The sequence below is a fragment of the Aeromicrobium sp. PE09-221 genome, assembly GCF_002174305.1.
In the GTDB taxonomy this organism is placed as follows: domain Bacteria; phylum Actinomycetota; class Actinomycetes; order Propionibacteriales; family Nocardioidaceae; genus Aeromicrobium.
The window spans coordinates 57,672-173,014 of sequence record NZ_MIJB01000025.1; the positions used below are offsets into that span (position 1 = coordinate 57,672).

Genomic DNA, 115,343 nt, shown 5'->3' on the forward strand with positions numbered 1-115,343 from the left:
TGATCGGGACGGGACACTGGCGATGATGCAGCTGGCCCGTGAGGTGAGTAAGGGTCATCAACAGACTCGACCCACCGCTCCGGGGGCTACGATGTTGACGGCTCGCGAACTCGAGGTGGCACGTCTGGTCCTGGAGGGGCACGGGTATCGGGCCATCGGCGAGCAGCTGTTCATCTCACCGAAAACGGTGGAGCATCACGTGGCAAGGATCCGCAACCGACTCGGGGCCTCCAGTCGCGGCGAACTCCTGGAGATGCTCCATGACATCGTGACATCCGTCGACGGCTGACAACCCGCGGGATTCCGCTCCTGTCAATCCGAGGGTTCGGCTTCACGCAGCAATCGAGCGACCTCGCCACGTGACGTCAGCCGGAGCTTGCGGAGCACATTCGAGACATGTGAGCGCACGGTGGCCACCGAGATCACCATCGACTCGGCGATTTGATTGTTCGACCGTCCATCGGCGAGTTGATCGACGATCTGGCGCTCGCGCTCGGTGAGCGATGCGAGCAAGTGGGCTCCCGGATGCCGCGGGTTATCCTCAGAACTATCGAGTTCGCAACGGATCCTCGCGAGATAGGCCCCCGCACCGATACCTTCAAGCAACGTCACCGCTTGGGTGAGGGCACGCCGACCGTCCTCGGTCGCACCCTGCTCGATCAGGAAGCTGCCGAAATCAGCAAGTGTCAGCGCACGCGGTAGTGCCATTCCACCGGCGGCAACCGCTACATCGTATTGGCGCCGAGCGATCGTCGAGTCGCCGCGGGCATGGGCGAGACGGGCGCGGAGCCAGGCGAGCGAGCCCCAGTACTCCTGCCAACGCACCCCGTGCCACTGGTCCAGGTCTTCGATCAGCGCAGCCGCTTCGTCGAGCTCGCCGAGTTCGATGAGAGCATTGGCACGATAGGTCAGAAAGCCCCGGCGCGTATTGTTCAGCCGATCGACGAAGGGCCCTGAGCTCGCCGCAAGCACAGCTTCCGCGTCACCGGCCGCCCGGGCCGCCTCGCACTCGGCGAGCACCGCGAGGTCCGCCCCGTAGGCCTCCCACGCGATCTGATACTGCAGGCGTGCTTGCTCGAGATGGCGCCCCGGATCACCATTTCCCCGGACCGCCGCGATGAACCCGCGCAAGGCCGCGAAAGCTGGCCGGGTCTCGACATCCAGTACATCGAAGGCGACCTCCTCGGAGAGGTCGATCAGTGCGCTCGCTTCGGCGTAATCCCCGCGGATGACGAGGCAATCGGCGAGGATCAGCCGTGTGGTTCCCGCGGCCCACGGCTCTGCGACTCGGTCCAGTAGCTTGACGCTCCAGCGGGCGAGCCGTAGTCCGTCCTCGAAATGTCCCAGGGCCAACTCCGCGCCGGCGACGGCGACCAGAGCATCGACTTTCATCGGCCCGTCCGGCAGTGCTTCGATACGCTGATGCAATTCGGGCAGGGCCGCGGCCATCTCCTCGAAGGCGAGCATGCGCTGGTCGTGGACCACACGGTAGGCGTCGAGCAGCACGAGGTACTCGCCGGGTGCGACCATCCAGCCGAGACGCGCATCGGAGAGCTCGGAGGGATCTGAGGGGCACTGTTCGAAGAGCTTCCGCGCGTGGTCGATCAGGAAGGGCACCACCGACGGATCCTCCGTGCGCATCGCCATGATGACCACGAAGAAGGAGAGAAACGCGGAGATCACCCGGTCATCGGGATTCTCGGCCGGGCGGGCCAGCAGTTCCATCACACGATTCCGAGGGAATTCCTGGCCCACCTGGTGTGCCGCGAGCACGATCAGGATGAACTCCCGCAAGGCGCTATCGGGGAGCGTCTCGTATTCCTCGGCGAGGTCCAAGATGAGGTAGCCGGTTTTGGCACGGATGTGCACGAGGGCCAGGCTCGTGAGGAGCTCCTGGCGCGCCGGCAGATCGCTGACCAGGCTCAATACGGTGCGTAGTACGTCCGATGCGTTGTCGAAACTGCCACGGTCGAGGGCCTCGGCGACGTAGTAGCGCACCTGCTTGTCCAGTTCGTCGGTCCATTCAGCGGACCCTCCGAGGGCGTGGCGTACTGACCGGTAGCCCGATGTGATCGTGGACAAGGCCCGGGAGACGCTGCGGATGCGATCGGCTTCGATGGTTTCGCGGATGGCCTGCGCCACGAGCGCGTGGCGGGGGATCACTGTGGCACCGAAGCCGGACTCGCTGAGCACCCCGGCGGCACTTGGCTCGGCGAGCTCGATCTCCTCGCCGAGAAGTGCGGCCACTGCGGCGAGGTCAGCCCGCGACATCTCATGGCCGCCCAGACACACGATCTCGGTCGTGGCCCGTGCGGGCGCGCTGAGCGCCCGAAATGCGTGAAGCAGCGGATTCTCGCCCTCGTGGACGGCACGAATCGGAAGGTCCCAGGTCAGGTGCATACGAGACACTTCATCGGGTGTGAGCTGATTGAGGATGGCGTCCAGCCTCAGGAAGGAACCACTCGTGGCCTTGAGGAGCCGCTCACCAGTGCGCACCGACACGCCGGTACCAAGACGATCCGCGGCGAAGGCCCGGATCTGATCGACCGTCAACGGAGCGAGCAGCTGCACCAGGTCATAGGAGTTATCGGCGACCAGCTCGGTCAAGACCTTGCCGAAGGAGTCCTCCTCATGAGGGGTCCGCACAGCGCACGCGAGCAGAACGTGTCGCCGGCGTATCCGCGGCACGACATAGCGCAGGACGCGCTGTGATTCCTTGTCTACCCATTGAGCATCGTCGATGAGCACCACGGCGCCGTCGAGTTCGCTCTCACGAACGCGACGCAGGCATTCGCGAGCCACCGGAATCGGCTGCGTGGTGTGGTCGGGCTCGAAATCCCAGTCCCCGAAGAGCCCACTCGCGGCGAGGCGCTCGATGAAGCTGTAGGACTCGCCCTGTTCAATCTCGTCGGCGTTGACGAAGGAGGCGGCCCACGTGCTGGACTCTCGGGCGGCAGCGCCGATCTCGCGCAGGAGAAAGGTCTTGCCCATGCCGGCCAGGCCCTCGATGACCAGAGTCAAGCCGCCTTGCGCCACCGCCTTCTGCATCACATCAGCGGCGAAACGCCTTCGTTCATGGGCAGGAGAATATGGCGAGTCCCGAAGCATGGCCTTAGACTAACCGCCACCTACGGTGTCCTCACCGGGATCACTCATGGCCAAACAGGGCCATTTCAGGTAGTCCTTCCGGCAACTGCCAACGCATATCGTGCGCCGATAATGTATATTATGTCAACCCATCTGTCTGTTAGACGGCTGCACGGATCGCGACCCTGCGCTGGACGGGCACCAGAGAAGAACTGGTGCACTACCCCATCGGCGGCGGCCCGGTTCACCAAGGATCGCGGGTGAATGGGCGTGAGCCCGGTCGACGTGGCCATGTGCTTGTGAGACCGCGGCTGCATGAGGCGCTGGAGTTCTGGCCTGACCACCGGGCCGGACCACTGTGGTCGGCGGACGGCAGACCGGTGGCGCTCGATGACCTGGAAGCGCCCGACGACCTCCGCGTGAGGTTTCGACGGATGGCAGGGCCGACGACGGGCTGGCACAAGGACGACAACTGCTCACCGCGTTGCGCGGAGCTCTCGCGTCCGGCATCAGCGTCGTCACCGAGCCCTGGTGGGACGGCGAGAACGACCGACTGACCGGTGCCTGGGACGTCTGGCGCGCCAGGTGCCGCAGCGTCAACGACCACCACGGTTCGTGATGATGCCGCGCACGTACGCCGCCTGGCCCGCGTGCTGGAGACCATCGGCGATGACGCTGATCAGCCTGACCGCAAGGGAGGCCGGCGGGTCCCAGCGCTCGTCCACGATCCGACCGAGGTCCTCGTCGCGCAAGGTCGCGATGTAGCGTCGCGTCCGTTCGGTCACTGCCCGGAGGTAGCCCGCCAGAAGATCGGCCGAGGCGACCACGGAGTCGACCTGCTCGCTGCTGTGACCATAACCGGTGTCCTCGACCGGCACGGGAAGGTCGAAGCGCTCATGCCATCCATCGACGATCCATGCTTGAGCCCCGTCGCACGCATCGGCGATGTGATCGTCCTGTACCCGCGCCAAGTGCCAGACCAGCCAGGCGATCGAGTTGTTGCCACCCGGACGCTCCGCGAGCTCGTCTCGCGAGAGATTGCCGAGGGCCTCGGTCGACGTCGACTCGATCCGGTTGAAGGCATCGTCCAGAAGGGCTGCTGTGGTGACCATGTCTCCACGCTACGACCGGCCGCTCCCCCCTGCCATCGGCCGAGCGTCATCGTCGACGTGCGTACGGCGCCGACCATCCTCGCCGCATCGACAGCAGACGTAGGACGAGACAGATCAGTGCGGGTACGACGTAGACGATCCCCACAGCCTCGAAGGCCTCGGCTGCGGTCGTCAGTGCGGCCCCGATGATCGCCGGGATCGCATACAGCTCGCCGCTGAAGACGACGGGCGTACGCCCTGACAGCACATCGCGGACGATGCCGCCGCCCACGGCGGTGAGGACCCCGAGCAACACCGCCGTCGCGGGGGCGATGTCGTGACTCAACGCGGCAATCGTGCCGGTGACGCAGAAAGTCGCGAGACCGACGGCATCGAGCAACATCACGACGCGCTCACGACGCAGTACCCGGTCGTGCTGCCAGAAGATGAGCGCGGCCGCGAGGGTCGCCGTCAACAAACGTTCCCAGCTGCCGATATTGACCGGAGGATTGACGCCGAGCAACACATCGCGGAGAACCCCTCCGCCGAGTCCTGTCATCATCGCAAGAACCACGAGGCCGACGATGTCGAAATCCCGCCGGACCCCGACGAGCGCACCGGTCATGGCGAAGACGAAGATGCCCGAGAACTCCAGCACCGCAAGCACGGTTGCAGTCACCACGACATCGTAGGTGCTCGGCGCTACTCACCTCCCCTCCCCCGGGCCGGATCGGACGCGCATGACGAAAGATGTGGTTCTGTGGTTGCCCTGGCCGCCACCGACGCACATGCGGGGGATCATCCCCGCTCGTGCGGGGAGCACGGCGACGATGGCCTTGGCGTTCTCGGTGATGGCAGGATCATCCCCGCTCGTGCGGGGAGCACCCGGTCACCCTCGCGGGCGCCGATGACGCCGGTGGGATCATCCCCGCTCGTGCGGGGAGCACAATGGTTGTTCTACCCAGAATCCTGGGCAACACGGATCATCCCCGCTCGTGCGGGGAGCACCGACGCATCTGCTGGAGATTGGTCTCGATGATGGGATCATCCCCGCTCGTGCGGGGAGCACTTCATCCTCGACAAGATCCACCCCGACCGAAAGGGATCATCCCCGCTCGTGCGGGGAGCACCACTGGTCGTCACCGCCCACGATGCCCGGGAGGGGATCATCCCCGCTCGTGCGGGGAGCACGTGCGCCTTCACCGATCGTCATCGTCGCCATGCGGATCATCCCCGCTCGTGCGGGGAGCACGCCGCAGGGCAATATCCACGCCGAAGCGGTCACGGATCATCCCCGCTCGTGCGGGGAGCACCGACCTGTGGGCATTGACCCGGGTGATGTTGTCCGGATCATCCCCGCTCGTGCGGGGAGCACGCCATCTCCTCGACGTGCGCGACCTCCTTGCGCGGATCATCCCCGCTCGTGCGGGGAGCACAGGGCCTGGGCCTAGTTGGCTTCGACGAGGAGGGGATCATCCCCGCTCGTGCGGGGAGCACGAACGGTCGCGTTACTGTGCATGCTCTTTCTCCGGATCATCCCCGCTCGTGCGGGGAGCACGTAGTCCTGCCACTGCCAGGCCGAGGAGCCCATGGGATCATCCCCGCTCGTGCGGGGAGCACCGCTCGCCCTGCGTTTCGCGACCGGTGAGTGGGGGATCATCCCCGCTCGTGCGGGGAGCACCGCCCAGAACGCGCCGCCGACGGCGACGATGGGGGATCATCCCCGCTCGTGCGGGGAGCACATTGCGCGGGTCGCGGACGCCCGTTCGGCGGGCGGATCATCCCCGCTCGTGCGGGGAGCACACTTGCTGACCTGGGCAAACATCCGGCGTTCACCGGTTTCAGCATCACTTTTCTACCACGCCCCGATCACTCACGGGACCCGTTTGGGGTGGGTGTGGATGGACGCAGAAAGTGTCAGCAGGTTGCCCTAAAGTGGGAACCAGATCGAACACCAGTTCGACACCAAGAGGTTTCACTGTCAGGGGGTGAACAGAGATGGTCGCAGTACTCAACGAACCCACACCACTGGGTGCGGAGCTTGCCGCGTTGCAGGGGGTGATCGACCGACTCGACCCCCTCGTCCGCGCGGGACTCACTCCCGCCGACGCCCAGCAATTGAGTGCCGCGGTCGGTCGGGTGAAGAACCGGCTCGACGCGTTGACGGTGCGGGCGGCGCGGGTGATCCACGACAGCCGCCTCGCCCGCCGCCACGGCGCCACTTCGACCGGGGACCTGCTCGGCAGGGATCTGGGCAACGACCGTTCTGCCGGAAACCGGCTCCTCGGAGTAGCGAGAGATGTTCCCGAGGAGTCGTTGACTGACCAGGCGCTCTCTTCCGGTGATCTGACGTTGAATCAGGCCCGGATCATCACCGACGGACTCAACAACCTCCCCACCAACACCACACCCGAACAGCGGGCCCTGGCCGAACAGGCCCTGATCGCCGACGCCCGCCGGTTTACGCCCAAGGACCTGCGGGCGCGGGCGGATCGGATCGCGGACCAGTGGGCCGACAAGACCACCGTCGACCGCCACGAATCCGATTTGCTTCAGGAGCGGGAGCAACACGCCTGGGAACAGACGAGACTGTCCATGTGGGCGAACGGGGACGGCACCACCAGTGGCCGGTTCACCATCCCCGACGCGCAGGCCGCCATGCTCAAGACCGTGCTCGACGCGTACGCCTCACCCAGGCGCGCGTCCATGCTCGGACGCGAGATCGACGACTACACCACCCGGGTCGGACAGGGATTCTGTGAACTGATCGAACGCGTCCCCACCGACCGGCTCCCGAACCACGGCGGCAACAACCTCCTCGTCACCGTCAACATGAACCTCGCGGACTTGGAGGGCCGCATCGAGGACGCCGCACCCGGCACCATCACCACCGACGGCACCCGCCTCTCGCCCGGACAGACCCGCCGGCTGGCATGTGACGCGAAGCTACTCCCGCAAGTCTTCGGCGGCGAATCGGTTCCCCTCGACCTCGGACGCGAAGAACGCCTCTTCACCCGATATCAGCGGTTCGCGATCGCCAACCGCGACGGCGGCTGCGCCGCACCCGACTGCGATCGCCCACCCGGAATGGAGCCGTCGCACCACGGGCATAGCCGCGACGGAGTGTGAAGCCCATCATGGCGACAGAACCTGGGCAGACGGAGGAACCACCAACCGTCAAAGACGCCATCCCCATCTGCGCCGAACATCACCGACACATCCACACCGGACACCTCCAATGCCGTCTAAACCCACGAGACGGCACCCCCGAATTCCGCACACCCAGAACCCGACAATGGAAACGCCACCACCGACGGCGACCCAAGCGTGACCGCGGACGTAATCTGGACGCGAGGTGGTTCGATGACGCGTGATGACAGTCGCCAGCGCACGATGCGCTATCGGTCGGGCGAGCAAGCACGGTCCAACTCCCAAGCGGAGCAGAGCGCGTACGAAGCAGCCCGCGAGCGCCGCCTCGAAGCTCAACCCCTATGGATCGACCAGCAGATCCGCTCAGCGATGGAGCGCGGCGAATTCGACGATCTCCCCTACGCCGGCAAGCCTCTCCCCGACCGGCTCCTTCGTGACGACCCGGACTGGTGGGTCAAACAGCTCATCGAACGCGAACAAGTCAGCGGTGTCCTTCCACCGGCACTGCAGCTTCGCAAGGACGATGAAGCCTTGGACGAGCTCCTCGACACCATCTCCTCGGAGCGACGCGTCCGCGAGGAGATCGCGTCATTCAACGCCCGCGTCATCGAGGCCCGACGCCAGCTTCTCGGTGGGCCACCTGTCGTCACGCTCCTACGCGATGTCGAGGCCGAGGTCGCCGGCTGGCGTGAACGCGCCGAAACTCGACGCATCGCCGCACAACGTCGCGACCACGCGGCCTCCACTCCACCCCGGCGTCGACGCTGGCTCCGGCGCTCATGACACTGCGCATCGAGCTCCCCGGCCGCTACGACCTCCACCGCTCCCTGAGTCCCCTGCGACGCGGCCCCTACGACCCGACATTCCGATACCGTGACGACGTTGTCTGGAACGCTGTTCGCACACCAGATGGGCCCGCCACCTTGCGGCTGCGCCAGCTCACCCCCTGCCTCGTGGAGGCCGACGCATGGGGTCCAGGCACCGACTGGGCCGCTGCCCGACTACCCGGCCTACTGGGCGCCGCCGACAACCCGCACAGCTTCACCCCGGCAGACCCGTTCATGGCCGAGCTCCTCCATCGCACACCCGGGCTACGCCTACCCCGGACGTTCAGAGTCCTCGACGCGCTCGTCCCCGCCATCATCGAGCAGAAGGTACTCGGGGTCGACGCGTTCCATGCGTGGGGCCGCATCCTCCGCTACGCAGGAAGCCCCGCGCCAGGCCCGGCCCCCTCAGGGCTCACCGCCCCACCAGACGCCGCCGGTTGGTCCGCGGTCCCCGCCTGGGAATGGCACCGGGCAGGCGTGGGACCACAGCGCTACCGCACCGTCCAAGCGGCAGTCAGGGTCGGAGACCGCCTTCAGCAACTACCGGCCACACGGCTTCCTGCCGCGCTCTCCCCCATCCCCGGCGTCGGCCGCTGGACCATCGCCGAGACGGTCGCGAGAGTCCACGGCGACCCTGACGCCGTGCCCTGGGGCGACTACCATCTCGGACGCCTCGTCGGCACGGCCCTCGCGGGACACATCGTCGATGACGACACCACGATCGCCCGTCTCCTCGCGCCCTACGCTCCCCACCGCTACCGCGCCGTGCGCCTCCTGGCACTCCATGTGCGAGTCCCCCGCCGAGGACCCCGACGAGCCCGCATCGACTACCGCTCGCGATAAGCCCAGACCACCGGTCCTTCCTCGACGAGCGGCACTCCGCCCATCACCGGACACTGGAGACGTGGAGCATCGATTCGTCGGTCATATCGCCGGTATGGGCACCACGTCGGGCACACGCATCGTGGCGGGGGTGTGGGACCAGTCCCCCTTCGGCCGCTTCTGCGACGTGATGGTCGAAGAACCCTCCGGCCATCGGACACTGCTCGCCCCCGATACCGAGATCGCGGACTTCATCGCCGAAACCTATACCTTCGACTCCATCGACATCGCCCCCGTGACGGTCACCGTCGATCACGCGCTCTGGGCCGTCCGGCACCGAGCGCTCACCCTCGACTGGCAGATCGGACGACGGCGCCTCCTCGGCGGCCTGCTGCGCACAGTGCCTGCGCGACTGCGCCACAGCGAGTCCTGGGCACGCGTCATCGACCCAGCGGCACGCCTAGTGCAACCAGGAGTGCGCACCCACGGCACCGCGGGCAACGGACGCGTCGAGTGGTACGCCGCCCACGACCTCCACGTGCTCGTCGCGGCTACCGGCACCTGGCGCGGCGCCTCCCTCGGCACCCTCGCCCCGCTGACCCCGCCGGTGTCCTTCGGATTCTCCTCAGCACCGCGGCGCCCCTCGCTGACCCGGGTGACGAGTGTCATCCGCGATGAGGACAACAGTTAGAGTGCGGACCATGGACGCTCAGATCAGGACCGAGAGCGAGCTGCGCGAGATCCTCGGCGAGCCACACCCCCGTATACGAGACAAAGATCGCGACCGGCTCGACGATGTCCATCGCATCTTCATCGAGTCCTCGCCCTTCTGCCTCGTGGCCACGAGTGGCGCCGACGGCAGCTGTGACGTGTCGCCGAAGGGCGACCCGGCCGGCCAGCTCGCCGTCGTGCTCGACGAGAGGCGCCTGGCCCTGGCCGAGCGCCCCGGCAATCGACGTGCCGATGGCTTCGTCAATCTCCTCGCCAATCCGCATATCGGGCTCATCTTCATCATCCCCGGCCGCGGTGACACTCTGCGCGTCAACGGCAGGGCGCGGCTGCTGCGCGCCGCTCCCTACAGCGACCTGCTGGAAGTCAAAGGCCACCGCCCGCAGATCATCTGCGAGGTCGAGGTCGAACAGGTCTTCTTCCACTGCTCCAAGGCGTTCCTGCGTTCTGAGCTCTGGGACCCGCGATCATGGGATCCGCAGAGTATCCCTTCGCGCGCCCACATCGCGCATGCATCGGAACGATCCGACCAGCCCCTCGACGACGTGATCGCGCACTATGAGAGCCCTTCGTACGCGACGGGGCTCTACGCCTGATCGCGCACCGCAGCGCCCTTCGCGCGCGCCGCGTCAGCGAGATCTTCCTGGAACCGGAGCACCCTCTGCGTGAGCTCGCCATCGCCCGCCGCGAGCATGCGGACCGCGAGCAGCCCGGCATTGCGGGCATTGCCGATCGAGACGGTCGCGACAGGAACACCTGCCGGCATCTGCACGATCGAGAGCAGCGAGTCCATGCCATCCAGGTACTTCAGCGGCACGGGCACACCGATGACCGGCAGGGGCGTGACGGCGGCCAGCATGCCCGGGAGGTGGGCCGCTCCCCCGGCCCCCGCGATGATCACCTCGAGGCCGCGGCCGTGAGCCTCGCGCCCATAGGCGAGCATCTCGGTCGGCATCCGGTGAGCCGAGACCACGTCGGCCTCGTAGGCGATGTCGAACTCCGCCAGAGCGTCAGCGGCGGCGCGCATCGTGGGCCAGTCCGAATCCGACCCCATGACGATACCGACGCGTGGTCGTGGGCTCATCGTTCTCCTCCGTCGGTGAGAATCGCGGCGCTGCGACGAGCACGCGCCAGAACATCGTCGAGATCATCGCCCACCGCCGTCACATGGCCGACCTTGCGGCCCGGTCTCACGGACTTGCCGTAGAGGTGGATCCTGACATCCGGCTCGGCGGCCAGGGCGATCGCACGCTGAGCGCGCAGATCGGTGACCCGGCCGCCCAGCACGTTGACCATGACCGCCCACGGCTGACGCGGTCGTGTCGAACCGAGGGGCATGTCCAGCACGGCACGCAGGTGATTCTCGAACTGGCTCGTCGATGCTCCGTCGATGCTCCAATGCCCGGTATTGTGCGGGCGCATCGCGAACTCGTTGACGAGGACCCGCCCGTCCTCGGTCTCGAAGAGCTCGACGGCGAGCATGCCGACGACGTCGAGCCCCTCGGCGACGGTCAACGCGATCCCGCTCGCGGTCTCGGCGAGCTGACCGTCCAGGCCCGGTGCCGGCGCGATGGCCTCGACGCAGATCCCGCCGGACTGCCGCGACTCCACCACGGGATAGGCGACTGTCTCCCCCGACGGACGGCGGGCGATCTGCGCCGACAGCTCACGGGTGAAGGGCACGAGCTCCTCGGCGAGCAGCCGCGCGCCACCCTCGCGCACCGCGGTGAGAGGCTCGTCCACGTCTTCCAGCGTCGCGATCTTCCAGACGCCCTTGCCGTCATAGCCGCCGCGGGTCGTCTTGACGATGAAGGGCCAGCCGATCTCATCGCCGAAGGACCGCAGACGGCCCTGGGCCTCGGCATCAGGCTCCACGAGGCGGAAGCGGGGGCCGGGAACTCCGAGCTCGGCGAGTTTGAGCCGCATGTCGCCCTTGTCCTGGGCGTAGATCAGTGCCTGCGGGCCCGGCCGACAGGCGACTCCCTCGTCCTGCAGAGCCCGTAGATGCGCCGGCGGCACGTGCTCGTGGTCGAAGGTCACCACATCCGCACCCGCCGTGATCCGACGGAGTGTGTCCAGGTCGGTGTAATCCCCCACCGTGTGGTCGACGATCACCTGGGCGGCAGACACATCCGGCCCTTCGGCCAGCAGGCGGATGTCGATCCCCAGTGCGATGGCGGGCTGTTGCATCATCCGGGCGAGTTGTCCGCCACCGATCACAGCGAGTTCAGGCACGGGTATCACCCTAGCGAGGCCCGTCCCGCCCGGCTCAGCGGCTGCGGAAACCGCGCCGTTCCGAGACCGTGATCGGCGACACGTTGCCGAATCCGCGCAGGAGACGCGGCGGAAGGACCCGCGTCTCGAAGTCATCGCCGAGCCGGTCGGCCGTGGTCTTGTCGATGAGGACCCGATTGCTACGTGCGACGTGGGAGAGCCGTGCCGCGAGGTTGACCGGGGGTCCGAACACATCGCCCAGCCGGCTCAGCACCGATCCCGTGGCCAATCCCACCCGCAGGCTGGGCAACCCGTCACTGGTGGACAGACGGCGGACGATCTCGAGTGCGATCCGCGTCGCCTGGACAGGATCGGGACACACGTAGAGGACGGCGTCACCCAGGGTCTTGATGACCCGCCCGCCATGGGACGTGATCAAATCGGTCGCGCGCGTCTCGAAGGTCTCGACGATCCGGGCAAGACCCGCGTCGTCCAACTCATTCGACAGTGCCGTGAACCGCGACAGGTCCGCGAAGCCGACCGACATCGTGGTGGAGAGCAGCTCCTCGTCGAGCGCGCCCTGGGCCTCGAGCCGGGACGCCGCGGCCGCCAGGTGACGCCTCCAGGCGTGGATCATGAGCTGTTCGAAGGCTGGGCCGGCGGTGGCCACCAGGGCCATCGCCGCCTCCATGCGGTTGCCGGCGCGTCCCTCATCGACATCCTGCTCCAGCTGGTCGACGACTGTGGACACCTGCCAGTCGGCCAGCCGCGCCATCGTCTGGCCGACGGCGCGGGTCAGCCGGAAAGTGGTGTCCTCACCGAGAACACCATGCTCGATGGCGGAGGCGACGATCGCGACGGCCTCGGCATCGGACTCGCCGAAGGCCGCGTCCTCACCGGGGTCGGGGAAGCCGAGAGCACGCCACAGGCGCCGAGTGTTCTCCGGCGACAGACCACCCTTCTCGGCGACCTCGTCGCTGGTCAGATCGAGCCGGGAGCCGAGGATGAGCGAGACCAATTCGTCGCGCTCATCAGCTCGATTCGCCACGAGGAACCTCCTGATGCGTGTCGTGGGCGTCGAAGACCAGTCCGCTCACGGTCCGGTGAAAGCGTTCGATGCGCGGGATGTCGTGGAGCTTGAGCCCCTCCTGCTGCGAGGCATCGTGTACGACGAGCGTGCCGCAGCCGAGGAGGCGATCAATCAGGTGTTTCTCGTAGTTCACGTCGTTGATGCGCATGAGCGGGATCACCCGGCCGGTGCGGGTGAGGATGCCGCGCTGCTCCACGATCCGCAGATTGGTCAGCGTGTAGGTCCACAGGTACCAGCGCAGGAACGGGATCACGGTCGTGACGATGAAGAGCACCGTGACGACCACGATGACGATCCCGCGGGCCCACCCGTCGCCACGCGATCCGATGAACCCCACGGCGAATCCGGCGACACCCATGAGCACGAGTCCGAGCAGGAAGGGGACGACGAGGACCTTGATGTGGGTGCGCGTCTCCTCGACGACTTCCTCTTCATCGAGGAGGAGCTTGCGCGACAGGCTCATGGGGCTGATTCTGTCATGCGGGTGTAACGACGGGAATGCTCACGACGCGTCCGGATCAGGGGGCGGGCCGGACATGGACCACGTCGCCGGAGCTGAACGACGCGCCGTCGACGACGAGTCGACCATCGGCATCGATGGTCTCGGCGGTGCCCACGAAAGGATCGCCGCCCGGTCGTTCGATACGGACCTCCTGGCCGAGGGTGACGCACCGGCGCAGGAAGGCCTCGCGGATCGGATCGATCGCGTCAGGGCGCGGATCCTCCCATCGCGCGACCCAGTGATCGAGGCCTTCCAGCAGCTCGACGAGGACTGCCAGACGGTCCAGATCGCGTGCTCCTTCGAGGGCGAGGGAAGTCGCCGTCGCCGTGGGGAGCTCGTCACGGCGCGCGGCGATGTTCAGTCCGATGCCGATCACCGCGCCTGCCTCCAGCCCGGGGGTCTCGACACGCTCGAGCAGGATGCCGCAGATCTTGCGTCTCCCGACCAGGACGTCGTTCGGCCACTTGATACCGCTGCCGCTCACTCCGCGGGCACGCACGAGATCATCGACGGCGAGTCCGGCGATCAGGGGCAGCCAGCTCCAGCGACCGACAGGAACCGCGGGCCTGATGAGCGCGGAGACAGCGACCCCCGATCGCCCCGGGAGCGCGAAGCTGCGCCCGAGCCGTCCTTTACCGGCGTCCTGCCGATCCGCGGCGACGACCGAGCCCGTGGGAGCGCCCTCACGTGCCATCGATGCGAGATCAGTGTTGGTGCTCGACGTCCGCCCCGGCACCACGATGTCGCCACGCCACCGCGTGCGGGTCAATCGTGCTCGCAGCTCCTCGGTGGCGAGAGGGCTGCGGGATAGATCACAGGGACCGGGAGGGCGCGAGAGAGACACGGTCTAAGGTAAGCCACATGACCGACGCAGCACCCGACGTCCAGCTCGAGGCACATCCCGAGCTCCACACCACGGCGGGCAAGCTCGCCGACCACGAGCGCCGCACGCACGAGGCGACCGTCGAGATCGCCGAGCGCGCCGCGGAGAAGCAGCACGCCAAGGGGCGGCAGAGCGCCCGGGAGCGGATCGATCAGCTTCTCGACGAAGGCTCCTTCGTCGAGCTGGACGCCTTCGCCCGCCACCGCGCCACCGCCTTCGGGCTCGATCAGAATCGTCCCCTCGGCGATGGCGTGATCACCGGCTACGGCACCATCGACGGTCGCCAGGTCTGTGTGTTCAGCCAGGACTTCAGCGTCTTCGGCGGCAGCCTCGGCGAGGTCTACGGCGAGAAGATCACCAAGGTGATGGATCTCGCGATCAAGGCCGGCTGCCCGATCATCGGCATCAACGAGGGTGCGGGCGCCCGCATCCAGGAGGGCGTGGTCTCGCTCGGCCTGTACGGCGAGATCTTCCGTCGCAATGTGCATGCCTCGGGTGTCATCCCGCAGATCAGCCTGATCATGGGGTCGAACGCCGGTGGACATGTGTACTCCCCCGCCGTCACCGACTTCGTGGTGATGGTGGACCAGAAGTCCAATATGTTCATCACCGGTCCCGATGTCATCAAGACCGTCACCGGCGAGGACGTCTCGATGGAGGACCTCGGAGGGGCACGCACGCACAACACCAAGAGCGGCAACGCTCACTACATGGGCGCGGATGAGGAGGACGCGATCGAGTACGTCAAGGCGCTCATCAGCTTCCTGCCGCAGAACAACATGGAGGAGCCCGAGCCCTTCGACGAGATCATCGACCTCGAGCCGAATGACGACGATCTCGCCCTCGACACGCTGATCCCGGACTCCGCCAACCAGCCGTACGACATCCGCACCGTCATCGAGACCGTCCTGGACGATCAGGACTTCCTCGAGGTCCAACCGCTCTTCGCCCCCAATATCGTCATCGGCTTCGGCCGGGTCGAGGGTCGCAGCGTCGGCGTCGTGGCCAACCAGCCGATGCAGTTCGCCGGCACCCTGGACATCGACGCCTCGGAGAAGGCCGCGCGCTTCGTGCGCACCTGCGATGCCTTCAACATCCCGATCCTCACCTTCGTCGACGTCCCCGGTTTCCTCCCCGGCACCGACCAGGAGTGGAACGGCATCATCCGCCGCGGAGCCAAGCTCATCTACGCCTACGCCGAGGCCACCGTCCCGCTGGTCACGGTCATCACCCGCAAGGCCTACGGTGGCGCCTACGACGTGATGGGCTCCAAGCACCTCGGCGCCGATGTCAACCTCGCCTGGCCCACCGCCCAGATCGCCGTCGTCGGCGCACAGGGTGCGGTCGGCATCCTGTACCGTCGCGATATCGCCGGCGCGGAGGATCCCGAGGCCCGTCGCGCCGAGCTCATGACCGAGTACGAGGACACGCTGTGCAATCCGTATGTGGCGGCTGAGCGCGGTTATGTCGACGCGGTCATCCGGCCGAGCAGCACGCGTGCCGAGGTCGCCAAGGCGCTGCGCCTCCTGCGCACCAAGCGCGAGTCGCTGCCGCCCAAGAAGCACGGGAACATCCCGCTGTGAGCGAGCAGCAGGAGCAGGCCCAGGCCACCCCGGTGCTTCGGGTCGTCAAGGGCGACCTCACCGAAGAGGAGCTCGCGGCGCTCGTAGCCGTGGTCTCGGTCCGCAATGCGGCCGCGGCCAATGCCGCGGCACGCCGTCCGCGCCGGGCGCGTTCCGAGTGGGGTCATCCGGTGCGACAGCATCGCGCCGCGCTGCGCGTCGGCCCCGGACAGTGGCGCTCGAGCGCCTGGTGAGACCCCTCGTGCTCGCCTCAGCGTCTCCGGCTCGGCTGGAGACGCTGAGGCGAGCGGGCCTGGAGCCGGAGGTCATCGTCTCCGGTGTCGACGAGACCGAGGTGGTCGCGCCGACACCGGGCCGGTTGGCGGCGGTCCTCGCCGAGTTGAAGTGCCGGGCCGTCGCCGCCGGACGACCCGATCGGCTCGTGCTCGGATGTGATTCGGTTCTCGAGTTCGACGGCGAGGCACTGGGCAAGCCACGCGATCCCGAGGTGGCTCGCGAGCGATGGCAGGCCATGCGCGGCAATGCCGGCGTGCTCCATACCGGTCACTGCCTGCGACGAGGTGACGACGAGGTCGTGCGGTCCGTCGCGACGCGGGTTCACTTCGCCTACGTCACCGACGAGGAGATCGACGCCTATGTGGCGTCCGGCGAGCCTCTGCAGGTCGCGGGTGGCTTCACCATCGACGGTCTGGGCGGGGCCTTCATCAGCCGCATCGAGGGCGACCACCACAATGTCACGGGTCTCAGCCTCCCGGTTCTGCGCGAGATGCTGCACGATTTCGGTGTCCTCTGGACCGATCTGTGGAGCATCCGCCGACCGTGAGCCCGCCGGTCACGACCTCGCGCAGGCCGGCGCGGAATACGCCGAAAGACTGGATGAGATGGCTGCCGGCTCCGAACGGCCGGGGCATCGACCGTGGTCGCTACTCGACCGGGAGCCCGAGTCCGCGTGCGATGAGCATTCTCTGCACCTCGCTGGTGCCCTCGCCGATCTCGAGGATCTTGGCGTCCCGGTAGAAGCGGGCCACCGGGTACTCCTCCATGAATCCGTATCCGCCGAAGATCTGCGTGGCGACGCGAGTAGCCGTGACCGCGGCTTCGGAGGTGTAGAGCTTGGCGATCGATGCGGCCTGTGTGAACTCCGGCCCTGTCCGACCCGCATCCTTCATCGCGGCGGCGCGATAGGTCAGTGCGCGGCCCGCGGCGGCCATCACGGCCAGATCGGCGAGCTGGAAGGCGACACCCTGCTTGCTGCCGATCGGCACCCCGAAGGTGTGCCGTTCCCCCGCGTAGGCGCGGCAGAGCTCCAAGCAACCCTCGATCAGACCGACCGCGAGCGCCGCGATGGCGACCCGGCCGTCATCGAGGGTGGCGAGGAACTGAGCGTAGCCGCGTCCCCGTTCTCCGAGCAGGTGGTCCTCCGGTACCCGGGCATCGGTGAAGGTGAGCGGGTGGGTGTCGCTGATGTGCCATCCGAGCTTGTCATACGCGCGCTCGGCGACAAAGCCGGGCGTGTCGGCCGGCACGATGATCGCCGAGATCTCAGGACGTCCACCTTCGCGCTCGCCGGTCCTAGCAGTGACGGTCACCAGGGAGGTGATGGCACTGCCGGAGTTGGTGATGAACTGCTTGCTGCCGTTGATGACCCAGGTGTGCTGGTCGAGCACGGCTCGTGTGGTGGTCGCCCCCGCATCCGAACCGGCTCCGGGCTCCGTCAGGCCGAAGCCGGCAAGCGCGCGACCGGCGACGAGATCGGGCAGCCACCGCTCCTTCTGCTGCTGCGACCCGAAGGTCAGGATCGGATTGATGCCGAGCCCTACGCCGGCTTCGAGGGTGATACCGATGGACTGGTCGACACGTCCGAGCTCCTCGATGGCCACGCAGAGGCTGGTGAAGTCGGCGCCGGCTCCGCCGTACTCCTCCGGGGCGGTCAATCCGAAGAGTCCGAGGTCTCCCATCGCCTGGATCGTCTCGACGGGAAAGTGATGATCCCGGTCCCACCCTGCGACATATGGGGCGATGTGCGCAGCAGCGAAGTCGCGCACGACATGCCGGAACTCCTCGTGCTCGCGCGACAGTTCGAAATCCATGTGGTCAGGTTAACACTCATTAACTGGGGCGTCCCATTCGGCGTGCCCTCGATCACGGCTTCCCGTCGCGTGACCCGGGTCACCCGTCGACCAGGACCTGAGACCTGCGACACTCGGCGGCGAACCCACGCCCTAGACTCGGCCTGCAGCCGCTGCTGCGTCGACGACAAGGAGTTCATGTGACGACGCCGTTGAAGAAGGTACTCATCGCCAACCGTGGCGAGATCGCGGTGCGAGTGATCCGCGCCGCCAGGGACGCCGGGATCGGCAGCGTGGCGGTCTACGCCGAGCCCGACCGCGATGCGCTGTTCGTACGGCTGGCCGACGAGGCCTACTCCCTCGAAGGAGCCACGCCGGGCGACTCCTACCTCTCCATCGAGAAGATCATCGCCGTCGCCGAGCGCAGCGGCGCCGACAGCGTCCACCCCGGCTACGGCTTCCTCGCCGAGAACGCCGAGTTCGCCCAGGCCGTCATCGACGCCGGGCTGATCTGGATCGGCCCCTCCCCTGACGCCATCGAGGCCCTCGGCGACAAGGCCAAGGCCAAGCACATCGCCGAGCGGGCGAACGCGCCCCTGGCTCCCGGCACCAAGGACCCGGTCGCCGGCGCCGACGAGGTCGTCGAGTTCGCGCAGGAGAACGGCCTTCCCGTCGCCATCAAGGCGGTCTTCGGCGGCGGTGGCCGTGGTCTCAAGGTCGCTCGCACGATCGAGGAGATCCCTGACCTGTACGAGTCGGCCGTCCGTGAGGCCGTCTCGGCCTTCGGTCGCGGCGAGTGCCTCGTCGAGAAGTTCCTCGACAAGCCGCGCCATGTCGAGACCCAGTGCCTCGCCGACCAGCACGGCAATGTCGTCGTGGTCTCGACCCGCGACTGCTCGCTGCAGCGTCGCCACCAGAAGCTCGTCGAGGAGGCTCCGGCGCCCTTCCTGAGCGACGAGCAGCTCACGACCCTCTACGAGTCCAGCAAGGCCATCCTGCGCGAGGCCGGTTATGTCGGAGCGGGCACCTGTGAGTTCCTGGTCGGCAGCGACGGCACCATCAGCTTCCTGGAGGTCAACACCCGCCTGCAGGTCGAGCACCCGGTGTCCGAGGAGGTCACCGGTCTCGACCTGGTCCGCGAGATGTTCCGCATCGCGGCGGGCGAGGAGCTCGGCTACGAAGACCCGGAGATCCGCGGACACTCGATCGAGTTCCGGATCAACGCCGAGGACGGTGGCCGCGGCTTCCTGCCCGCTCCGGGCACGCTCACCTCCTGGGATCCGCCGGCGGGCCCTGGCGTCCGCGTCGACTCCGGCTATGTGGTCGGTGAGACCATCCCCGGGGCCTTCGACTCCCTCGTCGCCAAGCTCATCGTCACCGGCGCCACGCGCCAGCAGGCGATCGAGCGCTCGCGACGCGCACTGGCGGAGTTCGTCGTCGATGGCATGCCCACGGTGATCCCCTTCCACTCGAGTGTGCTCAACGACCCCGCATACACCGCAGAGAACGGCTCGTTCGACGTCTACACGACCTGGATCGAGACCGACTACGACAACCAGCTGGAGCCGTACGCCGGTGCGGCAGGCGTGGCCGACGAGACCGGTGAACGCGAGCGCGTGACGGTCGAGGTCGGCGGCAAGCGCGTCGAGGTCGTCCTGCCCGGCGGTCTGGGCGCCACCGCGGTGGCTGCCCCGGGCCAGAAAAAGGCCAAGCGCAAAGCCGGCTCCGGTGGCGGAGCGGCCGTCAGCGGCGATGCCCTCACCTCGCCGATGCAGGGCACGGTGGTCAAGCTCACGGTCGAGGATGGCCAGGAGGTCGCCGAGGGCGATCAGGTGCTGGTGATCGAGGCGATGAAGATGGAGCAGCCCATCACCGCTCACAAGCCGGGCGTCATCACATCGCTGGACGCCGAGGTCGGTGCGACCGTCTCGGCCGGTGCCGTGATCTGCGAGATCAAGGACGCCTGAGTTCGTTACCGATGACGAAGGGCCGTTCACCCGTCGGGTGAGCGGCCCTTCGTCATCGGTAACGGTTAGAATCCGAACCAGTTCGATTTGAGCCCGAAGGCCGTGCGTGCGCCGTTGCCGGTGACCTCGACCGAGCCGCCGCTCCCAGTGATGCGGACCTTGTCGACGCGTCCTCCCATGGCTCCGTAGCCATTGCGCGCGGTGACCTGGATGGTCCGGGGAGTGCCGATCTGCGGGTAGGCCCGCCTCACGGCGTCAGCGGTGAGGGTCGTCGTCCACGAGTGGTTCGGATTGCTGGACACGGCGTCCCAGTCGTCCTTCACCGGTTTGAGGTAGGGATGATCCCTCGGGTAGCTCGGCCAATTGGTGTACCCGCCGGAGGAGCTCGAGTACTGCGTGAAAGCCGGCGTCCCGTTGTACATCAGCACCTGCCCCCGCGTGGCATCGATGGCGGTGTTGGTCGTCACGGCCTCGGCCGAGACCGCGCCGTACACCTGGCAGGCCGTCGTGTCGCAGATATCGTAGTCGGCACGGCCTGGGTTCATGGTGCGGAGAGCGTACGTGCGGGCGGCGACCGCCTGCGAGCGCAATGCCTGCTGATGCCAGCCCGACGGCATCTCCCGCGGCACGACACCGCGGATGTAGTCGTCGAGGCTGAACAGCTCGTTGACGGTGGTGCGAGCCGAGCCCGAGCCGGTCCACCAGCGGATGACGCCGCGGAAGGTCCGGTCTTGGGAACCGAAGAGGGCCGTCACGGTCCCGCCGTCGACACCGAACTGCACGTCCCCGCGCCACGTGCCGCCGTGGTTGTGCCACCTGCCCCCGGTGTTGTAGCGCAGCTGATTGCGCGACGAGTCTCCGGCTCGCACCACCTGCCACAGATCGACATGGCGTCCATCGGGACGCGCGGGCAGGACCTTGTTCGGTCCGCCGCCGGCGCTCTGCACCATCAGCCCGCTCTTCGGGCGTACGGTGAGTGCGTCGGTGGGCGCACCGCTGATCTGCACACGGATCTTCGCGTTCCGCGTGGCCAGCGTCGTACCCGGGTAGTAGTGGCTCAGGATCTGCTGGAAGGTACGTCCTGCCAGCGCTCCCCCTTGCGCCCCGTACTGGCTCATCCCCACTCCGTGGCCGTAACCGTGCCCCTTCATCGTCACCGAACCGTTCGAGAACGTCGCCGAATTGCTCGAGTTCGCCTTGGTCGTGAAGGTGTGTTCTTTGCTGAAGTAGCTCTGAGTTGCTCCGGGCGCCCTGGCGGCGATCACGACGCGGTACGTGGTGCCGGGCTTGAGACCGGTGAGACTGATGGTGGTACCGCTGATATCGCGGGTGTTGCTGTTGGGCGAACCTTCGCCCCATTTGACTCGATAGTTTGTGGCATAGGGCACCGTGGTCCATGACAACCCGAGGGTGTTCACCGTGGACGAGGTCAGCTTGAGCCCGGTGGGAGTTGCAAGTCGGCCACTGAAATTCTTGGTTGTGAAGGTGTGTTCTTTGCTGAAGTAGCTCTGGGTCGCTCCGGGCGCCCTGGCGGCGATGACGACGCGGTACGTGGTGCCGGGCTTGAGACCGGTGAGATTGACACTCGTGCCACTGACATCGCGACTGTTGTCGTTCGGACTGTTCTCACCCCATTTGACACGGTACGTGGCTGCTCCGCCCACCCCGGTCCACGACAGATTCAAACTGGTCTCCCCCACGGACGAGAGTTTCAACCCCGTCGGAGTCGCGAGTCTGCCACTAGCGTTTTGGGTTGTGAAGGTGTGTTCTTTGCTGAAGTAGCTCTGAGTTGCTCCGGGTGCACTGGCGGCGATGACGACACGGTACGTGGTGCCGGGCTTGAGACCGGTGAGATTGACACGCGTGCCACTGACCGTCCGAGCGTTGTCGTTCGGTGAGTTCTCACCCCATTTGACCCGGTAACTAGTCGCCTGAGGGACCTTGCCCCACGACAACGAGAGACTGTCATTCGTGGAAGCCACCGACGTGAGGCCTGTCGGAGTGGCCAACCGGGTTGTGAAGGTGTGTTCTTTGCTGAAGTAGCTCTGGGTCGCTCCGGGCGCCCTGGCGGCGATGACGACGCGGTACGTGGTGCCGGGCTTGAGACCGGTGAGATCGACACGCGTGCCACTGACATCGCGACTGTTGTCGTTCGGACTTTTCTCACCCCATTTGACACGGTACGTGGCTGCTCCGCCCACCCCGGTCCAGGAGAGGTTCAGGTTCGACACACCACTGGAGTTGAGTTTGAATCCCGTCGGAGTCGCCAGCCTCCCACCCACAGTGAAAGTGTGTTCTTTAGTGAAGTAGCTCTGGGCCGCGCCCGGTGCGCTAGCGGCGATGACGACGCGGTACGTGGTGCCGGGCTTGAGACCGGTGAGATCGACACGCGTGCCACTGACCGTCCGAGCGTTGTCGTTCGGTGAGTTCTCACCCCATTTGACCCGGTAACTAGTCGCCTGAGGGACCTTGCCCCACGACAACGAGAGACTGTCATTCGTGGAAGCCACCGACGTGAGGCCTGTCGGAGTGGCCAACCGGGTTGTGAAGGTGTGTTCTTTGCTGAAGTAGCTCTGGATAGCGCCCGGTGCACTGGCGGCGATGACGACGCGGTACGTGGTGCCGGGCTTGAGACCGGTGAGATCGACACGCGTGCCACTGACCGTCCGAGCGTTGTCGTTCGGACTGTTCTCACCCCATTTGACCCGGTAACTAGTCGCCCCACCGACTCCGGCCCACGCCAGACTCAAATTGGACTCTCCCACGGACGAGAGGTTCAACCCCGTCGGAGTCCCGAGCCTCGTGGGCTTCGGGGGGCTGCTGTGCATCAGCTTGTCGACATCTGCGCGTAGGCCGTTGCCGGCGTTCAGCCAGTCCAGCCCGTAGCGTCCCGGACAAGCGGTGGCCGTCCAGTTGCGGTGACCGTTGACGGTGAAATTGGTGCGGCCCGCCAGGGTGACCTGGGTCAGCGGTTTGAGGCCGAAACGCTGGAGCCGCCAGGCCGTCAACCGGCTGACGGTACTGCGCAGGGTGCCCCACTCACCGTTCCAGATATTGGCCGACTCGAAGTTGCCCATCATCGCGATGCCGGTGCTGTTGTCGTTCACCGCTCCGACACCTGCGTGTGCGCCTCGCCTGTGTCCGGCGATGCTGCCCGCGCGACCTTCGAATATCTGTCCGTACTTGTCGACGAGGAAGTTGTAACCGATATCGCACCAGCCGTTGGTGACGATGTGCATCGTCTGATAGCTGCGCACGATCCCCGCGGACTGGGCCTTCGAGTAGGAGTTGGCACCTGCGGTGTGATGGATGACGACGCTGCGCATCGAGCCCCGTGTGGCATCACAACGCTGTCCGGGGCCGGCGCCCCAGCCGGCGCGCGTGATGATCGCCGGCTGCGCGACGGATGCAAGACCCGTCAGCTGGCCCGCTCCCCCACCTTCGGGTGTCGCGACGTCCTCGGGTCCCGGGTCCACGGTGGTGATCTTCAGGTCCGGAAGCGCGCCCTGATCCGAGGTCACCCGCGCCCGCACACCGTCGGCAGGCTCGGAGGTCCACAACGGATCGCTGGCCGAGGGCGAACCTTCACCATCGGCGAGCGCGAGGTCTTCCCATTCGGTCCACTCGCCCGCGACGCGCACGCTCATCACGATCGAGACACCCGTGGCCTCGGCCTCCGGGTCCCAGCTGACCGCTGCCATGTGGAAGGGACTGAGATCCACCTTCTCGAGGATCGAGTCATCGGTGGCCGACAAGGCGCGGAGCGTATCCTCGGGAACCTCCACGTTCTCCACGGTGACCAGATCCGAGAGGGCTCCGTCGTCGACCCGTTCGGCCTGGAGCGCCCCGAGGATCGGCGCATCGGCAGAAGGAGCACCCTCGACGGGGGTAGAAGGCGCTTCTTCCACCTGCGGCTCGGAGGATTCCGCAGGAGGCTGCTCCTCAACGGGCGCGGGAGACTCTTCTGCCTCTACGGGCGCCGTGGTCGCCGTCCCGGCAGGCGGAACGGCGGGAGTCGGCTCGGCCGCAGCGGGCTCGAAGGCGACGAGCACCAGCAGCAGGCTGATGAGAAGGGCGGCAGCGGAACGAAGCGACAGCAACCGAGAATGCATGGGGAAGTCCATTCCTGGGACACATGTGACGAGTGTGAAACGTGTTGTCAGAGAGGATTATGACCTGATATTCCGGCCGAATGCCACCGCAAGGTCACCACCTGCGAAAGCACATCCGTGTAATTCACACGAGGCGGTGCAGGCGGCGTGCGGCCTCCGCGACGGAGCCCGACATCGACGGATACACCGTGAAGGCTTCTGCGACGTGATCGGCGGTCAGCTGAGCCGATACGGCAACCGACACCGAGTGGATCAGTTCGCTGGCTCGTGGACCGACCACGACCCCGCCGACGAGGGTGCCGATGCCCTGCCGGGCGAACAGCTTGACGAAGCCGTCGTGGACGCCCTGCATCTTGGCGCGTGGATTGGAGGCCAGGGGCAGGATCGTGGAGTCCACGATCAGGCCGCGCTCCTCGATCTGCCGCTGGGAGAGGCCGACCGTCGCGATCTCCGGTGAGGTGAAGATATTGCTGGAGACCTTCAGGCGTGACAGCGGATTGACCGCGTCACCGAGCAGGTGAGCCATCGCGATGCGCCCCTGCTGGGCCGCGACCGACGCGAGCATCAGCACACCAGTGCAGTCACCCGCGGCGTAGATGCCCGGTACGGACGTCCGCGAGACCTTGTCGACCGCGATGAATCCGCCATCATCGGTCTCGACGCCGACCGCATCCAGCCCGAGGTCACTCGTATTCGGGATGGAACCGAGCGCCAGCAGGCAGTGCGAGCCCTCCACGGTCCGCCCGTCGGTGAGGGTCACGACGACCCGCTCGCCATCGCGGGCGACCGAGGCCATCCGCGAATTGCCCATCACGGTCATCCCGCGGCGGGTGAAGACATTCTCGATGAGATTCGCGGCATCCGGATCCTCTCCGGGAAGCACTCGGTCCCGGCTGGACACCAGCGTCACCTGGGCACCGAGACCGTTGTACGCGCTCGCGAACTCGGCACCCGTGACACCGGAGCCGACGACGATCAGATGATCGGGGATCTCCTCCAGACCGTAGACCTGCTCCCAGGTCAGGATGCGCTCTCCATCGGGCTGAGCATCGGGGCTGACCCGGGGATGAGCGCCGGTGGCCAGCAGGATGCTGTCCGCCGCGACGGCGCGCTCCCCTTCGTCGGTAGTGGCGATCACGGTGCCGGGCGCATCGATGCGTCCCGTGCCCTTGAGGATCTCGACGCCGGCCGAACGCAGCCGATCCTCGATGTCATGTGACTGCGCCTGCGCCAACCGCAGCACACGTGCATTCACCGATGCGAGATCGGCGCGGACCATCGACGGGATCTCGACGCCCAGCTCGGCCGACGTGCCGACCTCGGTCAGCAGATCGGAGGTGGCGATGAGGGTCTTGCTCGGTACGCAGTCAGTGAGGACAGTCGACCCGCCGAGCCCGTCGCGATCGATGACGGTGACATCGGCTCCCGATCTGCGCGCCACCAGCGCCGCCTCGTAGCCGCCGGGTCCGCCTCCGATGATCGCCACATGAGTCACGGGAGACATTCTCGCGCAGAGCACGGCTCATGGGCCAATCGCCCGGCGCCCGTTACCGCTTCGGGCGTGGGATATCAGCGCCGATCGGGGGTCAGCGTCGTGGACGCCGGGGCACGACGAGTGGTCGGCCGTCCGGGCCGTCGATGACGTCCACCGCCACCCCGTAGACCTCGGCGATCCGCTCGGCCTCCAGAACGTGCTCCGGTGCGCCATGTGCGACGAGGCTGCCGCCGTCCAGCAGCGCGACGCGATCGGCGTAGGCGGCCGCGAGCGAGAGGTCGTGGAGCACCACGACGACCGTCCGGCCCTGCCGCGCGTCATCGGCCGCGTGCGCCAGGACATCCTCCTGGTGGCGAAGATCCAGTGCCGCGGTCGGCTCGTCGAGCAGGACGACGGGAGTCTGCTGGGCGAAGACCCGCGCCAGCGCCACCCGGGCCTGCTCACCGCCGGACAACGCTTGCGCCGAGCGTCCTCGCAGGTGGGCGATGTCCGCACGGTCGATGGCGTGATCCACGGCCTCACGGTCGCGGTCGGGCTCCGCGGGCCATGGGGCGCGCCCCATGGCCACGACATCGTCCACCGTGAAGGCGAAGCTCACGGCATTCTTCTGCAGCAGGACCGCCCGTTCACGTGCGAGCTCGGCCGCCGGCCACGCGGAGACGGCGCGATCGTGCAAGAGGGCCGTGCCCTCCGCGTCGATATCACCCGCGAGGACACCGAGCAGGGTCGACTTGCCGGCGCCATTCGGTCCCACGATCGCGAGGAGTGTCCCCTCGTCGATCTCCAGGCTGACCTCGTCGAGGACGGCTCGGCCTCCGCGCCGGACAGTGACCCGGTCGAGCCGGTAGGTGGTCGCCATCAGCCCCAGCCTCCGGACCGAGCCCGCGTCTGGCGGATGAGCACGAAGAAGAAGGGGCCGCCGATGAGCGCGGTGAGCATGCCGAGCGGGAGATCGGCTCCGGGCACCAGCGTGCGCGCCACGAGATCGCACCAGACGATGAGCGCCGCGCCGGCGATCACGCTCGCGACGATCAGCGTGCGGTGCGCGGGACCGAGCAGCATCCGCATCGCATGCGGGACGACCAGCCCCACGAAGGCGATGATCCCCGCGAAGGACACCGCCGCGGCGGTCACGAGCGCGACGATCCCGATGGAGCCGATGCGCAGGAGCTCCACCCGCACGCCGAGATGCGCGGCGCTGCGCTCACCGAGGCTCAACAGGTCGTAGCGGCGCGCCAGGGCGAAGGCGACGATGATCGACGGGACGGCCACGAGGGTCACGAAGGCGACCTCGTGCCAGCGGGCGCCGTTCAGCGATCCGAGCTGCCAGAACACGATCTGCTCGCGGGCGGAGGTATCGCCGAGAAACATCGTCAAGGCGATACCGGCACCGGCGAAGGCATTCACCGCGATACCGGTCAGCAGTAGCGTGACGACTTCGGTACGGCCCTCGGCGCGCGCTGTCAGATAGACCAGCAGCGTCGCGACGAAGCCGGCGACGAAGGCAGCGGCCGCAGTCACACCGGCCGCAGTGACTCCCGCGGCGATGACGGCGGCGGCACCGAGCGCGGCCCCAGAGGACACGCCCACGACGCCGGGCTCGGCGAGCGGGTTCCCGAAGATCGCCTGCATGATGACGCCGCCGACGGCAAGGCACGCGCCCACCATGATCCCGAGGGCCAGCCGCGGGAAGCGGATCTGCGCCAGCGTCTGGGCGATGATGTCGTCGCTGGGATACCACGATGTGGAGATCCCCACGGACTTCAGCGCTGCCCCCAGGACATCCGTGACATCCACCGGCAGCTGCCCGACCGCGGCGGACACGACGACGCCGATGACCAATGCGGCGACGAGGCCGCCGAGGACGAGGACTCGCTTCACGAGCCCTCACCGGGCGCGTACACCGCGCGTGCCAGGGCATCGAGGACTCCCGCCGAACGAGGTCCGAAGGACAGCACATCGGTATCGGCCATGTCGACGATGCGCCGCTTCTGACCCGCAGTCGTAAGGGCCAGCGCGGGCTTGCTCGCCAGGAGGCCGTCCACACCGCCGGCGGACTCGAGTCCCTTCGTCATGACCAGCAGCAGATCGGGGTCGGCCGCGACGATTGCCTCGTCGGTCAACGGCGTGTACTCGCGCCACCCCTGATCGGTGCCGACATCGATGCCGCCGAGACGCTGGACCAGGTCGTCGGCACCCGATCCGGGGCCGAAGAGGTAATAGACCCCGGAGTCACCCCGCAGATACAGGAACGCCATCCGTAGGCGTTCACCCTCCGCGGGCACGAGATGATCGTCGATCGTCGTCGACACCTCCTCGATCTCGGCGAGGATCCGGTCGGCGAGCCGCTCGCCTTCGTCCGCCAGCCCGAGCGCGGCGCCGACGTCCCGCGCCTGCTGTGCGGCACCCTCGAAGGAGGCTGCCCGCGGGATGACAACGAGGGGGACGCCGGCATCGGCGATCTGCTCGACGACATCGCGCGGTCCGATGGAGCCGTCGGTCAGCACCACCGTGGGACGCAGCGCCAGCACCGATTCGACGTTGATCGCATGACCGCCGCTCGTCACGACCTCGACATCGTCGATGCCGGGGAAGGAGGCGGCCTGGTCCCGGCCCACGAGCCGATCGCCCATCCCCAGACCCCAGATGGTCGATGACAGCGAGCCGGAGATGTCGAAGGCGACGATCCGCGAGGTGTCGTCGACCGTGACCTCGGTGTCCCCCGTCGTCAGCGCCGAGGCGACGGTCACCGGCAGCTCAGGCTCGGCGCGACCGACGATGGGCTCCACGGAACGATCGGAGAGCGCAGCCGTCGACGGACCCTCGATCGAGAAAGGGTCCTGCGGACTGAGAGAGGACAGCGGGGCCAGATCAGCCCCGGTGCCGGTATCGGGGCCCTCGTCCCTTGCGGCTCCACCTTGGCAGGCGCTCAGAGTGAGGAGGGCGCCGGCCAGAAGCGCCGTAAGGAGCGCTCGCGCAGGACCCCGAGTCCTCGTGCCGGTCGACTGCGATGGTGCTGCGGACACAGACAACGTCTCCTCGGGGCCGGAGGACGCCGTGAGCGGCGTCAGATGGTTAGGCTAGGCTCAGTAAAACACAGCGAAGTCGTCCATCATCACGCGACCCGAACCCCACGGGATCGATGCCCGCTTTCGCGTAGGGTGTGCTCGTGACCGCCTACGATCGAGCCCGACAAGCCGCCGAAGCCTTGCGTGAACGCACCGGCGGCGTCAAGCACAGCCTGGCGCTGGTGATGGGATCGGGGTGGCTGCCGGCAGCCGATGCCTTGGGCGCACCGCTCGTAGAGTTCCCGGCCTCCGACCTCCCGCATTTCACCGCTCCGGCGGTCGCCGGGCAGGGGGGCACCATCCGGTCGGTGCCGGTGGGCGACACCCATGCCCTCGTCTTCCTCGGACGGACCCATTTCTACGAGGGACGAGGCGTGGAGGCCGTCGTCCACGCCGTCCGCACGGCCGCCGCTGCCGGGGTCGAGACCATCGTGCTGACCAATGGCTGCGGTGGACTCGATCCATCGTGGACACCGGGTACTCCCGTCCTGATCCGCGACCACATCAATCTCACCGCGACCTCCCCCATCGTCGGCGCCACGTTCATCGACCTCACCGACCTCTACTCCCCGCGTTTGCGAGAACTCGTGCGTGAGGTCGAACCGGGCATCGACGAAGGGGTCTACGTCCAGTTCCCCGGCCCCCACTACGAGACGCCCGCTGAGATCGCGATGGTCCGGGCCATCGGCGGGGATCTCGTCGGCATGTCCACCGTCCTCGAGGCGATCGCCGCTCGCGAGGCGGGACTGGAGGTGCTCGGCATCAGCCTCGTGACCAATCTCGCCGCGGGCATCAGCGGAGAGCCGCTCAACCACGAGGAGGTGCTGGAGGCCGGCCGAGCCTCCGCGGCACGTATGGGCACACTCCTCGCCGACCTCCTCCCCCGCGTGCCCCGCGCATGAGCGAGCGAACGATCAGCATGTCAGGCTGGTTCGCATGACCGGTCCCGAGGCCATCGACCTGGCTCGCGCATGGATCGCCCAGGACCCGGACGATGAGACCCGCGCGGAACTCCAACGTCTGGTGGAGCGTCGCGAACATGCGGTACTGGCCCGCCGCTTCGCCGGCAGGCTGACCTTCGGCACGGCCGGTCTCCGCGGCGAGCTCGGGGCGGGACCCACCCGGATGAACCGCGTGGTCGTCGCGCAGGCGGCTCGCGGACTCGCCGACTATCTGCGGTCCCGGCACGAGCATCCGACGGTGGTGATCGGCTACGACGCGCGGGAGAAGTCGGACCGCTTCGCCCGTGACACCGCCGAGATCCTCAGAGGAGCGGGTATCGGGGCGGTTCTGTTCAGCGCACCGACGCCGACCCCCGTCCTCGCCTTCGCGATCCGTCATCTCGGCTGCGTCGCCGGGGTGATGGTCACCGCATCGCATAATCCTCCGCGCGACAACGGCTACAAGGTCTATCTCGGTGACTCCAGTCAGATCGTGCCCCCGGCCGACACGGAGATCGCCGAGGCGATCTCCGCCGTCGGCCCCATCGACACGCTGCCGAGGGGTGACGACTACCAGCTCGTCGGCGAGGACGTGATCGAGGCATATCTGGACGTGGCCGTCGCGCTCGTGGGCGAGCCGCCCGCGGTCCCGCTGGATGTCGTCTACACCCCTCTGCACGGTGTCGGACTCGACATCATGAGCGAGGCGGCGCGCCGGGCCGGTTTCGCCCCTCTGCATGTCGTCGCCGATCAGGCCGAACCCGATCCGCGCTTCCCGACCGTGGCCTTTCCCAATCCCGAAGAACCCGGTGCGATGGACCTCGCCCTCGCGCAGGCGCGTGAGATCGGTGCCGACCTCGTGATCGCCAACGATCCCGATGCCGACCGATGCGCCGTGGCCGTGCCAGTGGGAGACGACTATCGGATGCTCAGCGGCGATGAGCTGGGCGCCCTGCTGGCCGATCAACTGTTGGCCTGCGGGATAGAAGGCACCTACGCATCATCGATCGTCTCCTCGGATCTGCTCGGCCGCCAAGCGGTGGCATACGGACAGCCCTGGCGTCAGACCCTGACGGGATTCAAGTGGATCGGCAAGGTCGATGGTCTCGCATTCGGCTACGAGGAGGCGCTCGGCTACTGCGTGGCGCCCGCTATCGCCCGCGACAAGGACGGCATCACCGCCGCGCTCGCCGTTCTGCGGCTCGCCACACGGCTGAAACAGCGCGGAGCCGGCCTGATGGACCGTCTGCACGAGATCTACGCGGAACACGGCTGGCACGCCACCGGGCAGGTAGCGCTGCGCGTCGACGATCTGTCGATGATCACCGAGACGATGGACCGACTGCGCACCTCACCGCCGACCGAACTGGGCGGACGCGCGGTCACACGGGTCGACGATCTGGCCGCGGGATATGCGGGTCTACCGCCCACCGACGGCATCCGACTGCAGCTCGGCGATAACGCCCGTGTCATCGTGCGTCCGTCCGGTACGGAGCCGAAGGTCAAGTGCTATCTGGAGGTCGTGATCCCGGTCGGTGACGACCTGGCCGATGCCGAGCGCCGGGCGACCGAGGAGCTGGAGCGTCTGCGCACCGATGTCACCGAGTTGCTCAGCTGACCCCGCTCCCCGCTCCTTCCCCCTCCCTCCTGCACCATCCCTTCCCGTCCCTGCCGACGAGCGGGTGCGTCAGCCGAGCACGGAGACCAGAGCGTGGAGCACCAGTCCGACCAGCCCGCCGACGACGGTGCCGTTGATCCGGATGAACTGCAGATCCCGGCCGGCCAGCAGCTCGACCCGCCGTGCCGTCTCCTTGCCGTCCCAGCGGTCCACGGTCGCCGAGATGATCGTCGCCACCTCGGGGCCGTACCGCTCGACCAGGTGCCCGACGGCATCGCGCACGGCGCGATCGACCCGGGCTGCCAGTGAGGGATCGTGCTGGAGCCGCTCGGCGAAGGCGATGACCTCGGCGGTGATCCGGCGACGCAGGAGGCCCTCGTCGTCACGCAGAGCCGTGACCGCGGCCTGCCGGAAGGCCTCCCACAACCGCGTGGCCGTCGCGACCGCCTTCGGCTGGGCCAGCAGCCGCGCTTTCAGACGCTCGGCTGCCTCCATCGTCGCGTCGTCGTGCTGCAGGTCGTCCGCGAGATCGGCCAGCCAGTGATCGAGGGCTTGCCGCGCCGAGTGCCCCTGATCGTCCCGGATATCGGCGAGCCAGGTCGTGACTTCACGCAGGATCCGGTCGGAGACCAACCGGTTCGCCCACTCGGGCGCCCAGCTGGGAGCTCGCTCCGTGACGAGCGAGGTGATCCTCTCCGGATGCCGGTCGACCCAGCCGGATAGCTCGTCCAGCACGAGATCGACCAGACCGCTGTGCGCTCTGTCGTCGACGATCTCCGCGAGCAGCTGGCCCACCGCGGGACTTATCCGTTCGTCGAGGAGACGCGGCACCACCACGTCATTCCACAGCGCCGCGACATCCTCCGGCGAGATCGCCTCGAGGATGTCGGCACCGATCTGTGAACCTTCGGCCACCACACGGCGGGCGTGGCGGGGCGCCGCCAGCCACTCCCCCGCGCGTCGCGCCACCTCTGCATCCTCGATCCGTTCCGTGACGATCTGCGGTTGCATGAAGTTCTCGCTGACGAACTCCTGCAAGCTCGCGCCGAGCTGTTCCTTCTTGCGCGGGATGAGCGCGGTGTGCGGGATCGGCAGGCCGAGCGGCCGCTTGAACAACGCAGTGACCGCGAACCAGTCAGCGATCGCCCCCACCATCGCCGCCTCGGAGGCCGCGTGGACATAGCCCACCCAGCCCTGGCCATCCAGGGTCAGCACGAAGACCCCTGCCGCGGCGACCAGGAAGGAGGTCGCGACGACTCGCATCCGGCGCAGCCGCCGACGTCGCTCCTCGTCCGCGTCGACCTGCCCGTTGCTCAGCGCGATGCTCGTCATGCGGGAACTCTAGTGTCCGCGGTCCTCGGCCGCGTCGGGTATCCGACCGGGACATTAGACTCGATCTCGTGCCCAGCGAACCCCCCTCCACCCCGGTCACATGCCGGCGGTGACGCGCAGCGGTCTCCGGGCCGAGATCTGGATCGTCCTGGGGCTCTCCCTCGGCCAGTCGGCCGTCTACGCGGTGCTCAGCCTGCTGCGGAAGCTCGCCGAGGGGGGCGTCGGGGGATCGACGGCGACCCTCAATCCATCGCGCGCGGACGTGCAGTGGCTCGATCTGACCCTGCAGCTGCTCTCGATCTTCTTCGCGCTCGTCCCGGTCGCCCTCGCCCTCTACCTGCTGAGTCTCGACGGTCAGCGTCCCGGCGTCCTGAAGAGACTCGGACTGGACGGTTCGCGTCCTCTGCACGATGCTGCCTGGGGTGCTGCGCTGGCCGCCGTCATCGGACTGCCGGGACTCGGTCTGTATGCCGCCGGGCGAGCGCTGGGATTGACGGCCGATATCGTCCTCAGCCCGGCCGATGCGTACTGGTGGACACCGATCGTGCTGATCCTCGCGGCCGTGCAGAATGCCGTGCTGGAGGAGGTCGTCGTGGTCGGCTACCTCATGACACGGTTGCGACAGCTGCGGTGGGGCGTGCCCGCTGCCATCGCGGTGAGCGCGCTGCTGCGCGGCACTTATCACCTCTACCAGGGCTTCGGCCAGGGCGTGGGCAATGCGATCATGGGAGTGGTGTTCGGCTACTGGTTCCACCGGACCGGTCGCGTGCTGCCGCTCGTCATCGCCCACACGATCCTCGATGTGGTGGCATTCGTCGGCTACGCGTTCCTCGCCGAGACCCTCGGACTGCGCTGACCCATGAGACTGACCTTCGACCCCGCCCTGCCGATCGCCGAACGACACGACGAGATCGCCGAGCTGCTCACCCAGCACCAGGTGGTCGTCATCGCTGGCGAGACCGGCTCCGGCAAGACCACCCAGCTCCCGAAGATCGCCTATGAGCTCGGGCGTCGCCATATCGCTCATACCCAGCCCCGACGGATCGCCGCACGATCCGTCGCCCGACGGATCGCTGACGAATGCGAGGTCGAGCTCGGCGACGAGATCGGCTACGCCGTGCGCTTCGACGACCAGACCAGCGACACGACCGCGATCAAGTTGATGACCGACGGTCTGCTCCTCGCCGAGCTCCAGGGTGATCCGGATCTGCGGCAGTACGACACGGTCATCATCGACGAGGCCCATGAACGATCGCTCGCGATCGACTTCCTGCTGGGCTATCTCAAACGTCTCCTCCCTCGCCGACCGGATCTCCAGGTCATCATCACCTCGGCCACGATCGACGTCGCACGGTTCTCCGAGATGTTCGACGACGCGCCGGTGATCGAGGTCTCCGGAAGGACCTACCCGGTCGAGGTCCGCTACCGCCCGCTTGCGGAGTCCGATGCCTCCGATCTCGCCGACGCGATCGACCAGGCGATCCGCGAACTGCCACGCGAGGGCGACATCCTCGTCTTCCTCTCCGGGGAGCGCGAGATCCGCGACACCGCCGAGTACCTGGGCGGCAAGAAGTACCCGCGCACGGAGATCCTGCCGCTATACGGGCGGCTCGCCGCCCAGGACCAGCAGAAGATCTTCTCCTCCCATCCTGGCCGGCGCATCGTGTTGTCGACGAATGTGGCCGAGACCTCGCTGACCGTGCCGGGCATCCGCTATGTGATCGACTCGGGGCTCGCGCGGATCAGCCGGTACAGCAATCGCCTGAAGGTGCAGCGCTTGCCGATCGAGCCGATCTCGCAGGCCAGCGCGGCCCAGCGGGCCGGCCGCTGTGGTCGTGTCGCGGATGGCATCTGCATCCGGTTGTACTCGGAGGAGGATTTCGACGGCAGGCCCGAGTTCACCGATCCGGAGATCTTGCGCACCAATCTCGCCTCGGTGCTTCTGCAGATGGCGGCTCTCAAGCTGGGGGATATCGACGACTTCCCGTTCCTCGACCCACCGGATCGCCGCGCCGTCAACGATGGTCTGAGCCTGCTGACGGAACTCGGTGCCCTCGATGGCCGCCGCCTGACCAAGCTCGGTCGCACGATGTCGGGACTTCCCGTCGATCCACGTCTCGGTCGGATGCTGCTGGCCGCCGATCGCCTCGGGTGCCTGGCCGATGTCCTGGTGATCGTGGCCGCCATGTCCATCCAGGATCCGCGCGAACGTCCGCTGGAGCGTCAGCAGGCAGCCGACGAGAAGCACCGGCGCTTTCACCAGCCCGATTCGGACTTCCTGTCCTATATGAGTCTCTGGACATATCTGCGCGAACAGCGCGACGCGCTGTCGCACAGCAAGTTTCGGCGGATGTGCCACGACGAGTTCATCCACTACCTCCGCGTCCGCGAGTGGCAGGATGTGCACTCCCAGCTGCGTCGCACAGTCCGCGACCTCGGCATGAAGCCGAAGCGCGAGCTGAGCGGGGATGCCGACGCGATCCACCAGGCGCTCCTGACGGGTCTCCTCGGTCATGTCGCGCTCCGCGAACCGGATGGGCGGGAGTTCCTCGGGGCCCGCGGTGCTCGTGTCATGGTCTTCCCCGGCTCGGGCCTGGCTAAGAAGCCGCCGCGGTGGATCATGGCCGGCGAACTCGTCGAGACCTCGCGGCTATGGGCCAGGACCGTGGCGCGGGTGGATCCGGACTGGATCGAGAAGGCCGCCGGACACCTGCTCAAGCGCCAGTACGCCGAGCCCTACTGGTCCTCGCGCCGCGGCACCGCGATGGCCAAGGAACGAGCGACGCTGTACGGGATCCCCGTCGTCGTCGATCGGCCGGTCCAGTTGTCGCGTGTCGACCCCGTCCTCGCGCGAGAGCTCTTCATCCGGCATGCGCTGGTCGAGGGCGATTGGCGCACGAATCACCGGTTCTTCCACAAGAATCGCGCGCTGCTCGACGACATCGCCGAGCTCGAGGACAGGCTGCGCCGCCGGGACCTGCGGGTCGACGACCAGACGCTGTTCGACTTCTACGACGAGCGCCTCCCGCAGGAGATCGTGTCGGCTCGACACTTCGACAGCTGGTGGAAGAAGACGCGGCGGCAGGAGCCCGGGCTGTTGACCTTCGACCCGGCGATGCTCCGCGCCGACGAGCTCGGCTCCGATATCGATGAGCAGTTCCCGACCACCTGGACGACGCAGAGCAGCGATTACGACGTCGAGTACGTCTTCGACCCGCAGTCCAGCGTCGACGGCCTCGTCGTCACCCTCCCGGTCGACGAGCTGCTCGCGGTCGACGAGCGAACCTTCGGCTGGCACGTGCCTGGCCATCGTCGTGAGCTCGTCACCGAGCTCATCCGCACGCTGCCGAAGGCTCAGCGCAGAAACTTCGCTCCTGCCGGGCAGTACGCCGAACGGATCGTGCCGGAGCTCGATGTGGAGGCCCCCGACATCGTCGAGGAGCTCGCCCGCCGGTTGAGCAGCTCCTCGGGCATGGCCGTGCGGCCGGAGGATTTCGATCCGGCGGCCGTGCCCGATCACTTGCGGGTCACCTACCGCATCGTCGATGACGGTGAGGAGATCGCGAGCGGCAAGGATCTGGCCGAGCTGCGACGCGAGCTCGAGCCGCGCCTGCGCAGCGATCTACACGCGATGGCCGAGCAGGAGGAGCGCACCGGATTGACACGCTGGGAGGTGGGCACCCTCGAAGAGACGGTCGAGGCCGGGCAGATCATCGGCTATCCGGCGCTGGTCGACGACGGTGACAGCGTCTCGCTGCGTGTCCTGTCATCCGCCGATCAACAGCAGGCGGCGATGGTCTGGGCGCAGTCGCGGTTGATCGCGCTCACGACTCCGTCGCCCGCCTCGCATCTGGCGTCAGCCCTGGCTCTCGACCAGAAGCTGCTGCTCTCCACGGCTCCCTATCGGGATCCGGGGGTCCTCATCGAGGACGCGCGGATGGCGGCGCTCGACGCGTTGGTCGTGCGGCATGGCGGTCCGGTCCAGGACGAGAACGCCTTCACCTCCCTCGCCGAGGCCGTGCGGGCGGATGTCTACCCGCTCGCGGAGAGGACGGTGCAGAGCGTGGTGGAGGCACTGCGGGTGCTGGGCGACATCACACCGGGCAGCGACGAGGCGGGCGAAGACGTCAAGGTCCAGTTGTCCTGGCTCGTGTACCCCGGATTCGTCCGCGAGATGGGCGCGGACCGGATGCCGCGGTTGCGAGTGTATCTGGAAGCGGCGCGTCGTCGGCTGCGTGCGCCGCTCACCCGCGATCTCGCGGCGACACAGGATCTCGAGGCCCGTTTCCACGGGCTCACCGGCGATCTCCCGCTGTGGCTCCGGCGAAGCGCCCCAGTGCAGGAGGCGCGGTGGGCATTGGAGGAGCTGCGCGTCAGTCTGCTCGCGCAGGACCTCCGCGCGGCGATCCCGGTCTCCGTCAAGCGCGTGACGAAGCTCTTGGATGCCCTGGAACAACATCTCGCCGCGGCCACGCAGCCGACGCCAGCCCGGTAGTCGGGGCGGTCATCCTCGCGCGCTGGCGACCATTCTGCAGCAGCGTGAGCCTCCGGGCGGTGAGCCATCGACCTCTGTCAGTCAGAATGGCCGCTGGCGTGGCGAGCGGTGGTTGATGACACACCGCTCTCGGTCCAGAGCGCAGAAAGAATGCTCTCGCGAGCCACAACGCCCACGAGAGCATCCCTACCGAGCAGGATCGCTCAGCCGACGCCGAGCAGGTCGATGATGAAGACGAGCGTGCGGCCAGAGAGTCGGTGACCCCCGCCGGCCGGGCCGTAGGCAAGCTCCGGCGGGGCGATGATCTGGCGGCGACCGCCGACCTTCATCCCGGGGATGCCCTGCTGCCAGGCGGCGATGAGCTGAGGAAGCGGGAAGCGCGCGGACTGCCCGCGATCCCACGAGGCGTCGAACTGCTCTCCGGTCTCGAAGTCGACACCCACGTAGTGGACGTCGACGACGCCACCGGGCACCGCCTCGGGACCGTCGCCCTCGATCAGGTCCGCGACCTGGAGCTCGGCGGGCGGGGGTCCTTCGATGAAGTCGACTTCAGGCTTGGAGGTCATACCTGCCATCCTTGCACGTATGCGCGCGACGATCCTCACATCCCCGGGCACCATCGAGATCCAGACCGTTCCAGATCCGCAGCTGACGACCGACACCGATGCCGTCGTGCGGGTGGTGGCCTCGTGCATCTGCGGCAGCGATCTGTGGCCCTATCGAGGGCTCGAGGGTGAGCAGCCCGAGCCCCGGCGGATCGGGCACGAGTTCGTCGGCGTCGTGGAACAGGTCGGCAGTTCCGTCAGCGCGGTGCGGCCGGGTGATTTCGTCATCGCCCCCTTCCTCTACAGCGACAACACCTGTGCTCTGTGCGAGCGCGGCGTCCACACCTCCTGCGTCAACGGCGGCGGCTATGAAGGATGCCAGTGCGAGATCGTGCGTGTCCCCCAGGCCGATGGCACCCTGGTGCGCGTGCCGGGTGGCGAGCCCGACGAGGCGCTCGTCCCGCACCTGCTCACACTCTCGGATGTCTTTCCGACCGGCCATCACGCCGCCGTCAGCGCTGGCGTCCGCGAGGGCAGCACCGTCGCGGTCGTGGGCGACGGAGCCGTCGGACTGAGTGCCATCCTGGCCGCCAAACGACTGGGCGCCTCCACCGTGGTCGCCATGTCGCGACACGCCGACCGGCAGGAGATCGCCCGCGGATTCGGCGCCGACGAGATCGTCGAGTCCCGCGGCAAGGAGGGCGCGGCCGAAGTCCGCGAGATCCTCAACGGAATCGGCGCAGATGCCGTCCTCGAATGCGTGGGCACCGGTGACAGCCTCAAGCAGGCGTTCATGTCCACCCGCCCGGGCGGCACGGTCGGCTACGTGGGCCTCCCCCACGACGCGATCATCGACCCTCGCGGCAACTTCTATCGCAATATCGGACTCGCCGGCGGTGTCGCTCCCGTGCGGCGCTATCTCGACGAGCTGCTTCCCGATGTGCTCGACGGTTCCATCGAGCCCGGCAGGGTCTTCGATCTCATGCTCGATCTCGACGAGGTGGCCGACGGCTATCGGGCGATGGACGAGCGCCGGGCGACCAAGGTGCTGCTCACTCCCTGATCGCCCGGCGGTCCTCAGCTCTGCCAGCGCTGCTGCTCGCGCCGCGTCCGCTATTTGAGCTGCGAGCTGGTCAGTCCCAGCACACGGCGAGCCACGATCAGCTGCTGGATCTGCTGTGTGCCCTCGAAGATGTCGAGGATCTTGGAGTCGCGGGACCACTTCTCCAGGAACTCGACCTCGCTATAGCCGACGGTGCTGGCCAGCTCGACACAGCGGAGCGTGATCTGATTACCGACCCGACCGGCCTTCGCCTTGGCCATCGAGGCCTCCAACGAGTTCGGCTTGCGATTGTCGGCCATCCACGCGGCGCTGAGCGTCAAGAGATGGGCCGCTTCCCAGTCGGCCTCCATCTGCAGGAAGGTCGCGGCAGCGGCCGACTGCGACTGGGCCGGACGGTCATAGTCGATCTCGATGCCGGCATCGGTCAGCAACTCACGGGTGAGCTCGAGGGCCGCCCGTGCACAGCCGACGGCCATCCCGGCCACCAATGGCCGCGTGTTGTCGAAGGTGGCCATCGCGCCGGCGAAACCCTTCGAGGTGTCGATCTCGGGATCGCCGAGCAGATTGGCGGCCGGGACCCGACAGTCCTCCAGCACGATGACCGCCGTGTCCGAGGCCCGGATGCCGAGCTTGTGCTCCAGGCGCTCGACTCGGATGCCGGGCAGCGACTTGGGCACGACGAAGGACTTGATCGCAGCGCGCCCCTTGCTCTTGTCGAGAGTCGCCCAGACGACCACGGAGTCGGCGCGCTCACCGGAGGTAACGAAGATCTTCTCTCCGTTGAGGACGTACTCGTCGCCGTCCTTGACCGCCGTGGTCTTGATGGCCGCCGAGTCCGAGCCGAAACTCGGTTCGGTGATGGCCATAGCGGCCCAGGTGTCCTTGAACCGCTCGAGCTGCTCGTCATTGGCGACCGAGGCGATCGCCGAGTTTCCGAGTCCCTGGCGCGGCATCGACAGCAGCAGGCCGACATCGCCCCAGCACATCTCGATGACCGAGAGCACGGACGACATATTGGTGCCGTTCTTGACCCCGTCCTTGTCGTCATCCTTCACGCGGACGCCCGCGGCGCCGGCACCCTGGCTCTGCCCGGACTCGTTCATGCCGTCGACGAGTGAGGCGAGGAGGTCGAGCTCCTTGGGGTAGGCGTGCTCGGCGAGGTCATAGGTTCGCGAGTTGGCGCGGAGGAAGTTGGTGGCGACCTCGTTGACCTGCTTGACGAAACCGCGGTACTTCTTGGGAGTTTCCAGATTGATCATGATCGTGTCGCCCTCAGACGAGGACCGCTCCTTCCATCACGCCGATGGCGCGCAGATCGCGATACCACCGCTCGACCGGGTGCTCCTTGACGAAACCGTGACCGCCGAGCATCTGCACCCCATCGGTGCCGATCTTCATGCCGTACTCCGCGGTCAGCTTGCGTGCGAGGGCTATCTCGCGGGAGGCGTCGAGGCCCTGGTCGACGCGTGAGGCTGCGCGCAGGGTCACCAGGCGCATGCCCTCGAGCTCGATCGCCATGTCGGCAACCGTGAAGGCCACCGCCTGGCGGTGGGCGATCGGCTCGCCGAAGGCCTCGCGCGTTGTCACGTAGTCCTTGACGTAGCCGAGGGTGGTGCGGGCGGTCCCGAGGGCGAGACCGGCCCAGGCGAGGCGTGAGAGCCGCACCATCTCACGGCAGTCCTCGACGGAGCCCAGGATGGCGTCCTCGGAGACCTCCACACCGTCGAGGGCCAGGCGTGAGAGCCCGGCGGCCCGAAGGCCCATGCTGGGGTCGTCGGCCACCTGCACCCCCGCGGCGCTCGCCTCGACGATGATCATCGACGGGCCGCGTCCCTCGACCTCGGCGGTGACGACGAAGAGCTCCGCCTCGCTCCCCCGCACGACTCCGGACTTGAGACCCGAGACCGTGTAACCCGCGCCGGCACGTCGGGCCGTGGTCTGCGGGGCCAGAGGATCGAAGAGCACAAGCGGCTCGGCGACCGCGAGGGCCGCAGCGGGGACATCGTCCCCGGCGAAGGCGGAGAGATAGCTCTGCTGCTGACCGTCGGTACCCCAGAGGGCGATCGCGGTGGCGACGGCCGAGGGCGCGAGACACGCGACCGCCTGCCCCATGTCGCCGGAGGCGAGGGCCTCGGCCACGAGCACGCCCGTGACCGCCGACCGCTCCTGCGAGAGCCCACCGAGATCCTCGGGGATGTTGATGAGCGACAGCCCGAAGTCGTTCGTCCGACCGAGGACCTCCTTGGGCGTGTCGTTGACGGCCTCGGCGCTCTCGGCGCCCGGCCGCAGGACCTCGCGCGCGAACTCCTCCACGACCTCGACCATCATCTGCTGGTCATCGGTCGGGGTGAGATCGAAGACACCGTTGGGGCCCGAGGTCGAGGGCCGTGCGCCCTGTCCTCCCGACCGCACCTTCGTGAACGTGCGCTGGGCCGTGCCGGCGGCCTTGAAGCCGTTCCTGGCTCCGTGATAGACGACTCTCTGGGTCGCGTCGCGCAAGCCGAAGCGGTCGATGACCGACGACTGCGCTAGCCGGTTCAGGACCTTGAGGCCGACGCCCATGGGATCGGTGCGAGCCACTGCGGTGCTCCTGTTCGAGATCGGATGGCGATACAAGTAACTGCGGTTTGCAGTTTCACATACCGAGAGTATCCGAAAGTGGGAACACTGCCAAGCAGGTGCCCCGGGCGAGGTCGATAGTGTGGTGCCGATCATCCGTCGTCAGGAGTCCTTCCGTGAGCAGTGCCGAGCAGTCCCGTCCCCTCCCCGAGGGTGGCAAGGTCCTCCCCATCACCCGCTGGGGCACCCCGGTGATGCACCACGAACTGCGCGATGTCACCGAGTTCGACGACGAGCTCGCGACCTTGGTGGCAGACATGACCGCCACGATGTACGCAGCTGAGGGAGTCGGCCTGGCGGCCAATCAGGTCGGCGTCGATCTCAAGGTCTTCGTCTTCGACTGCCCCGATGCCGATCACCAGCGGATCACCGGCGTCGTCTGCAATCCGGTCCTGACCCTCCCCGAAGGCAAGGACCGCAAGCTGGATGCCGCCGACGAAGGATGCCTCTCACTGCCCGGGGCCTTCGCCGAGTGCGCGCGGCCCGATCTCGCCACAGTGCGAGGCGTCGATCACCACGGGGAGCCCGTCGAGTTCACCGGCACCGGTCTGCTCGCCCGCTGCTTGCAGCACGAGACCGATCACCTCTTCGGCACGGTCTTCGGCGACCGCGTCCCCGACCGGGCCCGCAAGAAGCTCTACAAGCAGCACCATGCCCTCGCCGAGGACTATCCCGACGATTGGCCCGTCTCGCCCATGCGCGAGGACTGACTCTCCGAACCACTTTTGCCGGGTTATGGCCCTTCAAGATGGCCCTGAGGGGCCACAACCCGGCAAAAGTCGGACCCGAAGGGTCAGCGCGGGCGGAAGTGCCAGCAGGCGATGGCGGTGGAGGCGGCCACATTCAGCGAGTCGATGCCTGCAGCCATCGGGATCGTGACGCGGTGGTCGGCGGCTCGCTGCCAGTGCTCGGTCAGGCCCGGGCCCTCCGAGCCGATGACCACGGCCAGCCGCTCACCGGCTTCGGGTTCGAACTCGTCCAGCGGCACCGAATCGGCGGCCAGCGACATCGCGTAGCTGGTGAAGCCATGCGCACGCAGCAGCTCGGGTGCGCCGTACCAGTCGTCGATCCGCGCATAGGGCAGCGAGAAGACCGCCCCCATGGCGACCTTCACCGATCGTCGATAGAGCGGATCGGCGCAGCGCGGGGACAAGAGCACGGCATCGAATCCGAGCGCCGCGACATTGCGCATGACGGCACCGATATTGGAAGCGGTCATAAGGCGTCCTGGAGCATCTACGGCGCGTGGACTCGGTTCCTACCGGTCGACACGCCGATGAAATGAACATCGCGTCTCCGCAGATCAGAAGGTAAATACGGCCGCTCGGTCGTCATCGTCGGCCGGCTAGGAGTGTTCAATAAACCCTATGTGCCTCACTCCCCCACACACTGCCATGCTGGGACTGCGCAGCGGCGACCTGAGCTTGGGCTGATGGCACTCATCGGACTCGTTCGGGTCGGGACAGACCCTCAGGACGCGAGGTTGCAACGGCAAGCACTCGAGCCGATCTGCTCACGTCTCTTCGAGGAGACAGCATCGCGTCAACGCCTGATCAAGAACCGCTCCGGGCTCCTCGCTGCTGTGGCGGAGGTCGGCGACGGGGATGTGCTTACCGTGACCCACGCACGGAGCCTGAGCACGAGCATGGTCGACGGACTCGAGGCACTGCTGGACCTCGTTGACCGAGGAGTCGCAGTGAAGGTCCTCAATGGCCTCGCCGCGGGCGAGCACGCCGGAGACTCGGAGCTCCTCGCTGACATCCGCGAGCTCAGACAACTACGTCGAGAGCTCCAAAGCTCCCGCATCCGGGCCGGCATCCAGACGGCACGGGAACACGGAGGCAGCCACGGCCGACCACGCACCATCAGCGACGAGACGCAGCGCGAGATTAGGATGCGGAGAGATCGAGGAGAATCGTTGCGCAGGATCGCCGGAAGTGCTGGCGTGTCGATTGGAACCGCCCACCGCGTGCTGGCGCGACAAGGGCCTAGTCAGGGCACGTTGTCCCCTCAGCCATGAGCTGAGTCGGTATCGACCGTAACGTGAGTCGGTAGCGCCTTTGTCGCGTGGTGGAGCAATAGCTAGGAGACGGATGACCGAGGATGAGGCACGCGCGGCAGCGCGGGCATTGCTGCCCCACGGCGGGAGCGATCCGCTGACGCTGGCGGAGCTTGAGCAGTACCTTGCCGCCGCGGCTGACCTGCTGCGAGGCAGCATCGACCAGGCCGACTTCAAGGCGTACATCTTCCCGCTGATGTTCTTCAAGCGGATCAGCGACGTCTACCTCGAGGAGTACGCCCAAGCGCTGGACGAGTCCGGGGGCGACCACGAGTTCGCCCTGTTCGCGGAGAACCACCGCTTCGTGATCCCGCCCGGCAGCCACTGGGAAGACGTGCGCACCCACGCAGCGAACATCGGCACCGCCTTGCAGACTGCGTTCCGCGAGATCGAGAAGGCGAACCCCGAGACGCTGTACGGCATCTTCGGCAACGCCAGCTGGACCAACAAGGACAAGCTGCCCGATCGCAAGCTCGCCGATCTCATCGAGCACTTCTCGAGTAAGGCGCTGACCAACGCCGCTGTGCCGCCCGACGTGTTCGGCAATGCATACGAGTACCTCATCAAGAGGTTCGCCGACCAGTCGAACAAGAAGGCAGGCGAGTACTACACGCCGCGCTCGGTGGTCGGCCTGCTCGTCAACATCCTCGACCCCACAGAGGGCGAAACGGTCTACGACCCGGCCTGCGGCACGGGTGGCATGCTGATCGAGGTCATTGAGCACGTGAAGGCCGCCGGCGGCAGCCCCAAGACGCTCTGGGGCAAGCTCTACGGGCAGGAGAAGGTGCTCGCGACCTCCGCCATCGCACGAATGAACCTTCTGCTCCACGGCATCGAGGACTTCAAAATCGTCCGCGAGGACACGCTGCGCAACCCTGCCTTCTACACGGGAAACAACCTCGCGCAATTCGACTGCGTCGTCGCCAACCCGCCGTTCTCGCTCAAGAACTGGGGCGAGCCCGAGTGGGCATCCGACAAGTGGGGCCGGAATACGCTCGGTGGTGTCCCCCCTAAGGGGTACGCCGACTGGGCGTGGGTCCAGCACATGCTCACCTCGGCGAAGCCGAAGACTGGGCGCGTCGCGGTGGTCCTGCCCCAGGGCGCGCTCTTCCGACAAGGCGCTGAGGCGCGGATCCGCACCCAGGTGCTCAAGTCGGACCTCGTCGACGCGGTCATCGGCTTGGCTCCCAACCTGTTCTACGGCACCGGTCTCGCCGCCTGCGCGCTCATCCTCCGGCAGGTGAAGCAGCCCGGTGAGAAGGGCAAGGTGCTCTTCATCAACGGTGAAGACCTGTTCAAGCGCGGACGTAACCAAAACACCCTCCAGCCTGAGCACGCCCAGCAGATTCTCGATGCCTATGACCTCTACTCCGACATCGAGGGCCGCTCGCGCGTCGTCGACTTGGCCGAGATCGAGGGCAACGACTACAGCCTGAATATCCCGCTCTACGTGGCCCCACACGACACCGGTGAGAAGCTCACGTTCGCGGACGCTCTAGCCAATCTCGAGACGGCGCATGCCGAGGCAACCAAGACGCGTGCCGCGCTGGAGGCCGAGCTGGTGAAGTGGGGGCTATCTGTATGAGCACCAGGATCACGCAGCGCGAGCTGGAGAACTACCTGTGGGGCGCGGCGATCGTGCTCCGCGGTCTCATCGACGCCGGTGACTACAAGCAGTACATCTTCCCTCTGGTCTTCCTGAAGCGGATCTCTGACGTCTACGACGAGGAGCACGCCGCCGCGATGGAGGTGTACGACGATGAGGAGCTCGCCGACCTCCCGGAGAACCACCGCTTCGCCATCCCCCACGGCTGCCACTGGAACGACATCCGCGGCGTCACGCACAACATCGGCGCGGCACTCCTGCACGCCATGCGCTCCATTGAGAAGGCCAACCCCGACACACTCCCCGGCGTGTTCGGCGACGGCGACTGGGGCAACAAGGACCTGCTCCCGGACTCGACGCTGGCCGACCTCTTCGAGCACCTCTCCACCAAGACGCTCTCGATCGCCAACCTGCCCGAAGACGAGCTCGGCAACGGCTACGAGTACCTGATCAAGAAGTTCGCCGACGACTCCGGTCACACGGCGCAGGAGTTCTACACCAACCGCACGCTCGTGCACCTGATGACGAAGATGCTCGAGCCGCAACCCGGTGAGTCGGTCTACGACCCCACTTGCGGAACCGGTGGAATGCTTATCTCCACCGCCGCCGAGCTCAAGCGGCAGGGCAAGGAGTGGCGCAACCTGCGCCTCTACGGTCAGGAGCTCAACTACGGGACCTCGGCCATCGCGCGGATGAACCTGTTCCTCCACGGCATCACCGACGGCCACATCGCCCATGGTGACACCCTCAGCCGACCGGCGTTCCTTGACGGCAAGGGCCATCTGCAGACCTTCGATGTCGTGCTGGCAAACCCGCCCTACTCCATCAAGGCATGGAACCGCGCTGCGTTCGCCAAGGACCCGTACGGTCGGAACGTGTGGGGAGTGCCACCTCAAGGACGCGCCGACTACGCATTCTTCCAGCACATCGCCAAGAGTCTCGACTCCAAGGCCGGACGAGCGGCCATTCTGTTCCCCCACGGCGTGCTCTTCCGCCGAGAAGAGGCAGCCCTGCGTGAAGCTCTGGTGAAGTCCGACCTCATCGAGTGCGTGCTCGGACTCGGTGCCGGACTGTTCTACAACAGCCCCATGGAGGCCGTGGTCGTCACGCTCCGCGCCAACAAGCCCGCCGAGCACCGGGGCAAGGTGCTGTTCATCAACGCCGTGAAGGAAGTCGCCCGCGAACAGGCACAGTCCTTCCTCCGCGAGTCGCACCAGCACAGGATCCTGGACGCCTATCACGCATTCGAGCCACAGGACGGGTTCGCTGCTGTTGCCACTCTCGACCAGATCGTCGACAAGGACCACAGTCTCGCGATCCCGCTATACGTCGCCGGCACATCCGGCAAGGAAGCCGATGAGCACGTCGATGTCGGCGATGCCGTGGCCCAGTGGGGAGCTGCCGCGCAGGTGTCAGATCAGGCAATTACTGACGTTCTCGCGCTGCTGAGAGCGGAGGTGACCGCGTGAGCCTCAACCTCGACAAGTCGCACTGGACGCGGGTCACCTTCGGAGACGTTGTTCGCAACGTCAATGAGACCGTCCGTGATCTCGAAGCGGCCGGCATCGACCGCGTCATCGCGATGGAGCACATGGACCCCGGCGAGCTGAAAATCAGCCGGTGGGGTTCAACAGAGGACCGCACGACCTTCACGCGGCGCGTGAAGCCCGGCCAAACACTCTTCGGCAAGCGCCGCGCATACCAGCGCAAGGTCGCCTACGCCGAGTTCGACGCCGTCTGTTCTGGTGACATCTATACCTTCGAGTCCGATGAGACGCAGCTTCGCGGAGACCTGCTTCCATTCCTGGTCCGGTCGAACGGCTTTTTCGAGCATGCTCTCGGCACATCAGCCGGCTCGCTTTCACCGCGCACGAACTGGCGTGAGCTGAAGGACTTCGAGTTCGGCCTCCCTCCACTCGACGAGCAGAAGCGAATCGCTGACCTCCTCTGGTCCGTCGAGCGCCATCGGGTCAACACGCTGAGTTCCGAAATGGAGGTGTCAGGTGCGAAGTCATTGATGCTTGCCGAGCGCCTAGCCTCGGGTGCGGAGGAGCGCGGCTGGCCCCTAGAGCCCGTATCGGAGCTTGTTACTTCGGGGCCGACGAACGGGAAGTCTGCCCGCGCTAACGACGAGCAGCGAGGCGTGCCGACCTTAAGCATCAGCGCCGTGCGCGATGGCGGGGTGCGTGGCGGTGACTCTGTGAAGTGGATCGAGGTTGACCCCGACTCGGTGAGCTCGTTCCGCCTTCAGCCAAGTGACTTCCTCGTCGTGCGTGGCAATGGCAACCGCTCGCTGACCGGTCGTGGTGGCCTGGTCAATGGCGGCCTTCCCGTGGGTTGCATCTATCCGGACCTCCTCATCCGCCTTCGATTCAATCCAGACCGGATGCTGCCGGCCTTCGCGACCGAACAGTGGAACAGCGCAGCCGTGCATGCGTCGCTATTGGAGAACGCCAAGTCGACGAATGGGATCTGGAAGATCAACGGCAAGGACATCAAGTCCCATCAACTGGTAGTTCCGCCGCTCAGGGATCAGGTCCAAATCCTGGAGGAGACGGCATCATTTGACGAAGCGCTCGATGCCGCGCGGGCCGAGGTTTCGACTCTTGAGGTACTGAGCTCTGCATTCCTGAGTGAGATTTTCGGAGGCGACTGATGGCGCAGTTCAACGAGGCGAACTCAGTCCGCGACTTCATCCGGGACCTGGTGAAGTCCATCGACGTCCAATTCGTGCCCGGCAACGAACTGCCCCGTCGTACAGACGAGGTGTTGCTGGAAGGCGTGCTGAAGAGAGCGTTGATCAATCTCAACCCGGAGATCGAGGCGGATCCTGCTAAGGCGGAGGAAGTCATCTACAGCCTCCGCGCGATCCTGATCGCGGCTCGCAACAGCCCACATCCGGTGGTTGCCAACGAGGAGTTCATGGCGTTGCTGACCGGGCAGAAGTCGATGCCGTTCGGGCCGAACGGCGAACACACCACGGTTCGGCTGATCGACTTCGACCATGTCGACGAGGACTCGTCGAACGAGTGGATCGTCTCGACCGAGGTGACCTTCAAGCAGGGTCGGCTGGAGAAGCGGTTCGATCTCGTGCTGTGGTGCAATGGTCTGCCTCTCGTGGTTGGCGAGGCGAAGACGCCGATCCGTCCGGCGTACACGTGGATCGACGGGGCCGCGCAGATCCACGACGACTACGAGCAAAGTGTCCCGCAGTTCTTTGTGCCCAACGTGTTCTCCTTCGCGACCGAGGGCAAGGACTTCCGTTACGGCACCATCGGCATGCCTGTCGATCTCTGGGGCCCCTGGCGCGAAGACCCTACTGATGAGGATGCGCCGGCGAAGATCGGTCTCGTCGCGGTCCAAGAGGCCGTCGAAGGCGTCCTCACTCCCCGTGCGGTGCTCGACTTTCTGCGGTTCTTCACCCTCTACGCGACTGACAAGAAGCACCGCAAGATCAAGATCATCGCGCGATTCCAGCAGGTCCAGGCGACCAATCTGATCGTCGACCGAGTACTGCTCGGCAAGGTCAAGCAGGGCCTGATCTGGCACTTCCAGGGCTCGGGAAAGTCGCTCCTCACGGTCTTCACTGCGCTCAAACTGCGCGCGATGGCCGAGCTCACGAACCCGACGATCTTGATCGTGGTCGACCGCATCGACCTGGACACCCAGATCACAGGCACCTTCAACGCCTCGGACGTCTCGGGCTTGGTGTCGACGGACTCGCGAGCGCAGCTCCAGACATTGCTCAGCCAGGGCGCGCGGAAGATCATCATCACCACGATCCACAAGTTCGGCGAGGCACCTGGTGTCCTCGACGCTCGGCAGAACATCATTGCGATGGTCGACGAGGCTCACCGCTCGCAGGAGGGCGACTATGGGCAGAAGATGCGTGAGGCCCTGCCCAATGCGTACGTCTTCGGTCTGACCGGTACGCCGATCAATCGGCGCGACCGCAACACGTTCAAGTGGTTCGGCGCACCCGAAGACGAGGGCGGGTACCTGTCACGGTACTCATTCCAGGACTCCATCCGCGACGGTGCGACCCTTCCGTTGCACTTCGAGCCACGACTCTCAGAAATCCACATCGACCAGGAAGCGATCGACGCGGCGTTCGAGGAACTCGCCACGGATCGCGATCTGTCCGAGAGCGACAAGATCACCCTCTCGAAGAAGGCGGCCTCGATCGAGGTGCTGATCAAGACGCCCTCGCGCATCGCGAAGATCGCTGCCGACATCGCCGCCCACTTCCAAACCAAAGTGGAGCCGCAGGGTTTCAAGGCGCAGGTCGTCGCGTACGACAAGGCCTCCTGCGTCGCGTACAAGAACGAGCTCGACAAGCACCTTGGGCCCGAAGCATCGACCATCGTCATGTCGAAGACCCGAGGTGACTCGCCCGACTGGGCGAAGTGGACCCCAGGTGCCGAGGAGCTTGAGCAGGTTGTCGCGCGGTTCAATGACCCGACCGACCCGCTCGAGATCATCATCGTGACGGCGAAGCTGCTGACCGGGTTTGACGCTCCGATCCTCTACTGCCAGTACCTCGACAAGCCGCTGAAGGAGCACACGCTGCTCCAAGCGATCACTCGCACCAACCGGGTGTACCCGCCGGACAAGACCCACGGCCTGATCGTCGACTACCTCGGCATCTTCGACGACGTCGCCAGATCCCTCTCCTTCGATGAGCAGGCCGTCCGGGAGGTCGTCTCCAATATCGAGGAGCTCAAGACTCAGCTCGCGCCGGCGATGGCTGCCGCACTTGCGTTCTTCCCCGGGGTCGACCGCACGGTAGGCGGGTACGAAGGCCTCGTCCAGGCGCAATCCGTGATCGCTGACGATGTCACGAAGGACGCCTTCGGAGCGGCCTACAGCGTGGTGTCGCAGTTGTGGGAGGCGCTCAGTCCCGACCCCATGCTGGGCGAGCATCGCGACGACTACCGCTGGCTCACGGATGTCTACGAGTCGGTGCGCCCCTCCGACATCACGGGGCGACTCGTGTGGCACGCGCTCGGAGCCAAGACAATCGACCTGATCAACGAGCACGTCGCCGTCGAGATCCCGCAGAACACCGAGACGATCGTGCTCGATGCTCAGACGATCGAAGACCTGATGACCGGTCGGCGCACCGACATCCCCACCGAAGAAATCGAGCGTCAGATCACCGCACGCATCGCCCGGCACCTGCATAACCCGGTCTTCGTCGAACTCGGCCAGCGCCTCAACGACCTGCGCGAGCGCTACGCCGACATCCAACAGTCCAGCCTCGACTTCCTCCGAGAGCTTCTCGAACTCGCCCGCGACACCGTTGCTGCCGAGAAAGCAGTAGACGAGGTACCCCGTGAAGAGCAGGGCAAGGCGGCACTGACTGAGCTGTTCGACGCTCTTAAGGGCGATCAGACCCCGATCATCGTCGAGAACGTCGTCAACCGGATCGACGAGGTCGTCCGTGGGGTCCGCTTCGAGGGGTGGCAGTCCACGATCCGCGGCGACCAGGAGGTCCGCCAAGCTCTGCGGAAGACCCTCTACGTCCAGTTCAAGATCCGCGACAACGACGTCTTCGAGAATGCCCTCGGCTACGTTCGGGAGTACTACTGATGAGAGTCCGACAGTTCCGACTGGAGCGTTACCGATCCATTCTCAAAAGCGAGGGAATGGATCTAAGGACCAAGACTGTACTCGTTGGCCCGAATAACGAAGGGAAGTCGAACATCCTTCGTGGTCTGGTTGTTGGGCTGCGAGCAATCTCCGACATCGGTGACCGTAGGCCGTATCCCACAAGCGGCCGCGCGCGACGAGAGGACTGGGATTTCGAAACGTACACGTGGGAGTCGGATCTTCCCGACGTCGTTCGAGAGACGAAGCCGAACTCAGCCACCGTTCTGGAGTTTGACTTCGAGCTCAGTGAAGAGGAAGTCGACGAGTTCAAGTCGCGCACAAAGAGCGGTAATAACGGTACCTTGAAGGTCCGACTCCGTCTCTACCGTGAACGACGTGAGATGGAGATTATCAAGCAGGGACCGGGTAGCAAGAAGATTAACGAGAAGCAGGTCGTCATCGCGAAATTCATTTCTGAGCGAGTTCGCGTTCAGTACATCCCTGCATCCCGTCCTGCGGTCGAGTCAGTCGCATTGATGCGCGCTGAGGTACGCTCCCGTCTTGCGGCATTGGAGAGCGATCAGCAGTATCGAGAGGCGCTGGACGTTGTGCTTGGTCGCCGGAAGGATGCCTTGGCACCGCTCGGCGCATCGGTTACCGAAGCGCTTCGACGATTCCTCCCGAACGTCAGATCCGTCGATATTGAGCCAAGCGGACACGACTACTTCGGAGTAAGCTCGTGGGCCAGGGCAGCTTTTGACTTCATGGTCGACGACGGCGTGAAAACACCGCTCGCGTCGAAGGGTGACGGTGTGCAGCGCCTCGCTGCCATCTCTTTAGCGCACTCTCTGACACAGACAACCAAAAATGCCGACCTGATTCTCGCCGTCGAAGAACCCGAGGCCCACCTTCATCCCGCAGCGGTGCACGAGCTTCGCGTTGTCCTGGACGAGATCGCCCAAGATCAACAGGTCGTTATCACAACCCATAGCGCATTGCTCGTGAGTCGTGACGATATCGCAGGCAACGTTATTATCCGGCAGAACCGCGCAGTTCAGGCGGAGTCGCTCGGTCAGATCCGCGATGTCCTCGGGGTTCGCATCGAGGATAACCTCCACTCGGCGAGCGTCATCTTGCTCGTTGAAGGGCTCGGCGACAAGAGAATCGTCGAGGCGCTCCTGGCTGCTCAAAGCACGATAATCAAAGCCGCGCTGGCAGACGGGACGCTGCGCATCGAGATCACCACCGGCGCACCCAATATTGCGTACCAGTTCCGTCACTTCTATGACGGTGTCTGCCGCGTTCACGCTCTACTCGACGATGACGCTGCAGGGCGCAAGGCTCTCGAAGCCCTCGAGAAGGAGCACGGATTCAGCTATCTTGACGCGACCATGGTGACGGTCGTCGGCATGAACGACTCGGAGGTGGAAGATCTGTTCGACGAAGCATTCCTGGGACCGGACATCCTCGCTCGATTCAACGTGACCCTGGATCCTGCTCACACTCACCCGCAAAAGAAGTTCAAGCTGCGTATGCAAGACTACTTCGCAGGCTCCGGTCAAGGTTGGACTAAGGCGATCGAGGACGACCTCAAGACCCTCGTTGCCGATGCCGTCGAGCGCGATCCGGTCGCCGCCCTTCGGGCCGAACGAAGAGGACCGCTCGATGCCCTCGTTCGCGAAATTGAATCCAAGCTAGAATCGTCGTGACCCTCTGCAGCGACCCGATTCCCTGTCCAATAGGCGCTGGGGCAACCACCCCACTATGCTTCCTGTTCCTATCGCGTCGCGTAGAACGCCACGGCCGCCGACGCCGCGACGTTCAGCGAGTCCACGCCGCGCATCATCGGGATCGTCACCCGGCGGTCGAGCCGACGATCGGCCTGGCGCGTCAGCCCGTGTCCCTCCGTCCCGAACACCAGCGCCAGATGCGGGTGACCCTCGGCAACCAGATCGTCGAGTGTGATCGCTCCCTCGCCAAGCGTCATGCCGGCCACGACGTACCCGTGCTCCTTGATCATGTCGATGTCGCCAGGCCATGAGTCGATGCGTGCCCACGGAACCTGGAAGACTGTCCCCATCGACACCCTGATCGAGCGGCGATACAGCGGGTCCGCACAGCTGGGAGTGACCAGAACACCGTCCACACCGATCGCCGCAGCCGACCTGAAAGCGGCACCAAGATTCGTGTGGTCCACAATGTTCTCGAAGATCGCGATCCGTGACCGTGTCCTCGTATTCGAGGAGAACTGCGGGGTTTCACGACCGCCCACGTTGGTGTGATCGACCAGATCCTCGGCCACGAGCACACGATGAGCCGAGGCCAGCACCACCTCGGGAGTCGCCGGTTCGGGCCGCTCCATCGCCGCCAACGCGCCACGATGCACGTGGAATCCGGTGACCTGCTCGATCGTCTTCTCATCGAGGACGTAACAGGGCGCATCGGTCGTCTGCAGCACATCGGCTAGTGACTCCATCCACCGCGGGGCGAGCAGAAGGGAGCGGGGACGGTGGCCCGCCTCGACGGCCCGGCGCACGACCTTCTCCCCCTCGGCGATGTAGAGGCCGCGCTCGGTCTCCAGGAGCTTGCGCAGGCTCACGTCGCGTAGATCGGTGTAGTCGCGCAAACGCGGATCGTCCGCGCCCGCGACCTGAATCAGCTCGGCCACCGATCTAGGCTACGGAGTATGAGCCTTGAACGACCCGTGACCCCCGACCCGTATCCGCTTCTCCCGGCCGCGGCCGTCTTCGATGTGCGCAGCGACGATATCTCCGACGGTCTGCCACTCAAGGACGACCAGGTCAACGCGGCCGGTGACACCTCGCCGCATCTGGCGTGGGGTGATCCGCCGGAGGGAACCAAGTCCTTCGTCGTGACATGTTTCGATCCCGATGCGCCTATCGTGTCCGGCTTCTGGCACTGGGTGGTCGTGGACCTGCCGGCCGACACCCGCGAGCTGCCGGCCGGAGCCGGTGCCTCGGATGACAGCCTGCCGGGGGCGGCCTTCCATGTCCGCAACGACGGCGGCGGGCTGAACTTCATGGGTGCCGCCCCGCCGAAGGGCGATCAGGTACACCGCTACTACTTCGTGGTCCACGCCGTCGGCGAGGAGTCCCTCGGCGTCGACGCGTCCGTCTCTCCCGCGGTGGTCGGCTTCAACCTGGCCTTCAAGACCCTCGGCCGCGCCATCCTCCACGGCACCTACCAGCACTGACGACAGAACCCGTTGAGTGGGACGTTCGGACGGCTGATTCGCCGTTTTCACCGTCCAAACGTCCCACTCAACGGGTTTTGGGTGAGGTCAGGCGGTGGGGTCGCTCTCGGCAGGCGCTCCCTCATCGTCATCGGGGCGGGCGACCGGGGACTCGGCTTGGCGAGCGGCCTTGATGGCCTCCTCCACCGCCGAAGAGGTGTCCTCGCTGGCGACCGGAGCCTCGTCGACGATCTCCTCGTCCAGATCGACCTCGCGACGGCTACCCCCGCTGTCGACAGGGATGTCACCGATCGCACCGCCGAGCGTGCCGAGAGCCTTGGTGAGCTCGGCCGGAATGATCCAGGTCGACGCGTTCTCGCCCGAGGCGATCTTCGGCAGCGTCTGCAGATACTGATACGAGAGCAGCTTCTGATCGGCGTTGCCGTTGTGGATCGCCTGGAAGACGGTCTCGATGGCACGGCCCTCACCCTGGGCGCGGAGGATCGCAGCCTGCCGCTCGCCCTCCGCCGACAAGATCGCCGACTGCTTCTCACCTTCGGCCTTGAGGATCGACGACTGCTTCTCGCCCTCGGCAGTCAGGATCGCCGACTGCCGCTCACCCTCCGCGGTCAGGATCGCCGCCCGCTTGTCACGGTCGGCACGCATCTGCTTCTCCATCGCGTCGATGATGGTGGGCGGCGGGTCGATGCTCTTCAGCTCGACTTGGTTGACCTTGATGCCCCAGCGCGCCGTCGCGGAGTCGAGCTCGGCACCGAGCGTGCGGTTGATCTGGTCACGGCTGGTTAGCGTGTGCTCCAGCGTCATGCCGCCGATGATGTTACGGACAGTCGTCATCGTCAGCTGGTGGATCGCGTCGATATAGCTGACGATCTCGTATGTCGCCGACACCGGATCGTTGACGGTGAAGTAGATCACCGTGTCGATCTCCACCGTCAGGTTGTCCTCGGTGATGACGCCCTGCGGCGGGAAGGAGACGACCTGCTCACGCTGATCGACTCGGTACCTGACCCGATCCAGGAACGGGATGATCAGGTGCGGTCCTGAGTTCAGCGATGTGCGATAGCGGCCGAGCCGCTCCACGATGCCGGCGTGATTCTGCGGGATGATCTTGACCGACATCGAGACGACGACCACGAGGAGCAGGACCACGAGGCCGACGAAGACGGCGAGGGCGGAGGCCACCATTGTCGTTCTTCCTTTCAGTGATGGGCGGCGGTGACACGCGCGATCGGGCCTTCGATGGCCACGACGAGCACCTCCGTCCCGGGTTCGAAGGTCGTATCAGCATCGAGTACGCGGGCGGTCCAGCGCTGGCCGTCGATCATGACCTGTCCAGCGTGGGCGGAGACCTGCTCATCGACCGTGGCGTACCGGCCGACGAGACCGTGCTGGCCGGAGGGCAGTGTGGGTCCGCGGTGGATGCGCTTGACCATCTTCGGCCGGACCAGTGTCAGCATGCTGCCCGAGACACCGCCGAAGACCAGCAAACACAGGACGAACGGCGCTCCGAGTGCGGCGACAGCGGCGGCAGCGAAGGCACCGACACCGAACATCAGGAAGACGAACTCCATGCTGGCGATCTCGACGACCGACAGCACGACGCCGATCGCCGTCCAGGTGAGCCAGATATCGTCGCCGAGCCAGTCCATGATCTATGTCTCTATCACGAAGCGGCGCGCCGCGCCGCGGGCTGTCGTCGGGCGGTGAAGCGACCGCGGTCCTCGCGGAGTTCGAGGCGCTGGCCGAAGGCTCTACTCAGCACATCGGAGGTCAGGACCTCGCGCAGCGGGCCTCGCCCGATGACCTTTCCCTCCGCGAGGATCAGCGCGTGCGTAAAGCCCTGCGGGATCTCCTCGACGTGGTGGGTGACGAGGACGAAGGCCGCGCCGGCTGGGTCGCTGGACAGGACATCCAGGCTCGCGAGCAGATCCTCGCGCGCGCCGAGATCGAGTCCGGCCCCCGGTTCGTCGAGCAGCACAGCCTCGGGATCGGTCATCAGCGCGCGGGCGATGAGGACCCGCTTCTTCTCCCCCTCGGACAGCGTGCCGAAGCTGCGGTCGGCGAGGGGCGCGATGCCCAGCTCCGCGAGCAGCTGGTCGACCCGGCCGAAGTCGTGTTCGTCGTACTCCTCGTTCCAGCGGCCGACCACGGCGTACGCGGCGGAGAGCACCACATTGCGCACCGCCTCGCGCGCCGGGATGCGGTCGGAGACCACGGTGGAGGTGTGCCCGATCCGGGTGCGCAGTTCGAAGACGTCGACCTGGCCGAGGGTCTCGTCGAGGATGCGGACTCGGCCCGCGGTGGGGTGCAGCGAGGCGCCGAGGATCTGCAGGAGGGTCGTCTTGCCGGCTCCGTTGGGCCCGATGACCACCCAGTGCTCACCGGCTTGGACGGTCCAGGACACCGAGTCGAGGAGCTTCCTGCCTGAACGGATGACCGTCACGTCGTCCAGCTCGAAGACAGCTGACATGCATCCTCCTGGTCGCGACGGCCCGGTCATCCCAACCTATCGTGTCGCCGGTGAGGGCTGACGCTACCCTCGACTCGATGACCTCCGAGCATGTTCCCGCAGCCCTCCATCTCACCGTGCCGACAGTGCTGGTGACGTTGATCGGACCCGACCGCCCCGGCGTCTCGACCCGTCTGTTCGCCGAGGCGGCGGACTTCGATGTCGAGGTGATCGATGTCGAGCAGCTCGTGGTGCGCGGACGACTGGTGCTGAGCACCCTCCTGACCGAGCCGGAGTCGCCGGAGCAACTCGAGGAGGCCATCCGCGCTTTCGCCGCACCGCTGGGCCTCGAGGTGTGGTTCGAGCACGGCGTGGGCGACAACCGTCCCCGGCGGATCGGACGTGCCCAGGTCATCGTGCTCGGTGGACCGCTCCGGCCGTCCGCGATGTCGGCCATCACCGACGGCATCCGCCGCCTCGGGGGCAATATCGACCGCATCGTCCGCATGGCGCGCTATCCGGTGACCGCGATCCGCATGGAAGTGTCCGGCGCGGATCCCGATGCCCTGCAGCGCGACCTCGCCAGCATCGGCCACGCCGAGGGAGTCGACGTGGCGGTCCAGGAGAACGGCATCGGACGCCATGCCCAGCGCCTCGTGGTCATGGACGTCGACTCGACGCTCATCCAGGGCGAGGTCATCGAGATGCTCGCCTCGCACGCCGGCTGTGAGGCTCAGGTCGCTGAGGTCACCGAGCGGGCCATGCGCGGAGAACTCGACTTCGCCGACTCACTCCGCGCTCGCGTGGCGCAGCTCGAAGGCATCCCGGCCAGCGCCCTCGATGACGTCTACGCCAGCATCGCCTATACACCGGGCGCGCGGACGATGATCCGTACGCTCAAGCGCCTCGGCTACCGATTCGCGCTCGTCAGCGGCGGTTTCACGCAGATCATCGAGCGGATCGCCGAGGAGCTCGGCATCGACTACTTCGCGGCCAACGAACTGGAGATCGTCGACGGACACCTCACCGGCCGCGTCGTGGGCGAGGTCGTCGACCGCGCCGGGAAGGCGACGGCCCTGCGTCGGTTCGCGGCCGAGGCTGGTATCGCCGAGCGCAACACCGTGGCGATCGGCGATGGCGCCAATGACCTCGACATGCTTGCTGCCGCCGGCCTGGGCATCGCCTTCAATGCCAAGCCCCTCGTCCGCGACCAGGCGCGCACCAGTGTCAACGTGCCCTATCTGGACACTGTGGTGTTCCTCATGGGCATCACCCGCGAAGAGGTCGAGGCGGCCGACGCCGCCGACCAGACCTGACCGAGGGCGCCGCCCGTCGGCACCGTCACTCGTCGTCTTCGAGACGGAAGCCCAGCTTGAGCGTCACCTGGTAGTGCTCGACCTCATCGTCGACGATCTGCCCGCGGATACCGACCACCTCGAACCAGTCCAGGTGGCGCAGGGTCTGGGAGGCGCGCTTGATGCCGCTCTGCACAGCCTCGGTCACGCCCTCAGGCGAGGTTCCGACGATCTCGGTCACACGGTACGTACGGTTACTCATGCGTCCCATCATGCCCCTCCCCTCGCCCTGCAGGCGACCAGGGAGGTCAGCGTAGAGTGGAGAGCGTGAAGCTTCGAAGGAAGCGCGATGAGGTGCACTCGATCACCTCGGCCGCTCAGTCGCACAGTGAGGCCACCTGGTCACGCGAGAAACGCTATGCCATCTCGATGGCGATCCGCACGGTGTGCTTCCTCGGAGCGGTCGCCGCGAGCGGCCCCCTGCGCTGGACCCTGCTGGTCGGGGCCGTCTTCCTTCCCTATGTCGCCGTGATCTTCGCCAACTCGCCTGCCCGCAAGGCCAGCGACGGTCCCTCACCCTTCGGACACGAGCGTCCCGAGCTCGAGCGGTCACGCCGCGAGCTCGACGAGGACTAGATCGGTGCTGCGTTTCCTGTGGACCCCCCGCTGGCTGGGGTTCGGTGCCTTCGTCATCGCCCTGGCCGTGACCTGCGTGCTCCTCGGAATGTGGCAGCACGACCGGCACGAGCAACGCCAACAGCGCAATGCGCAGGTCGAGAACCATGCCGAGTCCGATCCGGTTCCGATCCAGCAGGTGGCTCCACCCGGCACAGAGTGGCCCGCCGAGGACGAGTGGACCCAGGTGACCGCCACCGGTCGTTACGACGCCGAGCGCGAGGTGCTGGTCAAGTTCCAACAGCGCGGCAGCCAGCCCGGGGTCGACGTCGTGACACCACTCGTCCTCGACGACGGCAGCGCGGTCCTGGTCGACCGAGGATGGGTCCAGACACCGAACACGGCCTCGCGCCCCGACGACATCCCGCCCCCGCCGAGCGGCCGGGTGACGGTGACCGGATGGCTGCGCGCCGACAGCACCAATGACGGACAAGCAGTGCGGCCCGAGGACGGACAGGTCCGGCTGATCAGCAGCAAGGCGCTCGCCGAGCTCGTGCCCCAGGAGCTGGCCACGGGATATATCGCCCTGCGCGAGCAGAACCCTCCCCTGGACGGCCTCGAGCCCTCCGAACCGCCCGAGCTCGGCATGGGCGTCAATCTCTTCTATTCGTGGCAGTGGTACTTCTTCGCCGGGCTGGCTGCCTTCGGTTTCTTCTGGTTCGCGCGGGCAGAGCTGAAGGAACGCCGCCGTGAGCCCCAGTCACACGAGACCGACCAGCTCACGCCAAGCTGATCAGATCGAAGTAGCTGTCGGACCAGATGTCCTCATCCCCATCGGGCAGCAGGAGGACGCGGTCGGGGTCCAGAGCGGCCACGGCGCCCTCATCGTGTGTCACCAGGATGATCGCGCCCTCATAGGAGCGGATCGCCCCGAGGACCTCCTCGCGCGAGGCGGGATCGAGGTTATTGGTCGGCTCGTCGAGCAACAGGACATTGGCCTTCGAGACGATCAGGCTCGCCAGTGCCAGCCGAGTCTTCTCCCCGCCGGACAGCACCGCGGCCGGCTTCGCGACATCGTCGCCGGTGAACAGGAACTGACCCAGGACGCTGCGTGCCTCGGTCTCGGTGAGCTCGGGAGCAGCCCGCTGCATGTTGTCGAGGATCGTGCGGCTCGTGTCGAGGGTCTCGTGCTCCTGCGCGTAATAGCCGAGCTTGAGTCCGTGTCCCGGCCGGATCTCGCCGGTGTCCGGCTCGTCCATGTCGCCCAGGATGCGTAGCAGCGTCGTCTTGCCCGCGCCGTTCAGACCGAGGATCACCACACGGCTGCCCCGGTCGATGGCCAGGTCGACGTCCATGAAGACCTCGAGCGATCCGTACGACTTCGACAGGCCTTCGGCCATGAGTGGCGTCTTGCCGCACGGGGCGGGCTTGGGGAAGCCGATCTTGGCGACCTTCTCGGTCTGCCGCTCGTCTTCGAGCCCCGCCATCATCTTCTCAGCGCGCTTGATCATGTTCTGCGCGGCGACCGCCTTGGTGGCCTTCGCGCGCATCTTCTCGGCCTGCTGCAAGAGCCGTTCAGCCGTCTTGACGGTATTGGCGCGTTCGCGCTTGCGACGCTCCTCGTCGGCCTCGCGCTGCTTCAGATAGGCCTTCCAGCCCATGTTGTAGATGTCGATGACCTGGCGGTTGCCGTCGAGATAGAAGACCTTGTTGACGGTCGTCTCGATGAGGTCGACATCGTGGCTGATGACGATGAAGCCACCGGAGAAGTCCGCGAGGAACTGGCGCAACCAGACGATGGAGTCGTGGTCGAGGTGGTTGGTGGGCTCGTCGAGGAGCAGGATCTCCGCATCGGAGAACAGGATGCGGGCGAGCTCGACGCGGCGACGCTGACCTCCGGAGAGCGTGCTGAGGGGCTGCTCCAGGATGCGCTCGGGCAGAGCGAGCGACATCGCCATGGCATCGGCCTCGGATTCCGCCGCATAGCCGCCCGCTGACTGGAAATCGGCATCGGCCGCCGTATAGCGCTTCATGCCGCGCTCGGCGACCTCGGGTTCGGAGGACGCCATCTCCTCCTCGGCCATGCGCAGTCGGCGCATGGCATCGTCCAGTCCCCGCACCGAAAGGATGCGGTTGCGTGCGCTCACCGTCATGTCGTCGACCCGCGGATCCTGCGGCAGGTAGCCCACGGAGCCGGTGCGGGTGATCGTGCCGGCCGAGGGCTCTCCCCCGGCGCCGGCGAGCATCTTGGTGAGGGTGGTCTTGCCCGCGCCGTTGCGGCCGACCAGGCCGATCTTGTCGCCCTTGGCGACGCGGAACGAGACATCGGACATGAGGACGCGGGCGCCGAAACGCAGCTCCACGCCGGAGGCGGTGATCACGGGAGAACTCCAGAGGACATCAGGGACGGATGGGGCGAGACACGGCATCGTCGCGCGATGCCGGACCGTCACTCTCTCTGGATCAGCACCGGACCATCCTACCGGCCCGCCCCAGGCCGTCCGGACCCGGAGCGGAGGTATAGGCCGTGGGCACGGCAAAGGCGGTGAGCCTTTCCGCAGGTCATCGACCGAAGTGCGGAATGACTCACCGCCCAGGGCGCCGGTGCGGGATAACTCACCGCCCAGGAAGGGTCAGCCGATATTGAAGCCGAGGGCGCGCAACATCTCGCGGCCGTCATCGGTGATCTTGTCCGGCCCCCACGGCGGCATCCATACCCAGTCGATGCGGAACTCGTTGACGATGCCATCGAGCGCCGCGCGGGTCTGATCCTCGATGACATCGGTCAGCGGGCAAGCCGCCGAGGTGAGCGTCATCTGCAGCACCGCATTGCTGTGGTCATCGACATGCGCGCCGTAGACCAGGCCGAGGTCGACGACATTGATGCCGAGCTCGGGGTCGACGACGTCCTTCATGGCCTCGATGACGTCATCGGAGCTGGTGGGCTTCGGGGAGGTGTCGACCTGAGGCAGGTCGGAGTGGTCGGTGGTCATGGTGTCACTTGCCTCTCTCGTCGGACAGGGTCTGATCGGAAGCGGCGAGCGCCTGGGAGGTGGCGTCCTTCCACGCCATCCACCCGAGCAGCGCGCACTTCACGCGCGCCGGGAACTGCGCCACCCCGGCGAAAGCGATGCCGTCCTCGAGCACGTCCTCATCGGGGGTGACCTGGCCGCGGCCGTGCATCACCTCGGCGAAGGAGTCGAGAACCCGCATCGCCTCCTCGACGGTCTTGCCCGGCAGCAGGTCGTACAGCACCGAGGCCGACGCCTGACTGATGGAACAGCCCTCCGCGTCATAGGAGATATCGGACACCCGGTCGCCGTCCAGATGCACCCGCAGGGTGATCTCATCGCCGCAGGTGGGATTGACGTGATGCACCTCGGCCTCGTACGGCACGCGGAGTCCGGCCCCGTGGGGATTCTTGTAGTGATCCAGGATGATCTCCTGGTACAGGGCGTCGACGTCCATGCTCATCCCACCTTGAAGTACTGCTGGGTGTAGCGGATCGCCTCGGCGAGGGCGTCGATCTCGGCCTCGGTCGTGTAGAGGTAGAAGGAGGCCCGCGTGGTCGACTGCACACCGAAACGCCGGTGCGCCGGCTTGGCGCAGTGATGCCCGGCACGCACGGCGACCCCACGCGAGTCGAGCAGCTGCGCGATGTCGTGCGGATGGACCCCGTCGAGCGTGAAGCTCACCGCTCCCCCACGGTCCACGGCCTCAGAGGGACCCACGACCGTGAGACCGTCGATCTCCTGCAGCCGGCCGAGCGCGTAGGCCGTGATCGCCTGCTCGTGCGCGGCGATATTCTCCATGCCGATGGCCGACAGGTAGTCGATAGCGGCACCGAGACCGGCCGACTGCGCGATCGGCGGCGTACCCGCCTCGAAACGGTGCGGCGGCGCGGCGAAGGTGCTCCGCTCCATCGACACCGTCTCGATCATCTCGCCGCCGCCGAGGAAGGGCGGAAGCGAGGCCAGCAGGTCGTAGCGCCCCCACAGCACGCCGATCCCCGTCGGACCGACCATCTTGTGCCCCGTGAAGGCCACGAAATCGGCGCCCAGCGAGGCGACATCGACCGGGATCTGCGGCACTGCCTGCGAGGCGTCGACCGCGACCAGGGCGCCGACCTGATGTGCGCGGGCGATGACGGTGTCGAGCGGGTTGATGGTGCCCAGCATGTTCGAGACCCAGGTCAGCGAGACGATCTTGGTGCGCTCGGTGACGAGCGACTCGAGATCGTCGAGATCCAACCGTCCTTCGTCCGTCACGCCGAACCAGCGCAGCGTCGCGCCGGTGCGCTCGGCGAGCAGCTGCCAGGGGACGATATTGGAGTGGTGCTCCATCTCGGAGATGACGATCTCGTCACCTTCCCCCACGATGCCGCCGTCGCCGAGGACACGCGCGACGAGATTGAGCGCCTCTGAGGCGTTCTTGGTGAAGATCACTTCATCGCGCGAGGGGGCGCCGATGAACCGCGCCACCTTGTCGCGGCCGCTCTCGAAGGCCTCCGTGGCCTCCGCGCCGAGCTGGTGCATCGCACGTGCCACATTGGCGTTGTGCTCCAGATAGTGCCGCTCGATCGCCTCGACCACCTGGCGCGGCTTCTGCGAGGTATTGGCCGAGTCGAGGTAGACCAGCGGCCGATCGCCCGCGAGGGATCGCGCGAGGACCGGGAAGTCCTTGCGGATCGCCTCGACGTCGTAGGCGCTCACAGCGCTGCTGCCGCCTTGACGTACTTGTCGTAACCCTCGGCCTCGAGCTGCTCGGCGAGCTCCTGCCCACCGGACTCCGCGAGCCGTCCCGCCACGAAGACGTGGACGTAGTCGGGCTTGATGTAGTTGAGGATGCGCGTGTAGTGCGTGATGAGCAGCACGCCGCGATCGCCCTGCGCGGTGTAGCGGTTGACGCCATCGGACACGACCCGCAGCGCGTCGATGTCCAGACCCGAGTCGGTCTCGTCGAGGACGGCGAACTTCGGGTTGAGCAGCTCCAACTGCGCGATCTCGTGGCGCTTCTTCTCACCACCGGAGAAGCCCTCGTTGACGCTGCGCTGCGCGAAGGACGGATCCAGCGTGACCCGCTCGAGGGCGGCGTTCACGTCCTTGACCCAGGTGCGGAGCTTCGGGGCCTCACCGTCGACCGCGGTCTTGGCGGTGCGCAGGAAGTTGGCGACCGAGACGCCGGGGACCTCGACGGGGTACTGCATCGCCAGGAAGAGTCCGGCGCGCGCCCGTTCGTCGACGCTCAGCTCGAGGATGTCCTCACCGTCGAGCAGCACCTCGCCCTCGGTGATCTGGTACTTGGGGTGGCCCGCGATCGAGTACGCGAGTGTGGACTTGCCTGAGCCATTGGGGCCCATGATGGCGTGGACCTCGCCGGAGTTGATGGTCAGATCGACGCCGCGCAGGATCTCCTTCTCACCGTCCTCGGTCTCTACCGAGACGTGAAGGTTCTTGATCTCCAGAGTGGACATGCTCTCAGTTCTCGCTTTCGGTGGGGAGATCGACCCAGACGGTCTCTCCCTCGATCTTGGTGGCGTACACGGGGACGGGTTCGGTGGCGGGCAGGCTCAGGGCCTCGCCGGTGCGCAGATCGAAGCGCGAACCGTGGAGGAAGCACTCGATGGTGCAACCCTCCACGTCGCCGTCCGACAGCGGGATCTCGGCGTGCGAACACCAGTCCTGGATGGCATAGACGTCATCGCCTTGGCGGACCAGTGCGATGTCGACGCCGTCGACCTCGATACCGAGCGCCGCGCCCTCCGGCACGTCGCCCAGCGGAGCGGCCTCTTTGAATGACACGGCGGGACTCCTCAGGACTCCAGGCGGCCGACGACGGTCGCCAGCTCGTCCTCGATCGCCGAGGTGAGGCGCTCCTGCAGGTCCGCGACACCGATCCGGCGGATGATGTCGTTGAAGAAGCCGTGCACGACCAGGCGGCGCGCCTCGGTCTCCTCGATGCCACGGCTCTGCAGGTAGAACAGGTGCTCGTCGTCGAATCGACCGGTGGTCGACGCGTGTCCGGCGCCGGCGATCTCACCGGTCTCGATCTCCAGGTTCGGGACCGAGTCCGCCTTGGCGCCGTCGGTGAGCACGAGATTGTCGTTCTGCTCGAAGGTCTCGATACCTTCAGCCACCTTGCGGATGAGCACATTGCCGATCCAGACCGTGTGCGCGTCCTGGCCCTGCAATGCGCCCTTGTAGACCACATTGCTGCGCGTCTTGGGCGCGGTGTGATCGACGAACTGACGATGCTCGAGATGCTGGCCGGCATCGGCGAAGTACACGCCGAACAGCTCAGCGCTGCCCCCGGTACCCCGGTAGTCGACATTCGTCGACGACCGGACGAGATCTCCGCCCAGGGTGAACTCGAAGAACCGCACCTGGGCGTCGCGACCGACCGAGACACCGTTCTGCACAGCGTGCACGGCATCGTCCTCCCAGTCGGCCAGGCTGATCACCGTGAGCTGTGCGCCATCGCCCACGAGATAGGTGACAGTGCTGCCGTAGGTGGCGCTGCCGATGTGATCGAGCAGCACGGTGGCCTTCGCGAAGGGCGCGAGCTTCACGACCGTGTGACCCCACACGATCTGATCGGCGGCCTCCCCGGACCAGTTCAGACGCACCGGCGCGTCGAGCTCGCCGTCGATATTGAGCAGCATGGCATCGGGGGCGTTCTCGACCGCGAGGGCAGCGAGCCGGTCGAGGGGAGCGATCCCTCCGAGAGCCTTGGCCTCCTCACGCGAGATCGTGCTCAGGCTCGCACCCTCGGGGAGCTCCTCGGCGAGCTTCAGCTTCGCCTCGGAGACCGGCCCGTCGAGCAGACCGCGCAACCGCTTGAGGGGCGTGAAGCGCCAGATCTCCTCCAGGCCGGTGGGCTTGGGATGGGCCTCGACGTCGTACGACGGCTCGGGGTGCAGGTGGGACTCGACGTGTTCGAGCTCCAGAGCGCTCGAGAAGTTGTCCACAGTGGCGGTCATGTTTAGCCGACCGCTCCTTCCATTTGGAGTTCGATGAGGCGGTTGAGCTCGAGGGCGTACTCCATCGGCAGCTCACGGGCGATCGGCTCCACGAAGCCGCGGACGATCATCGCCATCGCCTCGTCCTCTTCCATGCCGCGCGACATGAAGTAGAAGAGTTGGTCCTCGCTCACCTTGGAGACGGTCGCCTCGTGGCCGAGGGTGACGTCGTCCTCGCGGACGTCGACATACGGGTACGTGTCCGAGCGGCTGATCTGATCGACCAGCAGGGCGTCGCACTTGACCGTGCTGGCGGAGTGCTCGGCACCGTCCAACACCTGCAGCAGACCGCGGTAGGAGGTGCGGCCCCCGCCTCGGGCGACGGACTTGGACAGGATCGAGCTCGAGGTGCGCGGGGCTGCGTGCACCATCTTGGCGCCGGTGTCCTGGTACTGACCGACACCCGCGAAGGCGATCGACAGCGTCTCGCCGCGAGCGTGCTCGCCCATGAGGTAGACCGCCGGGTACTTCATGGTCACCTTGGAGCCGATATTGCCGTCGACCCACTCCATGGTCGCGCCCTCCTCACAGGTGGCGCGCTTGGTGACCAGGTTGTACACATTGTTCGACCAGTTCTGGATCGTCGTGTAGCGCACCCGGGCGTTCTTCTTGACGATGATCTCCACGACGGCCGAGTGCAGCGAGTCACTGGAGTAGATCGGCGCGGTGCAGCCCTCGACGTAGTGCACGTACGAGTCCTCGTCGGCGATGATCAGCGTCCGCTCGAACTGCCCCATGTTCTCGGTGTTGATCCGGAAATAGGCCTGCAGCGGGATGTCCACATGGACACCCTTGGGCACGTAGATGAACGAGCCACCGGACCACACCGCCGTGTTGAGCGCGGCGAACTTGTTGTCGCCGGTCGGGATGACGGTGCCGAAGTACTCCTCGAAGATCTCCGGGTGCTCCTTCAGGGCCGTGTCGGTGTCCAGGAACAGCACGCCCTGGGCCTCGAGGTCCTCACGGATCGAGTGGTAGACGACCTCCGACTCGTACTGCGCGGCGACACCGGCCACGAGGCGCTGCTTCTCCGCCTCGGGGATGCCGAGCCTGTCGTAGGTGTTCTTGATGTCCTCGGGCAGGTCCTCCCAGCTCTGCGCCTGCTTCTCCGAGGAGCGCACGAAGTACTTGATGTTGTCGAAATCGATGCCCGTGAGGTCAGCGCCCCAGGTGGGCATGGGCTTGCGCTCGAAGAGCTTCAGACCCTTGAGCCGCCGTTGGAGCATCCAGTCGGGCTCGTCCTTCTTGCCCGAGATGTCCCGGACGATGGCCTCGTTGAGGCCGCGTTGCGCGGTGGCACCGGCCACATCGGGATCGGCCCAGCCGAACTCATAGTTGCCGACCTCCTTCAGACCGGGGTTCAGCTCCTCGATCTGATTGGTCTCGTGCGTCGTGGTCATGACGACACCCTCTCTGATGTGGGGGCTTTCGGAAGATGGGTGGTGCAGACACCGTCGCCGTGCGCGATGGTGGCGAGTCGCTGGACGTGCGTGCCCAGGAGCTCGGCGAAGAGCTCGGTCTCCGCATCGCACAGCTGAGGGAACTCCCCCGCGACGTGCGCGACCGGGCAATGGTGCTGGCACATCTGTTCGCCGGCTGGCGAACTGCTGACGGAGGCGGCGAAGCCGTCCTCGGTCAGAGCATGGGCGAGGAGCTGCGCACGCTCCTCGATGGTGTCGACCGAGACGAGCAGCCCGCGGTAGCGCTCCTCGAGTCCGGCCAAGCGGAACCGGGCGAAGGCCTTGACGGCGTCATCTCCGCCGGTGGCGTGCAGATACCGCAGCGCGTCAGCTGCGAGATCGTCATAGGCCTGCGTGAACTGATCTCGTCCGGCGTCGGTAAGCACGAAGACCCGCGCCGGCCGGCCGCGCCGGCGCTGGCCGACGATCCGTTCCTCGCGGGCGGCGATGAGGCCTTGTTCGAGGAGAGCGTCGAGGTGACGACGGACCGCGGCGGGCGTGAGATCCAGGTGCTCGGCGAGGCTCGCGGCGGTCGACGCTCCGTGCGCCAGGAGGGACTCGGCCACACGCAGACGCGTCGGTGCGTCGTCAGTCGACGACGTCGCCTCGAGTGCCTGCATGTTTTTCACAACACCAGTGTGCCGTTATTCATTCCGGCCATTCAACGAAGGATCGCCTTACCCAGCCCGTAACGTTCTGCCGGCGACCATGTACCGGCCCCGGCGGCGCTTCATCGGGCTGGCTCGTCCACCGCGGTATCGAGAGCCCCTCGTCACTGCCGGCGATATCGCCCGGCAGCGCGACCGCGGCGCTATCGTGAGGCATGGCCAGTCCCGCCGCACACATCGACGCCGGTGGACGCGAAGTGCGCGTCTCCAGCCCCGATCGGATCATCTTCGAAGCGACCGATCTCACACCCGATATCACCAAGCTCGAGGTCGTCGAGTACTTCGTCAAGGTCGGTGACGGGCTCATGCGCGCACTCTGTGAGCGGCCCACGACCCTCGAGCGCTGGCCCAAGGGGGTCCGGGAGGACATGGACCTGTCGACGCGCCAGGACAACCATGGCGACGCCTTCTATCAGAAACGTGTGCCCAAGGGCGCACCCGACTACGTCGAGACGGTGCGGATCAACTTCCCCTCCGGACGCCGCGCCGACGAGATCTGCCCCACCGAGATCGCCGTCGCGGCATGGGCGGCCCACATGGGCACGATCACCTTCCATCCCTGGCCGGTGCGCCGCGCGGATGTCGACCGGCCCGATGAGCTGCGCATCGACCTCGACCCGCAGCCCGGCACGGACTTCCACGACGCCCAGCGTGTCGCTCGCAGCGCCAAGGATCTGCTGGAGGAGATCGGGATCCGCGGCTTCGCGAAGACCAGCGGCAATCGAGGGGTGCACGTCTTCGTGCGCATCGAGCCGCGCTGGACGTTCACCGATGTCCGCCACGCGGCACTCGCCTTCGGTCGCGAGCTGTCCCGACGGGATGACCGGGTCACCACCGCCTGGTGGAAGGAGGAGCGAGGCGAGCGCATCTTCGTCGACTTCAACCAGAACGCTCGCGATCGCACCATCGCGAGCGCCTACAGCCTGAGGCCGAAGCCCGGCGCGCCGGTCTCCACTCCCCTCACCTGGGACGAGCTCTTCGATCTCGACGATCCTCGCACTCTCAACCTCACCTCCGTTCCCGGACTGCTGGAGCGCCGTCCCGACGCCTGGTCATCGATCGACGATGAGGCCTTCGGCCTGGAGACGCTGCTCGAGTGGTACGCCCGCGATGAGGAGAACGGCGAGGGCGAGATGCCCTACCCCCCGGACTATCCCAAGATGCCCGGGGAGCCGCGTCGGGTGCAGCCCTCCAAGGCCCGTCACGATTGAGCCTTTTCAAAGTCAGCGCTCCCAGACGGAGGATGTGATTGCACGGTTGCCCCGGCAACCGCCGGATCACATCCTCCGTGCTTCACCCGCCGGGAACGAGGTCAGTGCGCCCCGAGCACCTCGTTGAGGTCATAGCGCGCGACCTCCTCGAGCTGCTCATAGGTGCAGGACTGCGGCTCCCGGTCCTCGCGCCAGCGCTTGAACCGTGCCGTATGCCGGAATCTCGCGCCGTCGCCCTCACCCTCCATGTGCTCGTACCCCACCTCGGCGACGCGCTCGGGGCGCAGTGGCACGAAGGAGAGGTCCTTCGTACCCGTCCATCGGCTCTGTCCGCCCGGGAGCCGTCCGGACGCCTGAGCCTCCTCGTCCTGCCAAGCGGCCCAAGGATGCTCGTCATCCGCCGCGGCGACGAGCGGTGCGAGCTCCTCGATGAGCTCGGCGCGGCGCTGCTCGGTGAAGGATGCCGCGACACCCACGTGCTGGAGCCGGCCATCCGCCGCGTACAACCCAAGAAGCAGCGACCCCAGCAACGGGCGCGCGGGGGTCGAGGTCTTGTGCAACCGGTAGCCGGCGACGACCACGTCGGCGGTACGCGCGTGCTTGACCTTCAGCATCACGCGCCCGTTCGACACATAGGACGAGGCGAGCGGCTTGGCGACGACCCCGTCGAGACCCGCGCCCTCGAAGACCTCGAACCACTCGGTGGCTGTGGTCGTATCGCCGGTGACGCGGGTGACGCTCACCTGTCCGTCCAGACCGTCCAGCTCGGCCACCAGCAGCTCACGGCGCGTCGAGAAGGGTTCCTCGGTGACATCGTCATCGCCGATAGCCAGCAGATCGAAGACGACCAGACGCGCCGGCCACTGCTCGGCCAACAGCGTCACCCGCGATGCGGCTGGGTGGATGCGCTGGCTGAGCAGGTCGAAGTCCAGGCGATCACCGTTCACCACCACGATCTCGCCGTCGACCACACAACGCTCGGGCAACGACTCCTTCACCGCCTCGACGAGCTCCGGGAAGTAGCGGGTCAACGGCTTCGTGGAGCGGCTGGCGATCTCCACCTCGTCACCGTCACGGAAGACGATCGCACGGAAACCGTCCCACTTCGGCTCGTAGACCAGACCACCCTCGATCGCATCGGCCTCGGGCACGCCCGTGACCGACTTGGCGAGCATCGGACGGATCGGCGGCATGACGGGAAGGTCCATGGTCGCAAGGTAACCCACAGGGACGGATCCCGTGCGAATTCGCCACAGCGCGCAACCTAGACTGGACGGGTGCCACAGCCCGCCGTCGATGTCAGTGACCTGGTCATGCGCTACGGCGAGGTCACCGCCGTGGACGGGCTCTCCCTCCGTGTCGAGACCGGCACGATCACCGCCATCCTCGGACCCAATGGCGCCGGCAAGACCACCACTATCGAGACCTGCGAGGGTTTCCGCCGCCCCCAGCAGGGAACGGTGCGCGTCCTGGGGCTCGACCCCGTCAGAGATGCCGCGGAGCTACGGCCGCGCGTGGGGGTGATGCTGCAGTCCGGGGGTGCCTGGCTCGGTGTCCGCGCCGAGGAGATGCTGCGGCACATGGCGTCCCTCCACGCACATCCCCTGGACATCGATGCGCTCATCGAGAGGCTGGGTATCGGGTCCTTCGTCCGCACCGCCTATCGCCGTCTGTCTGGCGGCGAGAAGCAGCGGCTCAGTCTCGCGATGGCGATGATCGGCCGCCCTGAGCTGCTCTTCCTCGACGAGCCGAGCGCGGGACTCGATCCGCAGTCCCGGCGCGCCACCTGGGAGCTGCTCGTCGAGCTGCGCAACCACGGCGTGACCACCGTGCTCACGACACACTTCATGGATGAGGCCGAGGAACTCAGCGACGCCGTCTACATCGTCGACTCCGGCCGGGTCATCGCCGCAGGCACGCCACGCGAGCTCACAGGTGCCGATGCCCGCAACACACTGCACATCGTGGCGCCAGCCGGGCTCGACATCCACGCACTCGCCGGGTGCCTGCCCCCGGCGTCCACCGCCGACGAGCCCGTACCGGGTCAGTACGTCGTCACCGGCGATATCTCACCCGCCCTCGTAGCCCGGGTCACGGCATGGTTCGGCGAGCACGATGTCCTGGTCGAGTCCGTCCTCGTGGAGCGGCGCTCGCTGGAGGACCGTTTCCTCGACCTCACCGGAAAGGCCCTACGGTGACCCTCGACCTGTCCCCCGCGCCCGGCGCCGCCCCGCGCGTCTCGATGCTGTGCGCGCAGACTCTCATGGAGCTGCGATTGCTCGCTCGCAACGGCGAGCAGCTGCTTCTGACCATCGTCATCCCCCTGATCCTCTTGATCGCCGGCACGCAGTCAAGTCGCATCGTCGACCTCGGTCCGGGACGCCCGATCGACATCATCGCCCCCGGTGTGCTCGCCCTCGCGGTGCTCTCCACCTCGTTCACCTCGCTGGCGATCGCGACGGGTTTCGAACGCCGTTACGGCGTATTGAAGCGGCTCGGCGCCTCACCGCTGCCCCGCTGGGGCCTCATGGTGGGCAAGGTCGGCGCCGTGGTGATCGTGGAGATCGTCCAGCTCGCCCTCCTCAGCGCGGTCGCCCTGCTGCTCGGATGGGAGCCTGTCTCCGGGTTCACGCCCTGGCTCTGGGCGATCCTCCTCGTCGTGCTCGGCACTGCCGCCTTCGGGGCACTGGCGCTGCTGATCGCAGGTACGCTCCGCGCCGAGGCCACGCTCGCCGTCGCCAACCTCGTCTACGTGGTGCTGCTCGTCGGTGGGGCGCTGCTGGTACCGCTCGATCGCTACCCGGATGTCGCGCAGAGCGTTCTGGTGCTGCTCCCCTCAGGAGCCCTCGGTGAGGGGTTGCGCGAAACCTTCACTGTCGGGACCCCTCCGCTCCTCGCCATCGCTGTTCTCGCCGGCTGGACCGCTGTCGCCGGCTTCGCCACCGCCAGGAGCTTCTCATGGGAGTGAAGGACCTCGTCCGCACCTCGGATATCCGGCAGCCGACCGTCCTCGGGTGGGCGTGGGCCTCCCTCGTCGCCAATATCGGCATCATCCTCACGGGCGGTCTGGTGCGACTGACCGGGTCAGGTCTCGGGTGCCCCACCTGGCCGCGCTGCACCGAGGAGTCCTTCGTCCCCCACTCGTCACTGGGATGGCACGGAGCCATCGAGTTCGGCAACCGTCTGCTGACCTATGTCCTCATCGCGATCGCGATCGGCACCTTCTTCGCCGTATGGCGCTGGGCCGGAGCGACCAGCACCATGAAACAGCTCACCGTGCTGATCGGCATCGGCATCCCGTTCCAGGGCGTCATCGGCGGCATCACGGTCCTCACCCAGCTGAATCCCTGGGTGGTCGCGCTGCATCTGCTGCTTTCCATGGGACTCGTCGTCGCCGCGACCGTCCTGCTCGTGCTCGTGCGGGGCGAGGACGGTTCGAGGGTCGATGACCTCACGCGACGGCTCGTGCTGTTCGCCTACGGTCTGCTGCTGATCGCGATCTACCTCGGCACCATCGTCACCGGCAGCGGCCCTCACGCCGGCGATGCCGATGCCCCGCGCAACGGCCTCGACCCGCTGTTCTGGACCCGCGTCCACGCCATGTCGGTATGGGCACTCGTGGCTGTGACACTCGTGGTGGTCTGGCGATTGCGCGGACACCGCGTCCAGCGTGCCGCATGGATCGTCCTGGCGGCGGAGCTCCTGCAGGGTGCGATCGGATATGTCCAGCACTTCACCGGACTCCCGATCGGGCTGGTGGCCGTACATCTGGTGGGCGCCGCGATCCTGCTCGCGGCCACGACCCATCTCGTCCTACAGGTGGCTCCTCTCCGGCGCGATCGCGAACCCGTCGACGCCTGATCGCTTCCTCACCAGGGCGGTGAGCCATCAACCAGGCGGCGGCGCGGGGTGGGTTGCCTGGCCACCGCCCCACCCCCACCCGCAGCTGAGGGGTGCGTCACTACGTACCGGAACGGCTCGACTACGGGATGACGCCACCGCCCGGGGCACGGTGGAAGAGCAGCTGCGAAGATCAGCCGATGAAGGGATCGACCGCGGCGGCGACGAAGAGCAGCGCCAGGTAGGCATTCGAGAAGTGGAAGAGCCGCATCGGCTTAATGACCGACAGCTGTTCCGTCTCGCGCGCGCGTGCGCGCAGATCATAGGCCTCGATGAGGAAGACGATGCCCAGCGTGATCGCGGCCGCCGGATAGAACCATCCGGTGTCGGCCACCGGCCAGACAGCCAGCGAGGTGACCACGGTCGCCCACGTGTACCAGACGATCTGACGTCCGACCTCCGCAGCCGGGGCGATCGACGGCAGCATCGGCACGCCAGCGGCCGCGTAGTCCTCGCGGTAGCGCAGGCCGAGAGCCCAGAAGTGCGGCGGGGTCCAGAAGAACACGATGAGGAAGAGCAGGAATGGTGCCCAGGCGAGCTCATTGGTGACGGCCGTCCAACCGATCAGCGGCGGGAAGCACCCCGCCGCGCCACCCCACACGATGTTCTGCGAGGTGCGCCGCTTGAGGATCATCGTGTAGCCGACGACATAGAACACATTGGCAGCGAGCGCCAGTCCCGCGGAGAGCCAATTGACCAGGAAGCCGAGCCACACCGTGGCGATCACGCCCAGGACGAGGCCGAAGACGAGCGCATTGCGCGTGCCCACCTGATGACGCGGCAGCGGACGACGCGAGGTGCGGCGCATCTTGGTGTCGATATCGGCATCGACCACGCAGTTGAGCGCATTGGCGCTGCCGGCCGCGAGCGCACCGCCCACGAAGGTCGAAAGGATGAGGGTGAACGACGGCACACCACGCTCGGCCAGGAACATGACCGGGACGGTGGTGAGCAACAGCAGTTCGATGATGCGCGGCTTGGTGAGCGCTACATACGCCTTGACGACATCGGCCGCGGAGGACCCGTGATCCTGCCGAGTGGACGACGAACCGTTGACGGGAGCCTCGTGGTCGACGGAAGTCACCTGAGCAGTCTAACTCGTACGCAGTAGGCTCGGAGTGACCGGCTTCTGACACACGATCTGGGAGTAACGCCCGTGAGCACTGCACCGTCCGCGCTGGACTGGAACGACCTCGACCGCAAGGCGGTCGACACCGCTCGTCTCCTCGCTGCCGACGCCGTCCAGAAGGCCGGCCACGGTCACCCCGGAACCGCGATGAGCCTGGCGCCCGCCGCCTATCTGCTCTACCAGAAGCTCATGCGCCACAACCCCGCCGATCCGCACTGGACCGGTCGCGATCGCTTCGTCCTGTCGTGCGGTCACTCGAGCCTCACGCAGTACGTCCAGCTGTACCTCGCGGGCTACCCGATGGAGCTGAACGATCTCAAGAGCCTGCGCACCTGGGGCAGCCAGACGCCCGGCCACCCCGAGTACGGTCACACGCCGGGTGTCGAGGTCACCACCGGCCCCCTCGGCCAGGGCATCGCCAATGCCGTGGGCATGGCGATGGCGGCACGCCGTGAGCGCGGTCTTCTCGATCCCGATGCTGCCCCCGGTGAGAGCGTCTTCGATCACTCGGTCTATGTGATCGCCTCCGATGGCGACGTCCAGGAGGGCGTGTCGGCCGAGGCCTCTTCGCTGGCGGGGCACCAGCAGCTCGGCAACCTCACCCTTCTTTATGACGACAACAAGATCTCGATCGAGGACAACACCGATGTCGCCTTCACCGAGGACGTCGCCGCGCGCTACGAGGCCTACGGCTGGCATGTCCAGACCGTCGACTGGACCCACGGTGGCACCGAGTACCGTGAGGACCTCGGCGCCCTCTGGGACGCCTACCAGCAGGCCGCGCAGGTCACCGAGAAGCCGAGCCTGATCGTCCTGCGCACCATCATCGCGTGGCCGGCCCCCAACGCACAGAACACCGGCGCCGCCCACGGCTCCGCTCTGGGTGACGACGAGATCCGTGCGACCAAGGAGGTGCTGGGATTCGACCCCGAGGCCACCTTCGCTGTGTCCGACGACGTCATCGAGCACACCCGTCAGGCACGCGTGCGCGGCGAGCAGGCGCAGACCGACTGGCAGGACCGTTTCGACGCCTGGGCACAGGCCGATCCCGATCGCTATACGCTCTTCCAGCGCCTGTCCGCTCGCGAACTGCCCTCGGGCTGGGATGACGACCTGCCCGTCTACGAGGCCGACGAGAAGGGCATCGCGACCCGGGTGGCCTCCGGCGAGTTCCTGACTGCCGCGGCCCCCAACCTCCCCGAGCTCTGGGGCGGCTCGGCCGATCTGGCCGGCTCCAACAACACGACTCCCAAGGGAGAGCCTTCGTTCATCCCGCCCCAGCGATCGACCGAGAAGTTCTCCGGCGACTGGTACGGACGGGTCCTGCACTTCGGCATCCGCGAGCACGCCATGGGAGCGATCCTCAACGGCATCACCCTCGAGGGACTGACGCGTCCCTATGGCGGCACGTTCCTCGTCTTCAGCGACTACATGCGTCCCGCGGTGCGGCTCGCCGCACTGCAGGAGCTTCCGACGACCTTCGTGTGGACCCACGATTCGATCGGCCTCGGCGAGGACGGTCCGACCCACCAGCCGGTCGAGCATCTGGCCGCGTTGCGCGCGATCCCCGGCCTCGATGTCGTCCGGCCGGGCGACGCCAATGAGACGATCGTCGCTTGGCGCACCATCATGGAGCGGCACCATCGTCCGGCCGGTCTGGTGTTGAGCCGCCAGAATGTACCGACCTTCCCCCGCGGCGTGGACGGTTACGGCGAGGCCGCGCTCACCGCGAAGGGCGCCTACATCCTGCTCGACACCGAAGGCACCCCCGATGTCGTCCTGGTCGCCACCGGCTCGGAGGTCCAGATCGCCGTCGCGGCTCGTGAGCAGCTCGCCGCCGAGGGCATCGCGGCCCGCGTCGTCTCCATGCCGTGCCGTGAGTGGTTCGAGGAGCAGAGCAGCGAGTACCGCGACTCCGTCATCCCGCCCTCGGTCCGCGCACGCGTGTCGATCGAGGCCGGCGTGGCGCTCGGCTGGCGCGATGTCGTCGGCGACGCCGGTCGCATCGTGAGCTTGGAGCACTTCGGCGCCTCGGCCCCCTTCGGGACCCTGTACGAGAAGTTCGGGCTCACGGGCGAGGCCGCCGCCGCGGCGGCCAAGGAGTCAATCCAGGCGGCCGCGACCCCCGACGCGGGTGTCCCCTTCGCTGCCCGCCCCACCGGCCCGGTGCTCCCGGACACCACCCACTGACTCTCCTGACCCACCGAAGGAGCCCACCATGACCGATCCTCTGGCAGCCCTGAGCGAGGCCGGCGTCTCCGTCTGGCTCGACGATCTCTCCCGCGAGCGCATCGAGAGCGGCAATCTCGCCGAGCTCGTCGAGCAGCGCCATGTCGTCGGCGTCACCACCAATCCGACGATCTTCGCGGCCGCCTTCGCCGAGAGCGAGCGCTACACCGAGCAGATGCGTGAGCTCAAGGCCGCCGGTGTCGACCTCGAGACCGCGGTCTTCGAGTTGATGTGCACCGATGTGCAGCGTGCCTGCGACATCCTGCGCCCGGTCTACGACCGGACCGACGGCCTCGACGGGCGCGTCTCGATCGAGGTCGATCCAGGACTGGCTCGCGACACCGACGGCACGGTCGAGCTGGCCGCGCGGCTCTGGCAGCGCGTCGACCGCCCGAACCTGTTCATCAAGATCCCGGCCACCCGCGAGGGCCTGCCGGCCATCGCCGCGACGATCGCCGAGGGCATCAGCGTCAACGTGACGCTGATCTTCTCCCTCGAGCGCTACCGCGATGTCATGGATGCCTATCTCTATGGCCTCGAGCAGGCCGCGGCCGAGGGGCGCGACCTCTCGGCGATCGAGTCGGTGGCCTCCTTCTTCGTGAGCCGTGTGGACTCCGAGATCGACCCTCGCCTGCCCGAGGACAGCCCGCTACGCGGCAAGGCCGCGATCGCGAACGCCCGCTTGGCCTACGAGGCCTGCGAGCAGGTCTTCTCCTCCGAGCGCGCGCAGGCACTGCTCTCTCAGGGCGGCAAGCTCCAGCGACCGCTGTGGGCCTCGACGGGCGTGAAGGATCCGAACTACTCTGACACGCTCTACGTGCGCGAACTCATCGTCGCCGATAGTGTCAACACCATGCCGGAGAAGACGCTACTGGCCTTCGCCGATCACGGCGAGGTGCCCGGGGACACGGTGACGGGCCGCTATGACGAAGCTCGCGATGTGCTGGCCCAGCTCGAGGGCCTCGGGATCTCTTACGACGAGGTGGTAGCGAAACTCGAGGACGAGGGCCTCGAGAAGTTCGACGCCTCCTGGGCCGAGCTGCTCGACACAGTCCGCGAGGAGCTGGACAAGGCATGAGCGAGCGCACGATGAGTACCACCTCATACCGCCACCGTCCTATCGTGGCGCCCTTTCAGGCGGTGGCCCCATGAGCGAGGGCGGTGACATCGCTCTGTCGGTCTCCGTCGGCGATCAGACCGGCTTCGACACGGCGCTGCAGGAGTCGATCGCCGCGGCGGTCGCGTCCGGCATCTTCGCCGAGGACGGCTCGCTGTGGGGTGAGGATGCCCGAGACGAAGCGAGCAAGCGGCTCGGCTGGACCGACGCCGTGGAGAGGTCGCGGCCGCTGGTCGCCGAGATCGAGTCATTGCGCGAGGAACTGCGCCTGCGCGGCGTCGATCGGATCGTGCTGTGCGGCATGGGTGGCTCGTCGCTGGCCCCGGAGGTCATCTGCGCCGCTCACGGCGTCGACTTGGTGGTCCTTGACTCCTCGCATCCGTCGATGGTCCGGTCGGCCCTCACCGATCTGGATCGAACGGCCGTCGTGGTGTCCAGCAAGTCCGGCGGGACGGTCGAGACCGACAGCCAGCGACGGATCTTCGAGCAGGCCTTCCGCGACGCCTCGATCGATCCCGCCTCGCGCGTCATCGTCGTCACCGACCCCGGTTCGCCGCTCGAGGAACTCGCGATCGACAACGGCTACCGCGTCTTCCGGGCGGATCCGACGGTCGGGGGACGCTATTCGGCCTTGACGGCCTTCGGCCTCGTACCGAGCGGATTGGCCGGCGTGCCCATCGGTTCTCTGCTGGATGAGGCGGCCGCGGTCCGCGATCGACTGGCCGCCGATACCCCGGGCAATCCTGCTCTCCGCCTAGGAGTCCTGCTGGGGGTGGCCGCGCGCGAACGGGCTGACAAGCTCGTGCTCGCCGATGTCTACGGAGAGGGCTTCGGCGAATGGGCCGAGCAGCTCGTCGCCGAGTCGACGGGCAAGGACGGTACCGGGATCCTCCCGGTCGTCGTCGCCGCTCCCTCCTCACCGAACTTCACGCCGCACACCGGCGACAGCGTGCTGGTCGTCTCCGGTGAGGCCGAACGCCCGGACGCGCCGTGGTCGGCGTCGATCGAAGGCCCGCTCGGCGCGAGGTTCCTGCTGTGGGAGACAGCGATCGTCGTGGCTGGCCGGATCCTCGGCATCGACCCCTTCAATCAGCCCGATGTCGAATCCGCCAAACAGGCGGCCCGCGACCGTCTCGGGGGCGGTACGCAGGCGCCCTCGCCCGTTGTCAGCGAGGACGGCATCGATGTCTTCGGCACCTCGGCCTCGTCGCTGAGCGCCGCCGTGGACGAGTTGTTCGCCCAGCTCACGTCCGAGGGCTATCTGGCCGTACAGGCCTACCTGGACCGGTGGGAGCACGCCGACTTCGCCCAGGTGCGCGATCACCTCGCCGAACACCTCGGCCGGCCCGTGACCTTCGGCTGGGGGCCGCGCTTCCTGCACTCCACCGGCCAGTATCACAAGGGCGGAGCGCCGGTAGGGGTCTTCCTGCAGATCACCGACGAGCCCGCCGAGGACCTGCCGATCCCAGGCCGCGACTTCACCCTGGGGCAGTTCATCGCCTCACAGGCCGAAGGAGACGCCTCCGTGCTGCGGGACCACGACCGGCCGGTGCTGCGTCTTCACCTCCGCGACGCTGAGGCAGGACTCGAACGACTCAGGAGCCTCCTGGCATGACCGCGGGCAGAGCCGAGAAGCGATGACTGCGGCGAACCCGCTGCGGGATCCCCGGGACCGACGGCTCCCGCGCATCGCCGGGCCCTGCAGCGTCATCATGTTCGGCGTCACCGGGGATCTGGCGCGCAAGAAACTCATCCCGGCCATCTACGATCTGGCGCATCGCGGACTGCTGCCACCCGGTTTCGCCCTCGTCGGCTTCGCGCGTCATGACTTCGGCGACCGCACCTTCGCCTCGATGATCAAGGACGCAGCGAAGGCCGGAGCCCGTACCGAGTGGAGCGAGACGGTCTGGAAACAGCTCGCTGCGGGTATCCGCTTCGTCCCGGGACAGTTCGACGACGACGACGCGTGGGACCGTCTCGCGGAGACCCTCGCCGAACTCGACAGCACCCAGGGCACCGGCGGCAATCACGCCTTCTACCTGTCGATCCCGCCCGGGCTGTTCCCGGTCGTCGTCTCCAAGATCAAGGAGCACGGCCTGGCCACGTCCAGCGAGGGCTGGCGGCGGGTCGTCATCGAGAAGCCGTTCGGCCACGATCTGGAGTCGGCGCGGGAACTGAACCGGCTCGTCGACGATGTCTTCCCACGGACGTCGGTCTTCCGGATCGACCACTATCTGGGCAAGGAGACGGTCCAGAACATCCTGGCTCTGCGCTTCGCCAATGGCATGTTCGAGCCGATCTGGAACAGCCACTACGTCGATCACGTGCAGATCACCATGGCCGAGGACATCGGGATCGGCTCACGAGCGGGCTACTACGACGGCATCGGAGCGGCCCGCGATGTCATCCAGAACCACCTGCTGCAGCTGATGGCGCTGGTCGCGATGGAGGAGCCGGTCTCGCTCGACGCGAACAGCCTGCGACTGGAGAAGCAGAAGATCCTCGCCAATGCCAGCGCGCCGGCGGAGCTGTCCAAGCACACCGCGCGGGCCCAGTACACCTCCGGGTGGGCCGGTGGCGTCGAGGTCGAGGGATATCTCGACGAGGACGGCATACCCGAGGACTCCCGCACCGAGACCTATGCCGCCATGCGGATCGACATCGGCACGCGCCGGTGGGCGGGTGTGCCCTTCTACCTGCGGACCGGCAAGAGGCTCGGACGCCGGGTCACCGAGGTGGCGGTGGTGTTCAAGCGCGCTCCCCATCTGCCATTCCGCAAGCACGACGTGACCGAGCTGGGACAGAACGCGCTGGTCCTGCGGATCCAGCCAGATGAGGGTGTCACGCTGCGCTTCGGTGCCAAGGTCCCCGGCACGACGATGGAGATCCGCGACGTCAACATGGACTTCGCCTATGGTGGTGCCTTCGTCGAGAGCAGTCCTGAGGCCTACGAACGGCTGATCCTGGACGTCCTGCTCGGCGATCCCCCGCTCTTCCCGCAGCAGGAGGAGGTCGAGTTGTCCTGGAAGATCCTGGACCCGGTCATCAGGCACTGGCGGCGGCAACGCACGATCGACTCCTATCAGGCCGGCACCTGGGGGCCGGAGTCGGCCGATGCCATGATCCGGCGCGACGGCCGTACGTGGAGGCGTCCCTGATGGAGATCGCACTCAGCGACACCAACGCCGGCGAGATCGCCCGCGCCCTGGTACGCGCACGCCATGGTGCCGGTAGCCCGGCGATGGACATGGTGCTGACGCTCCTGGTCGTCACCGATGACGAGAATGTCGCCGATGCCATGCAGACCGCCACAGCGCTGTCCACCGAACACCCGGCCCGGGTGATCGGCGTCGTCCTCGGCGACGGCCGTGGACGCGCTCGGCTGAACGCCAAGGTACGGGTGGGCGAGTCCTCCACGGGCGAGTCGATCCTGCTGAGGATCGCCGGCAAGCTCACACGGCACAGCGAGTCGGTGGTCCTGCCGCTGTTGCTGCCGGACTCGCCCGTCGTGATCTGGTGGCCAGCAGATGGACCGGCCGATCCCTCGAAGGATCCGATCGGTCAGCTGGCCCAGCGACGGCTGACCGATGCGGAGAGCACCCGGCAGCCTGTGCGGGCGTTGCGCAATGTCGCACGGCACTACGCCCCCGGCGATACCGACCTGTCGTGGACTCGGCTGACCCCGTGGCGTGCACTGCTGGCTGCCGCGCTGGACCAGTCCACCGGTACTGTCAGCTCGGGGTCGGTGGTCAGCGACGAGGGCAATCCCGCGGCGGTGCTGCTGGTCGCCTGGCTCGAGAGCCGGCTGGGAGTGCCGATCAGCCATCGGCACGGTCCGGGCACGCAGATCAGCGAGGTCACGCTGGAGACCGACCTCGGCACCGTTCGCCTCACCCGTCAGGACGAGACGAGCTGCGAGTTCACGGTCCCCGGATCGGCCTCACGTGTCGTGCCGCTCGGTCGGCGGACACTGGCCGAGCTGCTTGCGGAGGACCTGCGGCGCCTCGATCCGGACGTGGTCTACGCCGAGACCATCGATCAGCTGCTGGAACAGAACATATGACCGAGGGAGGAGATCGTGACCGTACAGGTACTCGAGGACCGTGAGTCACTCGCGCGGGCCGTCGCCCACCGGATCAGCACTCGGATCGCCGAGCTCCATCAGACGTACGCCCGAAGGCCCCGGCTGGTGCTCACCGGCGGCTCCATCGCCGGTGAGATCTACGAGTTGCTGACCGGAGACTCGTCGGTGTGGCGCGAGGTGGACTACTACTGGGGCGACGAACGTTATGTCGAGTCGTCCTCCCCCGACCGCAACGAGTTCCAGGCGCGCGACTCCTTCTTCGCTCGCTTCGACATCCCCGAAGAACGTATCCACGCGATGCCCGCCGCAGGTGTACACGGCTCCAAAGAGGAGGCCGCAGATGCCTACGCCGCGCAGCTGCCCGATGAGTTCGATCTCGTCTTACTCGGCGTCGGACCCGACGGGCACGTCGCCTCGCTCTTCCCCGGTTTCGAGCAGTTGGCCGTCCTCGACCGCGACGTGGTGGCCGTGGATGATTCCCCTAAGCCCCCTCCGGAACGGCTCTCGCTGACCTTTCCGGCGCTCAATCGTACAACCGCGTTGTGGTTCGTGGTCGCCGGGGAGGACAAGGCCCAGGCGGTCGCCGCGGCCCTGGCCGGCAGCCCGGTCGAGGAGGTTCCAGCGGCAGGGGCCCGCGGTATCGAGGAGACGTTGTGGCTGCTCGATACCGAGGCGGCTGCCCGAATCCCCCGCTGAGCAACGGCTTCGCGCCGGTCAGCCCTCGGACGGCTGTGCCCACTCGCTGCGAGTGTGCGCGAGATGTTCGCTGAGGAGCCGCTCGGCTGCCTCACCGTCGCCTTCGAGCACGGCGTTCAGGATGCTGCGATGCTCGCCGGCAGCCTCGCTCAGGGTGTGCGCATCGGACTCGCGGAGACCGTAGAGTCGTGTCTGGTCGCGGAGGATGGCGACCCAGTCCAGCAGTCGCCGATTGCCGTGGAGCTCAAGGAGTGCCAGGTGAAACTCCCGATCCGCGGCCAGGAAGGTGTTGACGTCCCGGTCCTCGGCCGAGACCTCCGTGGCACGCACCAGCTGGTCCAGTCGATCGCGCTCGGCGGTGAGATCGACATCGGCCAGCGCGCGGACCGCAGGCACCTCGAGCATGAGTCTGAGCTCGAAGACCTCGTCGAGGTCGGCCGGAGTCAGCTCCGCCACCCGGAACCCGATATTGCGGACCGGCTCCATGATGCCGGCGTTCACGAGAGTGAGCATCGCCTCGCGCACGGGGCTGACGGACACACCGAGCTCGCGGGCGAGTGCGGTGGCCGAGCAGACCTCGCCGCTCTTGATCTCCCCTGAGACGATCGCCTGACGCACGATCCGCAGGGCCTTGTCACGGAGGCTGTCATCGCGCTCCAGGGTTCTGGCGGAGATCATGGGTGCCTCTTCGACATGTCTCGTACAGTACCCCATCGGCACTGGTAATCGACTACCGTTCAAGGTGAATCGGCCGGTGCACGTATCGCCCTCAGATATCGAGGACCACATCCCCGATCGGCACGGCGATACAGGTGAGACACCCGTCATCGGCCGGGTCCTCGCCGAGGTGAGCGATCGTTCCCGACACCACCCGGACGGCGCAGCTCTCGCACTGGCCGACCCGGCAGCCACTGGGCAGGATGCGTCCCTGTCTCTCGGCTGCCTGAAGAATCGAGCCGTCGGCCGGGGTCCAGTCGATCGGCTCTCCACCGCCCGCGAACCGGATCGCGGCCGGTCCGAGGTCCCGAGGCACCTCCACCGCGGCGTGGAAGTCCTCCCGGAAGACATCGAACCTCGGCACGCCGCGTGCGGTCAGCTCCTCCGTGACGTCGTCCATCAGACCCGAGGCACCACACAGGTAGACGAGGGGACGCTCGGCGACCGGCAGATCCAGATCGCCGAGCGACAGCCTTCCCAGCGCGTCGAAATCACGACCCCGTCGATCCGCCGGCGAGGGCTGGGAGTACCAGGTGCGGATGCTCAGCTCCGGCAGTTCTCCCGCGAGCAGCTCCAGCTCCTCGTGGAACGGGTGCTCGAGGCCGTTGCGGAACACGGCGAGCAAGGTGATCGAGCGCGGTCGCTCGGGACGGTTCCGCAGCGCCCGGAGATAGCCGATGAAGGGCGTGATGCCGACTCCCCCGGCCACCAGGATGACAGGGCGATCGGTCGACAGCGGAGGGGTGAAGGTTCCCCGCGGACGCTCCAGCCACAGCTGCGATCCCGGCGTCACGTCCTCGTGCACGAAGCGGGAGATCACACCGTTCTCGACCCGCCGCACGGCGATGTCGACCGTTGACGCGCCCTCGCCACCTCCCGTCACCGAGTACGCGCGCGCCGGGCCGTCCTCACTGGCGGCGAGCAGCACGTGCTGTCCGGGGCGCACGGCCGGCATCGACTCCCCCGTGGCCGGGGTGAGGCTCAGTCCTGCCACCCCCTGCGCCTCGGACCAGGCGCGCAGGACGCGCATCTGCTGTCGGCCGGCCCAGTTCCCCTCGCTGAGCACGGGATCGGCCCTCAGCTCGCAGGCGACGGCGCGCAGGGGGACTGAACCGCTCGTCGGATCGTGCTCGTCATCGCTGAGCACCGCGTTGATGTTCAGCGAACCGTCCCCGCTGACCGGTGTTCGGGGCAATCCCAGCGGCGGACAGTCCTCCCACCACCCGAAGTCCGCGAGGACCACACTCGGATGCAGGTCATCGTCGACGTGGACGCGGGCTCGGGTCGTCCCGTTCGCCGTCTCGATGACGGCCCAGTCGCCGTCGATCAGGCCGCGAGAGTCCGCGAGCTCTGCGCTGATGTCGATCTGCGGGTCAGGGGCCCGCCTCCGCAGCGAGGCGACGTGCCGGTGCGAGCTGTGCACGTAGACACCGTTCTTGTGCGTCGACAGGACCAGCGGCAACGGGGTGTCGTCACGGCCCCGGTACGAGGTGATAGGCGCGACGAAGGTCGGCAGAGGGCGGTACCCATGTTCGAGCAGCTGCTGGGAGTACAGCTCCACCCGCCGTGTCGGTGTCGCGAAACCCGCGACTCCTCCGTCCTCACGGCGGAGGGCGTACTTCTCTCGTGCGGTGGGCTGCGGGACCCGCACCGTGTGCTCTCCGTCGACGAGCTCCCGGAGGCTGACCCCGGCGGGCGCCAGATGCCACTCCCATCCCGCGCGGATGTCACCGTCGAAGAACTCCCCGCCGAGACCCAGCCTCGTGGCCAGGTCCACGGCGATCTCGTAGTCGGCGCGGGACTGACCGATCGGATCGATCATCCGAGGACGGTACTGGAGATACTCCACCGCCTCCTGTGTGATCTCGAAACCGGTCCGCAATGCCTCGCGTTCCCACGGACTGTTCGCCGGTAGGACGTAATCGGCGAGCTCAGCCGTCGGGTTCATGAACATATCCGTGTGGACATAGAGATCCAGGGCCTCGATGGCCGCTCTGCTGCGCTCACCGTCCGCCTGCGAGACCGTCATGTTGTTGCCGAAGCTCACCAGTGCCCGCACTCGATAGGGGTCGCCGTCCAGGGCCGCCCGACAGAAGTGGCGAGCAGTCACCCAGCCAAGCCGGGGCGGGCCCAGCGGCAGGTCCTCGAGTCCGAGCGCCTTCTCCTTCTGCTCTCGCGGCAACAGATCATAGGGCGAGAGGGGATTCAGCGGAGGCGGCTGCAGCCACAGATTGCCACCGATCCGATCGCACGCTCCCAGCAAGGCGTAGAGCGTCGCGATGCACCGTTCGGTCTGCGTCGCATTGGAGTGCTGTCCCACCCCGGTCCACGAGTGATAGGCGATACGGCCCCCGCGGCTGAGCAACCCGAAGAAGCGCTCGAGCTCGGCGAGGCCGATCGTCGTCGCCTCGGCCACCGCCTCCGGCGTCCACTCGGCACTGTGCTCGCGCAACCGGGCGAAGGCGGGGCGTGCGGTGATCCGTCGGCCGTCGACGGTGCTCAGCTCGACGCTCCCGGCAAGGTCGACCTCGCCGGGACGCTCCAGCGGGTAGCCGGGGTCATACGCCCGGAGCGCTCCTGTGGCGAGGTCGCTGACCACGAATCCGCTTGCAGATCCGTCCTCCCAGAGCTGATCGGCGGTGACGAACCGTCCGGTCTCGTCATCGACGAGCATCGGCGCATTGGTCCACGAGCGCACGAAGTCCGCGTCATAGGTCTCGGTCTGAAGCAGGTGGCGGACCGCGCCGAGCGCCAAGGCCGCGTCGGTCCCTGGCCGGACGCGCATCCACAGATCGGACTGCTGGCCGCTCCCGGCCTTCTTCGGGTCGATCACCACGACGGCTGCACCGCGGGCATGGGCCTCGGCGATACGGCTCGCCTGCGCCAGCCAGGTGCGCGCGGGATTGTGACCCCAGAGCAGGATGGTCTCGGCCTCGTCGTAGTCCGGCACTCCGACACCGCGTCCGAAGGTGAGGGCGTGCGCATAGTCCTTGTGCCAGCCGCAGTTCTCGACCGCGTAGATGAGATTCGGGCTGCCGAAGATCCGGACCAGGCGCTCGATCCACTCGATGCTGTCGACGATGGGTGTGCCGGACGGGGTCGTGGCGGCGAAGGCGACGGCGTCGACGGCTCGCTCGGCCGGGACGCCGTCGCGGCAGGCGAGGATGATGTCTCCAGCCTCCGCGAAGGACGAGGCACGGGTCTCGACAGTGACGAAGGCCCGGTCGACGAGGGCGGTGTCGACCTCGCGCGCATCGGGCGAGTGGGATCCGATGGCGACGACGGTCGTGTCCTCACGCAGCGATGCCGAATCGAAGAGCGGCAAGGAAGCCGAGGTGCAGCAGGCGACGATGTCCGCCTCCCCTACCGCTGCCGGAGAGCCGATCTCGGCCTCCAGCCCGGTCGCCGCCGCCCAGGCCACGAGCTGGTGCGTCCGTTCCGGGGATCGGCCCACCACGATGACCCGGCTCAGCGGGCGCACTGCACGAATGGCCTCGATATGACCGCGCGCCTGGGGCCCGGCGCCGAACACCACGAGGGTCGAGGCGTCCGCGGAGGCCAGATGACGGACCGCCAAGCCGGAGAGTGCGGCTGTGCGCAACACGGTGAAGCCGGCGGCATCGAAGATGACCGCCGGCTTCAGCGTCAGGCTGTCCGACAGGATCACGAGGCCCTGGATGCGGGGAAGGCCTCGCTGGTGATTCGTCGGAGACACCGAAGCCATCTTGACTCCCACGACGCCGTCGACCTGCGACGGCATGTAGAGCAGATGACCGTGGGGCAGATCCGTGCGGCTCCGCAACGGCGTGTGCTCGGTCGCCGTCCCGGTGCGCAGCGCGCCCTCCAGCGCGTTGATCGCCTCCTCATAGGAGACGAGACCGTCGAAATCGGCCGCGGTGACGAAAGGGAAGGGCGGATGAGTCGTGCATGCGGTGTCGGGTACCTCTCGTGGGGTTCACGGTCACCCCTGACCGGTGATCGATTACCCATAACGTAGGGCCAGCCGTGTTATGGCGTCAACGGCGGAAGCGCAGAAATGTGAATGTAACGCAACGAGAGAAAGCCATCGCCCACGGAAGGACTCCGTGGGCGATGGCTAGCGCAACAGTTCAGGGGCCGGCGATCAGAAGATGATCTCCCCGGTCTTACGCTTGGTACGCAGAGTCTCGAGGGCCTCATCGAGGATCGATGCGGCCTCCTCCTCCGAGCGCCGTTCCTTCACATAGGCCAGGTGCGTCTTGTACGGCTCGATACGTGGAGCATCGGGCCGATTCTCCGCATCGCGGCTGGCCGGGAGTCCGCAGCGCGGGCAGTCCCACTCGAGCGGCACCTCGGCCTCGATCGCGAACTGCAAGGTCGTCCGATGGTCCTTGACGCAGAAGAACTCCACCGTCTGGCGGGGCGCCGCCTCGCCGCGCTCAGCCTCGCCCATCGGACCGGCACCGATCCGACTTCCGCGGATCGCTCCGGTCGACATCAGGCGCTCACCTTCAGCAGCAGCCCGAGTGCGAACACGCATACGACCCAGACGAGGGCCACGCCGACCGTCAACCGGTCAAGATTGCGTTCTGCCACAGAGGATCCGCCGAGCGAGCTCGATACACCCCCGCCGAACATGTCCGAAAGTCCGCCGCCGCGGCCCTTGTGCATGAGGACCAGCACGATCATCAGCAGGCTGCTGAGCGCCAGCAGGATCGAGAACAACAAGATCACGAGACGTTTCCTCCGTCAGGAACCGGACAGATCCGGCAGATCGTAGAATCGGGCGATCGCGGCGAACTCCTCGGCGTGCAGGCTCGCGCCACCGACAAGGGCACCATCGACATCGGGTTTGGCCATGATAGACGAGACATTCTGTGCCTTGACCGATCCGCCGTACAGGATACGCGTCGACGTCGCGGTCTCGGTACCCCACGTCTCGGCGAGCCGCCCACGGATCGCCGAGCAGACCTCCTGCGCATCCTCGGGAGTCGCCACTTCGCCGGTGCCGATCGCCCACACCGGCTCATAGGCGATCACCAGTCCGGCGACCTGCTCGGCGGTGAGGCCCGCGAGCGAACCGTCGACCTGCCTCAGGGTGTAGGCCACGTGCTCACCGGACTGGCGCACCTCGAGGCCCTCCCCCACGCAGACGATCGGCGTCATACCGGCAGCGAGCGTCTTGCCCGCCTTGGTGTTGACCACAGCATCGGTCTCGCCGTGGTACTCACGGCGCTCCGAGTGGCCCACCACGACGTACGAGCAGCCGAGCTTGGCCAGCATCGCCGCGCTGATCTCACCGGTGTACGCGCCACCGTCGTGCTCGGAGACATCCTGGGCACCGTAGCCGATCTGCAGATGGTCACCGTCGACGAGGGTCTGCACGCTGCGGATGTCCGTGAACGGGGGAATCACGACGACCTCGGACTTGGCATAGTCGTGCTTCTTGTCCGACAGGGTCCAGGCGAGCTTCTGCACCAGCACGACAGCTTCGTGGTGGTTCAGATTCGACTTCCAGTTGCCCGCCATCAGCGGGGTGCGAGCATCGCTCATGCCGTCACCTCCTCATCGAGAACGGCCAGACCCGGCAGGGTCTTGCCCTCCAGGTACTCCAGGCTGGCACCGCCACCGGTCGAGATGTGACCGAATCGGTCGTCGGAGAACCCGAGCTGACGGACCGCGGCCGCGGAATCTCCGCCACCGACCACCGAAAGACCGTCGACCTCGGTGAGCGCCTGCGCCACCGCCTTGGTGCCCGCGGCGAAGGCCGCCATCTCGAATACGCCCATAGGCCCGTTCCAGAAGACCGTCCGCGCACCCCTGATGACCTCCGCGAAGTGCTCGGCCGAGTCCGGGCCGATATCGAGTCCGAGCTGATCGTCGGGGATCTCGTCGACCGGCACGACCGTCGCCGGAGCGTCGGCGGCGAACTCCGGCGCCACGACCACGTCCGTCGGCAGCACCAGCTCCACCCCCTTCTCCGCGGCACGGTCGATATAACCCTTGGCGACCTCGATCTGGTCGGACTCGAGAAGGCTCTTGCCGACCCCATGACCCTGCGCGGCCAGGAAGGTGAAGACCATGCCGCCACCGATCAGCAGGGTGTCGGCCCGGTCGATCAGATGGTCGATGACCCCGAGCTTGTCGGACACCTTCGAGCCGCCGAGTACGACCGCATAGGGACGCTCAGGGCTTTCGGTCAGGCGCCTGAGCACCTCGACCTCGGCTTCGACGAGACCGCCGACATAGGCCGGCAGGCGGCGGGCGATGTCGTAGACACTCGCCTGCTTGCGGTGGACGACGCCGAAACCATCGGAGACGAAGACATCGGCGAGCTCGGCCAGCTCATCGGCGAAGGCACCCCGTTCGGCATCGTCCTTGCTGGTCTCACCGGCGTTGAAGCGCACATTCTCGAGCACTGCGACCTCGCCGTCACCCAGCGCCGCACTGATCCGGCGAGCTTCGGGGCCGACCGTGTCATTGGCGAACAGCACCGGCTGTCCGAGGAGTTCGGCCAGGCGCTCGGCGACCGGCTTGAGCGAGTACTGCGGATCCGGCGCACCCTTCGGACGACCCAGATGGGCCGCGACCAGGACCTTGGCGCCCGCATCGGTCAGACGCTCGATGGTCGGCACGCTGGCACGGACGCGGCCGTCGTCGGTGATGCGCTGGCCGTCCAATGGCACGTTCAGGTCGCTGCGTACCAGGACGCGCCGGCCACCGAGGTCGCCACCGGACTCCGACAGCAGAGTGTCGATCGTCTTCACGAGAAGCCGTCTCCCGCGATCAGAGCGATCCGCCGACGAGACCGACGAGGTCGACCAGGCGGTTGGAGTATCCCCACTCGTTGTCGTACCAGCCGACGACCTTGACCTGGTCACCGATCACCTTGGTGAGACCGGAGTCGAAGATGCACGACGCCGGATCGGTGACGATATCGGTCGAAACGATCGGGTCCTCGGTGTACGTGAGCCTGCCGGCCAGGGGCCCCTCGGCGGCGGCCTTCTTGACGATCTCGTTGACCTCCTGGACGGTGGTCTCACGGCTTGCGGTGAAGGTCAGATCGGTGGCCGAGCCGGTCGGCACGGGGACCCGCAGCGCGTACCCGTCGAGCTTGCCCTTGAGCTCGGGCAGCACGAGGCTGACGGCCTTGGCGGCACCGGTCGAGGTCGGCACGATGTTGAGCGCGGCGGCTCGGGCCCGGCGCAGATCCTTGTGCGGCGCGTCCTGGAGGTTCTGATCCTGCGTGTACGCGTGGATCGTGGTCATGAGGCCCTTCTCGATGCCGAGGGCGTCGTTGAGGGCCTTGGCCATCGGGGCGAGACAGTTGGTGGTGCACGAGGCGTTCGAGATCACCGTGTGCTGTGCGGGATCGTAGAGACCGTCGTTGACGCCCATGACGATCGTGATGTCCTCATTCTTGGCCGGCGCCGAGATGATGACCTTCTTGGCGCCGCCGTCGAGGTGGGCCTTGGCCTGCGTGGCATCGGTGAAGAAGCCGGTGGACTCTACGATGACATCCGCGCCGACGCTGGCCCAGTCGAGCTTGGCCGGGTCGCGCTCCTCGAAGGCCGCGATGCGCTGATCGCCGACGTAGATGGCCTCGTCATCGAAGGTCACCTCGGCATCGAGACGGCCGAGGATGGAGTCGTACTTGAGCAGCGTGGCGAGGGTCTTGTTGTCGGTGAGGTCGTTGACCGCGACGATCTCGATGTCCGCTCCGGCGGCGCGTGCGGCGCGGAAGAAGTTGCGGCCGATGCGACCGAAGCCGTTGATACCTACACGAACAGTCACGCGAGACTCCTGCAATCGAAGGTGGGGTGCACTACACCGTCCACCCTACTACTGCCGCTCTCGCCGAGCGTGTGGACCGACGCCCTCACTGATCGGGCAGGAGATCCTCATTCAGACCCGCCTCGGTGTCGGGGATACCGAGGTCCTGTGCGCGCTTGTCGGCCATCGCGAGCAGTCGGCGGATGCGGCCGGCGATCGCGTCCTTGGTGAGCACCGGATCGTGCAGCTGGCCCAGCTCCTCCAGACTCGCCTGCCGGTGCTCCACGCGCAGCAGTCCGGCGAGCTTCAGATGATCGGGGACCTCGTCCCCGAGGATCTCCAGGGCACGCTGCGCCCGGGCACCGGCGGCGACCGCGGCGCGCGCGGAACGGCGCAGGTTCGCGTCATCGAAATTGGCCAGCCGGTTGGCGGTGGCCCGCACCTCGCGGCGCATACGGCGTTCCTCCCAGGCGAGCAGCGCCTCATGGGCTCCGAGCCGTGTCAGCAGCGCGCCGATGGCCTCGCCGTCACGGATCACGACCCGGTCGGCACCACGTACCTCGCGCGCCTTCGCCGCGATGCCCAGGCGGCGGGCTGAGCCCACCAGCGCCAGTGCGGCCTCCGGCCCGGGAGCGGTCACCTCCAGAGAAGACGAGCGGCCGGGTTCGGTCAGCGATCCACGGGCCAGGAAGGCACCGCGCCACGCAGCCACCGCATCACAGGACGCACCCGAGACGACCTGGGGCGGAAGCCCCCGGATCGGCCGGCCGCTGGCGTCAACCACACCGGTCTGCCTGGCCAGGGCATCACCCTCCTTGGCGACCCGCACGACATACGACGTGCCCTTGCGGATGCCGCCGTTCTGCAGCACCAGCAGCTCACTGTCGTGGCCGTAGACCTCGGCGATGTCCCTGCGCAGGCGACGCGCCATCGCGCCGGAGTCCAGGTCGGCTTCCACCACGATCCGGCCCGAGACGATGTGCAGTCCGCCAGCGAAACGCAGGATCGTGGAGACCTCGGCCTTACGGCAGCAGGACTTGGTGATCGCTGTCTGCGCCAGCTCGGACTTGACCTGGGTCGTCATCGCCATCGGCGGTGTTCCTCCTCGAAGAGTGTTCGCTTCACTCTATGCCTCAGCGAAAACCCTCGTGAAGACCCGGGCGAGCAGCTCCGGATCGTGCTGATCCGGCCGCTCCTGCGAGGCAACATCGGCGCACACCAGCGTGGCCCCGAGACGGCGAGCGGCATGCTGCAGGGCCGAGTCATCGGCCACACTCCGCCGGTCGGCCACTATCGCGTCCAGACGCAGATCGGGGGCGTGCTCGACGAGGACGTCCAGATGCGCCGAGGGCGTCAACCCCTCGGTCTCCCCCGGCTGATCGACCAGGTTGAGCACGAGGACCCGCCGCGCGCTGGTGCGCACCAAGGCCTCACGCAAGCTCGGGACCAGCAGATTCGGCATGACGCTCGTGAACCACGATCCCGGCCCCACGACGACCCAGTCGGCATCATCGATGGCCGCTACCGATTCGGGACACGCGGGCGGATCGGCTGGCTCCAACCGGACTCCCAGGACCTCGCCGCGCGCCGAGGCGACTTGCGCCTGCCCGCGCACCCGCTCGACCGGATAGGGCGCGATCCGTGAGCGGACATCAGCCTCGATCGTCAGAGGGACCGAGGCCATCGGCAGCACGCGACCCTGCGCGCCGAGCAACTCGCCCACGAGCGCGAGACCGCTGACGGTATCGCCCAACCGGTCCCAGGTCGCGGCCAGCAGCAGATTGCCGAGAGCATGGTTGCCGAGGGGCCCGTCGCCGCTGAACCGGTGCTGCAGGATCCCCGCCCAGGTGCGTCCCCAGTCGTCATCGCGGCACAAAGCCGCCAGCGCCATCCGCAGATCCCCCGGAGGGAGGATGCCGAACTCCTCGCGCAGGCGTCCCGACGAGCCACCGTTGTCCGCCACCGTGACGATGCCCGTGAGGTCCTCGGTGACCCGTCGCAACGCCGCCAGACTGGCGGCGAGGCCGTGCCCTCCCCCGAGAGCGACGACGCGCGAACTCATTCCTTCCCCAGATCGCGGTGCACGACCAGCGTTCGGACCCCGTGCGCCCGCAACCGCTCCGCAAGCGCCTCGGACATCGCGACACTGCGGTGCCGACCGCCCGTGCAGCCGATCGCGACGGTCAGGAAGTGCTTGTCCTCGTGGAGGAAGCCGTCGGTGAGCAGGGCGATGACCTGCTCGTAGCTGTCCAGGAACTCCTCGGCACGGGGCTGCTTCCCGACATACTCGCGGACCGGCTCGTCCAACCCGCTCAGGGCCCGGAGATCGTCGTCCCAGTACGGATTGGGCAGGAAGCGCATGTCGGCGACCATGTCGGCATCGATCGGAATGCCGTACTTGAAGCCGAAGGACACGACCGTCGCCCGCAGCCCGTGCTGCTCGGGCACCTCGAAGGCGGCCTGCATGCGCTGGGCGAGCTGATGCGTGTTGAGTCGGGTCGTGTCGATGACGAGATCCGCTGCCGCCCGTAGATTGCGCAGCAGATCGCGCTCGCGATCGAAACCGTCCATCAGCCTGCCCTCGTGGCTGAGCGGATGTGGCCTCCGCGCTGCCTCCTGGCGCCGCACGAGGACATCATCGGCCGCCTCCAGATACAGGATCCGGACGGCCACCCCGGAGGCCTTCACTACCTCGACCTGATCGACCAGGGCACCGAAGAATCCGCGCGAACGAGCGTCGACCACCAGTGCGAACCGATCGACATCGCCGGCCTCTCCGACCGTGCGCACCGCATCGGCCAGCATGGGTGCCGGGAGGTTGTCGATGACGTAGTAACCGAGCTTCTCCAAGACCTTCGCGGCAGTGCCGCGTCCGGCGCCGGTCATACCGGTGACCAGGACGACCTCGTTGATCCCGCTCACGTACTGCCCTCTCCGTCGTCGATGATCTCGCCCGTGCGGGTGTCGATCGCCGGCCCGGCCGGGGATCCGTCCCGTAGGGCCTGCACGATCGATTCTGCCGTAGCCGGTCCGATACCGGGCACCGCCTCGATCTCCTCGACGGTCGCGGCCCGGAGCTTCTTCAGCGAGCCGAAGTGCTTCATCAGCGCCTTGCGCCGCGTCTCGCCCAGCCCGGGGACCGGATCGAGCAGGCTCTCGACCATCGACCTGCTCCGCCGCGTCCGGTGATGGGAGATGGCGAACCGGTGGGCTTCGTCGCGCACCCGTTGCAGCAGATAGAGTCCCTCGCTCGTACGCGGCAGGATCACCGGGTCCTCGTCATCGGGCAGCCACACCTCCTCCAGCTTCTTGGCCAGGCCGCACAAGGCGATCCCGGTGATGCCGAGCTCGGCCATCGCGGCCTGTGCGGCGGCCACCTGCGGAGGACCGCCGTCGACCACGACCAGCGAGGGCGCATAGGCGAACTTGCGCGGTTTGCCGGTCTCCGGGTCGATGCCGGGCTCTTCATCGCCCTGGCGATCGCGAGCCCGTAGATAGGCCTCGAATCGCCGCGTGATGACCTCGTGCATCGCCGCGACATCGCTCTGCCCCTCGTGGCGGACGGTGAAGCGGCGGTACTCGGACTTGCGCGCGAGACCGTCCTCGAAGACCACCATCGAGGCGACGATCTCGGTGCCCTGGAGGTTGGAGATGTCGAAGCACTCGATCCGCAGCGGCGGGTCGGCGAGTCCGAGCGCGGCCTGGATCTCCTCCAAGGCCAGGCTCCGCGCGGTGAGATCGCCACTGCGCTTGAGCTTGTGCCGGCCCATTGCCTGCTTGGCATTCTGCTCGACGGTCTCCATCAACCGCTTCTTGTCCCCACGCTGGGGGACGCGGATCCGCACGGGACCTCCCCGCTGCTCGCTGAGCAGCGCCTCGACCGCCTCCAGGTCCGCGGGAAGCTCGGGCACCAGTACCTGCTTCGGGATCGCCTCGTCGGCCGCGTCCTGGTACAAGGTCATCAGCGCGTGCTGCACCAACTCGGCCAGATCAGCATCGTCCTCCTTGTCGGCGACCCAGCCGCGCTGCCCCCGCACGCGCCCCCCGCGCACCGAGAAGATCTGAACAGCGACCTCGAGCGGATCGTCGACGAAACCGAAGACATCGGCATCAGTGCCGTCCCCGAGGACGACCGTCTGCTTCTCCAGGACGCGGTGGAGGGCGGAGAGGTCGTCACGGTACTTAGCCGCGAGCTCGTACTCCTGGCGTCCCGCGGCGTCGCGCATCTGCTGCTCGATACGGCGCGTGAAACCGGCAGTCTGGCCGCCCATGAAGGCCAGGAAGTCATCGACGATGTCGCGATGCTGCTCGGCGGAGACCCGTCCCACACAAGGGGCTGCGCACTTGCCGATGTCCCCGAGCAGACAGGGGCGGCCGATCGCCTTGGAGCGCCGGAACACCCCGGCCGAGCACGACCGCATGGGGAAGACGCGCAGCAGGGTGTCGACGGTGTCGCGGATCGCCCAGGCGTGACCATAGGGGCCGAAGTAACGGACCCCCTTGCGCTGCGCACCCCGCATCACCTGGACGCGAGGGAACTCCTCACCCACCGTGACCGCGAGCCACGGATACGACTTGTCGTCGCGGTACTTGACGTTGAATCGGGGGTCGTACTCCTTGATCCAGGAGTACTCCAAGGCCAGGGCCTCGACCTCGGTGCCGACCACCGTCCACTCGACCGAGGCGGCCGTGGTGACCATCTGCTGGGTCCGGGGATGCAGGTGCGCGATGTCCTGGAAGTAGGAGCTCAGACGCGGGCGCAGCGACTTGGCCTTGCCCACATAGATCACGCGGCGTTCGGCATCGCGGAAGCGATAGACCCCCGGCTCGATCGGGATCTCCCCCGGCCGAGGTCGGTAAGTGGCCGGATCAGCCATCGGCGCTCACGCCAGCAGGGGCGCGAGGAAGCGCCCCGTATGGCTCGCCGGGTTGGCCGCGACATCCTCGGGGGTACCCTCCGCGACCAACATGCCGCCCCCGCTGCCTCCCTCGGGGCCCATGTCGATGATCCAGTCCGCGGATTTGATCACATCGAGGTTGTGCTCGATGACCAGCACCGAGTTGCCGGTGTCCACGAGGCGCTGCAGCACTCCGAGGAGTTTGCGGATGTCCTCGAAGTGCAGCCCTGTGGTGGGCTCGTCGAGTACATAGATCGTGCGGCCGGTGGAACGCTTCTGCAGCTCCGCCGCAAGCTTGACGCGCTGTGCCTCGCCGCCGGACAGCGTGGGCGCGGATTGCCCGAGTCGGACATAGCCCAGTCCGACGTCGACGAGCGTGCGCATATGGCGGGCGATGGCGGGGATGGCCTCGAAGAAGTCCACGGCCTCCTCGATCGGCATGTCGAGGACATCGGCGATCGTCTTGCCCTTGTAGTGCACCTCGAGGGTCTCGCGGTTGTAGCGCGCCCCGTGGCAGACCTCGCATGGCACGTAGACGTCGGGCAGGAAGTTCATCTCGATGCGGATGGTGCCGTCGCCGTGGCAGGCCTCGCAACGACCGCCCTTGACGTTGAAGGAGAAGCGCCCCGGCAGGTAGCCACGCATCTTCGCTTCGGGAGTCTGCGCGAAGAGCTTGCGGACGTGATCGAAGACGCCGGTATAGGTCGCCGGGTTGGAGCGCGGTGTGCGGCCGATCGGCGACTGGTCGACGTGGATGACCTTGTCGAGATTCTCGATCCCGTCGATGGCACGGTGTCGACCGGGGATGGTGCGCGCCTTGTAGATCGCACGGGCGAGGGAGGTGTAGAGGATGTCGTTGACGAGCGTGGACTTGCCCGAGCCGGACACTCCGGTCACCGCGACGAGCTGACCGAGCGGGAAGGTGACGTCGATATCACGCAGGTTGTTCTCGCGGGCACCGCGGACGGTGACCTCGCGGCCCTCCTGCCGTGGTCGACGCTTCTCCGGGAGCGGGATGCTCTCCTTGCCGCTGAGGTAGCGACCGGTGAGGGAGTCGTCATCGGCGAGCAGCTCGTCGACGCTGCCCGACACCATCACCTGGCCGCCGTGTTCTCCGGCACCTGGTCCGATATCGACCACCCAGTCCGAGGTGCGGATGGTGTCCTCATCGTGTTCGACGACGATCAGCGTGTTGCCGAGGTTCTTGAGCCGGACGAGGGTCTCGATGAGGCGGTGGTTGTCACGCTGGTGCAGGCCGATGGATGGCTCGTCGAGCACGTAGAGCACGCCGACCAGTCCGGCGCCGATCTGCGTGGCGAGCCGGATGCGCTGGGCCTCGCCGCCCGACAGCGAGCCGGCGGCACGATCCAGCGAAAGGTAGTCCAGGCCGACATCGAGCAGGAAGCGCAGGCGCTCGTGGATCTCCTTGAGCACCCGGCCGCCGATCTGGCGCTCGCGGTCGTTCATCACGAGGTCGTCCAGGAACTCGGCGGCCTCAGCGATCGACAGATGGCACAGCTCGGCGATGTTCCTGGGGCCGTGCTTGGCCGATTCGATCGTGACCGCGAGGATGACCGGCTTGAGACGGGTGCCGTCACAGGTGGGGCACGGCACCTCCCGCATGAAGCCCTCGAGCCTTTCGCGATTGGTCTCGGACTCGGTCTCGGCATAACGCCGTTGGACGAAGCCGACGGCTCCCTCGAAGGCCGAATAGTAGGAGCGCTCACGTCCGTACCGGTTCTTGTAGCGGACGTGCACCTTGGTCTCGTGGCCGTGCATGAGCGCGTTCTTCACGTCACCGGGCAGCTCGATATAGGGCGTGTCGATGGAGAAGCCGAGCTCATCGGCCAGGGCCTCCGTCAGCCTCAAGAAGTACTCCGACACCTGGTTGTAGGCCCACGCGGCGATGGCTCCCTCGGCCAGGGACTTCTCCGGATCGGGGACGAGGAGCTCAGGGTCGACCTCCATCCGGCTGCCGATCCCATGGCACTCGGGGCAGGCACCGAAGGGCGCATTGAAGGAGAAGGACCGGGGTTCGAGCTCGTCGATCTGCAGGGGGTGGTCGTTGGGGCAGGCGAGCTTCTCGGAGAACCGGCGGTGCCGGGCCGGGTCGTCGGCGGGGAGGTCGACATAGTCGATCACGACGAGACCGTCGGCCAAGGCGAGCGCGGTCTCGACCGACTCGGTGAGTCGCTGCTTGGAGCTCGGCTTGACCGTGAGACGGTCGACGACGACATCGATGGTGTGCTTCTTCTGCTTGACCAGCTTGGGCGGCTCGTCGGCGAGCTGGTGCATCTCACCGTCGACGATCGCGCGGCTGAAGCCCTGCTGCTGCAAGGTGCCGAAGAGCTCGGTGTACTCTCCCTTGCGGCCGCGGATCATCGGCGCGAGGACCTGGAACCGCGTACCCTCCTCGCCGTCGAGGATGCGGTCGACGATCTGCTGCGGGGTCTGTCGGCTGATGGCCTCGCCGCACACCGGACAGTGCGGATGGCCGGCTCGCGAGTACAGCAGGCGCAGATAGTCGTAGACCTCGGTGATCGTGCCGACCGTGGACCGCGGATTGCGCGAGGTGGACTTCTGGTCGATGGACACCGCCGGGGAGAGTCCCTCGATGAAGTCGACATCCGGCTTGTCCATCTGGCCGAGGAACTGCCGGGCGTAGGCCGACAGCGACTCGACGTAGCGACGCTGGCCTTCGGCGAAGATGGTGTCGAAGGCAAGCGAGGACTTGCCCGATCCCGAGAGCCCCGTGAACGTGATGAGGGCATCACGGGGAAGATCGAGCGAGACGTCCTTGAGGTTATGCTCGCGGGCACCGCGAATCACGAGACGATCGGCCACCCGACCAGCCTAACGAGGGCCACCGACAGTTTCTCTCGAGCGAGTTCCCCACCAGCTCCAACGGGCGGTGAGCTGTCCCACACCCCGCTTCCCGAGGCGCTAGGGTCGGGGCCATGACGTACACGGGAGAAGTCGAAGTCGGTGGAGCTCCGGACGTGCGGGAGGCCGGTGATCTGCGGATCACCAAGGTCGCCGTCGGGCCGATGAGCAACAACGTCTATCTGCTGCAGTGCACCATCACCGGCGAACAGGCGCTGATCGATGCGGCCGATGAGGCTCCGCGCCTGTTGGAGCTCATCGGCGGCGCGGGTCTTGCACGCGTCGTGACCACCCACCGCCACCCCGACCATGTACAGGCGCTCCCGGATGTCGTCGCCGCGACCGGTGCGCAGACCGTCGCCGGTGAGGACGATGCGGACGATCTGCCCGTCCCCGTGGACGTGCGGGTGCGGACCGGGGCTCGCATCGTGGTCGGCACCTGTGAGCTCGAGGTGATCGAGATCGTGGGCCACACGCCAGGATCGATCGTCCTGGCCTATGACGACCCCGACGGTATCGTGCACCTCTTCACCGGCGACTCGCTCTTCCCCGGCGGCGTGGGAAAGACCTGGTCCGAGGAGGACTTCCAGAGCCTCATCGGCGATGTCGAGGCCAAGATCTTCGGCCGCTTCGCGGACGACACCTGGTTCTACCCCGGCCACGGCGACGACTCCACCCTCGGCGCCGAGCGCCCGCACCTGTCCGAGTGGCGCGAACGCGGCTGGTGACTCCTACCAGGTGACGGGGAGCCGGTCGATACCGAAGACGAAACTCAACTGCCGGAACTCCAGCTCACTCTCGGGTACCGCCAGGCCCAGCTTGGGAAACCTCCGCAGCAGCTTGGGGAGCACGATCCGCAGCTCCATCCGCGCCAGCTCCGCCCCGATGCAGCGGTGGATGCCGTGCCCGAAGGCCAGGTGCCCGCTGGTCGGCACACGATAGGGGTCGAACTCGTCCGGGCCCTCCCCCGCGCTCTTCGGGTCGCGGTTGGCCGCGCTCAGCGAGGCCAGGACGACATCGCCCTTCTTCAGCCGTGTTCCGAACAGCTCCATGTCCTGCTTGGCGAAGCGCGGGAACGCCACCTGCACGACCGCGAGATAGCGCAGCAGCTCCTCGATCACCCGGTCCACGGTCTCGCGATTGCCCGATCGCACGAGATCGGCATAGGTGGGATCGCGGTGGAGCACGATGGTGCTGAGCGCGATCATCCCTGCGGTGGTCTCGAAACCTCCCGTGAAGACACCGTCGGCGAGGCCCGCGAGGTCGACATCGGAGATCTCGTCCCCCTCGGCTTGCAGGATCTGCCCGATGAGCCCGGGCCCCGGGTCCACGCGCTGGCGCGCTACGGCCTCGAAGAGGAACTCGCGCTGGGCCGACACCGCGCCGAAGGCCGCCGCAGCGCCATTGGTGGCGTCGAACCGCTGGCTGCCCAGCTTCGCGAACTCCTCACGATCGTCATAGTCCAGACCCAGCAGCGCGCAGATCGTGTTGAACGGCACCGGGAAGGCGACGTGCTTGGCGAGATCGGACCCGGGGCCGGCCGCCTCGAGGGCATCGAGGGCCTCATCGGCGATCCGGTCGATCATCGGCTCGAGTCGCGCGAGCCGGCGCATCGTGAACTCCGGGGTGACGATCTTGCGCAGCCGGGTGTGCAAGGGCGGGTCCGTGAAACCGAGCCCTCCGATGTCATCGGAGGTCGCCGGCCCGGAACCGCTGAACAGATGACGGATGTCGTTCGAGTAGGTATCGCGCGCGGTGAGCACCTCGCGGGCCTCGGCGTACCCGGTGACCAGATACGCATCGAAGGCGAACGGGAGATCGAGCCGGCGCAGCGGTGACTCAGCCCGGTACTGAGCCATCTGGCCCACCGGATCGGTGCCCTCGCGTTGAAGCGGTCGCTTGGTCTCCTCGGGAATGAAGGAGATCCGGGAGAGATCGATTCCACGTCTGCGCACATGCCGACGGGCCAATGCGCCGCCGAAGCGGGAACCGTAGGTCTTCAACAACGACACCGCAACACCGTACACGCACCGGTTGCCGCTCTGTCCGACGCGGAGCAGTGTTGGAGCACACACCACGGCCCTAGGGACGAGACACCGACGTTGGCGACGCCGACACCTCAGCAGCAGCCGGAGCTCCGGCGCGTGATAGGCCCCAATCTCCTCCTGCTGTTCATCATCGGGACACCCTCGGCACCGGCGTCTACGCCCTCACCGGGCAGGTGGCGGCCGAGGTCGGGGGTGCCGCCTGGCTGCCCTTCCTCATCGCCTTCCTGGTGGCCCTGCTGACAGCCTTCTCCTATCTGGAGCTGGTGACCAAGTACCCGCAGCCCGCCGGAGCCGCGCTGTACGTGCACAAGGCCTTCGGGATCCATCTGCTGACCTTCATGATCGCCTTCGCCGTCATGTGCTCAGGCATCACCTCGGCGTCGACGTCCGCCCGCGCCTTCGCCCCGAATCTGGCAGTCGGTGTGGGCTGGGAGGCCGGCGACACGTCGGTCATGGCCATAGCCCTCGGCTTCATGCTCCTCGTCGCGGCGATCAACCTGCGCGGTGTCAGCGAGGGCGTCAAGACCAATGTCGTGCTGACCATGATCGAGCTCTCGGGTCTGCTGCTGGTGATCCTGGTCGGCTTCTCTGCGATCGCGGGAGGGAATGTCGACTGGGGCCGCGTGGTCGCCTTCGAGACACCGGACGACAAGAGCGTGTTCCTGGCCGTCACGACGGCCACCTCTCTGGCCTTCTTCGCGATGGTCGGCTTCGAGGACTCCGTGAACATGGCCGAGGAGTGCCACGAACCGAATCGGATCTTCCCCCGGATCATGCTGACCGGACTGGGGATCACCGGGGCCACCTATGTGCTGGTCTCCATCTGCGCGGTCGCGCTGGTGCCGGTGGGCGATCTCGCCGGGAACGACACCCCTTTGGTCACCGTCGCCGAGCGGGGCGCACCGGATCTGCCGATCGCCGAGATACTCCCGTTCATCTCCATGTTCGCCGTGGCCAACTCCGCCCTCATCAGCATGCTGATGGCCAGTCGGCTGCTCTACGGCATGGCCCGCCAAGGCATCATTCCCGGAGCGCTCTCACGCGTGGGCCAGCGCCGCCGGACGCTGTATGTGTCGATCGTCTTCACCACGCTCATCGCCCTGGCCCTCATCGCCTATGTCTCCTACGCCAGTGAGAACGCCGTCTCGGTGCTGGGCGGTACGACCTCGCTCCTGCTCCTGGCGGTCTTCGGCGCCGTCAACGCCCTGTTGGGCGTGATCTCGTGCCTCTATCTGGTGACGCCGCTCTCGGGCCGCCCGGTCGCCGAGTACGAGGTCGCCGGGATCCTGCTGGCCCTCGGCCTCGTGCTCAGCATCCCCATGTACCTCGCCAGCCGACGGCGCGGCGAGCAGCTGAAGGTCGGCTCCCTCGGCGGCGGATCACGCGACGAGGAGGACTGAGCTCGACTGCGCTCAGTCCTGCGCGGAGGCGCTGGATCGTTCGTGACGCGACGAATACCAGAGGCTTACCGCAGCGGTGACCGCCAGGGTCACCACGATGAACGCAAGGCTGGTGAGCGTCGGGATCACCGGCACCGGCACCGGCTCGCCGCCGTTGATGAAGGGCAACTCGTTCTCGTGCAAGGCCTCCAGCACCAGCTTGGTGCCGATGAAGAACAACAGGAAGGCGAGTCCGTAGGACAGGAACACCAGTCGTTGGAGGAGCCCGCCGATCAGGAAGTACAGTTGACGCAATCCCATGAGCGCGAAGACATTCGCGGTGAAGACGAGATACGGCTCCCGGGTCAGCCCGAAGATCGCCGGGATCGAGTCCAGCGCGAACATCACATCGGTGGTGCCGAGGGCCACGATGACCAGCGCCATCGGGGTGATGGCGCGCTTGCCGTCCTCGCGCACCACGAGTGTGAGGCCCCGCCACTCGTCACTCAATCGGAATCGTCGCCGCGCGAAACGCACGACCGCATTGTCGGCGCCCTCGTCGTCATCGCCACCGAAGGCGAGCTTGGCGGCTGTGTAGACCAGGAACGCCCCGAAGACATAGAACACCCAGGAGAGGTTCTCGATCGCCGCCGCGCCCACGGCGATGAAGATGCCACGGAACACGAGGGCCAGGATGATGCCGACCAGCAGTGCCTCCTGCTGGTACTTCCGCGGCACGCCGAAGCTGGCCATGATGATGATGAAGATGAACAGGTTGTCGATCGACAGGCTGTACTCGGTCAGCCACCCGGCGAAGAATTCGATACCCCGGTCCTGGCCGTGACGCCACCAGACGAACAGCCCGAAGAGCACCGCCAGTCCGATATAGAAGGACAAGGCCAGGGAGGTCTCGCGGGTGGACGGCTCATGGGGCCGACGGGCGATGACCAGGATGTCGATGAGCAGGATGGCGATGGTGACGCCGAGGGTGATGCCCCATTCGAGCGCAGAGACGTTCACGCGTCATGTCCTCCGAGTGTGGGTGGGCCGCCGGAGGTCTCGCCCGTCGCTACCCGTCCCGTCGCTGAGGAATCTCCCTGGGCGGTGGCGCTGCGGCGAAGGCGCGGTGCCCTCCGTCGACCATTGTGACACCGACGCTGGCATGATCCGCGTCGAGGACCGCGCGGGACCGAGCCCTCAGCCGGCCGGGCCGTCGCGGTGGGCGCGGATCGTGACGTGCAGCGAGCGCCGCCGCACCTCGACATCGTCATCTGCCCCGCTAAGGGAATCGGGAGGAGCCGTCTGCGGTTCGAGGCAGAGCCCACTCGCGCGCTCGGTGTAGACCACCCACCAGGGGGTGTCCGCGACCAGCTCCAGCCCCAGCATGCCGGGCCAGCTGATGCGCGGACTCGAGTTCAGTCGGAAACAGTCGTCCCACGGGCCGGGTGGCACACTGACGCGCCGCCCGGTGGGGAGGTGGTCATCGCCGCGTTCGAGCATCGACTCGGCCGATAACTCGATCGAGGCCGACACGCCTCCCAGCCGTCGCCGGAACCACGGATGGAAACCAAGGACCGAAGGACTTCCCGGCGGCGCGTCCCAGCTGAGTCGCAGGTGGAGGGCCATCGGGGCAGCCTCGTACCGCAGGCGGGCGGTGCCCGGAAGCGGACCATCGGCGATGTCCAGCGTCAGGATGCCGTCGTCGCCGAGGTCCCAGGCACGATCCCGGCCGAGGCCGTGCGGACGATGCCCACGCCACCGGCCCGCCCACGGCACCATCGGGAAGATGCCCGAGGCGGTGGAAGGGTCCTCATCGGGATCTCCGCTGTCGCCGACCACCTCGTGCCCGTCGAAGCGCAGCGACGTGATCCGTGCTCCCGCAGCCGGATCGATAGTCGCCTTGACGCCCTCGGCGGTCAGGCGCAGCTGTTCAGGCACCGGCCTCGATCATGCCGCGCAGTTCCTTCTTGAGATCGCCGATCTCGTCGCGGAGACGGGCCGCAACCTCGAACTGCAGCTCCTCGGCGGCCTGGTGCATCTGCTGGTTGAGCTGGTCGATGAGCGAGGCCAGCTCGCCGGACGGCATGTCACCGGCGGCCTTCTCCCCCAGTGGCACGGCGACGCCCTTGCGGCGGTGGTCGCCCGTCGCAGCGAGCAGATTCTTGGTGTCGGCGTCTTCACGGGCGAGCATGTCGGTGATGTCGCCGATCTTCTTGCGCAGCGGCTGTGGGTCGATGCCGCGCTCGCGGTTGTAGGCGACCTGCTTCTCGCGACGGCGGTTGGTCTCCTCGATCGCGAATTCCATCGAGTCCGTGATGGTGTCCGCATACATGATGACCTGGCCGGAGACATTGCGCGCCGCACGGCCGATGGTCTGGATGAGCGAGCGTTCGGAGCGCAGGAAGCCCTCCTTGTCGGCGTCGAGGATCGCCACCAGGCTCACCTCGGGCAGGTCCAGGCCCTCACGGAGGAGGTTGATGCCGACCAGGACGTCGTACTCGCCCATCCGCAGTTCGCGCAGCAACTCGACGCGCCGCAGCGTGTCGACCTCGCTGTGCAGGTAGCGCGTACGGATACCGGCCTCCAAGAGATAGTCGGTGAGGTCCTCGGACATCTTCTTGGTGAGTGTGGTGACGAGGACCCGCTCGCCCTTCTCGGCCCGGCTGTTGATCTCGTCGACCAGGTCGTCGATCTGCCCCTTGGTGGGCTTGACGATGACCTCGGGATCGACCAGGCCCGTGGGGCGGATGATCTGCTCGACCACGTCGCCCCCGACCTTGTCGAGCTCGTACGATCCTGGGGTGGCTGACAGGTAGATGGTCTGGCCGATGCGCTCCAAGAACTCGGGCCACTTCAGAGGGCGGTTGTCCATCGCGCTGGGCAAACGGAACCCGTGCTCGACGAGCGAGCGCTTGCGGCTCATATCTCCCTCGTACATCGCCCCGATCTGCGGGATGGTGACATGGGACTCGTCCACCACGAGCAAGAAGTCGTCCGGGAAGTAGTCGAGCAGGCAGTTGGGGGCCGTGCCCGGGGCACGGCCGTCCATGTGCAGCGAGTAGTTCTCGATGCCCGAGCAGGTGCCGACCTGTTCCATCATCTCCAGGTCATAGGTGGTGCGCATGCGCAGCCGCTGGGCCTCGAGGAGCTTGCCCTCACGCTCGAGCACCTGGAGCCGTTCCTCCAGCTCACGCTGGATGCCCTCGATGGCCCGGGTCATGACGTCCTGGCCGGCCGCGTAGTGCGTGGCCGCGCCGACGAAGAGCTCCTGGTCGTCGCTGAGCACCTCGCCGGTGAGCGGGTGGAGCGTCATGAGTCGCTCGATCTCATCGCCGAAGAACTCGATCCGCACCGCCATCTCCTGGTAGACCGGGAAAATCTCCAGGGTGTCGCCCTTGACCCGGAAGGTGCCGCGGGTGGCGGCGACGTCATTGCGAACGTACTGCGCCTGCACGAGGGTCCGGAGCAGCTCGTCTCGGTCGACCTCGTCGCCGACCTTGAAGCCGATCATCCGGTTGAGGTACTCCTGGGCCGAACCCAGGCCGTAGATGCAGGAGACGGTGGCGACGACCACCACATCGCGACGGGTCAGCAGCGACCAGGTCGCGGAGTGCCGCAGCCGCTCGACCTCCTCGTTGATGGAGGAGTCCTTCTCGATATAGGTGTCGGACTGCGCGATGTAGGCCTCGGGCTGATAGTAGTCGTAGTACGAGACGAAGTACTCGACCGCATTGTTGGGCAGCAGCTCACGCAGCTCATTGGCGAACTGGGCGGCGAGCGTCTTATTGGGCAGCAGCACCAGCATCGGGCGCTGCAATCGCTCGGCGATCCAGGCGGTGGTGGCGGTCTTGCCCGTACCCGTCGCACCCATCAGCACGACATCGGGGGTCCCATCCGCGATCCGCTTGCTGATCTCGGCGATCGCGGCGGGTTGATCACCGGCCGGTGCGTACTCCGAGACGACCTCGAACGGCGCCACCTGACGGGTCAACTCGGTCGCTGATCTCATGTCGACCAGCGTACGCCGAGCCACTGACAAGAACCGGTCGATACAGTGAGCCCATGTCACCAGACGAGCGGCGGGCACGCCGCGCCCGTGAGATCGTCGAGGCCACCCGCGCGCTATTCGACCAGCGCGGCATGCGCGAGGCGCAGATCGACGACATCGCCAAGAAGGTCGGTATCAATCGAGCCATCATCTACCGCCATTTCACCACCAAGGAAGAGCTCTTCGCGATGACCCTGGTGGACTACCTGGGCGAGCTCGGCGACGAGATGGCAGCGGCCGATGCGAACGGCGGCACGGCGACCGAGCGACTCGACGCCCAGGCCACGGCCTTCTTCGACTACGGCACCCGTTTCCCGGCCTTCGTGGACTGCGCACAGGCCCTTTTGCGCTACCGCGGCACTGACCTCGTCGACGAGGTCAGTCAGGAGCGGCTCGTCGAGCTCGGCCAGGCGATGTTCCAGAGCCTCGATCATGTCGTGCGGGCGATAGAGGCCGGCAACGCCACGGGCGAGTTCGCGGTCGCCGATCCCCAGCTGCTCGCCAATGTGCTGTACGCGCAGGGACTCGGCGTCTTGAACCTCCTGGGCTTCCAGAAGTCGATCCGGGAGCTGAACTCGGGGATGCCGGTGATGGCCGATCTACCGCTCGGCGATGTCGTCTCCTGGGCCAAGCGGGCGATGATCGCCATGGCCGTCCCCGAGACCGTCCCCGCCGCCGGCGAGGGGTGAGACTCCACCCCTCGCCGGTCGCTCAGGCCTCGAGGATCGCGACGACGCCTTGGCCGCCCGCCGCGCAGACCGAGATCAGTCCGCGGCCTGAGCCCTTCTCGTGCAGCAGCTTGGCGAGATTGGCCACGATCCGTCCGCCCGTCGCCGCGAAGGGATGGGCCGCGGCGAGTGACGAGCCCTTGACGTTGAGCTTGCTGCGGTCGATGGAGCCGAGCGGGGCGTCGAGGCCGAGCTTCTGCTTGCAGTAGTCGGCGTCCTCCCACGCGGCCAGCGTGGTGAGCACCTGCGAGGCGAAGGCCTCGTGGATCTCGTAGAAGTCGAAGTCCTGCAGCGTCAGGCCGTTGCGCTCGAGCATCCGCGGCACCGCGTAGACCGGGGCCATCAGCAGGCCCTCGCCGCCGTTGACATAGTCGACCGCCGCGGTCTCGTAGTCGGTGACATAAGCCAGCGGCTCCCATCCGCGTCGCGCAGCTTCGTCCTCGGAGGCCAGCAGCACGACGGAGGCGCCATCGGAGAGCGGGGTGGAGTTCGCCGCCGTCATGGTGGCACGCTCCCCGAGCTGCTTGCCGAAGACCGGCTTGAGCTTGGCGAGCTTCTCCACGCTGGAATCGGCGCGCAGGTTGTTGTCGCGCTCCACACCCTTGAAGGGCGTCACGAGGTCGTCCTGCCAACCTTCCTCATAGGAGGCGGCGAGATGCCGGTGCGAGGCCACCGCCAGCTCGTCCTGGGCCTCGCGGGTGATGCCCCATTCATCCCCGGTGAGCGCCTGGGAGTCGCCCATCGACAGACCGGTGCGGGGCTCCTCGTTGCGGGGCTGGTCGGGGGCGAGGTGCTGCGGGCGGATCTTGCTGAGCAGCTTCAGCCGCGTCGGCGTGTCCTTGGCGGCGTTGACCTGGAGCAGGATCTTGCGGAGCTTGTCGCCCACGGCGAGCGGGGCATCGCTCGTGGTGTCGGTGCCACCGGCGATGCCGTAGTCGATCTTGCCGAGGGCGATCTTGTTGGCCACTTGGATCGTGGCCTGCAGGCCGGTGTCGCAGGCCTGCTGGATGTCGACGGCCGGGGTGGCCGCGGAGAGCTTCGAGCCGAGCACCGTCTCGCGGGTGAGGTTGAAGTCCCGGCTGTGCTTGAGCACCGCGCCGGCGACGACCTCACCGGGACGCTCGCCTTCCAGCCCGAACCGGTCGACGAGGCCGTTCAGCGCCGCCGTCAGCATCTCCTGATTGGAGACACCCGCGTAGACCGTGTTGGAACGTGCGAACGGGATGCGGTTGCCGCCGATCACCGCGACGCGGCGGACGGTGGCGTCGTTGGCCGGAGCCGACTTCTGGGCCATGACGGACCTTTCTTCGCAGGAGCTGGGGCGTCCGTGTGGACTCGCCTGTCACGGCAGGCTACAGTCACACTAACGCGTTCAGATACCGAGAGTATCCGATAGATAGGACACATGTCGCGATGACCGACCGTTACCAGTCGCTGATCCAGAATCCGATCGCCCAGTTCCTGGTCAAGAACATCGGCCTGCCGAATCCGCCGGAACTCAAGCGCTGGGACGGAGGCCCCCTCGTCGACGGGACCGTACTGCTCGGCGGCTCCTCGGACGGACTCCTGTTCGGCGCACTCCCCCAGTTGCTGAAGAACGACGGGATCGAGACGACCACGGTCCGCGCGGAAGGACGCCGCTACGCCGGACTCGTCTTCGACGCCACCGATCTGGCCTCGACGCGCGACCTCGTCGCGCTGCAGGCGTTCTTCACTCCGGTGCTGCGCCAGCTGGCCTCCTGCGGCCGCGTCGTCGTGCTCGGCACACTGCCGGAGCGTACGACCAGCTCCGGAGCGGCCATCGCACAGCGCGGACTCGAGGGCTTCGTGCGGTCGCTGGGCAAGGAGATCGGCGGCAACGGCAGCACCGCCAATCTCGTCTACGTCTCCCCCGACGCCGCCGACGCGGTGGACTCGACGCTACAGTTCCTGCTCTCGCCGAAGTCCGCCTTCGTGGATGGTCAGGTCATCAGGATCGGCACCACCGATCTCTCCGACACCGAGCAGCCGGCCGAGGCCGGCGCACCCCTCACCGGCAAGATCGCCCTCATCACCGGCGCATCCCGCGGCCTCGGAGCCGCCATGGCGCGCACGCTCCACCGCGACGGTGCCACCATCGTGGGTCTGGACGTCCCGCCGCTGCAGGGCGACCTCGAGAGTCTTATGGAGGAGCTCGGCGGGTCCTCGATCATCGCCGACATCACGGCCGATGACGCCCCCTCCACGATCGCCGAACAGCTGAGCGACGGCGTCGACATCGTCGTCCACAATGCCGGCATCACGCGCGACAAGCGGCTCAAGAACATGAAGCCCGAGAATTGGGACAAGGTCATCGACGTCAGCGTGGGCGCACCGCAGCGCATCACCGACGAACTACTCGATCGCGGGCTGATCCACGATGGCGGTCGCATCATCGGTATCTCATCCATCGCGGGTATCGCCGGCAACAACGGTCAGACCAACTACGGCACCGCGAAAGCCGGCGTCATCGGTTTCGTGCAGGATCTGGCACCGCGACTCACCGACCGGCGGATCACCGTCAACGCGATCGCCCCGGGCTTCATCGAGACCGACATGGTCAAGACGATGCCGATCGGCATCCGCGAGGCCGGCCGCCGGCTCAGCTCCCTGTCACAAGGCGGGCAGCCGGTCGACGTCGCCGAGGCGATCGCCTGGTACGCCCATCCCGGCTCGGGTGCGATCACCGGCAATGTCGTGCGTGTCTGCGGTCAGGGGTTCCTCGGTGCCTGAGGAGACCACGCGTACATTCGACTCCGCTCCAGCGGGACTCCCGCTGATGATCAAGGCGGCGCTGCCGGCTTTGCCCGTCATCGGATCGCTGCCGGGGATCAAGCACTCGCGCGGCGATCTGCCCCGGACCACCCTGCTCCGCCGGGGAGTCACCACCGACCAAAGGCATCTCGACCGGTACCGGCGGGTCTGCGGATTCGCCCCCTCGTCTTTCCTTCCGGCGACGTACCCGCATCTCGCCGCGCACACGCTGCACCTCACGATGATGACGGACACATCGTTCCCCTTCACCCCGATGGGCGCGGTGCATCTGCGCAACCGGATCACCCAGCATCGCCCGATCGGAGTGGCGGAGTCCTACGACATCTCCCTGCGCGCCGCGCAGCTCACCCCGCATCCGAAGGGCCAACTCGTCGAGCTGCTCTCCGAGGCACGTGTCGGCGACGAGCTCGTCTGGGACGAGAGCATGACGGTCTTCTTCCGGGGCCGCAACGGGAGTGGGCCCGAGCCGACGACACCCCCGTTGGACCGTCTCGACGCTCCGCGCGGACCCGTCCATTGGACGCTGCCCGGCAGCCTGGGCCGCAGCTACGGGGCTGTGTCCGGTGATCGCAATCCGATCCATCTGTACCCGCTCACCGCCAAGGCCTTCGGCTTCCCCCGCAATATCGCGCACGGCATGTGGACCAAGGCCAAGTGCCTCTCAGCCATCGACGCCCTTCCCAACGCCTATACCGCCACCGTGGAGTTCAAGAAGCCCATCCTGCTGCCCAGCACGATCGTCTTCGGTACCGAGGAGCAGCCGGGACGTACGGTCTTCGGCGTGCGGAGCCAGGACGGCGCGACGGAGCATCTCGTGGGGACCATCGTCGCCTCTTGACCGCAAAGGACGAACGATGTGGCTCCGCGGTCGCCCTGACAACCACCAGAGCACATCGTCGGTGTCCTCCCCTCGAGCCAGGAACGAACGGACGCCTACTCACCGCGCACTGACGAGGACGGCCGCCTACTCACCGCTCGCCACCGGCACGCCGCTGGCGAGCGAGCGTGCCGGGGGTTGGGCGGGTCAGCGGCGCGGGCGGATGAGTCCCTCCTGCGCCACCGACGCCACCAGCGTGCCGTCCTGGGCGTAGACCTTCGCCGTGCTGAAGCCTCGCGACGAGCCCGCCCACGGCGAGGTCTGGTCGTAGAGCAGCCACTCGTCCGTGCGGAACGGACGGTGGAACCACACCGTGTGGTCCAGCGAGGCCGGGGACACCCGCGGAGAGTTGATGATGAGGCCGTGGGGAACCAGCGAGGCGCCCAGGAGGCTGAAGTCGCTGTAGTAGGTGAAGGCCGCATTGTGGATGCGGGGATCGTCCGGCAGTTCGCCGGCGGCTTTGAACCACATGCGCTGGATCGCCGGGACCCGTTCGGGCGAGGGATCATCGGCGGCGCGGCCCTCACCCACATAACGCATGTCATAGCCACCCCATTCGGCGTGCCACTGCTCCGCCGATCCCTCGTCGATGAGCTGGATGAGGTCCGACATCGATGTGGCGTCCTCGGGCACACCGATATCGGGCATCGCGTCCTGATGCTCCCAGCCCTCCTCCTCGCGCTGGAAGGAGGCGGTCATGTAGAAGATGATCTCGCCGTGCTGGCGCGCCGCGACCCGGCGCGTCGTGAAGGATCGGCCGTCACGGACGTTCTCGACGTCATAGACGATCGGTATCGACGGATCGCCACCGAGGATGAAGTAGGCGTGCAAGGAGTGGATGTGGCGGTCCTCCGGCACTGTCAGCTGAGCGGCCATCGTCCCCTGGGCGGCCACCTGGCCACCGAAAACCCGCTTGAGACGGGAGTTGACCGGTTGCCGGCCTCGGAAGAGACCGACCTCCAAGGGTTCGAGATCGAGCAGGTCGACGACTTCGTTGATCGAGGCAGGCACGGTCACGAGTCTAGTGGCTGAGCGGACGCCGAGGGCCTGGTGCGGAGGCGTTCCTCCTCACGTGATCAGCCGTGGTCGTCGGGACGATGCTGCGCGAGGAAGCGCTCGAGCTGCGCGGCGAGCTCATCGCCGCTCGGCAGGTGACCGTCGTCATCGAGGAGAGAACGCGCGGCACCGCGCGCGAAGGCGTCGTACTGCTCTTCCAGGCCGTTCAGCACGTCCTCGCCGTTCTGCTCGTGGATCTGCTCCTCGATCTGCGCGATGGCCGCGGGCTGCTGAGCGCGGAGGTCCTCCAGATCGAAGGTCAGACCCGTGCGCAAGCCGGCAGCCTCCAACACGGCGATCGCGGCCGTGGGGTACTCGACCTGCGTCAGATAGTGCGGCACGTGGACGACATAGCCGACGGCGTCGGTTCCCCGCTGGCCCAGACGATACTCGAGCAGCGTCTGCGCCGAGGCGGGCACCGTGATCTCGGCCTCCCAGAGATTGCGGCGATCCACGAGCTCCGGTCGCGTGGCGTGGGCCGTGATCATCGGCGGGCGCGTGTGGGGCACTCCCATCGGCACGGCTCCCAGACCTACCACGAGCGAGACATTCTCGCGCTCGATGACGTCGATCACCTCGCGGACGAATCCCTCCCAGCCGAAATCCGGCTCCGGGCCGGACAACAGCAGATATTCACGCCCCGTGATGTCGTACTCGCGTGTGATCGCAAGGCGGGGCTGCTCATAGGAGCGGTAGTGGTCGGCGTCGAAGACGATCGGCGGACGGCGCGCGCGGTAGTCATAGACGGGATCGAGGTCGAACTCGTGCACGGTCACGCCGTCGGTGCCGCGCAACTGCCGGGCGACCAACGATGCGGACGATCCGGCGGTCAGGAAGCCGTCCAGGACATGGAGCAGCACAGGCCCCTCACCGGTGTTGCGATCAGGTCGCGACTCCCGCTTCTCGGGTCGCAGAGCTTTCGGTAACCACTTCGGTGTCAACATCGTCACCGCCTCGTCGTATTCCCGTGCAGGGACGCAGCGGTGTCCGCGGCGATGGCCGGACCCGTGAGACCTTCGCGCTCGAGGATCACGGCACGCTTGGCGTGATCGAGGAAACGCTGGCCGACCCCGTGGATGCGGACCGGCGTACGGACTCCGGCATCGAGGAGCGCACAGGCGATCGTCGAGCCGACGCCGCCCTGACGCCCGTTGTCCTCGACCGAGACCACCAGGCGGTGATCGTCGGCCAGCTCCACCACCGCGGGGTCGAGGGGCTTGATCCACCGCGGATCGACGACCGTGCAGCCGATGCCGTCCGCGGCGAGCTTCTCCGCCGCATCGAGGGCGACGGCCGCCATGGTGCCAGCCCCGACGAGCAGCACCTCCGGTTCGGCATCGCGGCGCAGGACATCGACACCGCCGATCTGATCGACGGCCGGGATGTCGTCGCCCACGGGCCCCTTCGCGAAGCGCACGACGCTGGGGGCGTCATCGACCGCGACCGCCTCGCGCAGGAGCTCGCGCAGGCGGGCTCCATCACGCGGCGCCGCGATGTGGATCCCCGGCACCAGCTGGAGCAGCGACAGATCCCACATGCCGTTGTGACTGGCGCCGTCGTCACCGGTCACTCCCGCCCGGTCCAGGACGAAGGTGACGCCACAGCGATGGAGTGCGACGTCGAGGAGCACCTGGTCGAAGGCCCGGTTGATGAAGGTCGCGTAGACGGCGACCACCGGGTGCAGACCGCCCATCGCCAAGCCAGCGGCGCTGGTGGCCGCGTGCTGCTCGGCGATGCCGACATCGAAGACACGGTCGGGGAACTTGTCCGCGAAGGCGTCGAGGCCGACGGGATAGAGCATGGCGGCGGTCAGACCGACGACATCGGGGCGTTCGTCGGCGATCCGCACGATCTCATCGCGGAAGACCGAGGTCCACCCCGCCGGGGCCACCGAGGTGGCCTCACCCGTTGTGCGGTCGAAGGGAGTCGACTGGTGCATCTGGTCGTTCTCATTGGCCACCGCGATGTCGTAACCCTGGCCCTTGGTGGTGATCGCATGGACCAGGACGGGACCGCCGAAGCGCTTGGCTGCCGCGAGGGCCTGCTCCATCGCGCCTCGATCGTGTCCGTCGACCGGACCGATGTACTTGATGCCGAGGTCCTCGAACATACCCTGCGGGGCGAGGGCATCCTTCATGCCCTTCTTCACCGCGTGGAGCGCCTCATAGGCGACCTCGCCGAGGCGGTGGCCCGAGGTCAACCGCTCGCGGATCGCCGTCAGCGTGGGCTCATAGCGAGGATTGGTCCGGATCTCGGTCAGCTTGTTGGCCAGGCCGCCGACCGTGGGGGTGTAGGACCGACCGTTGTCGTTCACGACCACCACCAGTCGTCGGGACTGATCGGCCGCGATGTTGTTGAGCGCCTCCCAGGCCATGCCGCCGGTAAGCGCACCGTCGCCGATGACGGCGACGACATGATTGTCGCGACCCGTCAGCGCGTTGGCACGCGCCAGGCCGTCGGCATAGGACAGGGACGTCGAGGCGTGCGAGTTCTCGACCCAATCGTGCTCGGACTCCGCGCGTGAGGGATAGCCGGAGAGTCCGCCCTCCTGACGGAGCCGCTCGAACTCGCCGGCGCGCCCTGTCAGCATCTTGTGCACATAGGCCTGGTGCCCGGTGTCCCAGACGAGACGATCGCGCGGGGAGTCGAAGACCCGATGCAGGGCGATCGTCAGTTCGACGACGCCGAGATTCGGCCCCAGATGCCCACCGTTGGTGGCGACGGACTCCAGCAGGAGCTCGCGAATCTCCTCTGCGAGTTGCGTGAGGTCGTCGTCACCGAGGTCCCGCAGATCAGCGGGTCCCGACAGCGAGCGCAGCAGACTGGCCATTGCCCCATCGTAACCAGCCTCGCCCACGGCGCCCGTGCACCTCGACCTCTCGGCGCACAGGGGTCAGACCTGGTGGTAACGGCCGCGCACATGGCTCAGCGCGGTCGTGCCCTCGATGGCGATGTGCTCCACGAGCGCGACGATCTGTTCGCTGTAGCCGAGGGGTGAGACCGACACGACCCGCGCTCCGATCCAGCTGCGCCCGTCATGTGCAGGCCCCCACTGCGTCTGTGTCCACGAGCCGAGGGTGAACGGACCGCCGGGGGCCGGAGCCGTCCCCGCGAAGGCGTCGGCGAGGAACTGGTCGCCGTCGTCGAGCAGACTGATCGCGACCGACGTGTCGACGTCGATCGCGTCACGCAGGTCGGAGTCGGGATCGACCAGGATCACGACGTGCGGCGGCTCTCCGTCGGCCACCAGCAGCGAGGAGACGGTGAGCCCGGCACGCCGGCGTCGCTCCCCCGCCGCAACGACGGTCACCGGGGCAGCCAGCCGTCCGCGGAAGCGCCGCAGCGCGTCGCGCTCGGGTTCGGGCGGTACGAAGGGATGCTCGGTGTGGATCGTCACATGTCCAGGCTACGGCGAGGTGATGGGAGCTCTGCCGGCTCCCACGCTCCCGCGTAGCCGGCGACGAGGGCGCTGATCTCGTCCAGCACGATGTCACGTTCGAAGGCCGGCTCGTCGAGCACCCAGCGCAGGGCAACGTTCTCCAGCGCCAGCACCACTACCCACGCCGTGACCACGGGATCGGGACGTCGGCTGAGCTGAGGATTCGCCCGTAGATACAGTGCGAGCAGTTCGCGAACCCGCCGCTCCACGACGATGCGTCGAGTCCGGTTCTGCCCCGCCGGCAGCTCCTCGGCCAACACCCGCAGCAGCACCCGGTCCGATTCCAGCGCGGACAGCAGCGCGTCCGCGGTATCGCGGATCATCGCCCGCCCGGTGTCGCCCGCCCTTTCCCCCAGCGCAGCGACCACACGTTCGGTCACCTCCTCCCAGTAGCGATCGATGATCACGTCCAAGATGGCCGTCTTATCGGTGAAGTACTGATACAGCGACCCTGGGCTGATGCCCGCGACCTCGGCGATCCGGTTCGTGGAGAAGGCGTCGTAGCCATGGGTGGCGAGCACCTCGCGGCCCGCCGCGACGATGCGTTCCACCATCTGTCGCGAGCGTGCCTGTCGTGGGGTCTTCCGCATGGCACGAGCGTAGGACCTCCGAACTGCCGAACGCGACTTGTATGCGAGCCTTTGCTCGCATGAGGATGAGGAGATGATCCCGACACGGTTTCGTGAACGCCAGGAGCGCGGCGCCCGTATCGGCCGGCCGCTGAAGTACCTCGGCCGCGTCGGCGAGGTGGACGAGGAGCTCCTCGACCGGCTCGGCAGAGGATTGACCGAGCGCGACGAGCCCGGCGCTGCGCTCGCCGACGCGATCCGATCTCGCGAGGTCTCCCTGCCACAACTGGAGGCCGTGCTCACCGGCGGCATCGCGGCGGTCACCGATGCCCCCGAACCACTGCGCACCTTCTTCACCGAGGTCACCACCGTGCCCGATTGGGTGGACTGGAAGCTGATCGACGACGGTGGGCGCGTCATGAACCGGCTGAGGCAGAATGCCGCGGATGTCCTCATGCAGCTCTCGCTCATCGGCGGCTATCGCTTCGGTGGCCCTACGGATCTCCTGGTGG

99 protein-coding genes, 1 pseudogene and 1 CRISPR repeat array (2 of these 101 cut by a window edge) are annotated in these 115,343 nt (G+C 67.0%); of the genes and pseudogenes, 41 read left to right on the forward strand and 59 right to left on the reverse strand.

From position 1 onward, the window contains the following. Positions 1 to 289 carry the 3' portion of a helix-turn-helix transcriptional regulator gene (locus BHE97_RS13540; RefSeq protein ID WP_087624578.1) on the forward strand. The gene continues 1,634 nt to the left of window position 1, outside the view, so 289 of the gene's 1,923 nt are visible here — the last part of the coding sequence; its start codon lies off the left edge, out of view; its stop codon occupies positions 287 to 289. 23 nt (positions 290 to 312) lie between these two features. Here BHE97_RS13540 and BHE97_RS13545 read toward each other — a convergent pair whose 3' ends face one another. The 3 genes from BHE97_RS13545 to BHE97_RS13555 all read right to left on the reverse strand — a co-directional run bounded on the left by BHE97_RS13545 (position 313) and on the right by BHE97_RS13555 (position 4,857). Further along, the gene (locus BHE97_RS13545) at positions 313 to 3,108 is read right to left on the reverse strand and encodes a LuxR family transcriptional regulator (RefSeq protein WP_087624579.1); all 2,796 of its coding nucleotides are present in this window, start codon (positions 3,106 to 3,108) and stop codon (positions 313 to 315) included. 575 nt (positions 3,109 to 3,683) lie between these two features. Further along, complete coding sequence (locus tag BHE97_RS13550) at positions 3,684 to 4,199, reverse strand: DUF664 domain-containing protein (RefSeq protein WP_087624580.1); 516 nt, start codon at positions 4,197 to 4,199, stop codon at positions 3,684 to 3,686. Positions 4,200 to 4,245: 46 nt separating this feature from the next. Further along, positions 4,246 to 4,857: a trimeric intracellular cation channel family protein gene (locus BHE97_RS13555; protein ID WP_236757687.1), complete on the reverse strand. Its 612-nt coding sequence runs from the start codon at positions 4,855 to 4,857 to the stop codon at positions 4,246 to 4,248. A 116-nt stretch (positions 4,858 to 4,973) separates the two neighbouring features. Next, positions 4,974 to 5,981: a CRISPR direct-repeat array (repeat unit 28 nt; unit sequence GGATCATCCCCGCTCGTGCGGGGAGCAC). A 195-nt stretch (positions 5,982 to 6,176) separates the two neighbouring features. Between BHE97_RS13555 and BHE97_RS13560 the strand changes: the two genes are divergently transcribed. The 5 genes from BHE97_RS13560 (at position 6,177) to BHE97_RS13580 (ending at position 10,302) form a co-directional block, all read left to right on the forward strand. Then, entirely contained in the window at positions 6,177 to 7,307 is a 1,131-nt protein-coding gene (locus BHE97_RS13560; protein ID WP_087624581.1) for a DUF222 domain-containing protein, read from the forward strand. A gap of 234 nt (positions 7,308 to 7,541) precedes the next feature. Beyond that, positions 7,542 to 8,111: a DUF1992 domain-containing protein gene (locus BHE97_RS13565; RefSeq protein WP_087624582.1), complete on the forward strand. Its 570-nt coding sequence runs from the start codon at positions 7,542 to 7,544 to the stop codon at positions 8,109 to 8,111. After that, positions 8,108 to 8,998: a hypothetical protein gene (locus BHE97_RS13570; RefSeq protein WP_087624583.1), complete on the forward strand. Its 891-nt coding sequence runs from the start codon at positions 8,108 to 8,110 to the stop codon at positions 8,996 to 8,998. The genes BHE97_RS13565 and BHE97_RS13570 overlap by 4 nt, the downstream gene beginning before the upstream one ends. Before the next feature lie 61 nt (positions 8,999 to 9,059). Next, positions 9,060 to 9,668 carry a hypothetical protein gene (locus BHE97_RS13575; RefSeq protein ID WP_201791444.1) on the forward strand — a complete coding sequence of 203 codons (609 nt, stop codon included), beginning with the start codon at positions 9,060 to 9,062 and terminating at the stop codon, positions 9,666 to 9,668. 10 nt (positions 9,669 to 9,678) lie between these two features. Continuing rightward, positions 9,679 to 10,302: an MSMEG_1061 family FMN-dependent PPOX-type flavoprotein gene (locus tag BHE97_RS13580; protein WP_087624701.1), complete on the forward strand. Its 624-nt coding sequence runs from the start codon at positions 9,679 to 9,681 to the stop codon at positions 10,300 to 10,302. On the opposite strand, the gene purE is transcribed toward BHE97_RS13580, so the two are convergent. From purE to BHE97_RS13605, 5 genes are read right to left on the reverse strand one after another with little or no spacing between them, the layout of a single operon-like run. After that, the gene (gene purE, locus BHE97_RS13585) at positions 10,293 to 10,790 is read right to left on the reverse strand and encodes a 5-(carboxyamino)imidazole ribonucleotide mutase (RefSeq protein WP_087624584.1); all 498 of its coding nucleotides are present in this window, start codon (positions 10,788 to 10,790) and stop codon (positions 10,293 to 10,295) included. The genes BHE97_RS13580 and purE overlap by 10 nt on opposite strands. Continuing rightward, a complete protein-coding gene (locus tag BHE97_RS13590; RefSeq protein WP_343286119.1) occupies positions 10,787 to 11,941 on the reverse strand; it encodes a 5-(carboxyamino)imidazole ribonucleotide synthase in 1,155 nt (384 codons plus the stop codon). The genes purE and BHE97_RS13590 overlap by 4 nt, the downstream gene beginning before the upstream one ends. 34 nt (positions 11,942 to 11,975) lie before the next feature. Next, positions 11,976 to 12,968, reverse strand: coding sequence for an adenylate/guanylate cyclase domain-containing protein (locus tag BHE97_RS13595; protein ID WP_236757688.1), 993 nt, complete (start codon positions 12,966 to 12,968; stop codon positions 11,976 to 11,978). Next, the gene (locus BHE97_RS13600) at positions 12,952 to 13,473 is read right to left on the reverse strand and encodes a PH domain-containing protein (protein WP_087624586.1); all 522 of its coding nucleotides are present in this window, start codon (positions 13,471 to 13,473) and stop codon (positions 12,952 to 12,954) included. Before BHE97_RS13600 ends, BHE97_RS13595 begins: the two co-directional genes overlap by 17 nt. Positions 13,474 to 13,528: 55 nt before the next feature. Beyond that, entirely contained in the window at positions 13,529 to 14,281 is a 753-nt protein-coding gene (locus tag BHE97_RS13605; protein ID WP_201791445.1) for a biotin--[acetyl-CoA-carboxylase] ligase, read from the reverse strand. Positions 14,282 to 14,373: 92 nt separating this feature from the next. Here BHE97_RS13605 and BHE97_RS13610 point away from each other — a divergent pair, with 92 nt between their 5' ends. From BHE97_RS13610 to BHE97_RS20430, 3 genes are read left to right on the forward strand one after another with little or no spacing between them, the layout of a single operon-like run. After that, entirely contained in the window at positions 14,374 to 15,978 is a 1,605-nt protein-coding gene (locus BHE97_RS13610) for an acyl-CoA carboxylase subunit beta (protein ID WP_087624587.1), read from the forward strand. Beyond that, positions 15,975 to 16,211: an acyl-CoA carboxylase subunit epsilon gene (locus BHE97_RS20425; protein ID WP_087624588.1), complete on the forward strand. Its 237-nt coding sequence runs from the start codon at positions 15,975 to 15,977 to the stop codon at positions 16,209 to 16,211. Before BHE97_RS13610 ends, BHE97_RS20425 begins: the two co-directional genes overlap by 4 nt. Next, on the forward strand, positions 16,208 to 16,801 hold the full coding sequence (locus BHE97_RS20430) for a Maf family protein (RefSeq protein ID WP_087624704.1): 594 nt from the start codon (positions 16,208 to 16,210) through the stop codon (positions 16,799 to 16,801). Before BHE97_RS20425 ends, BHE97_RS20430 begins: the two co-directional genes overlap by 4 nt. A gap of 100 nt (positions 16,802 to 16,901) precedes the next feature. Here the strand turns inward: BHE97_RS20430 and BHE97_RS13625 are convergent, their stop codons facing one another. Next, the gene (locus tag BHE97_RS13625; protein ID WP_087624589.1) at positions 16,902 to 18,068 is read right to left on the reverse strand and encodes an acyl-CoA dehydrogenase family protein; all 1,167 of its coding nucleotides are present in this window, start codon (positions 18,066 to 18,068) and stop codon (positions 16,902 to 16,904) included. A gap of 179 nt (positions 18,069 to 18,247) precedes the next feature. Between BHE97_RS13625 and BHE97_RS13630 the strand changes: the two genes are divergently transcribed. Then, a complete protein-coding gene (locus BHE97_RS13630; RefSeq protein ID WP_236757689.1) occupies positions 18,248 to 20,014 on the forward strand; it encodes a biotin carboxylase N-terminal domain-containing protein in 1,767 nt (588 codons plus the stop codon). A gap of 65 nt (positions 20,015 to 20,079) precedes the next feature. Here BHE97_RS13630 and BHE97_RS21050 read toward each other — a convergent pair whose 3' ends face one another. From BHE97_RS21050 to BHE97_RS13655, 5 genes are all read right to left on the reverse strand, one after another. Beyond that, the gene (locus tag BHE97_RS21050; RefSeq protein ID WP_170931429.1) at positions 20,080 to 24,126 is read right to left on the reverse strand and encodes a SpoIID/LytB domain-containing protein; all 4,047 of its coding nucleotides are present in this window, start codon (positions 24,124 to 24,126) and stop codon (positions 20,080 to 20,082) included. 124 nt (positions 24,127 to 24,250) lie between these two features. Then, positions 24,251 to 25,621 (reverse strand): NAD(P)H-quinone dehydrogenase, encoded by a 1,371-nt coding sequence (locus BHE97_RS13640; protein WP_201791446.1) that lies wholly within the window; start codon positions 25,619 to 25,621, stop codon positions 24,251 to 24,253. 91 nt (positions 25,622 to 25,712) lie between these two features. Next, entirely contained in the window at positions 25,713 to 26,480 is a 768-nt protein-coding gene (locus BHE97_RS13645; RefSeq protein WP_087624592.1) for a heme ABC transporter ATP-binding protein, read from the reverse strand. Continuing rightward, positions 26,480 to 27,502, reverse strand: a complete 1,023-nt coding sequence (locus BHE97_RS13650; protein ID WP_087624593.1) for an iron ABC transporter permease — start codon at positions 27,500 to 27,502, stop codon at positions 26,480 to 26,482. The genes BHE97_RS13645 and BHE97_RS13650 overlap by 1 nt, the downstream gene beginning before the upstream one ends. After that, positions 27,499 to 28,410: an ABC transporter substrate-binding protein gene (locus BHE97_RS13655; RefSeq protein ID WP_236757690.1), complete on the reverse strand. Its 912-nt coding sequence runs from the start codon at positions 28,408 to 28,410 to the stop codon at positions 27,499 to 27,501. Before BHE97_RS13655 ends, BHE97_RS13650 begins: the two co-directional genes overlap by 4 nt. 380 nt (positions 28,411 to 28,790) lie before the next feature. Between BHE97_RS13655 and BHE97_RS13660 the strand changes: the two genes are divergently transcribed. Both BHE97_RS13660 and BHE97_RS13665 read left to right on the forward strand, forming a co-directional pair. Continuing rightward, positions 28,791 to 29,591 (forward strand): purine-nucleoside phosphorylase, encoded by an 801-nt coding sequence (locus tag BHE97_RS13660; RefSeq protein ID WP_087624707.1) that lies wholly within the window; start codon positions 28,791 to 28,793, stop codon positions 29,589 to 29,591. A 34-nt stretch (positions 29,592 to 29,625) separates the two neighbouring features. Further along, positions 29,626 to 31,248 carry a phospho-sugar mutase gene (locus BHE97_RS13665; protein WP_087624594.1) on the forward strand — a complete coding sequence of 541 codons (1,623 nt, stop codon included), beginning with the start codon at positions 29,626 to 29,628 and terminating at the stop codon, positions 31,246 to 31,248. A gap of 69 nt (positions 31,249 to 31,317) precedes the next feature. Here BHE97_RS13665 and BHE97_RS13670 read toward each other — a convergent pair whose 3' ends face one another. Beyond that, the gene (locus tag BHE97_RS13670; protein WP_087624595.1) at positions 31,318 to 32,580 is read right to left on the reverse strand and encodes a DUF445 domain-containing protein; all 1,263 of its coding nucleotides are present in this window, start codon (positions 32,578 to 32,580) and stop codon (positions 31,318 to 31,320) included. Between the two features lie 100 nt (positions 32,581 to 32,680). On the opposite strand from BHE97_RS13670, the gene BHE97_RS13675 reads away from it, so the two are divergent. Together BHE97_RS13675 and hrpA are read left to right on the forward strand one after the other, a co-directional pair. Further along, positions 32,681 to 33,436: a CPBP family intramembrane glutamic endopeptidase gene (locus tag BHE97_RS13675; RefSeq protein WP_087624596.1), complete on the forward strand. Its 756-nt coding sequence runs from the start codon at positions 32,681 to 32,683 to the stop codon at positions 33,434 to 33,436. 3 nt (positions 33,437 to 33,439) lie between these two features. Beyond that, positions 33,440 to 37,075 carry an ATP-dependent RNA helicase HrpA gene (gene hrpA / locus BHE97_RS13680; RefSeq protein ID WP_087624597.1) on the forward strand — a complete coding sequence of 1,212 codons (3,636 nt, stop codon included), beginning with the start codon at positions 33,440 to 33,442 and terminating at the stop codon, positions 37,073 to 37,075. Positions 37,076 to 37,278: 203 nt separating this feature from the next. Here the strand turns inward: hrpA and BHE97_RS13685 are convergent, their stop codons facing one another. Next, a complete protein-coding gene (locus tag BHE97_RS13685) occupies positions 37,279 to 37,641 on the reverse strand; it encodes an FKBP-type peptidyl-prolyl cis-trans isomerase (RefSeq protein WP_087624598.1) in 363 nt (120 codons plus the stop codon). A 19-nt stretch (positions 37,642 to 37,660) separates the two neighbouring features. Between BHE97_RS13685 and BHE97_RS13690 the strand changes: the two genes are divergently transcribed. Continuing rightward, on the forward strand, positions 37,661 to 38,683 hold the full coding sequence (locus BHE97_RS13690) for a zinc-dependent alcohol dehydrogenase family protein (protein ID WP_087624599.1): 1,023 nt from the start codon (positions 37,661 to 37,663) through the stop codon (positions 38,681 to 38,683). A 50-nt stretch (positions 38,684 to 38,733) separates the two neighbouring features. Here the strand turns inward: BHE97_RS13690 and BHE97_RS13695 are convergent, their stop codons facing one another. Continuing rightward, positions 38,734 to 39,942 carry an acyl-CoA dehydrogenase family protein gene (locus tag BHE97_RS13695; RefSeq protein WP_087624600.1) on the reverse strand — a complete coding sequence of 403 codons (1,209 nt, stop codon included), beginning with the start codon at positions 39,940 to 39,942 and terminating at the stop codon, positions 38,734 to 38,736. 13 nt (positions 39,943 to 39,955) lie between these two features. Next, positions 39,956 to 41,263: an acyl-CoA dehydrogenase family protein gene (locus BHE97_RS13700; protein WP_236757691.1), complete on the reverse strand. Its 1,308-nt coding sequence runs from the start codon at positions 41,261 to 41,263 to the stop codon at positions 39,956 to 39,958. 155 nt (positions 41,264 to 41,418) lie between these two features. Here BHE97_RS13700 and def point away from each other — a divergent pair, with 155 nt between their 5' ends. Further along, on the forward strand, positions 41,419 to 42,012 hold the full coding sequence (gene def / locus BHE97_RS13705; RefSeq protein WP_087624601.1) for a peptide deformylase: 594 nt from the start codon (positions 41,419 to 41,421) through the stop codon (positions 42,010 to 42,012). A gap of 83 nt (positions 42,013 to 42,095) precedes the next feature. Here the strand turns inward: def and BHE97_RS13710 are convergent, their stop codons facing one another. Beyond that, positions 42,096 to 42,521: an RNA methyltransferase gene (locus BHE97_RS13710; RefSeq protein ID WP_087624602.1), complete on the reverse strand. Its 426-nt coding sequence runs from the start codon at positions 42,519 to 42,521 to the stop codon at positions 42,096 to 42,098. Positions 42,522 to 42,815: 294 nt separating this feature from the next. Then, on the reverse strand, positions 42,816 to 43,079 hold the full coding sequence (locus BHE97_RS20730; RefSeq protein ID WP_236757692.1) for a hypothetical protein: 264 nt from the start codon (positions 43,077 to 43,079) through the stop codon (positions 42,816 to 42,818). A 316-nt stretch (positions 43,080 to 43,395) separates the two neighbouring features. Here BHE97_RS20730 and BHE97_RS13720 point away from each other — a divergent pair, with 316 nt between their 5' ends. The 5 genes from BHE97_RS13720 to BHE97_RS13740 are packed head-to-tail and all read left to right on the forward strand — an operon-like array spanning position 43,396 to position 52,268. Beyond that, entirely contained in the window at positions 43,396 to 44,946 is a 1,551-nt protein-coding gene (locus BHE97_RS13720) for a class I SAM-dependent DNA methyltransferase (protein ID WP_087624604.1), read from the forward strand. Then, positions 44,943 to 46,436 (forward strand): class I SAM-dependent DNA methyltransferase, encoded by a 1,494-nt coding sequence (locus BHE97_RS13725; RefSeq protein WP_087624605.1) that lies wholly within the window; start codon positions 44,943 to 44,945, stop codon positions 46,434 to 46,436. Before BHE97_RS13720 ends, BHE97_RS13725 begins: the two co-directional genes overlap by 4 nt. Further along, positions 46,433 to 47,623, forward strand: coding sequence for a restriction endonuclease subunit S (locus BHE97_RS13730; RefSeq protein WP_087624606.1), 1,191 nt, complete (start codon positions 46,433 to 46,435; stop codon positions 47,621 to 47,623). The genes BHE97_RS13725 and BHE97_RS13730 overlap by 4 nt, the downstream gene beginning before the upstream one ends. After that, a complete protein-coding gene (locus BHE97_RS13735) occupies positions 47,623 to 50,559 on the forward strand; it encodes an HsdR family type I site-specific deoxyribonuclease (protein WP_087624607.1) in 2,937 nt (978 codons plus the stop codon). The genes BHE97_RS13730 and BHE97_RS13735 overlap by 1 nt, the downstream gene beginning before the upstream one ends. Then, positions 50,559 to 52,268, forward strand: a complete 1,710-nt coding sequence (locus BHE97_RS13740; RefSeq protein ID WP_087624608.1) for an ATP-binding protein — start codon at positions 50,559 to 50,561, stop codon at positions 52,266 to 52,268. The genes BHE97_RS13735 and BHE97_RS13740 overlap by 1 nt, the downstream gene beginning before the upstream one ends. 68 nt (positions 52,269 to 52,336) lie before the next feature. On the opposite strand, the gene BHE97_RS13745 is transcribed toward BHE97_RS13740, so the two are convergent. Next, positions 52,337 to 53,227: an RNA methyltransferase gene (locus tag BHE97_RS13745; RefSeq protein ID WP_087624609.1), complete on the reverse strand. Its 891-nt coding sequence runs from the start codon at positions 53,225 to 53,227 to the stop codon at positions 52,337 to 52,339. Between the two features lie 18 nt (positions 53,228 to 53,245). Here BHE97_RS13745 and BHE97_RS13750 point away from each other — a divergent pair, with 18 nt between their 5' ends. Further along, the gene (locus BHE97_RS13750) at positions 53,246 to 53,773 is read left to right on the forward strand and encodes a YbhB/YbcL family Raf kinase inhibitor-like protein (RefSeq protein ID WP_087624610.1); all 528 of its coding nucleotides are present in this window, start codon (positions 53,246 to 53,248) and stop codon (positions 53,771 to 53,773) included. An 87-nt stretch (positions 53,774 to 53,860) separates the two neighbouring features. Here BHE97_RS13750 and BHE97_RS13755 read toward each other — a convergent pair whose 3' ends face one another. From BHE97_RS13755 to BHE97_RS13765, 3 genes are read right to left on the reverse strand one after another with little or no spacing between them, the layout of a single operon-like run. Further along, complete coding sequence (locus tag BHE97_RS13755; RefSeq protein WP_087624611.1) at positions 53,861 to 54,958, reverse strand: SPFH domain-containing protein; 1,098 nt, start codon at positions 54,956 to 54,958, stop codon at positions 53,861 to 53,863. A gap of 14 nt (positions 54,959 to 54,972) precedes the next feature. Continuing rightward, on the reverse strand, positions 54,973 to 55,422 hold the full coding sequence (locus tag BHE97_RS13760) for an NfeD family protein (RefSeq protein ID WP_087624612.1): 450 nt from the start codon (positions 55,420 to 55,422) through the stop codon (positions 54,973 to 54,975). A gap of 14 nt (positions 55,423 to 55,436) precedes the next feature. After that, entirely contained in the window at positions 55,437 to 56,243 is an 807-nt protein-coding gene (locus BHE97_RS13765) for an ABC transporter ATP-binding protein (protein ID WP_087624613.1), read from the reverse strand. Between the two features lie 77 nt (positions 56,244 to 56,320). Here BHE97_RS13765 and serB point away from each other — a divergent pair, with 77 nt between their 5' ends. Next, positions 56,321 to 57,538, forward strand: a complete 1,218-nt coding sequence (serB, locus tag BHE97_RS13770) for a phosphoserine phosphatase SerB (protein ID WP_087624614.1) — start codon at positions 56,321 to 56,323, stop codon at positions 57,536 to 57,538. Between the two features lie 25 nt (positions 57,539 to 57,563). Here serB and BHE97_RS13775 read toward each other — a convergent pair whose 3' ends face one another. Continuing rightward, positions 57,564 to 57,779, reverse strand: coding sequence for a dodecin (locus tag BHE97_RS13775; RefSeq protein WP_087624709.1), 216 nt, complete (start codon positions 57,777 to 57,779; stop codon positions 57,564 to 57,566). Positions 57,780 to 57,844: 65 nt separating this feature from the next. Here BHE97_RS13775 and BHE97_RS13780 point away from each other — a divergent pair, with 65 nt between their 5' ends. Continuing rightward, positions 57,845 to 58,153, forward strand: a complete 309-nt coding sequence (locus BHE97_RS13780) for a DUF3099 domain-containing protein (RefSeq protein ID WP_170931431.1) — start codon at positions 57,845 to 57,847, stop codon at positions 58,151 to 58,153. 4 nt (positions 58,154 to 58,157) lie between these two features. Further along, the gene (locus BHE97_RS13785; protein ID WP_087624616.1) at positions 58,158 to 58,925 is read left to right on the forward strand and encodes an SURF1 family protein; all 768 of its coding nucleotides are present in this window, start codon (positions 58,158 to 58,160) and stop codon (positions 58,923 to 58,925) included. Here the strand turns inward: BHE97_RS13785 and BHE97_RS13790 are convergent. The 9 genes from BHE97_RS13790 to BHE97_RS13830 form a co-directional block, all read right to left on the reverse strand. Beyond that, entirely contained in the window at positions 58,912 to 60,513 is a 1,602-nt protein-coding gene (locus BHE97_RS13790) for an ABC-F family ATP-binding cassette domain-containing protein (RefSeq protein WP_087624617.1), read from the reverse strand. The genes BHE97_RS13785 and BHE97_RS13790 overlap by 14 nt on opposite strands. 252 nt (positions 60,514 to 60,765) lie before the next feature. After that, entirely contained in the window at positions 60,766 to 61,125 is a 360-nt protein-coding gene (locus BHE97_RS13795; protein ID WP_087624618.1) for a metal-sulfur cluster assembly factor, read from the reverse strand. 4 nt (positions 61,126 to 61,129) lie between these two features. After that, positions 61,130 to 61,600, reverse strand: a complete 471-nt coding sequence (gene sufU, locus BHE97_RS13800; RefSeq protein WP_087624619.1) for a Fe-S cluster assembly sulfur transfer protein SufU — start codon at positions 61,598 to 61,600, stop codon at positions 61,130 to 61,132. A 2-nt stretch (positions 61,601 to 61,602) separates the two neighbouring features. After that, positions 61,603 to 62,844 (reverse strand): cysteine desulfurase, encoded by a 1,242-nt coding sequence (locus tag BHE97_RS13805; RefSeq protein ID WP_087624620.1) that lies wholly within the window; start codon positions 62,842 to 62,844, stop codon positions 61,603 to 61,605. Further along, positions 62,841 to 63,605: a Fe-S cluster assembly ATPase SufC gene (gene sufC, locus BHE97_RS13810; protein WP_087624621.1), complete on the reverse strand. Its 765-nt coding sequence runs from the start codon at positions 63,603 to 63,605 to the stop codon at positions 62,841 to 62,843. The genes BHE97_RS13805 and sufC overlap by 4 nt, the downstream gene beginning before the upstream one ends. A gap of 4 nt (positions 63,606 to 63,609) precedes the next feature. Beyond that, complete coding sequence (locus BHE97_RS13815; RefSeq protein ID WP_087624622.1) at positions 63,610 to 63,933, reverse strand: non-heme iron oxygenase ferredoxin subunit; 324 nt, start codon at positions 63,931 to 63,933, stop codon at positions 63,610 to 63,612. 11 nt (positions 63,934 to 63,944) lie between these two features. Then, the gene (gene sufD / locus BHE97_RS13820) at positions 63,945 to 65,111 is read right to left on the reverse strand and encodes a Fe-S cluster assembly protein SufD (protein ID WP_087624623.1); all 1,167 of its coding nucleotides are present in this window, start codon (positions 65,109 to 65,111) and stop codon (positions 63,945 to 63,947) included. A gap of 2 nt (positions 65,112 to 65,113) precedes the next feature. After that, positions 65,114 to 66,550, reverse strand: coding sequence for a Fe-S cluster assembly protein SufB (gene sufB, locus BHE97_RS13825; RefSeq protein ID WP_087624624.1), 1,437 nt, complete (start codon positions 66,548 to 66,550; stop codon positions 65,114 to 65,116). Continuing rightward, positions 66,547 to 67,230 carry a metalloregulator ArsR/SmtB family transcription factor gene (locus BHE97_RS13830; protein WP_087624625.1) on the reverse strand — a complete coding sequence of 228 codons (684 nt, stop codon included), beginning with the start codon at positions 67,228 to 67,230 and terminating at the stop codon, positions 66,547 to 66,549. The genes sufB and BHE97_RS13830 overlap by 4 nt, the downstream gene beginning before the upstream one ends. Positions 67,231 to 67,433: 203 nt before the next feature. Between BHE97_RS13830 and BHE97_RS13835 the strand changes: the two genes are divergently transcribed. Then, the gene (locus BHE97_RS13835; RefSeq protein ID WP_087624626.1) at positions 67,434 to 68,489 is read left to right on the forward strand and encodes a DNA polymerase domain-containing protein; all 1,056 of its coding nucleotides are present in this window, start codon (positions 67,434 to 67,436) and stop codon (positions 68,487 to 68,489) included. A 101-nt stretch (positions 68,490 to 68,590) separates the two neighbouring features. Here the strand turns inward: BHE97_RS13835 and BHE97_RS13840 are convergent, their stop codons facing one another. After that, positions 68,591 to 69,697: an ATP-dependent DNA ligase gene (locus tag BHE97_RS13840; protein WP_087624627.1), complete on the reverse strand. Its 1,107-nt coding sequence runs from the start codon at positions 69,695 to 69,697 to the stop codon at positions 68,591 to 68,593. A 69-nt stretch (positions 69,698 to 69,766) separates the two neighbouring features. Between BHE97_RS13840 and BHE97_RS13845 the strand changes: the two genes are divergently transcribed. Genes BHE97_RS13845 through BHE97_RS13855 form a run of 3 tightly spaced genes read left to right on the forward strand, consistent with a single transcriptional unit; the run spans position 69,767 to position 72,350 of the window. Beyond that, the gene (locus tag BHE97_RS13845) at positions 69,767 to 70,687 is read left to right on the forward strand and encodes an ABC transporter ATP-binding protein (RefSeq protein ID WP_236757693.1); all 921 of its coding nucleotides are present in this window, start codon (positions 69,767 to 69,769) and stop codon (positions 70,685 to 70,687) included. Further along, complete coding sequence (locus BHE97_RS13850) at positions 70,684 to 71,457, forward strand: ABC transporter permease (RefSeq protein WP_236757694.1); 774 nt, start codon at positions 70,684 to 70,686, stop codon at positions 71,455 to 71,457. The genes BHE97_RS13845 and BHE97_RS13850 overlap by 4 nt, the downstream gene beginning before the upstream one ends. Beyond that, a complete protein-coding gene (locus tag BHE97_RS13855; protein ID WP_087624629.1) occupies positions 71,448 to 72,350 on the forward strand; it encodes a COX15/CtaA family protein in 903 nt (300 codons plus the stop codon). The genes BHE97_RS13850 and BHE97_RS13855 overlap by 10 nt, the downstream gene beginning before the upstream one ends. Positions 72,351 to 72,522: 172 nt before the next feature. Here BHE97_RS13855 and BHE97_RS13860 read toward each other — a convergent pair whose 3' ends face one another. Then, positions 72,523 to 73,473 (reverse strand): heme o synthase, encoded by a 951-nt coding sequence (locus BHE97_RS13860; protein ID WP_087624630.1) that lies wholly within the window; start codon positions 73,471 to 73,473, stop codon positions 72,523 to 72,525. 72 nt (positions 73,474 to 73,545) lie between these two features. Between BHE97_RS13860 and tkt the strand changes: the two genes are divergently transcribed. From tkt to pgl, 6 genes are all read left to right on the forward strand, one after another. Further along, a complete protein-coding gene (gene tkt / locus BHE97_RS13865) occupies positions 73,546 to 75,708 on the forward strand; it encodes a transketolase (RefSeq protein WP_087624631.1) in 2,163 nt (720 codons plus the stop codon). 28 nt (positions 75,709 to 75,736) lie between these two features. Continuing rightward, complete coding sequence (gene tal / locus BHE97_RS13870) at positions 75,737 to 76,825, forward strand: transaldolase (RefSeq protein WP_087624632.1); 1,089 nt, start codon at positions 75,737 to 75,739, stop codon at positions 76,823 to 76,825. Positions 76,826 to 76,895: 70 nt separating this feature from the next. Beyond that, a complete protein-coding gene (locus BHE97_RS13875) occupies positions 76,896 to 78,479 on the forward strand; it encodes a glucose-6-phosphate isomerase (protein ID WP_087624633.1) in 1,584 nt (527 codons plus the stop codon). A gap of 22 nt (positions 78,480 to 78,501) precedes the next feature. Further along, positions 78,502 to 80,022 (forward strand): glucose-6-phosphate dehydrogenase, encoded by a 1,521-nt coding sequence (zwf, locus tag BHE97_RS13880; protein ID WP_087624634.1) that lies wholly within the window; start codon positions 78,502 to 78,504, stop codon positions 80,020 to 80,022. Then, complete coding sequence (locus tag BHE97_RS13885; protein ID WP_087624635.1) at positions 80,022 to 80,927, forward strand: glucose-6-phosphate dehydrogenase assembly protein OpcA; 906 nt, start codon at positions 80,022 to 80,024, stop codon at positions 80,925 to 80,927. The genes zwf and BHE97_RS13885 overlap by 1 nt, the downstream gene beginning before the upstream one ends. Positions 80,928 to 80,942: 15 nt before the next feature. Further along, on the forward strand, positions 80,943 to 81,644 hold the full coding sequence (pgl, locus tag BHE97_RS13890) for a 6-phosphogluconolactonase (protein ID WP_236757695.1): 702 nt from the start codon (positions 80,943 to 80,945) through the stop codon (positions 81,642 to 81,644). Between the two features lie 18 nt (positions 81,645 to 81,662). Here pgl and BHE97_RS13895 read toward each other — a convergent pair whose 3' ends face one another. The 13 genes and pseudogenes from BHE97_RS13895 to uvrA all read right to left on the reverse strand — a co-directional run bounded on the left by BHE97_RS13895 (position 81,663) and on the right by uvrA (position 97,855). After that, a complete protein-coding gene (locus BHE97_RS13895; RefSeq protein WP_087624637.1) occupies positions 81,663 to 82,322 on the reverse strand; it encodes a GntR family transcriptional regulator in 660 nt (219 codons plus the stop codon). Between the two features lie 91 nt (positions 82,323 to 82,413). Beyond that, the gene (locus BHE97_RS21055) at positions 82,414 to 83,391 is read right to left on the reverse strand and encodes an iron-sulfur cluster-binding domain-containing protein (protein ID WP_343286120.1); all 978 of its coding nucleotides are present in this window, start codon (positions 83,389 to 83,391) and stop codon (positions 82,414 to 82,416) included. A 72-nt stretch (positions 83,392 to 83,463) separates the two neighbouring features. After that, positions 83,464 to 86,247, reverse strand: a pseudogene (locus tag BHE97_RS21060) (molybdopterin-dependent oxidoreductase); the annotation flags it as partial. A 237-nt stretch (positions 86,248 to 86,484) separates the two neighbouring features. Further along, positions 86,485 to 86,838, reverse strand: coding sequence for an RNA polymerase-binding protein RbpA (locus BHE97_RS13905; RefSeq protein WP_087624639.1), 354 nt, complete (start codon positions 86,836 to 86,838; stop codon positions 86,485 to 86,487). Then, the gene (secG, locus tag BHE97_RS13910) at positions 86,838 to 87,074 is read right to left on the reverse strand and encodes a preprotein translocase subunit SecG (RefSeq protein WP_087624640.1); all 237 of its coding nucleotides are present in this window, start codon (positions 87,072 to 87,074) and stop codon (positions 86,838 to 86,840) included. The genes BHE97_RS13905 and secG overlap by 1 nt, the downstream gene beginning before the upstream one ends. Before the next feature lie 15 nt (positions 87,075 to 87,089). Beyond that, a complete protein-coding gene (gene tpiA, locus BHE97_RS13915) occupies positions 87,090 to 87,893 on the reverse strand; it encodes a triose-phosphate isomerase (protein WP_087624641.1) in 804 nt (267 codons plus the stop codon). Further along, the gene (locus BHE97_RS13920; RefSeq protein ID WP_087624642.1) at positions 87,890 to 89,107 is read right to left on the reverse strand and encodes a phosphoglycerate kinase; all 1,218 of its coding nucleotides are present in this window, start codon (positions 89,105 to 89,107) and stop codon (positions 87,890 to 87,892) included. Before BHE97_RS13920 ends, tpiA begins: the two co-directional genes overlap by 4 nt. A 19-nt stretch (positions 89,108 to 89,126) precedes the next feature. Then, positions 89,127 to 90,134, reverse strand: a complete 1,008-nt coding sequence (gene gap / locus BHE97_RS13925; RefSeq protein WP_087624643.1) for a type I glyceraldehyde-3-phosphate dehydrogenase — start codon at positions 90,132 to 90,134, stop codon at positions 89,127 to 89,129. 85 nt (positions 90,135 to 90,219) lie between these two features. Beyond that, positions 90,220 to 91,203 carry a DNA-binding protein WhiA gene (gene whiA, locus BHE97_RS13930; protein WP_087624644.1) on the reverse strand — a complete coding sequence of 328 codons (984 nt, stop codon included), beginning with the start codon at positions 91,201 to 91,203 and terminating at the stop codon, positions 90,220 to 90,222. A gap of 36 nt (positions 91,204 to 91,239) precedes the next feature. Then, the gene (gene yvcK, locus BHE97_RS13935; protein ID WP_087624645.1) at positions 91,240 to 92,175 is read right to left on the reverse strand and encodes a uridine diphosphate-N-acetylglucosamine-binding protein YvcK; all 936 of its coding nucleotides are present in this window, start codon (positions 92,173 to 92,175) and stop codon (positions 91,240 to 91,242) included. Beyond that, a complete protein-coding gene (gene rapZ / locus BHE97_RS13940) occupies positions 92,172 to 93,035 on the reverse strand; it encodes an RNase adapter RapZ (RefSeq protein ID WP_087624646.1) in 864 nt (287 codons plus the stop codon). Before rapZ ends, yvcK begins: the two co-directional genes overlap by 4 nt. Continuing rightward, complete coding sequence (gene uvrC / locus BHE97_RS13945; protein ID WP_087624647.1) at positions 93,032 to 94,990, reverse strand: excinuclease ABC subunit UvrC; 1,959 nt, start codon at positions 94,988 to 94,990, stop codon at positions 93,032 to 93,034. The genes rapZ and uvrC overlap by 4 nt, the downstream gene beginning before the upstream one ends. A gap of 6 nt (positions 94,991 to 94,996) precedes the next feature. After that, positions 94,997 to 97,855, reverse strand: coding sequence for an excinuclease ABC subunit UvrA (gene uvrA, locus BHE97_RS13950; RefSeq protein ID WP_087624648.1), 2,859 nt, complete (start codon positions 97,853 to 97,855; stop codon positions 94,997 to 94,999). A 113-nt stretch (positions 97,856 to 97,968) separates the two neighbouring features. Between uvrA and BHE97_RS13955 the strand changes: the two genes are divergently transcribed. After that, positions 97,969 to 98,622, forward strand: coding sequence for an MBL fold metallo-hydrolase (locus tag BHE97_RS13955; protein WP_087624649.1), 654 nt, complete (start codon positions 97,969 to 97,971; stop codon positions 98,620 to 98,622). 3 nt (positions 98,623 to 98,625) lie between these two features. On the opposite strand, the gene BHE97_RS13960 is transcribed toward BHE97_RS13955, so the two are convergent. Further along, positions 98,626 to 99,906, reverse strand: a complete 1,281-nt coding sequence (locus BHE97_RS13960) for a cytochrome P450 (RefSeq protein WP_236757696.1) — start codon at positions 99,904 to 99,906, stop codon at positions 98,626 to 98,628. Positions 99,907 to 100,115: 209 nt separating this feature from the next. Between BHE97_RS13960 and BHE97_RS13965 the strand changes: the two genes are divergently transcribed. Beyond that, positions 100,116 to 101,342 carry an APC family permease gene (locus BHE97_RS13965; protein WP_236757697.1) on the forward strand — a complete coding sequence of 409 codons (1,227 nt, stop codon included), beginning with the start codon at positions 100,116 to 100,118 and terminating at the stop codon, positions 101,340 to 101,342. A 12-nt stretch (positions 101,343 to 101,354) separates the two neighbouring features. Here BHE97_RS13965 and BHE97_RS13970 read toward each other — a convergent pair whose 3' ends face one another. From BHE97_RS13970 to uvrB, 3 genes are all read right to left on the reverse strand, one after another. Beyond that, positions 101,355 to 102,341 (reverse strand): TerC family protein, encoded by a 987-nt coding sequence (locus BHE97_RS13970; RefSeq protein WP_087624650.1) that lies wholly within the window; start codon positions 102,339 to 102,341, stop codon positions 101,355 to 101,357. A gap of 177 nt (positions 102,342 to 102,518) precedes the next feature. Then, positions 102,519 to 103,259: a hypothetical protein gene (locus tag BHE97_RS13975; RefSeq protein ID WP_087624651.1), complete on the reverse strand. Its 741-nt coding sequence runs from the start codon at positions 103,257 to 103,259 to the stop codon at positions 102,519 to 102,521. Continuing rightward, on the reverse strand, positions 103,252 to 105,330 hold the full coding sequence (gene uvrB, locus BHE97_RS13980) for an excinuclease ABC subunit UvrB (RefSeq protein ID WP_087624712.1): 2,079 nt from the start codon (positions 105,328 to 105,330) through the stop codon (positions 103,252 to 103,254). Before uvrB ends, BHE97_RS13975 begins: the two co-directional genes overlap by 8 nt. Before the next feature lie 53 nt (positions 105,331 to 105,383). On the opposite strand from uvrB, the gene BHE97_RS13985 reads away from it, so the two are divergent. Continuing rightward, positions 105,384 to 106,058, forward strand: coding sequence for a TetR/AcrR family transcriptional regulator (locus BHE97_RS13985; RefSeq protein ID WP_087624652.1), 675 nt, complete (start codon positions 105,384 to 105,386; stop codon positions 106,056 to 106,058). 22 nt (positions 106,059 to 106,080) lie between these two features. Here BHE97_RS13985 and BHE97_RS13990 read toward each other — a convergent pair whose 3' ends face one another. Beyond that, positions 106,081 to 107,391, reverse strand: a complete 1,311-nt coding sequence (locus tag BHE97_RS13990; protein WP_087624653.1) for an acetyl-CoA C-acetyltransferase — start codon at positions 107,389 to 107,391, stop codon at positions 106,081 to 106,083. A 119-nt stretch (positions 107,392 to 107,510) separates the two neighbouring features. On the opposite strand from BHE97_RS13990, the gene BHE97_RS13995 reads away from it, so the two are divergent. Further along, complete coding sequence (locus BHE97_RS13995) at positions 107,511 to 108,848, forward strand: 3-oxoacyl-ACP reductase (protein WP_087624654.1); 1,338 nt, start codon at positions 107,511 to 107,513, stop codon at positions 108,846 to 108,848. After that, entirely contained in the window at positions 108,841 to 109,728 is an 888-nt protein-coding gene (locus BHE97_RS14000) for a MaoC/PaaZ C-terminal domain-containing protein (protein ID WP_170931432.1), read from the forward strand. The genes BHE97_RS13995 and BHE97_RS14000 overlap by 8 nt, the downstream gene beginning before the upstream one ends. A gap of 186 nt (positions 109,729 to 109,914) precedes the next feature. Here the strand turns inward: BHE97_RS14000 and BHE97_RS14005 are convergent, their stop codons facing one another. From BHE97_RS14005 to BHE97_RS14025, 5 genes are all read right to left on the reverse strand, one after another. Continuing rightward, the gene (locus tag BHE97_RS14005) at positions 109,915 to 110,778 is read right to left on the reverse strand and encodes an acyl-CoA thioesterase II (RefSeq protein ID WP_087624713.1); all 864 of its coding nucleotides are present in this window, start codon (positions 110,776 to 110,778) and stop codon (positions 109,915 to 109,917) included. A gap of 65 nt (positions 110,779 to 110,843) precedes the next feature. Beyond that, on the reverse strand, positions 110,844 to 111,767 hold the full coding sequence (locus tag BHE97_RS14010; protein ID WP_087624656.1) for a PAC2 family protein: 924 nt from the start codon (positions 111,765 to 111,767) through the stop codon (positions 110,844 to 110,846). A gap of 2 nt (positions 111,768 to 111,769) precedes the next feature. After that, a complete protein-coding gene (gene dxs / locus BHE97_RS14015; RefSeq protein WP_087624657.1) occupies positions 111,770 to 113,653 on the reverse strand; it encodes a 1-deoxy-D-xylulose-5-phosphate synthase in 1,884 nt (627 codons plus the stop codon). A gap of 63 nt (positions 113,654 to 113,716) precedes the next feature. Further along, entirely contained in the window at positions 113,717 to 114,220 is a 504-nt protein-coding gene (locus BHE97_RS14020; RefSeq protein ID WP_087624658.1) for a flavin reductase family protein, read from the reverse strand. Further along, positions 114,217 to 114,852, reverse strand: a complete 636-nt coding sequence (locus BHE97_RS14025) for a TetR/AcrR family transcriptional regulator (protein ID WP_087624659.1) — start codon at positions 114,850 to 114,852, stop codon at positions 114,217 to 114,219. Before BHE97_RS14025 ends, BHE97_RS14020 begins: the two co-directional genes overlap by 4 nt. A 73-nt stretch (positions 114,853 to 114,925) precedes the next feature. Between BHE97_RS14025 and BHE97_RS14030 the strand changes: the two genes are divergently transcribed. After that, positions 114,926 to 115,343, forward strand: the start of a protein-coding gene (locus BHE97_RS14030; RefSeq protein ID WP_087624660.1) for an oxygenase MpaB family protein. 770 nt of this gene lie beyond the right edge of the window; only the first 418 of its 1,188 coding nucleotides appear in the window; its start codon is at positions 114,926 to 114,928; its stop codon lies off the right edge, out of view.

Bases quoted from the DNA above. Each gene is read 5' to 3' on its own strand.
- BHE97_RS13545 (WP_087624579.1), bottom strand. From the start codon at position 3,108: ATGCTTCGGGACTCGCCATATTCTCCTGCCCATGAACGAAGGCGTTTC.
- BHE97_RS13550 (WP_087624580.1), bottom strand. From the start codon at position 4,199: ATGGTCACCACAGCAGCCCTTCTGGACGATGCCTTCAACCGGATCGAG.
- BHE97_RS13560 (WP_087624581.1), top strand. From the start codon at position 6,177: ATGGTCGCAGTACTCAACGAACCCACACCACTGGGTGCGGAGCTTGCC.
- BHE97_RS13565 (WP_087624582.1), top strand. From the start codon at position 7,542: ATGACGCGTGATGACAGTCGCCAGCGCACGATGCGCTATCGGTCGGGC.
- BHE97_RS13570 (WP_087624583.1), top strand. From the start codon at position 8,108: ATGACACTGCGCATCGAGCTCCCCGGCCGCTACGACCTCCACCGCTCC.
- BHE97_RS13580 (WP_087624701.1), top strand. From the start codon at position 9,679: ATGGACGCTCAGATCAGGACCGAGAGCGAGCTGCGCGAGATCCTCGGC.
- purE (WP_087624584.1), bottom strand. From the start codon at position 10,790: ATGAGCCCACGACCACGCGTCGGTATCGTCATGGGGTCGGATTCGGAC.
- BHE97_RS13600 (WP_087624586.1), bottom strand. From the start codon at position 13,473: ATGAGCCTGTCGCGCAAGCTCCTCCTCGATGAAGAGGAAGTCGTCGAG.
- BHE97_RS13610 (WP_087624587.1), top strand. From the start codon at position 14,374: ATGACCGACGCAGCACCCGACGTCCAGCTCGAGGCACATCCCGAGCTC.
- BHE97_RS13625 (WP_087624589.1), bottom strand. From the start codon at position 18,068: ATGGATTTCGAACTGTCGCGCGAGCACGAGGAGTTCCGGCATGTCGTG.
- BHE97_RS21050 (WP_170931429.1), bottom strand. From the start codon at position 24,126: ATGCATTCTCGGTTGCTGTCGCTTCGTTCCGCTGCCGCCCTTCTCATC.
- BHE97_RS13645 (WP_087624592.1), bottom strand. From the start codon at position 26,480: ATGGCGACCACCTACCGGCTCGACCGGGTCACTGTCCGGCGCGGAGGC.
- BHE97_RS13665 (WP_087624594.1), top strand. From the start codon at position 29,626: ATGACCGGTCCCGAGGCCATCGACCTGGCTCGCGCATGGATCGCCCAG.
- BHE97_RS13670 (WP_087624595.1), bottom strand. From the start codon at position 32,580: ATGACGAGCATCGCGCTGAGCAACGGGCAGGTCGACGCGGACGAGGAG.
- BHE97_RS13675 (WP_087624596.1), top strand. From the start codon at position 32,681: ATGCCGGCGGTGACGCGCAGCGGTCTCCGGGCCGAGATCTGGATCGTC.
- hrpA (WP_087624597.1), top strand. From the start codon at position 33,440: ATGAGACTGACCTTCGACCCCGCCCTGCCGATCGCCGAACGACACGAC.
- BHE97_RS13685 (WP_087624598.1), bottom strand. From the start codon at position 37,641: ATGACCTCCAAGCCTGAAGTCGACTTCATCGAAGGACCCCCGCCCGCC.
- BHE97_RS13690 (WP_087624599.1), top strand. From the start codon at position 37,661: ATGCGCGCGACGATCCTCACATCCCCGGGCACCATCGAGATCCAGACC.
- BHE97_RS13695 (WP_087624600.1), bottom strand. From the start codon at position 39,942: ATGATCAATCTGGAAACTCCCAAGAAGTACCGCGGTTTCGTCAAGCAG.
- BHE97_RS13710 (WP_087624602.1), bottom strand. From the start codon at position 42,521: ATGACCGCTTCCAATATCGGTGCCGTCATGCGCAATGTCGCGGCGCTC.
- BHE97_RS13720 (WP_087624604.1), top strand. From the start codon at position 43,396: ATGACCGAGGATGAGGCACGCGCGGCAGCGCGGGCATTGCTGCCCCAC.
- BHE97_RS13725 (WP_087624605.1), top strand. From the start codon at position 44,943: ATGAGCACCAGGATCACGCAGCGCGAGCTGGAGAACTACCTGTGGGGC.
- BHE97_RS13735 (WP_087624607.1), top strand. From the start codon at position 47,623: ATGGCGCAGTTCAACGAGGCGAACTCAGTCCGCGACTTCATCCGGGAC.
- BHE97_RS13740 (WP_087624608.1), top strand. From the start codon at position 50,559: ATGAGAGTCCGACAGTTCCGACTGGAGCGTTACCGATCCATTCTCAAA.
- BHE97_RS13750 (WP_087624610.1), top strand. From the start codon at position 53,246: ATGAGCCTTGAACGACCCGTGACCCCCGACCCGTATCCGCTTCTCCCG.
- BHE97_RS13755 (WP_087624611.1), bottom strand. From the start codon at position 54,958: ATGGTGGCCTCCGCCCTCGCCGTCTTCGTCGGCCTCGTGGTCCTGCTC.
- BHE97_RS13760 (WP_087624612.1), bottom strand. From the start codon at position 55,422: ATGGACTGGCTCGGCGACGATATCTGGCTCACCTGGACGGCGATCGGC.
- BHE97_RS13765 (WP_087624613.1), bottom strand. From the start codon at position 56,243: ATGTCAGCTGTCTTCGAGCTGGACGACGTGACGGTCATCCGTTCAGGC.
- serB (WP_087624614.1), top strand. From the start codon at position 56,321: ATGACCTCCGAGCATGTTCCCGCAGCCCTCCATCTCACCGTGCCGACA.
- BHE97_RS13775 (WP_087624709.1), bottom strand. From the start codon at position 57,779: ATGAGTAACCGTACGTACCGTGTGACCGAGATCGTCGGAACCTCGCCT.
- BHE97_RS13795 (WP_087624618.1), bottom strand. From the start codon at position 61,125: ATGACCACCGACCACTCCGACCTGCCTCAGGTCGACACCTCCCCGAAG.
- sufU (WP_087624619.1), bottom strand. From the start codon at position 61,600: ATGGACGTCGACGCCCTGTACCAGGAGATCATCCTGGATCACTACAAG.
- sufC (WP_087624621.1), bottom strand. From the start codon at position 63,605: ATGTCCACTCTGGAGATCAAGAACCTTCACGTCTCGGTAGAGACCGAG.
- sufD (WP_087624623.1), bottom strand. From the start codon at position 65,111: ATGACCGCCACTGTGGACAACTTCTCGAGCGCTCTGGAGCTCGAACAC.
- sufB (WP_087624624.1), bottom strand. From the start codon at position 66,550: ATGACCACGACGCACGAGACCAATCAGATCGAGGAGCTGAACCCCGGT.
- BHE97_RS13830 (WP_087624625.1), bottom strand. From the start codon at position 67,230: ATGCAGGCACTCGAGGCGACGTCGTCGACTGACGACGCACCGACGCGT.
- BHE97_RS13835 (WP_087624626.1), top strand. From the start codon at position 67,434: ATGGCCAGTCCCGCCGCACACATCGACGCCGGTGGACGCGAAGTGCGC.
- BHE97_RS13840 (WP_087624627.1), bottom strand. From the start codon at position 69,697: ATGGACCTTCCCGTCATGCCGCCGATCCGTCCGATGCTCGCCAAGTCG.
- BHE97_RS13855 (WP_087624629.1), top strand. From the start codon at position 71,448: ATGGGAGTGAAGGACCTCGTCCGCACCTCGGATATCCGGCAGCCGACC.
- tal (WP_087624632.1), top strand. From the start codon at position 75,737: ATGACCGATCCTCTGGCAGCCCTGAGCGAGGCCGGCGTCTCCGTCTGG.
- BHE97_RS13875 (WP_087624633.1), top strand. From the start codon at position 76,896: ATGAGCGAGGGCGGTGACATCGCTCTGTCGGTCTCCGTCGGCGATCAG.
- zwf (WP_087624634.1), top strand. From the start codon at position 78,502: ATGACTGCGGCGAACCCGCTGCGGGATCCCCGGGACCGACGGCTCCCG.
- BHE97_RS13885 (WP_087624635.1), top strand. From the start codon at position 80,022: ATGGAGATCGCACTCAGCGACACCAACGCCGGCGAGATCGCCCGCGCC.
- BHE97_RS13895 (WP_087624637.1), bottom strand. From the start codon at position 82,322: ATGATCTCCGCCAGAACCCTGGAGCGCGATGACAGCCTCCGTGACAAG.
- BHE97_RS21055 (WP_343286120.1), bottom strand. From the start codon at position 83,391: ATGCGCGTCCTGCGCGCCTGGTCCGAGGCGCAGGGGGTGGCAGGACTG.
- BHE97_RS13905 (WP_087624639.1), bottom strand. From the start codon at position 86,838: ATGTCGACCGGAGCGATCCGCGGAAGTCGGATCGGTGCCGGTCCGATG.
- tpiA (WP_087624641.1), bottom strand. From the start codon at position 87,893: ATGAGCGATGCTCGCACCCCGCTGATGGCGGGCAACTGGAAGTCGAAT.
- whiA (WP_087624644.1), bottom strand. From the start codon at position 91,203: ATGGCGATGACGACCCAGGTCAAGTCCGAGCTGGCGCAGACAGCGATC.
- yvcK (WP_087624645.1), bottom strand. From the start codon at position 92,175: ATGAGTTCGCGCGTCGTCGCTCTCGGGGGAGGGCACGGCCTCGCCGCC.
- uvrC (WP_087624647.1), bottom strand. From the start codon at position 94,990: ATGGCTGATCCGGCCACTTACCGACCTCGGCCGGGGGAGATCCCGATC.
- BHE97_RS13955 (WP_087624649.1), top strand. From the start codon at position 97,969: ATGACGTACACGGGAGAAGTCGAAGTCGGTGGAGCTCCGGACGTGCGG.
- uvrB (WP_087624712.1), bottom strand. From the start codon at position 105,330: ATGAGATCAGCGACCGAGTTGACCCGTCAGGTGGCGCCGTTCGAGGTC.
- BHE97_RS13985 (WP_087624652.1), top strand. From the start codon at position 105,384: ATGTCACCAGACGAGCGGCGGGCACGCCGCGCCCGTGAGATCGTCGAG.
- BHE97_RS13990 (WP_087624653.1), bottom strand. From the start codon at position 107,391: ATGGCCCAGAAGTCGGCTCCGGCCAACGACGCCACCGTCCGCCGCGTC.
- BHE97_RS13995 (WP_087624654.1), top strand. From the start codon at position 107,511: ATGACCGACCGTTACCAGTCGCTGATCCAGAATCCGATCGCCCAGTTC.
- BHE97_RS14010 (WP_087624656.1), bottom strand. From the start codon at position 111,767: ATGTTGACACCGAAGTGGTTACCGAAAGCTCTGCGACCCGAGAAGCGG.
- dxs (WP_087624657.1), bottom strand. From the start codon at position 113,653: ATGGCCAGTCTGCTGCGCTCGCTGTCGGGACCCGCTGATCTGCGGGAC.
- BHE97_RS14025 (WP_087624659.1), bottom strand. From the start codon at position 114,852: ATGCGGAAGACCCCACGACAGGCACGCTCGCGACAGATGGTGGAACGC.